104 protein-coding genes (2 of these 104 only partly in view) are annotated in these 113921 nt (G+C 65.8%); 31 read left to right on the forward strand and 73 right to left on the reverse strand.

Annotated elements, in window-relative coordinates:
* Positions 1–182, reverse strand: the 5' end (the start) of a protein-coding gene (locus tag OEJ36_RS00575) for an OmpP1/FadL family transporter (protein ID WP_263399976.1). It extends 1519 nt beyond the left edge of the window; 182 of the gene's 1701 nt are visible here — the first part of the coding sequence; the start codon lies at positions 180–182; its stop codon lies off the left edge, out of view.
* 701 nt (positions 183–883) lie between these two features.
* On the opposite strand from OEJ36_RS00575, the gene OEJ36_RS00580 reads away from it, so the two are divergent.
* On the forward strand, positions 884–1300 hold the full coding sequence (locus tag OEJ36_RS00580; RefSeq protein ID WP_263399977.1) for a quorum-sensing-regulated virulence factor family protein: 417 nt from the start codon (positions 884–886) through the stop codon (positions 1298–1300).
* Between the two features lie 11 nt (positions 1301–1311).
* On the opposite strand, the gene OEJ36_RS00585 is transcribed toward OEJ36_RS00580, so the two are convergent.
* Positions 1312–1506 (reverse strand): hypothetical protein, encoded by a 195-nt coding sequence (locus tag OEJ36_RS00585; RefSeq protein ID WP_263399978.1) that lies wholly within the window; start codon positions 1504–1506, stop codon positions 1312–1314.
* A gap of 362 nt (positions 1507–1868) precedes the next feature.
* On the opposite strand from OEJ36_RS00585, the gene OEJ36_RS00590 reads away from it, so the two are divergent.
* The gene (locus OEJ36_RS00590; RefSeq protein WP_263399979.1) at positions 1869–2942 is read left to right on the forward strand and encodes a TIGR00730 family Rossman fold protein; all 1074 of its coding nucleotides are present in this window, start codon (positions 1869–1871) and stop codon (positions 2940–2942) included.
* A 76-nt stretch (positions 2943–3018) separates the two neighbouring features.
* Here the strand turns inward: OEJ36_RS00590 and recX are convergent, their stop codons facing one another.
* The 3 genes from recX to OEJ36_RS00605 all read right to left on the reverse strand — a co-directional run bounded on the left by recX (position 3019) and on the right by OEJ36_RS00605 (position 5140).
* Positions 3019–3486 carry a recombination regulator RecX gene (gene recX / locus OEJ36_RS00595; RefSeq protein WP_263399980.1) on the reverse strand — a complete coding sequence of 156 codons (468 nt, stop codon included), beginning with the start codon at positions 3484–3486 and terminating at the stop codon, positions 3019–3021.
* 5 nt (positions 3487–3491) lie between these two features.
* Complete coding sequence (gene recA / locus OEJ36_RS00600; protein ID WP_263399981.1) at positions 3492–4541, reverse strand: recombinase RecA; 1050 nt, start codon at positions 4539–4541, stop codon at positions 3492–3494.
* A gap of 86 nt (positions 4542–4627) precedes the next feature.
* Positions 4628–5140 carry a CinA family protein gene (locus OEJ36_RS00605; RefSeq protein ID WP_263399982.1) on the reverse strand — a complete coding sequence of 171 codons (513 nt, stop codon included), beginning with the start codon at positions 5138–5140 and terminating at the stop codon, positions 4628–4630.
* A gap of 129 nt (positions 5141–5269) precedes the next feature.
* Between OEJ36_RS00605 and mutS the strand changes: the two genes are divergently transcribed.
* Positions 5270–7849, forward strand: a complete 2580-nt coding sequence (gene mutS / locus OEJ36_RS00610) for a DNA mismatch repair protein MutS (RefSeq protein ID WP_263399983.1) — start codon at positions 5270–5272, stop codon at positions 7847–7849.
* A 138-nt stretch (positions 7850–7987) separates the two neighbouring features.
* A complete protein-coding gene (gene fdxA / locus OEJ36_RS00615) occupies positions 7988–8311 on the forward strand; it encodes a ferredoxin FdxA (protein WP_021219412.1) in 324 nt (107 codons plus the stop codon).
* Between the two features lie 481 nt (positions 8312–8792).
* Here the strand turns inward: fdxA and rpoS are convergent, their stop codons facing one another.
* The 8 genes from rpoS to OEJ36_RS00655 all read right to left on the reverse strand — a co-directional run bounded on the left by rpoS (position 8793) and on the right by OEJ36_RS00655 (position 16052).
* Positions 8793–9791 (reverse strand): RNA polymerase sigma factor RpoS, encoded by a 999-nt coding sequence (rpoS, locus tag OEJ36_RS00620; RefSeq protein WP_021219413.1) that lies wholly within the window; start codon positions 9789–9791, stop codon positions 8793–8795.
* Positions 9792–9894: 103 nt separating this feature from the next.
* Positions 9895–10755, reverse strand: coding sequence for a peptidoglycan DD-metalloendopeptidase family protein (locus OEJ36_RS00625; RefSeq protein WP_263399984.1), 861 nt, complete (start codon positions 10753–10755; stop codon positions 9895–9897).
* Between the two features lie 203 nt (positions 10756–10958).
* Positions 10959–11594, reverse strand: coding sequence for a protein-L-isoaspartate(D-aspartate) O-methyltransferase (locus OEJ36_RS00630; protein ID WP_169708397.1), 636 nt, complete (start codon positions 11592–11594; stop codon positions 10959–10961).
* 41 nt (positions 11595–11635) lie between these two features.
* Positions 11636–12385, reverse strand: coding sequence for a 5'/3'-nucleotidase SurE (surE, locus tag OEJ36_RS00635; RefSeq protein WP_263399985.1), 750 nt, complete (start codon positions 12383–12385; stop codon positions 11636–11638).
* Positions 12373–13431: a tRNA pseudouridine(13) synthase TruD gene (gene truD / locus OEJ36_RS00640; RefSeq protein ID WP_263399986.1), complete on the reverse strand. Its 1059-nt coding sequence runs from the start codon at positions 13429–13431 to the stop codon at positions 12373–12375. Before truD ends, surE begins: the two co-directional genes overlap by 13 nt.
* On the reverse strand, positions 13428–13901 hold the full coding sequence (gene ispF, locus OEJ36_RS00645) for a 2-C-methyl-D-erythritol 2,4-cyclodiphosphate synthase (RefSeq protein WP_263400164.1): 474 nt from the start codon (positions 13899–13901) through the stop codon (positions 13428–13430). Before ispF ends, truD begins: the two co-directional genes overlap by 4 nt.
* 111 nt (positions 13902–14012) lie before the next feature.
* A complete protein-coding gene (gene fghA, locus OEJ36_RS00650) occupies positions 14013–14858 on the reverse strand; it encodes an S-formylglutathione hydrolase (RefSeq protein ID WP_021219418.1) in 846 nt (281 codons plus the stop codon).
* 81 nt (positions 14859–14939) lie between these two features.
* Entirely contained in the window at positions 14940–16052 is a 1113-nt protein-coding gene (locus OEJ36_RS00655) for an S-(hydroxymethyl)glutathione dehydrogenase/class III alcohol dehydrogenase (protein ID WP_043243643.1), read from the reverse strand.
* Positions 16053–16156: 104 nt separating this feature from the next.
* On the opposite strand from OEJ36_RS00655, the gene OEJ36_RS00660 reads away from it, so the two are divergent.
* Positions 16157–17068, forward strand: coding sequence for a LysR substrate-binding domain-containing protein (locus tag OEJ36_RS00660; protein ID WP_263399987.1), 912 nt, complete (start codon positions 16157–16159; stop codon positions 17066–17068).
* Here OEJ36_RS00660 and ispD read toward each other — a convergent pair.
* The 23 genes from ispD to rpsB all read right to left on the reverse strand — a co-directional run bounded on the left by ispD (position 17044) and on the right by rpsB (position 42665).
* A complete protein-coding gene (gene ispD / locus OEJ36_RS00665) occupies positions 17044–17754 on the reverse strand; it encodes a 2-C-methyl-D-erythritol 4-phosphate cytidylyltransferase (protein WP_263399988.1) in 711 nt (236 codons plus the stop codon). The genes OEJ36_RS00660 and ispD overlap by 25 nt on opposite strands.
* Positions 17751–18032 carry a cell division protein FtsB gene (gene ftsB / locus OEJ36_RS00670; RefSeq protein ID WP_021219422.1) on the reverse strand — a complete coding sequence of 94 codons (282 nt, stop codon included), beginning with the start codon at positions 18030–18032 and terminating at the stop codon, positions 17751–17753. The genes ispD and ftsB overlap by 4 nt, the downstream gene beginning before the upstream one ends.
* A 60-nt stretch (positions 18033–18092) precedes the next feature.
* A complete protein-coding gene (gene eno, locus OEJ36_RS00675; RefSeq protein ID WP_263399989.1) occupies positions 18093–19382 on the reverse strand; it encodes a phosphopyruvate hydratase in 1290 nt (429 codons plus the stop codon).
* A gap of 147 nt (positions 19383–19529) precedes the next feature.
* Positions 19530–20375 (reverse strand): 3-deoxy-8-phosphooctulonate synthase, encoded by an 846-nt coding sequence (kdsA, locus tag OEJ36_RS00680; RefSeq protein ID WP_263399990.1) that lies wholly within the window; start codon positions 20373–20375, stop codon positions 19530–19532.
* Between the two features lie 3 nt (positions 20376–20378).
* Entirely contained in the window at positions 20379–22010 is a 1632-nt protein-coding gene (locus OEJ36_RS00685; RefSeq protein WP_263399991.1) for a CTP synthase, read from the reverse strand.
* A gap of 165 nt (positions 22011–22175) precedes the next feature.
* A complete protein-coding gene (gene tilS / locus OEJ36_RS00690; protein WP_263400165.1) occupies positions 22176–23489 on the reverse strand; it encodes a tRNA lysidine(34) synthetase TilS in 1314 nt (437 codons plus the stop codon).
* A gap of 46 nt (positions 23490–23535) precedes the next feature.
* Positions 23536–24486, reverse strand: a complete 951-nt coding sequence (gene accA, locus OEJ36_RS00695; RefSeq protein WP_021219427.1) for an acetyl-CoA carboxylase carboxyl transferase subunit alpha — start codon at positions 24484–24486, stop codon at positions 23536–23538.
* Positions 24487–24598: 112 nt separating this feature from the next.
* Positions 24599–28123, reverse strand: a complete 3525-nt coding sequence (gene dnaE / locus OEJ36_RS00700) for a DNA polymerase III subunit alpha (RefSeq protein WP_263399992.1) — start codon at positions 28121–28123, stop codon at positions 24599–24601.
* A 141-nt stretch (positions 28124–28264) separates the two neighbouring features.
* Positions 28265–28867 carry a ribonuclease HII gene (gene rnhB / locus OEJ36_RS00705; protein WP_263399993.1) on the reverse strand — a complete coding sequence of 201 codons (603 nt, stop codon included), beginning with the start codon at positions 28865–28867 and terminating at the stop codon, positions 28265–28267.
* On the reverse strand, positions 28867–30000 hold the full coding sequence (lpxB, locus tag OEJ36_RS00710) for a lipid-A-disaccharide synthase (protein ID WP_031287665.1): 1134 nt from the start codon (positions 29998–30000) through the stop codon (positions 28867–28869). Before lpxB ends, rnhB begins: the two co-directional genes overlap by 1 nt.
* A gap of 4 nt (positions 30001–30004) precedes the next feature.
* Entirely contained in the window at positions 30005–30781 is a 777-nt protein-coding gene (lpxA, locus tag OEJ36_RS00715) for an acyl-ACP--UDP-N-acetylglucosamine O-acyltransferase (RefSeq protein WP_021219431.1), read from the reverse strand.
* On the reverse strand, positions 30778–31218 hold the full coding sequence (gene fabZ, locus OEJ36_RS00720) for a 3-hydroxyacyl-ACP dehydratase FabZ (protein ID WP_031287666.1): 441 nt from the start codon (positions 31216–31218) through the stop codon (positions 30778–30780). The genes lpxA and fabZ overlap by 4 nt, the downstream gene beginning before the upstream one ends.
* 48 nt (positions 31219–31266) lie before the next feature.
* The gene (gene lpxD / locus OEJ36_RS00725; protein WP_263399994.1) at positions 31267–32325 is read right to left on the reverse strand and encodes a UDP-3-O-(3-hydroxymyristoyl)glucosamine N-acyltransferase; all 1059 of its coding nucleotides are present in this window, start codon (positions 32323–32325) and stop codon (positions 31267–31269) included.
* Between the two features lies 1 nt (position 32326).
* Complete coding sequence (locus OEJ36_RS00730) at positions 32327–32830, reverse strand: OmpH family outer membrane protein (protein WP_043243654.1); 504 nt, start codon at positions 32828–32830, stop codon at positions 32327–32329.
* Between the two features lie 43 nt (positions 32831–32873).
* Positions 32874–35225 (reverse strand): outer membrane protein assembly factor BamA, encoded by a 2352-nt coding sequence (gene bamA, locus OEJ36_RS00735; RefSeq protein ID WP_263399995.1) that lies wholly within the window; start codon positions 35223–35225, stop codon positions 32874–32876.
* A 74-nt stretch (positions 35226–35299) separates the two neighbouring features.
* Positions 35300–36649: a sigma E protease regulator RseP gene (rseP, locus tag OEJ36_RS00740; protein ID WP_263399996.1), complete on the reverse strand. Its 1350-nt coding sequence runs from the start codon at positions 36647–36649 to the stop codon at positions 35300–35302.
* Positions 36650–36663: 14 nt separating this feature from the next.
* The gene (gene ispC / locus OEJ36_RS00745) at positions 36664–37854 is read right to left on the reverse strand and encodes a 1-deoxy-D-xylulose-5-phosphate reductoisomerase (protein ID WP_263399997.1); all 1191 of its coding nucleotides are present in this window, start codon (positions 37852–37854) and stop codon (positions 36664–36666) included.
* Positions 37851–38666: a phosphatidate cytidylyltransferase gene (locus tag OEJ36_RS00750; protein WP_263399998.1), complete on the reverse strand. Its 816-nt coding sequence runs from the start codon at positions 38664–38666 to the stop codon at positions 37851–37853. The genes ispC and OEJ36_RS00750 overlap by 4 nt, the downstream gene beginning before the upstream one ends.
* A gap of 2 nt (positions 38667–38668) precedes the next feature.
* On the reverse strand, positions 38669–39415 hold the full coding sequence (gene uppS, locus OEJ36_RS00755; RefSeq protein ID WP_031287671.1) for a polyprenyl diphosphate synthase: 747 nt from the start codon (positions 39413–39415) through the stop codon (positions 38669–38671).
* A 12-nt stretch (positions 39416–39427) separates the two neighbouring features.
* Entirely contained in the window at positions 39428–39985 is a 558-nt protein-coding gene (gene frr, locus OEJ36_RS00760) for a ribosome recycling factor (RefSeq protein ID WP_263399999.1), read from the reverse strand.
* Entirely contained in the window at positions 39982–40725 is a 744-nt protein-coding gene (gene pyrH / locus OEJ36_RS00765; protein ID WP_021219441.1) for a UMP kinase, read from the reverse strand. The genes frr and pyrH overlap by 4 nt, the downstream gene beginning before the upstream one ends.
* A gap of 199 nt (positions 40726–40924) precedes the next feature.
* Positions 40925–41794, reverse strand: a complete 870-nt coding sequence (gene tsf / locus OEJ36_RS00770) for a translation elongation factor Ts (protein ID WP_263400000.1) — start codon at positions 41792–41794, stop codon at positions 40925–40927.
* Positions 41795–41921: 127 nt separating this feature from the next.
* Positions 41922–42665 carry a 30S ribosomal protein S2 gene (gene rpsB, locus OEJ36_RS00775; protein ID WP_021219443.1) on the reverse strand — a complete coding sequence of 248 codons (744 nt, stop codon included), beginning with the start codon at positions 42663–42665 and terminating at the stop codon, positions 41922–41924.
* A 269-nt stretch (positions 42666–42934) separates the two neighbouring features.
* On the opposite strand from rpsB, the gene map reads away from it, so the two are divergent.
* The 8 genes from map (at position 42935) to OEJ36_RS00815 (ending at position 52500) form a co-directional block, all read left to right on the forward strand.
* Positions 42935–43717 (forward strand): type I methionyl aminopeptidase, encoded by a 783-nt coding sequence (gene map / locus OEJ36_RS00780; protein WP_021219444.1) that lies wholly within the window; start codon positions 42935–42937, stop codon positions 43715–43717.
* Positions 43718–43755: 38 nt separating this feature from the next.
* Positions 43756–46458, forward strand: coding sequence for a [protein-PII] uridylyltransferase (locus OEJ36_RS00785; protein ID WP_263400001.1), 2703 nt, complete (start codon positions 43756–43758; stop codon positions 46456–46458).
* Between the two features lie 40 nt (positions 46459–46498).
* Positions 46499–47716 carry a succinyldiaminopimelate transaminase gene (gene dapC / locus OEJ36_RS00790; protein ID WP_263400002.1) on the forward strand — a complete coding sequence of 406 codons (1218 nt, stop codon included), beginning with the start codon at positions 46499–46501 and terminating at the stop codon, positions 47714–47716.
* A gap of 177 nt (positions 47717–47893) precedes the next feature.
* Entirely contained in the window at positions 47894–49012 is a 1119-nt protein-coding gene (locus tag OEJ36_RS00795) for an acyltransferase family protein (protein ID WP_263400003.1), read from the forward strand.
* A gap of 250 nt (positions 49013–49262) precedes the next feature.
* Positions 49263–49610, forward strand: coding sequence for an ArsC family reductase (locus tag OEJ36_RS00800; RefSeq protein ID WP_263400004.1), 348 nt, complete (start codon positions 49263–49265; stop codon positions 49608–49610).
* Between the two features lie 78 nt (positions 49611–49688).
* Positions 49689–50723 (forward strand): 2,3,4,5-tetrahydropyridine-2,6-dicarboxylate N-succinyltransferase, encoded by a 1035-nt coding sequence (gene dapD / locus OEJ36_RS00805; RefSeq protein ID WP_263400005.1) that lies wholly within the window; start codon positions 49689–49691, stop codon positions 50721–50723.
* A 170-nt stretch (positions 50724–50893) separates the two neighbouring features.
* Positions 50894–52099, forward strand: coding sequence for an aminotransferase class V-fold PLP-dependent enzyme (locus OEJ36_RS00810; protein ID WP_263400006.1), 1206 nt, complete (start codon positions 50894–50896; stop codon positions 52097–52099).
* Positions 52096–52500, forward strand: a complete 405-nt coding sequence (locus OEJ36_RS00815; protein ID WP_263400007.1) for a SufE family protein — start codon at positions 52096–52098, stop codon at positions 52498–52500. Before OEJ36_RS00810 ends, OEJ36_RS00815 begins: the two co-directional genes overlap by 4 nt.
* A gap of 93 nt (positions 52501–52593) precedes the next feature.
* On the opposite strand, the gene tcdA is transcribed toward OEJ36_RS00815, so the two are convergent.
* Entirely contained in the window at positions 52594–53397 is an 804-nt protein-coding gene (tcdA, locus tag OEJ36_RS00820) for a tRNA cyclic N6-threonylcarbamoyladenosine(37) synthase TcdA (RefSeq protein WP_263400008.1), read from the reverse strand.
* A gap of 153 nt (positions 53398–53550) precedes the next feature.
* Between tcdA and OEJ36_RS00825 the strand changes: the two genes are divergently transcribed.
* From OEJ36_RS00825 to OEJ36_RS00845, 5 genes are all read left to right on the forward strand, one after another.
* Entirely contained in the window at positions 53551–54699 is a 1149-nt protein-coding gene (locus OEJ36_RS00825; protein ID WP_263400009.1) for an iron-containing alcohol dehydrogenase, read from the forward strand.
* 221 nt (positions 54700–54920) lie between these two features.
* Complete coding sequence (locus tag OEJ36_RS00830) at positions 54921–57512, forward strand: glycosyltransferase (RefSeq protein WP_263400010.1); 2592 nt, start codon at positions 54921–54923, stop codon at positions 57510–57512.
* 94 nt (positions 57513–57606) lie between these two features.
* Positions 57607–58746: a succinyl-diaminopimelate desuccinylase gene (dapE, locus tag OEJ36_RS00835; protein ID WP_263400011.1), complete on the forward strand. Its 1140-nt coding sequence runs from the start codon at positions 57607–57609 to the stop codon at positions 58744–58746.
* Positions 58747–58748: 2 nt separating this feature from the next.
* A complete protein-coding gene (locus OEJ36_RS00840) occupies positions 58749–59552 on the forward strand; it encodes a putative RNA methyltransferase (protein ID WP_263400012.1) in 804 nt (267 codons plus the stop codon).
* Between the two features lie 10 nt (positions 59553–59562).
* Complete coding sequence (locus OEJ36_RS00845; RefSeq protein ID WP_263400013.1) at positions 59563–59934, forward strand: hypothetical protein; 372 nt, start codon at positions 59563–59565, stop codon at positions 59932–59934.
* A gap of 67 nt (positions 59935–60001) precedes the next feature.
* Here OEJ36_RS00845 and OEJ36_RS00850 read toward each other — a convergent pair whose 3' ends face one another.
* The 5 genes from OEJ36_RS00850 to OEJ36_RS00870 all read right to left on the reverse strand — a co-directional run bounded on the left by OEJ36_RS00850 (position 60002) and on the right by OEJ36_RS00870 (position 65024).
* Positions 60002–60211 (reverse strand): cold-shock protein, encoded by a 210-nt coding sequence (locus OEJ36_RS00850; protein WP_021219459.1) that lies wholly within the window; start codon positions 60209–60211, stop codon positions 60002–60004.
* A 329-nt stretch (positions 60212–60540) separates the two neighbouring features.
* A complete protein-coding gene (locus OEJ36_RS00855; RefSeq protein WP_263400014.1) occupies positions 60541–61521 on the reverse strand; it encodes a DUF4340 domain-containing protein in 981 nt (326 codons plus the stop codon).
* A gap of 11 nt (positions 61522–61532) precedes the next feature.
* Entirely contained in the window at positions 61533–63368 is a 1836-nt protein-coding gene (locus tag OEJ36_RS00860; protein WP_263400015.1) for a GldG family protein, read from the reverse strand.
* 1 nt (position 63369) lies between these two features.
* A complete protein-coding gene (locus tag OEJ36_RS00865) occupies positions 63370–64104 on the reverse strand; it encodes an ABC transporter permease subunit (RefSeq protein ID WP_021219462.1) in 735 nt (244 codons plus the stop codon).
* On the reverse strand, positions 64101–65024 hold the full coding sequence (locus OEJ36_RS00870; RefSeq protein WP_263400016.1) for an ABC transporter ATP-binding protein: 924 nt from the start codon (positions 65022–65024) through the stop codon (positions 64101–64103). The genes OEJ36_RS00865 and OEJ36_RS00870 overlap by 4 nt, the downstream gene beginning before the upstream one ends.
* A 228-nt stretch (positions 65025–65252) precedes the next feature.
* On the opposite strand from OEJ36_RS00870, the gene plsB reads away from it, so the two are divergent.
* The 5 genes from plsB to OEJ36_RS00895 all read left to right on the forward strand — a co-directional run bounded on the left by plsB (position 65253) and on the right by OEJ36_RS00895 (position 69926).
* A complete protein-coding gene (plsB, locus tag OEJ36_RS00875) occupies positions 65253–67763 on the forward strand; it encodes a glycerol-3-phosphate 1-O-acyltransferase PlsB (RefSeq protein WP_263400017.1) in 2511 nt (836 codons plus the stop codon).
* Between the two features lie 164 nt (positions 67764–67927).
* Positions 67928–68191, forward strand: coding sequence for a hypothetical protein (locus OEJ36_RS00880; RefSeq protein ID WP_263400018.1), 264 nt, complete (start codon positions 67928–67930; stop codon positions 68189–68191).
* Positions 68188–68742 carry a hypothetical protein gene (locus OEJ36_RS00885; protein ID WP_263400019.1) on the forward strand — a complete coding sequence of 185 codons (555 nt, stop codon included), beginning with the start codon at positions 68188–68190 and terminating at the stop codon, positions 68740–68742. The genes OEJ36_RS00880 and OEJ36_RS00885 overlap by 4 nt, the downstream gene beginning before the upstream one ends.
* A 76-nt stretch (positions 68743–68818) precedes the next feature.
* Complete coding sequence (locus OEJ36_RS00890; RefSeq protein WP_263400020.1) at positions 68819–69217, forward strand: YbaY family lipoprotein; 399 nt, start codon at positions 68819–68821, stop codon at positions 69215–69217.
* Positions 69218–69248: 31 nt separating this feature from the next.
* A complete protein-coding gene (locus tag OEJ36_RS00895) occupies positions 69249–69926 on the forward strand; it encodes a DUF4197 domain-containing protein (protein WP_043244051.1) in 678 nt (225 codons plus the stop codon).
* A gap of 216 nt (positions 69927–70142) precedes the next feature.
* Here OEJ36_RS00895 and OEJ36_RS00900 read toward each other — a convergent pair whose 3' ends face one another.
* Both OEJ36_RS00900 and OEJ36_RS00905 read right to left on the reverse strand, forming a co-directional pair.
* The gene (locus OEJ36_RS00900) at positions 70143–71318 is read right to left on the reverse strand and encodes an aromatic ring-hydroxylating oxygenase subunit alpha (protein ID WP_263400021.1); all 1176 of its coding nucleotides are present in this window, start codon (positions 71316–71318) and stop codon (positions 70143–70145) included.
* 24 nt (positions 71319–71342) lie between these two features.
* Entirely contained in the window at positions 71343–71945 is a 603-nt protein-coding gene (locus tag OEJ36_RS00905) for a TetR/AcrR family transcriptional regulator (RefSeq protein WP_021219470.1), read from the reverse strand.
* Between the two features lie 101 nt (positions 71946–72046).
* On the opposite strand from OEJ36_RS00905, the gene OEJ36_RS00910 reads away from it, so the two are divergent.
* Positions 72047–72880 carry a crotonase/enoyl-CoA hydratase family protein gene (locus tag OEJ36_RS00910; RefSeq protein ID WP_263400022.1) on the forward strand — a complete coding sequence of 278 codons (834 nt, stop codon included), beginning with the start codon at positions 72047–72049 and terminating at the stop codon, positions 72878–72880.
* Positions 72881–72920: 40 nt separating this feature from the next.
* On the forward strand, positions 72921–74654 hold the full coding sequence (locus OEJ36_RS00915) for an AMP-dependent synthetase/ligase (protein ID WP_263400023.1): 1734 nt from the start codon (positions 72921–72923) through the stop codon (positions 74652–74654).
* 237 nt (positions 74655–74891) lie between these two features.
* On the opposite strand, the gene OEJ36_RS00920 is transcribed toward OEJ36_RS00915, so the two are convergent.
* Positions 74892–77963, reverse strand: coding sequence for an efflux RND transporter permease subunit (locus OEJ36_RS00920; RefSeq protein ID WP_263400024.1), 3072 nt, complete (start codon positions 77961–77963; stop codon positions 74892–74894).
* 6 nt (positions 77964–77969) lie between these two features.
* Entirely contained in the window at positions 77970–79073 is a 1104-nt protein-coding gene (locus OEJ36_RS00925) for an efflux RND transporter periplasmic adaptor subunit (RefSeq protein ID WP_263400025.1), read from the reverse strand.
* 93 nt (positions 79074–79166) lie between these two features.
* Between OEJ36_RS00925 and OEJ36_RS00930 the strand changes: the two genes are divergently transcribed.
* Positions 79167–79829: a TetR/AcrR family transcriptional regulator gene (locus tag OEJ36_RS00930; protein WP_263400026.1), complete on the forward strand. Its 663-nt coding sequence runs from the start codon at positions 79167–79169 to the stop codon at positions 79827–79829.
* Here the strand turns inward: OEJ36_RS00930 and OEJ36_RS00935 are convergent.
* The 9 genes from OEJ36_RS00935 to ppc form a co-directional block, all read right to left on the reverse strand.
* On the reverse strand, positions 79807–81084 hold the full coding sequence (locus tag OEJ36_RS00935) for a cytochrome P450 (RefSeq protein WP_263400027.1): 1278 nt from the start codon (positions 81082–81084) through the stop codon (positions 79807–79809). The genes OEJ36_RS00930 and OEJ36_RS00935 overlap by 23 nt on opposite strands.
* A 19-nt stretch (positions 81085–81103) precedes the next feature.
* Positions 81104–81886, reverse strand: a complete 783-nt coding sequence (locus OEJ36_RS00940) for a class I SAM-dependent methyltransferase (protein ID WP_021219477.1) — start codon at positions 81884–81886, stop codon at positions 81104–81106.
* A gap of 71 nt (positions 81887–81957) precedes the next feature.
* Positions 81958–82653 carry an extensin family protein gene (locus tag OEJ36_RS00945; RefSeq protein ID WP_263400028.1) on the reverse strand — a complete coding sequence of 232 codons (696 nt, stop codon included), beginning with the start codon at positions 82651–82653 and terminating at the stop codon, positions 81958–81960.
* A gap of 4 nt (positions 82654–82657) precedes the next feature.
* A complete protein-coding gene (locus OEJ36_RS00950) occupies positions 82658–83485 on the reverse strand; it encodes an isocitrate lyase/phosphoenolpyruvate mutase family protein (RefSeq protein ID WP_263400029.1) in 828 nt (275 codons plus the stop codon).
* Positions 83486–83546: 61 nt separating this feature from the next.
* Complete coding sequence (locus tag OEJ36_RS00955) at positions 83547–84407, reverse strand: DUF72 domain-containing protein (RefSeq protein WP_263400030.1); 861 nt, start codon at positions 84405–84407, stop codon at positions 83547–83549.
* Positions 84407–84748 carry a hypothetical protein gene (locus OEJ36_RS00960; RefSeq protein ID WP_043244041.1) on the reverse strand — a complete coding sequence of 114 codons (342 nt, stop codon included), beginning with the start codon at positions 84746–84748 and terminating at the stop codon, positions 84407–84409. The genes OEJ36_RS00955 and OEJ36_RS00960 overlap by 1 nt, the downstream gene beginning before the upstream one ends.
* Positions 84749–84858: 110 nt before the next feature.
* Positions 84859–85539, reverse strand: coding sequence for a tRNA (adenosine(37)-N6)-threonylcarbamoyltransferase complex dimerization subunit type 1 TsaB (tsaB, locus tag OEJ36_RS00965; RefSeq protein ID WP_263400031.1), 681 nt, complete (start codon positions 85537–85539; stop codon positions 84859–84861).
* A gap of 88 nt (positions 85540–85627) precedes the next feature.
* A complete protein-coding gene (gene adk / locus OEJ36_RS00970; RefSeq protein WP_263400032.1) occupies positions 85628–86275 on the reverse strand; it encodes an adenylate kinase in 648 nt (215 codons plus the stop codon).
* A 156-nt stretch (positions 86276–86431) separates the two neighbouring features.
* Positions 86432–89068 (reverse strand): phosphoenolpyruvate carboxylase, encoded by a 2637-nt coding sequence (gene ppc, locus OEJ36_RS00975; RefSeq protein ID WP_263400033.1) that lies wholly within the window; start codon positions 89066–89068, stop codon positions 86432–86434.
* A gap of 202 nt (positions 89069–89270) precedes the next feature.
* On the opposite strand from ppc, the gene OEJ36_RS00980 reads away from it, so the two are divergent.
* The 4 genes from OEJ36_RS00980 to OEJ36_RS00995 all read left to right on the forward strand — a co-directional run bounded on the left by OEJ36_RS00980 (position 89271) and on the right by OEJ36_RS00995 (position 92019).
* Positions 89271–89615, forward strand: coding sequence for a pilin assembly protein (locus OEJ36_RS00980; RefSeq protein WP_263400034.1), 345 nt, complete (start codon positions 89271–89273; stop codon positions 89613–89615).
* A 300-nt stretch (positions 89616–89915) separates the two neighbouring features.
* The gene (locus OEJ36_RS00985; protein ID WP_021219486.1) at positions 89916–90326 is read left to right on the forward strand and encodes a DUF4398 domain-containing protein; all 411 of its coding nucleotides are present in this window, start codon (positions 89916–89918) and stop codon (positions 90324–90326) included.
* Positions 90327–90367: 41 nt separating this feature from the next.
* Positions 90368–91147: an OmpA family protein gene (locus OEJ36_RS00990; RefSeq protein WP_021219487.1), complete on the forward strand. Its 780-nt coding sequence runs from the start codon at positions 90368–90370 to the stop codon at positions 91145–91147.
* Between the two features lie 134 nt (positions 91148–91281).
* The gene (locus OEJ36_RS00995) at positions 91282–92019 is read left to right on the forward strand and encodes a hypothetical protein (protein ID WP_263400035.1); all 738 of its coding nucleotides are present in this window, start codon (positions 91282–91284) and stop codon (positions 92017–92019) included.
* Positions 92020–92129: 110 nt separating this feature from the next.
* Here the strand turns inward: OEJ36_RS00995 and cadR are convergent, their stop codons facing one another.
* Positions 92130–92597, reverse strand: a complete 468-nt coding sequence (cadR, locus tag OEJ36_RS01000; RefSeq protein ID WP_021219489.1) for a Cd(II)/Pb(II)-responsive transcriptional regulator — start codon at positions 92595–92597, stop codon at positions 92130–92132.
* 75 nt (positions 92598–92672) lie between these two features.
* On the opposite strand from cadR, the gene OEJ36_RS01005 reads away from it, so the two are divergent.
* A complete protein-coding gene (locus OEJ36_RS01005; RefSeq protein WP_263400036.1) occupies positions 92673–94952 on the forward strand; it encodes a heavy metal translocating P-type ATPase in 2280 nt (759 codons plus the stop codon).
* Between the two features lie 248 nt (positions 94953–95200).
* Here the strand turns inward: OEJ36_RS01005 and OEJ36_RS01010 are convergent, their stop codons facing one another.
* From OEJ36_RS01010 to OEJ36_RS01090, 17 genes are all read right to left on the reverse strand, one after another.
* Positions 95201–95701, reverse strand: coding sequence for an O-acetyl-ADP-ribose deacetylase (locus OEJ36_RS01010; protein WP_263400037.1), 501 nt, complete (start codon positions 95699–95701; stop codon positions 95201–95203).
* Between the two features lie 7 nt (positions 95702–95708).
* Positions 95709–96032 carry a hypothetical protein gene (locus OEJ36_RS01015; protein WP_021219492.1) on the reverse strand — a complete coding sequence of 108 codons (324 nt, stop codon included), beginning with the start codon at positions 96030–96032 and terminating at the stop codon, positions 95709–95711.
* The gene (locus tag OEJ36_RS01020; RefSeq protein ID WP_263400038.1) at positions 96029–96910 is read right to left on the reverse strand and encodes an alpha/beta hydrolase; all 882 of its coding nucleotides are present in this window, start codon (positions 96908–96910) and stop codon (positions 96029–96031) included. The genes OEJ36_RS01015 and OEJ36_RS01020 overlap by 4 nt, the downstream gene beginning before the upstream one ends.
* The gene (locus OEJ36_RS01025; RefSeq protein ID WP_111262300.1) at positions 96907–97653 is read right to left on the reverse strand and encodes a TIGR00266 family protein; all 747 of its coding nucleotides are present in this window, start codon (positions 97651–97653) and stop codon (positions 96907–96909) included. Before OEJ36_RS01025 ends, OEJ36_RS01020 begins: the two co-directional genes overlap by 4 nt.
* A gap of 94 nt (positions 97654–97747) precedes the next feature.
* Positions 97748–99043, reverse strand: a complete 1296-nt coding sequence (locus tag OEJ36_RS01030) for a flavohemoglobin expression-modulating QEGLA motif protein (RefSeq protein WP_021219495.1) — start codon at positions 99041–99043, stop codon at positions 97748–97750.
* Between the two features lie 2 nt (positions 99044–99045).
* On the reverse strand, positions 99046–99600 hold the full coding sequence (locus OEJ36_RS01035) for a hypothetical protein (protein ID WP_021219496.1): 555 nt from the start codon (positions 99598–99600) through the stop codon (positions 99046–99048).
* A 70-nt stretch (positions 99601–99670) separates the two neighbouring features.
* Positions 99671–100384: a TetR/AcrR family transcriptional regulator gene (locus OEJ36_RS01040; protein ID WP_021219497.1), complete on the reverse strand. Its 714-nt coding sequence runs from the start codon at positions 100382–100384 to the stop codon at positions 99671–99673.
* Positions 100385–100498: 114 nt separating this feature from the next.
* Positions 100499–102001 (reverse strand): lysine--tRNA ligase, encoded by a 1503-nt coding sequence (gene lysS, locus OEJ36_RS01045; RefSeq protein ID WP_263400039.1) that lies wholly within the window; start codon positions 101999–102001, stop codon positions 100499–100501.
* Positions 102002–102119: 118 nt separating this feature from the next.
* Positions 102120–103215 (reverse strand): peptide chain release factor 2 gene (prfB, locus tag OEJ36_RS01050; RefSeq protein ID WP_148304291.1). Its coding sequence is split into 2 segments (ribosomal slippage): positions 102120–103142 and positions 103144–103215, totalling 1095 coding nucleotides; the frame shifts between segments, so codons are not numbered across the junction.
* Between the two features lie 103 nt (positions 103216–103318).
* The gene (xrtQ, locus tag OEJ36_RS01055) at positions 103319–104665 is read right to left on the reverse strand and encodes an exosortase Q (protein ID WP_263400040.1); all 1347 of its coding nucleotides are present in this window, start codon (positions 104663–104665) and stop codon (positions 103319–103321) included.
* Entirely contained in the window at positions 104662–106701 is a 2040-nt protein-coding gene (locus OEJ36_RS01060; protein ID WP_263400041.1) for a VIT domain-containing protein, read from the reverse strand. Before OEJ36_RS01060 ends, xrtQ begins: the two co-directional genes overlap by 4 nt.
* Before the next feature lie 368 nt (positions 106702–107069).
* Positions 107070–108098 (reverse strand): diguanylate cyclase, encoded by a 1029-nt coding sequence (locus tag OEJ36_RS01065; RefSeq protein WP_263400042.1) that lies wholly within the window; start codon positions 108096–108098, stop codon positions 107070–107072.
* 190 nt (positions 108099–108288) lie between these two features.
* Positions 108289–109278 (reverse strand): chemotaxis response regulator protein-glutamate methylesterase, encoded by a 990-nt coding sequence (locus tag OEJ36_RS01070; protein WP_263400043.1) that lies wholly within the window; start codon positions 109276–109278, stop codon positions 108289–108291.
* Complete coding sequence (locus OEJ36_RS01075) at positions 109275–111548, reverse strand: hybrid sensor histidine kinase/response regulator (RefSeq protein ID WP_263400044.1); 2274 nt, start codon at positions 111546–111548, stop codon at positions 109275–109277. The genes OEJ36_RS01070 and OEJ36_RS01075 overlap by 4 nt, the downstream gene beginning before the upstream one ends.
* The gene (locus OEJ36_RS01080) at positions 111545–112225 is read right to left on the reverse strand and encodes a chemotaxis protein CheW (protein ID WP_263400045.1); all 681 of its coding nucleotides are present in this window, start codon (positions 112223–112225) and stop codon (positions 111545–111547) included. Before OEJ36_RS01080 ends, OEJ36_RS01075 begins: the two co-directional genes overlap by 4 nt.
* The gene (locus tag OEJ36_RS01085; protein ID WP_263400046.1) at positions 112215–113474 is read right to left on the reverse strand and encodes a CheR family methyltransferase; all 1260 of its coding nucleotides are present in this window, start codon (positions 113472–113474) and stop codon (positions 112215–112217) included. The genes OEJ36_RS01080 and OEJ36_RS01085 overlap by 11 nt, the downstream gene beginning before the upstream one ends.
* A protein-coding gene (locus tag OEJ36_RS01090; protein WP_263400047.1) for a chemotaxis protein CheW crosses the window boundary here: on the reverse strand, positions 113471–113921 show its 3' portion. The gene runs 41 nt beyond the window's last position; only the last 451 of its 492 coding nucleotides appear in the window; the start codon falls outside the window, past its right edge; the stop codon is at positions 113471–113473. Before OEJ36_RS01090 ends, OEJ36_RS01085 begins: the two co-directional genes overlap by 4 nt.

Consider the following 113921-nt stretch of genomic DNA (forward strand, 5'->3'; position numbering starts at 1 on the left):
GGGTTGTAGAAAATCACGGAGGGATCGGCCGCTTCCGCGCCATTGGCATGGGCAGTGCCCTGAGCAGAGACGGATTGCGAACCGAAGTGGTACCCGGACGCCAGGACCGGGGGGGTGAATGTAAGCACCAGACTGCCGCCGCAGAACGCGGTGAGCCAGCCGGCAGGACGAGTTATTGTCATTGTTCTCGACTCCCAACTTTTTAAGACGGCACCCGGGAGCACCGTTGAATCAGCCTTCCTCTTTGGCCCGCACGCAAGTGTTTCTGGGGCTTGGCCGGCCAACCTCACTGGACGCCGGGGACGTCCGTTTTTTGTGACAGTTCGTGTTTCCCGCACTATCCCCGACCTTTAGTCGTGGTGACCCGCAAGGTCGGCGAAGGGGGTAACACCCGAGGACAGGTGACCGGCTGGTCGATGAAAACCTGCCGTTTCGCTTATCCGGAGCGGGTATCTCGCGCTGCCGCCTATCACGGTGGCTCAGGGCCCGGGGCATCTCCGGAAAGCGTTGTTACCTATTGCCCCGCCCGCGTGAATTGACTCCTTCGATCGTGATTCGCTGCGGCCCGCACTTCACCGCCAGTGGGACGTTCACAAAACGCGAAGATCAATCCGTGCGCACTGGCAAATCGCCATCCACCTCTGAAGTGACAGACCGGCACGCTGGGAATTGATTCAAGGGAGATTTCGCGGGGGGATTCCATGCGCTGTCGCACGGGAGGAAAGCCTTGATGGGCGGGGGATTGCGGGAGGGACCGATTGCCTCTTGATCTGCCTCGCCCGCTTGTTCAGGATGCGCCAACGATGAGGCCGGGCGATTTCAAGGTGACGCTGAACACCTGCGCCAACCTCGGGTCAAAGGCTGCCAACCGTTGGAGATTTTCATGCCGCGCCACCTCGCAATCGCACTCGCACTCGCTTTGCCCTTCACCGTCCAGGCGGCCTCGCTGAAGGACTTCGAGCTGACCAAAATGCTGGAAAAGGTGGCGGAGGAAAGCAGTGTCGGCACGCCGCGGGCGATCAACGAAGACATTCTCGACCAGGGTTACACCGTGTCGGGAGCGGAACTGGTGAACCACCTGAGCGTGCGCGAGGCGCATGCCGCGCAAATGCGCGCCAACCCGGACTCCATGCGAGCGCAACTGGCCAACAGCGTGTGTCGCAACAATGGCTACCGCCAATTGCTGGCCCGCGGTGCCGCGCTGCGCTACGAGTTCAGCGAATACAAGACCAATCGCCCAGTGGGCAGCGAGCGCTTCATTGCCAGCGATTGCGGCCTCAAGAGCCAGCCTGCGAACTGAAACTCCGCCGCTCAATCCTTGGCGGCACGCCGCTGCTCGTCGTCGGCGCGGAGCTCCGCCAGCAGCGCCTCCATATAGCGTGACCGACGCAGGCCGCCGTCCAGCCTGCGCAGGCACTCCTCTTCCAGACTCAGGCCGTTGGTGCGCGCGGCCTGCTGCAACATGCGATATAGCTCGAGGTCGATCTCCAGACTCAGCTTGGGCATGCCTGCCCCTCCTCCGCCTATTCCTGCACGGTCCGCGCAAGCCGGGCTTGCCCGGGCCTCCCTTTAACTTCGTGTGTCTACAGTGGCAGGTTAGGTGAGGCCTGGAACGGTGCCACTGCCCTGAAGGGAGGCGCCGACAGATTCCGACAAGCGCGACCGATAGCCACGACGAAACAATTCCCCTCCTATCCTCCGCGTATCGGCGGGCGCCAACTGGAAAAGATCCCGGGGCTGAAGCAAGCTGTAAATGAGCGCTCAGCGGCCCGCGTGGATTCGGCCCGGACAATCGATGACGCTCTGCGCGATGCGACCGCCCTGATGTTCGACGCACCGCGGCGCAGTTGATGAGCAAGGAGAACACTATGCCGTACGAACCGGACGACTACCTGTCGAGACACTTCCAGACCAGTGGGATCGATCTCAACCAGAAGGTCGATGAACTGATCAACCTCACGGTCCCGGGGGACAGCCGCAACCTCGCGCTGTACCGGGAAATGGTGATCACCGTGGTGCGCATGGCCCAGGCCGACCGCAACCGCTGGGACGCCAAGATCATGCTGCAGACGCTCCGCGAGATGGAGCATGCCTTCAGCGTTCTCGAACAGTTCAAGCGTCGCCGCAAGGTCACCGTATTCGGTTCGGCGCGGACGCCGGTCGAACACCCCATCTACGCCCTGGCCCGGGATCTGGGCGCGGAGCTGGCCAAGCTCGACCTGATGGTGATCACCGGCGCTGGTGGCGGCATCATGGCCGCGGCCCACGAAGGTGCAGGCCTGGAGAACAGCCTGGGGCTGAACATCACCCTGCCCTTCGAACAGCACGCCAACGCGACGGTAGACGGTACGGACAACCTGCTGTCCTTCCATTTCTTCTTCGTGCGCAAGCTGTTCTTCGTCAAGGAAGCGGACGCACTGGTGCTCTGCCCGGGCGGCTTCGGCACCCTCGACGAAGCCCTCGAAGTGCTCACCCTGGTGCAGACCGGTAAGAGCCCGCTGGTGCCGATCGTCTTGCTCGACGAGCCCAACGGTAGCTACTGGAAGGACGCGCTGGATTTCCTCGACCGCCAGTTGGCGCAGAACCGCTACATCCTGCCCACCGACTTGAGGCTGATGCGCCTGGTCAGCAGCGCGGAAGAAGCCGCCGACGAGATCGCCCGCTTCTACGGCAACTACCATTCGAGCCGTTGGCTCAAGGGCAGCTTCCTGGTTCGCATGAACCATGGTTTGAACGAGGCAGCACTGACGACCGTCCGCGAAACCTTCGGCGACCTCTGCCTGCAAGGCACCTTCGAACAGCGCCCGTATTGCGAGTCGGAAAAGGACGAGCCCGAGTTCTGCGACCTCGTCCGCCTGGCCTTCACCTTCAATGGCCGCGACCACGGGCGCTTGCGTGAACTGATCGACTTCATCAACGAACGCCAACACTGGGCCAGCTGACCCGGACATCCGACTACCTCCCCAAAACGGCAAGCAGCCATGCGCGATCAGCGCATGGCTCAGGGCCGGAGAGAACTCAGTCGTCCAGTGAAGCGCCGCGCAACAGCCGGCCGATCATGTCCATGGAATAGCCACGGTAGGCGAGGTAACGCCCTTGCTTGGCGCGCTCACGCGCATCGCTTGGCCGCTCACCCGAGAACTTGCGCTGCCAGACATCACGAAGATGGCTGCCCCAATCGATGCCCGCCTCACGCAGGGCGGACTCGATGGCATCCCTGGGCAGGCCACGCTGGGCGAGATCTTCGCGGATACGCTGCGGCCCATAGCCTGCACGGGCACGGCTGGCCACGAAGCTTTCCAGGTAACGGGACTCGTCGAGCAGTCCCTCGTCCGCAAGGCGGTCAAGGGCACTGTCGATCAACTCAGGAGGGGCGCCGCGTTGACGCAACTTGCGCGTCAACTCGACTCGCCCGTGCTCGCGTCGTGCCAGGAGGTCCATGGCAGCCCGCCGCACTGCGGCGGGGCTGTCGAGCACGATGGGCATTGGGATTAGAAGTCGGCTTCGGTTTCAGCGACTTCCTTGGCGGAAGCGGCGTCAGGCTTGACCGCATCACGATTGAGCAGCTGCTCGCGAATCAGCTTCTCGACGGTCTTGCCCACTTCCGGGTTGTCTTCCAGGTACTTGGCGGAATTGGCCTTGCCCTGGCCGATCTTGTTGCCCTGGTAGCTGTACCAAGCGCCGGATTTCTCCAGGATGCCCTGCTGTACGCCCAGGTCGATGATCTCGCCGTTGCGGTAGATGCCCTTGCCGTAAAGGATCTGGAACTCGGCCTGACGGAAAGGCGGAGCGACCTTGTTCTTCACGACCTTGACGCGGGTTTCGCTACCCACCACTTCCTCGCCTTCCTTCACCGCGCCGATGCGGCGGATGTCGAGGCGGACGGAAGCGTAGAACTTCAGGGCGTTACCACCGGTGGTGGTTTCCGGGCTGCCGAACATCACGCCGATCTTCATACGGATCTGGTTGATGAAGATGACCAGGCAGTTGGCGTTCTTGATGTTGCCGGTGATCTTGCGCAGCGCCTGGGACATGAGGCGGGCTTGCAAACCAACGTGGGAGTCGCCCATCTCGCCTTCGATCTCGGCTTTGGGCACGAGTGCGGCAACGGAGTCGACGATGATCACGTCAACGGCATTGGAACGCACCAGCATGTCGGTGATTTCCAGGGCCTGTTCGCCGGTGTCCGGCTGGGAAACCAGCAGGTCGTCGACGTTCACGCCCAGCTTGCCGGCGTAGTCCGGGTCGAGCGCGTGTTCAGCGTCGACGAAGGCGCAGGTGGCGCCCATTTTCTGAGCTTCGGCGATCACGGACAGGGTGAGGGTCGTCTTGCCGGAAGATTCCGGACCGTAGATTTCCACGATACGGCCCTTGGGCAGGCCGCCGATGCCGAGGGCGATGTCCAGGCCGAGAGAGCCGGTGGAGATAGCCGGAATGGCCTGGCGATCATGATCGCCCATGCGCATGACCGCGCCCTTGCCGAACTGCTTCTCGATCTGGCCCAGGGCAGCCGACAAAGCACGCTTCTTGTTCTCGTCCATTGAAGTCCTCGCTAATCAAGAGGGCCTGACAGGCCACCAACAACTGTATAAGTAGCCAGTATTATTCCATAGGGCAAGACCCACGCCTACCCCTCGGACGCTTTTTCTCCTGCAGCTAGTCGGATAAGCCCATCCAGGGCCCTGGCGACCGTCTGCTGGCGAACGGCCTGCCGATCGCCATCGAAGCGGCAACGGCACGAAGACAAGGAATCGCTATCGGCCCAGGCCAGCCAGACCGTGCCCACCGGCTTCTCCGCCGAGCCGCCATCAGGCCCTGCCACGCCACTGACCGCCACGGCGAAACGCGCACCACTGGCGAGCCGGGCCCCCTGCGCCATCGCCTCGACTACTTCGCGACTGACGGCGCCTACGCGGCCGAACAGCTCCTCGGGTACGCCCAGTTGCCGGGTCTTCTGACGATTGGAATAGGTGATGTAACCGGCCTCGAACCAGGCCGAGCTGCCGGGAATGCGAGTGATCGCCTCGGCGATACCTCCCCCGGTGCAGGATTCGGCGGTGGTCGCCTGGGCGCCGAGCCCACGCAACGAATCGCCCAGGCGGGCAGCGAGCTCGGTCAGCCGTGAATCGATATCGGACATGTGCACTCCGGGGTTAAAGCGGGCCAGCGGGATACCGTACACTAGCGCCTTTTGCGTGCAAGGCCGGGCATGGATTCCTCCTCCCGAACGCACCTTGTCGCCCCACATTCAAGACAGATGCGCTGACAGATGGCCAAAGATACCCAGGACCTCTCCGACCACACCCCGATGATGCAGCAGTACTGGCGACTGAAGAACCAGCACCCGGACCAGCTGATGTTCTATCGCATGGGTGACTTCTACGAGATCTTCTACGAAGACGCCAAGAAGGCGGCCAAGCTCCTCGACATCACCCTCACTGCTCGCGGCCAGTCCGCCGGCAAGTCGATCCCCATGGCGGGCATTCCCTTCCATTCGGTGGAAGGCTACCTCGCCAAACTGGTGAAGCTGGGCGAGTCGGTGGTCATCTGCGAGCAGATCGGCGACCCGGCCACCAGCAAGGGCCCGGTCGAACGCCAGGTGGTGCGCATCATCACCCCCGGCACCATCAGCGATGAGGCGCTGCTGGATGAGCGCCGCGACAACCTGATCGGTGCGGTACTGGGCGACGAACGCCTGTTCGGCCTGGCCGTGCTGGACATCACCAGCGGCCGCTTCAGCGTGCAGGAGATCAAGGGCTGGGAAAACCTGCTGGCCGAACTCGAGCGCATGAACCCTGCCGAACTGTTGATCCCGGACGATTGGCCCCAAGGCCTGCCAGCGGAGAAACGCCGTGGCGTGCGCCGTCGCGCGCCCTGGGATTTCGACCGAGATTCCGCACGCAAAAGCCTATGCCAGCAGTTCGGCGTACAGGACCTCAAGGGCTTCGGCTGCGAAAACCTGACCCTGGCCATCGGCGCCGCCGGCTGCCTGCTGGGCTACGCCAAGGAAACCCAGCGCACCGCCCTGCCCCACCTGCGCAGCCTGCGCCATGATCGCCTGGATGACACGGTGATCCTCGATGGCGCCAGCCGCCGCAACCTGGAGCTGGACATCAACCTCGCAGGCGGGCGCGACAACACCCTGCAATCGGTGGTCGACCGTTGCCAGACCGCCATGGGCAGCCGCCTGCTGAGCCGCTGGCTGAACCGCCCGCTGCGCGACCGCGCCGTACTGGAAGCACGCCAGGACTCCATCAGTTGCCTGCTGGAGCGCTTTCGCTTCGAAGGCCTGCAACCGCAACTGAAGGAAATCGGCGACGTCGAGCGCGTCCTCGCCCGTATCGGCCTGCGCAACGCCCGCCCTCGCGACCTGGCCCGCCTGCGCGACGCCCTGGCCGCCCTGCCGGAACTGCAACAGGCCATGACCGGCCTGGAAGCACCGCACCTTGGCGTCCTGGCCACCAACATCCGCACCTACCCGGAACTGGCGGAGCTTCTTGCCCGCGCCATCATCGAAACACCGCCCGCGGTGATCCGTGACGGTGGCGTGATCAAGACCGGCTACGACGCGGAACTGGACGAGCTGCAAGCCCTGAGCGAGAACGCCGGCCAATACCTGATGGATCTGGAGGCCCGCGAGAAGGCGCGCACCGGCCTGCCCAACCTCAAGGTCGGCTACAACCGCATCCACGGCTACTTCATCGAACTGCCCCGCGTGCAGGCCGAACAGGCTCCCGCCGACTACATCCGCCGCCAGACCCTCAAGGGTGCCGAACGCTTCATCACCCCCGAGCTCAAGGCATTCGAGGACAAGGCGCTATCGGCCAAGAGCCGCGCCCTGGCCCGTGAAAAGATGCTCTACGAGGAACTGCTGGAGCAGTTGATCGAACAGCTGGCGCCGCTGCAGGACACCGCCGCCGCTTTGGCCGAGCTGGACGTGCTGAGCAACCTGGCCGAGCGCGCGCTGAACCTGGACCTGAACCGCCCCCGCTTCGTCGAAGAGCCCTGCATGCGCATCGTGCAAGGTCGCCACCCGGTAGTGGAACAGGTACTGGATACCCCCTTCGTGGCCAACGACCTGTCGCTGGACGACGCCACGCGCATGCTGATCATCACCGGCCCGAACATGGGCGGTAAATCGACCTACATGCGCCAGACCGCCCTCATCGTCCTGCTGGCCCATATCGGCAGCTTCGTGCCGGCAGCCAGTTGCGAACTGTCGCCGGTGGACCGCATCTTCACCCGCATCGGTTCCAGCGACGACCTGGCCGGTGGCCGTTCCACCTTCATGGTGGAGATGAGCGAGACCGCCAACATCCTGCACAACGCCACCGACAGCAGCCTGGTGCTGATGGACGAAGTGGGCCGTGGCACCAGCACCTTCGACGGCCTGTCCCTGGCCTGGGCCGCCGCCGAGCACCTGGCGCGCCTGCGCGCCTACACGCTGTTCGCCACCCACTATTTCGAGCTGACCGTGCTGCCGGAAAGCGAGCCGGTGGTGGCCAACGTCCACCTCAATGCCACCGAGCACAACGAGCGCATCGTTTTCCTGCACCATGTGCTGCCTGGCCCTGCCAGCCAGAGCTATGGCCTGGCGGTGGCTCAGCTTGCCGGTGTCCCGACCGACGTGATCCAGCGCGCCCGCCAGCATCTGGCGCGCCTGGAAACCACCAGCTTGCCCCACGAAGCGCCTAAAGCCGTACCCGGCCAACCCGTACCGCCGATGCAGAGCGACATGTTCGCGAGCCTCCCGCACCCGGTACTGGACGAGTTGGCGAAGCTGCAACCAGACGACCTGACCCCACGCCGTGCGTTGGAGTTGTTATATACATTGAAGGCTCGAATCTAACGCCATAGCGCACAAGCTGTTAGAATCCCGCGCGCTCTGGACGAGCTCCGACCATAAGCCTGAGCCGGAGACGCCATTCCAGAGCCGGGGAGCCCAATTAGCCAGGGTTTCCGAGCCGCCGCTGAGGAGAGAATTAGAATGACCTTCGTCGTCACCGACAACTGCATCAAATGCAAATACACCGACTGTGTGGAAGTCTGTCCGGTGGACTGCTTCTACGAAGGCCCGAACTTCCTGGTCATTCACCCGGACGAGTGCATCGACTGCGCACTGTGCGAGCCCGAATGCCCGGCCCAAGCCATCTTCTCCGAGGACGAAGTCCCAGAGGACATGCAGGAATTCATCGAGCTCAACCGTGATCTCGCTGAAGTCTGGCCGAACATCACCGAGAAGAAAGACGCCCTGGCAGACGCCGAAGAGTGGGATGGCGTCAAAGGCAAGCTCCCGCAACTGGAGCGCTGATCGCCAGACAGCAAAAGGCCCGCAATCGCGGGCCTTTGTTTTTTGCGGGCAAAAAAAAAGGGGCGGTTGCCCGCCCACTCTTTTGTCCCTATCCCTTTAAATCCCTTTCATCATCCTGATGAGTCACATCCCGTGACGTTCCTGGCCGAAGTCCGTATCGGCCCGCAACATTCCGTGTTGCATGGGTCTGATGATAGCGATTCCAGGTAATCGAACAAGGGCACCTGTTGGCGAAACAGCGGCTTATGGCGTTAGACTTAAAAATAAAAAACCTTTGATTTCAATAAGTTAAAAATACACCTCAGCGGTTTCGCCACATTATCGACTGGCTTTTGACCCATAACACTTACATCACTTGTAAGCGAATACTTACAAGCTCGTTATGGGTAAACAACGAAACGGCGACATAACCACTTGTTCCTGATCGGCTCCCCAAAAAAAGAAACCCGGCCAAGGCCGGGTTTCTTTGGATCATCGTCCGTTATTGGAACAAGGCATCACTCGAAAGGCCGTTCTTCTCGAGAATCTCCCGCAAGCGCTTCAACGCTTCCACTTGGATCTGCCTTACCCGTTCCCGGGTCAGGCCAATTTCCTGGCCGACTTCCTCGAGCGTACAGCTCTCATGGCCGCGCAAACCAAAGCGGCGTACAACGACTTCGCGCTGTTTATCCGTCAATTCGGAAAGCCATTGATCGATGCTCTGCGACAAATCGTCATCCTGCAGCAACTCGCAGGGGTCGGTAGGACGGTCGTCGGTCAGGGTATCGAGCAGCGTCTTGTCCGAATCCGGGCCTAGGGAAACGTCCACCGAGGTAACCCGCTCGTTCAGGCCGAGCATCCGCTTTACCTCTTCAACCGGCTTCTCGAGCAGGTTGGCGATTTCTTCGGCGGAGGGCTCGTGATCGAGCTTGTGGGTCAACTCCCGCGCTGCGCGCAGATAGACGTTGAGTTCCTTGACCACATGGATCGGCAGCCGGATGGTCCGGGTCTGATTCATGATCGCGCGTTCGATGGTCTGGCGTATCCACCAGGTTGCGTAGGTGGAGAAGCGGAAGCCCCGCTCCGGGTCGAACTTCTCGACCGCCCTGATCAAGCCGAGGTTGCCCTCTTCTATCAGGTCCAGCAGGGAGAGCCCCCGGTTGACATAGCGTCGGGCGATTTTCACCACCAGGCGCAGGTTGCTCTCGATCATGCGTTTGCGTCCGGCAGGATCACCACGCTGCGCCAGGCGCGCGAAGTGCACTTCTTCTTCCGGAGTCAGGAGGGGGGAAAAGCCGATTTCGTTGAGGTAGAGCTGGGTCGCGTCGAGGGCGCGCGTGTAGTCGATGTACTTGTGCTGCTTGAGTGAGCTCGACTTGGACTTGGTGCTGGGGGGAGACTCGTGCTCCTCGCTCAATCCCTCGTCCATGACGACGCCTGGCTCCAGGAGGAGCAGTTCGTCGTCTACGTCAAACTCCGGCGCTTCTTTATTGAGTGCCATTGTTGTTGTCCCTTGCTGAGTTCGACAACAAGCCCTGACGATGCCATTTCCTTGGCTACGCCTGAGCCCGTCCATCCCACGTGGGTGACGGGCCGACGTCGGATCAACGACGAGGCAGATATTGCAGTGGATCTACAGGCTTACCTTGGCGGCGAATTTCAAAGTGAAGCTTCACCCGGTCAGTACCCGTTGAGCCCATCTCTGCAATGGTCTGTCCGACCTTGACCTGCTGTCCTTCCCGTACCAGCAACCTGCGGTTGTGACCGTAAGCGCTTACGTAGGTATCGCTGTGCTTGATGATCACCAATTCGCCGTAGCCCCGTAATCCACTTCCGGCGTAAACAACGGAACCATCCGATGCAGCTAAAACAGGCTGGCCTAATTCACCTGCTATATCAATCCCTTTATTCAAACTACCGTTTGAGGAAAAACGACCGATCATCGCGCCACTCGCAGGCCACGCCCAGCCAGTCGCAGAGCGGGTTACAGGCAAGGTCGGGGTCGTTGCCGGCGTGGTCGCAACAGGAGGCGGCACGGGTTTGGTCGGCTGGTTCTGGACCGGCTGGCTCGACTGCGTAGTGGGTTGCTTCGGCGGCGGCGTAGTGACGACAGGCGCTGTCGCAACGGAACGTACCGGAGCGGAATTGGACTGCCCGTCGAAGCGAATCGTCTGCCCCGGACGGATCACATAGGGCGCGGGAATCGCGTTGCGGGCAGCCAGGGCTTTCCAGTCCCAGCCGAAACGGAAGGCAATGGAATAGAGGGTATCGCCCCGCTGGACACGGTACTGGCCCGTGGTCACCGGCTGGCGCTGCTGGGCAGCGGCACGGCCATCACGGTCGACCACCTGCACACCGCCAGGCGGCGAGCTGGCGCACCCAGCCAGCAACAAGCCGACGGCAACGATGGACAACAGTCCTCGTGTGCTTCCCATGCTGATCCTCTGCCTAATGGCCAGGCTCATTCCTGTCCCCTTTCCCCAACGCCCAAAGGTCGTACTTATTGTGTCGAATTTATCGTTCAGGGCCAGTTACCCATTGCTCGTCCCGGGTTGGCCGCTGCATGGCCAGGCCGCAACGACGCATCATCTGTCTGCCAATCAGAAAGGCGATCGGCGCGCGGGTTCCCCGAAGGTCGGAGGATAGTGCGTCGACTCACCCGCCGTGTTCAGGCGAGCGGCCCATTGAGCAGCGGCACGAAGCGCACGGCGTCCAGCACATGGCGCGAGAAGCCCTGCTCCTCGCGGATGATCAGCATCAATTGCTGAACGTCGCCCGCGCCCACCGGAATGACCAGGCGCCCACCGGGAGCCAGTTGATCCAGCAGTGCCTGAGGCACCTCGGCGGCGCCGGCGGTGACGATGATGCCGTTGTAGGGCGCCAGTGCGGACCAGCCCTCCCAGCCATCGCCCCAGCGGAACACCACGTTGCGCAGATTGAGTTCGACCAGGCGCTCCTTGGCGCGATCCTGCAGGCTCTGGATGCGCTCGACCGAGAACACCCGCTCCACCAGCTGCGCCAGGATGGCGGTCTGGTAGCCGGAACCGGTACCGATCTCCAGCACCTTGTCCAACGGCCCCGCCGCCAGCAGCAACTCGCTCATGCGAGCCACCATGTACGGCTGGGAGATGGTCTGGTTGTGCCCGATGGGCAGCGCCGTATCTTCATAGGCGCGATGTGCCAGTGCCTCGTCGACGAACAGATGACGTGGCGTACGGCGGATGGTTTCCAGCACATGGGCGTTGGACAGCCCTTCCTCATAGAGGCGCTGGATCAGACGCTCACGAGTGCGCTGGGAGGTCATGCCGATCCCCCGGCGCAGCAGATCGTCCTGCTCGCGAGCCATCAGAACAGCCTCCCCAACCAGCCTTCGAGGCTGTCGAGGCCCTGGGTGAATGTGCGATCCAGCTGCAGCGGCGTGATGGAGACATAGCCCTGCATCACCGCATGGAAGTCGGTACCCGGGCCGCCATCCTCGGCGTCACCGGCGACCGCGATCCAATAACCTTCCTTGCCCCGGGGGTTGACCACCTTGACCGGCGCCGCCGCACGGGCACGATGGCCGAGGCGGGTCACCTGGATGCCACGGATGCGATCCAGCGGCAGGTTGGGAACGTTCACGTTGAGCACGGTACGCGGCGGCAGGTCGAGCTGGGCATGCCCCTCGACCAGCTTGCGAGCGAAATGTGCGGCAGTGGCGAGGTTCTCCGGCTGCCGCGAAAGCAGCGAGAAGGCGAACGCCGGCAACTCGAGGAAGCGTCCCTCGAGAGCAGCCGCGACGGTGCCGGAATAAAGCACGTCGTCACCCAGGTTGGCGCCGAGGTTGATACCGGAAACCACCATGTCCGGCGTCTGCTCCAGCAGGCCGTTGAGCCCGAGGTGAACGCAATCGGTGGGCGTACCGTTGATGCTGATGTAGCCGTTGTCGAGGCGCTGCGGGCACAGCGGCCGATCCAGGGTGAGCGAGCTGCTGGCACCGCTCTTGTCCTGGTCAGGGGCGATGACCACGCAATCGGCATAACCCTCTAGCGCAGCGTGCAGGGCGGCGAGGCCGGGTGCATTCACCCCGTCGTCGTTGGAAATCAGAATACGCATGGGTTGTCCGTCTGCCCTGCCGGCACCAGATCGACAAGCTCGCGAACCACTGCGGTAGCGAAGCATCCAGCCGGCAGGACGAATTCCAGTTGCAGAACGTCAGGCTCGGGATAATGCCACGTAAGGCCGCCGATGGGGAGGCGGAGGATGCGCCGTTCGTGCGCCATGCCCGCATCCGCCAACCAGTCGCGCAAGGCGGGCTCGGCATCGGCCACCGCCTGTTCGCGCACAGCGCTGTCGCCGCCCGCTGGGGACGGGCCTTCGCCCCACAAGGCACCGGTCGGATGCAGGTCGAGGATCGCCAGGCGCGGGTCCCGGCACTCCTCTTCGCCGGCCATGAAGAAGCTGCGCTTGTCGGTGAAGGCCAGCAGGTCGCCGACTTCGGCACGGTTCCAACTGCCGCTGGCGACACGTTCGGCAAGCACGCGGTTGAACAGATAGCTGCGCCCGGCCGACAGCAGCCGCGAACGCAGGTTGCGCTGTTCCGGCAGCTCGCGGCGCTCGGCAAAGGCACGGGCGTCGACGACATTGCCGCCGCCATGGCCGAAGCGCTGCAGGCCGAAGTAGTTGGGCACGCCGCCGGCAGCCATGGCGGTCAACCGCGCATCGAGGGCCTCATGGTCAGCGGCCAGGCGCGTCAGACGCAGGGTGAAACCGTTGGCCGAGTGCGCACCGCGTTGCAGCTTGCGCTTGTGGCGGGCGCTCTTGAGGATGCGCAGGCTCGAGTTCTCGGCAGCGGAAAGATCCGGATCGGCCTTTCCCGGCAGGTGCAGGCTGAACCACTGGCGGGTCAGCGCCTGGCGATCCTTCAGGCCGGCGTAGCTGATGGTACGCACCGGCACGCCGGCGGCACGGGCGATGCGTCGTGCGGCCTCCTCGGTGTTCAGCTCGCGCTTCTCCACCCACAGCCAGAGGTGTTCGCCTTCGCCGGCGAGGGGGATGTCCAGCACCTCGTCGACCTGGAAGTCTTCGGCGATGGCCTTGAGCACGGCCTGCCCCAGGGGCTCCCCATAGGCACGCGGGCCCAGCAATTCGAGTTCGTTCATGCGTTCAGCAACAGGGCGACTGCGTGAACCGCAATCCCCTCCTCGCGCCCGGTGAAACCGAGCTTCTCGGTGGTGGTGGCCTTGACGTTGACCTGGTCCAGCTCGATGCCGAGGTCCTCGGCGATCAGCGCACGCATGGTCTCGATATGCGGGGCCATCTTCGGCGCCTGGGCAACGATGGTGGCGTCGACGTTGCCGACCTTCCAGCCCTTGTTGCGCACCTGCACCATTACATGGCGCAGCAGCGCGCGGCTGTCGGCGCCCTTGAACTGCGGGTCGGTGTCCGGGAAGTGCTTGCCGATATCACCCAGCGCCGCGGCGCCCAGCAGCGCGTCGGAGAGTGCGTGCAGCAGCACGTCGCCGTCGGAATGGGCGATGAGCCCGAACTTGTGAGGGATGCGCACGCCGCCCAGGGTGATGAAATCCCCTTCGCCAAAGCGATGCACGTCGTAACCGTGGCCAATTCGCATAGTCAAAAAAAGCGCCCTGAAAAGTCAGGGCGCGATTCTAACTGAAAGCGGAAGCTAGGAAGCGGGAAGCCAGACCGGCTTCCAGCCCTCAGGTCACTCCCAGCGGGCTCATCAGCCTTTCAACGCAGCGGCGTGGTGCCGCAGGTGATCGTCGATGAAGCTGGCGATGAAGTAGTAGCTGTGGTCGTAGCCCGGCTGCAGGCGCAACGTCAGCGGATGGTCGGCAGCCTTGGCGGCGGCCTGCAGCGCTTCGGGCTTGAGCTGGTTGACCAGGAAATCATCGCGGTCGCCCTGGTCCACCAGGATCGGCAGGCGCTCGCCGGCCTCGGCGATCAGTGCACAGGCGTCCCACTCGCGCCAGCGCGAGCGGTCATCGCCGAGGTAGCGGGAAAAGGCCTTCTCGCCCCAGGGGCACGCCATCGGGTTAACGATGGGCGCGAAGGCCGACAACGACTGATAGCGCCCCGGGTTACGCAGCGCGCAGACCAGCGCACCATGGCCGCCCATGGAATGCCCACTGATGCCGCGCTTGTCCGAGACCGGGAAGTTGGCCTCGATCAGCGCCGGCAGCTCCTGCACCACGTAGTCGTGCATCCGGTAGTTGCGCGCCCAGGGCTCCTGGGTGGCGTTGAGGTAGAAACCGGCACCGAGGCCGAAGTCCCAGGCACCATCCGGGTCACCCGGCACATCGGCACCACGCGGGCTGGTGTCCGGGGCGACGATGATCAGCCCCAGCTCGGCGGCCAGGCGATGGGCACCGGCCTTCTGCATGAAGTTCTCGTCGCTGCAGGTCAGCCCCGACAGCCAGTACAGCACCGGCAGCTTCGCACCCTGCTCGGCCTGGGGCGGCAGGTAGACAGCGAAGACCATGTCGCAGTTGAGCGTGGTGGAACGGTGGCGATAGCGCTTGTGCCAGCCACCGAAGCTCTTGTTGCTGGAAACGATTTCAAGGGTCATGGGGCCCTCCGGGCAGCAGCAAGCTACAAGTCACAAGCGGCAAGAGACGGCTTGCAGCTTGCAACTTGCGGCTTGCGCTTATCAGTAGTGAATGACGGTACGGATGCTCTTGCCTTCATGCATCAGGTCGAAGGCTTCGTTGATGCGGTCCAGCCCCATGGTGTGGGTGATGAAGGTATCCAGCGGGATCTCGCCCTTCTCGGCCTTTTCCACATAGCTCGGCAGCTCGGTACGGCCCTTTACGCCACCGAAGGCCGAACCGCGCCAGACGCGGCCAGTCACCAACTGGAACGGACGGGTGCTGATCTCCTGGCCGGCACCGGCGACGCCGATGATCACCGACTCGCCCCAGCCCTTGTGGGCGCACTCGAGGGCGGCGCGCATCAGTTGCACGTTGCCGACGCATTCGAAGGAGTAGTCGACGCCGCCGTCGGTCAGCTCGACCACCACGTCCTGGATCGGCTTGTCGTGGTCCTTCGGGTTGATGAAGTCGGTCGCGCCTAGTTCGCGAGCCACATCGAACTTGGCCGGGTTGATGTCGATGGCGATGATGCGCGAGGCCTTGGCCATCTTGGCGCCGATGATCGCCGCCAGGCCGATGCCACCCAGGCCGAAGATGGCCACGGTAGCGCCTTCCTCCACCTTGGCGGTGTTGAGCACCGCGCCGATGCCGGTGGTCACGCCGCAACCCAGCAGGCAGACCTTCTCCAGCGGCGCTTCCTTGGGAATCTTCGCCAGAGAGATTTCCGGCACCACGGTGTATTCGGAGAAGGTCGAGGTGCCCATGTAGTGGTAGATCGGCTGGCCGTTGTAGGAGAAGCGGCTGGTGCCGTCGGGCATCAGGCCCTTGCCCTGGGTGGCGCGCACCTTCTGGCACAGGTTGGTCTTGCCGGACTTGCAGAACTTGCACTCGCGGCACTCGGCCGTATAGAGCGGAATCACGTGGTCGCCCACGGCCAGGGAGGTCACGCCCTCACCCACCGCCTCGACGATGCCGCCACCTTCGTGGCCGAGGATGCAGGGGAACACGCCTTCGGAATCCGCACCGGAGAGGGTGTAGGCGTCGGTGTGGCAGACGCCGGTGGCGACGATGCGCACCAGCACTTCGCCGGCTTTCGGCGGAGCGACGTCCACTTCGACGATCTGCAGGGGTTTGCCGGCCTCGAAGGCAACGGCGGCACGCGACTTGATCATGGTGACTCTCCAGTGGATTTAACGATGGCGGGGAGTGTAGATGAGCGGCCAATGGTAAATAATCAGCCGCAAAGCAAAACATTATTGCCATGCAGGGATAATCGATGAGCCGTTGGGAAGGGTTGGACGAATTCGTCGCCGTGGCCGAGACCGGCCGCTTCACCGCCGCCGCCGAGCGCCTGGGGCTGTCCTCGTCCCATATCAGCCGCCAGGTGGCGCGACTGGAAGAGCGGCTGCAGACCCGTCTTTTCTACCGCAGCACGCGCAAGGTGGCGCTGACCGAAGCCGGGCAGACCTTCCTGCAGCACTGCCAGCGCCTGGTGGATGCACGCGACGAAGCCCTACGCGCCGTCAACGACCTCACCGGCGAGCCCAAGGGGCTGCTGCGCATGACCTGCGCCGTCGCCTACGGCGAGCGCTTCATCGTGCCCCTGGTGAATGAGTTCATGGCCCGGCACCCGCAGTTGCGGGTGGAGATCGAGCTGAGCAATCGCCCGCTGGACCTGGTCCACGAAGGCCTGGACCTGGCCATCCGCCTCGGTCGCCTGCAGGATTCGCGGTTGGTGGCCACGCGCCTGGCGCCCCGGGTCATGTACCTGTGCGCCGCGCCTTCCTACCTGGAGCGCTACGGTCGCCCCCATAGCCTGTCAGAACTCGGCCGGCACAACTGCCTGATCGGCAGCTCGGACCAGTGGAGTTTCCTCGCCGAAGGGCGGGAACAGACGGTACGGGTGCAGGGCAACTGGCGCTGCAACAGTGGCGAGGCGGTACTGGATGCGGCGCTGCGGGGCTTCGGTCTGTGCCAGCTGCCGGACTACTACGTGCTGGAGCACCTGCAGAACAGCCGGCTGGTTTCACTGCTGGAGCAGCATCAGCCCCCGAACACAGCGGTCTGGGCGATTTATCCACAGCAGCGTCACCTGTCGCCCAAGGTGCGCCAACTGGTGGATCTGTTGAAGGAAGGCCTGGCGAACCACCCGGCCTATCGCGATCAGTGCCGGCCGGCCCAGCGCTGACGCAGCCAGTCCAAGTCTTCCGGGCGGGTGACCTTGAGGTTGTCCGCACGCCCTTCGATCAGGCGCGGCGCCTGTCCCGACCACTCGATGGCCGAGGCCTCGTCGGTCACGGCGACGCCTGAGACCAGGGCATCGGCCAGGGCGCGATGCAGGGTGCCGAAGCGGAACATCTGCGGTGTGTAGGCCTGCCAGATGACACTGCGGTCGACGGTCTCGGCCACACGGCCATCAGGCCCGGCACGCTTCAGGGTGTCGCGCGCCGGCACCGCCAGCAGGCCGCCAACAGCGTCATCGGCCAATTCGGCCAGCAGCAGGTCAAGATCACCGCGCGACAGATTGGGCCGGGCAGCGTCGTGCACCAGCACCCAGTCATTCGGGCGCGCACCCAGTTCGTCCAGGCGCAGCAGGGCCTTGAGCACGGTATCGGCACGTTCCTTGCCGCCATCCACCCGCTCGATGCGCGGATCGCTGGCGCAACCCAGTTCGGGCCAGTACGGGTCATCGACGGAAAGGCCGACCACCACGCGCTTGAGACTCGGATGGTCGAGGAAGCAGGCAAGGCTGTGTTCGAGGATGGTCCGCCCTGCCAGCTCCAGGTACTGCTTGGGGCGATCGGCACGCATCCGGGCGCCGACGCCGGCAGCCGGGATCACGGCCCAGAAAGCGGGGAGTTCGGGGGTATTCATTCGGCCAGCTGGTAGAGGGTTTCGCCCTCTTTGACCATACCCAGTTCGTGGCGCGCGCGCTCTTCCACGGTCTCCATGCCCTTCTTGAGCTCGGAAACCTCGGCCTCGAGGATGCGGTTACGTTCCAGCAGGCGTTCGTTCTCGCCCTTCTGGTCGGCGATCTGCCGCTCGAGGTCCGTGACCTGCGCCAGGCTGCCGTCGCCCACCCACAGGCGATACTGCAACCCGGACAAGGCCAGGATCAGTACGACGAACAACCAGTAAGGGGATTTGGCCATCGAAAGAGAAGTTTCCATACGAAAAGGGCAGCTTTCGCTGCCCTTTTTATCATCCCCGGCTTAGCCGCGGAACTCGGCACGACCACGGTAAGGCGCCTTTCCGCCCAGCTGCTCTTCGATGCGCAGCAGCTGGTTGTACTTGGACACGCGGTCGGAACGGCACAGGGAGCCGGTCTTGATCTGGCCGGCGGCAGTGCCTACGGCCAGGTCGGCGATGGTGCTATCCTCGGTTTCACCGGAGCGGTGGGAGATCACCGCGGTGAAGCCGGCGGCCTTGGCCATCTGGATGGCTTCCAAGGTTTCGGTCAGCGAGCCGATCTGGTTGAACTTGATCAGGATCGAGTTACCGATGCCCTTCTCAATGCCTTCCTTGAGGATCTTGGTGTTGGTGACGAACAGGTCGTCGCCCACCAGCTGGATCTTCTCGCCGATCTTGTCGGTGAGGATCTTCCAGCCAGCCCAATCGGACTCGTCCAGGCCGTCTTCGATGGAGATGATCGGGAAGCGCTCGGTCAGGCCTTTCAGGTAGTCGGCAAAGCCTTCGGCGTCGAACGACTTGCCTTCACCGGACAGGTTGTACTTGCCGTCTTCGAAGAATTCGCTGGCAGCGCAGTCCAGGGCCAGGGTCACGTCGGTGCCCAGCTTGTAGCCGGCATTGGCGACGGCTTCGGCAATGGCGGCCAGGGCGTCTTCGTTGGAGGTCAGGTTCGGGGCGAAGCCACCTTCGTCACCCACGGCGGTGTTCAGGCCACGGGCCTTCAGCACGGCTTTCAGGTGATGGAAGATCTCGGTGCCCATGCGCAGGCCATCGGAGAAGGTCTTGGCGCCAACCGGCTGGACCATGAACTCCTGGATGTCGACGTTGTTATCGGCGTGCTCGCCACCGTTGATGATGTTCATCATCGGCACCGGCATGGAGTACTGGCCGGGGGTGCCGTTGAGGTTGGCGATGTGCGCGTAAAGCGGCAGGTCCTGGTCCTGGGCGGCGGCCTTGGCGGCGGCCAGGGACACGGCGAGGATGGCGTTGGCACCCAGGGAGGCTTTGTTCTCGGTGCCGTCGAGGGCGATCATCGCGTGGTCGAGTGCTTTCTGGTCGACCGGGTCCTTGCCCAGCAGCAGGCTGCGGATCGGGCCGTTGATGTTGGCAACGGCTTTAAGCACGCCCTTGCCCATGTAGCGGCTCTTGTCGCCATCGCGCAGCTCGAGGGCTTCACGGGAACCGGTGGAGGCACCGGACGGCGCGCAGGCGCTGCCGACGATACCGTTGTCCAGGATCACATCCGCCTCGACGGTGGGGTTACCGCGGGAATCCAGGACTTCACGGCCCTTGATGTCGACGATCTTTGCCATTGTTGTTAGCACTCCAAAGTTGACGATGACGCTGCAGCGGAATTAGAGGGGCGGCGCGGGCGGACGTTCGCTTGGGCAGGTCCGACCCTTGACCTGACCGATCGGTCAGATAACGCGCGCCCGGCACTTTACCGGAGATTTGCCCGTTCAGGCAGTCTCGATCGGCGGAAAACTCTTGACCAGATCATCCAGCTGCTTGAGCTGGGCGAGGAACGGTTCCAGCTTGTCCAGGCGTAGGGCGCAGGGGCCGTCGCACTTGGCGTTGTCCGGATCCGGGTGCGCTTCCAGGAACAGGCCGGCCAGGCCCTGGCTCATGCCGGCCTTGGCCAGGTCGGTGACCTGGGCACGGCGGCCACCGGCGGAGTCGGCGCGACCACCCGGCATCTGCAGGGCATGGGTGACGTCGAAGAACACCGGGTACTGGAACTGCTTCATGATGCCGAAGCCGAGCATGTCCACCACCAGGTTGTTGTACCCGAAGGAGGAACCGCGCTCGCAGAGGATCAGCTGGTCGTTACCCGCCTCTTCGCACTTGGCCAGGATGTGTTTCATCTCCTGGGGCGCGAGGAACTGGGCTTTCTTGATGTTGATCACCGCACCGGTCTTCGCCATCGCCACGACCAGGTCGGTCTGGCGGGAGAGGAAGGCCGGCAGCTGGATGATGTCGCAGACTTCGGCGACGGGCGCGGCCTGATGCGGCTCATGCACGTCGGTGATGATCGGCACGCCGAAGGTCTTCTTCACTTCCTCGAAGATCTTCAGACCCTCTTCCAGGCCCGGGCCGCGGAAGGAGGTCACCGACGAGCGGTTGGCCTTGTCGAAGCTGGCCTTGAATACGTAGGGGATACCGAGCTTGTCGGTGACCTTGACGTACTCCTCACAGACCTTCAGTGCCAGGTCGCGGGACTCCAGCACGTTCATGCCGCCGAACAGCACGAAGGGCTTGTCGTTGGCGATCTCGATGTCACCGACGCGGATGATCTTCTGCGCCATGGGTCAGGCCTTCTTCGCTTTTTGCGCCAGGGCGGCGTTGACGAAGCCGCTGAACAGCGGGTGACCGTAACGCGGCGTGGAGGTGAACTCCGGGTGGAACTGGCAGGCGACGAACCAGGGATGATCCGGAGCCTCGACCACTTCGACCAGGGCGCCGTCGCCGGAACGACCGGTGATCTTCAGGCCGGCTTCACGCAGTTGCGGCAGCAGGTTGTTGTTCACTTCGTAGCGGTGGCGGTGGCGCTCGACGATCTCGTCCTTGCCGTAGCAGCCGTGCACCAGGGAGCCGCTTTCCAGCTGGCAGGCCTGGGCGCCGAGGCGCATGGTGCCCCCCAGGTCGGAGGCTTCGGTACGGATCTCGGTGGCACCGGTGGCGTCTTCCCACTCGGTGATCAGGCCCACGACCGGGTGGCCGCTGGCCTTGTCGAATTCGGTGGAGTTGGCGTCGGTCCAGCCCAGCACGTTGCGGGCGAACTCGATGACCGCCACCTGCATGCCGAGGCAGATGCCCAGGTAGGGGATCTTGTTCTCGCGTGCATATTTGACGGTGGTGATCTTGCCTTCCACGCCACGCAGGCCGAAGCCGCCGGGAACCAGGATGGCGTCGACGCCTTCCAGCAGGCTGGTGCCCTGGTTCTCGATGTCTTCGGAGTCGATGTAGCGCAGGTTGACCTTGGTGCGGTTCTGGATGCCGGCGTGGCTCATCGCCTCGATCAGCGACTTGTACGCGTCCAGCAGCTCCATGTACTTGCCGACCATGGCGATGGTGACGTCCTTCTCCGGGTTCAGCTTGGCATCGACGACGCGATCCCACTCGGAAAGATCGGCACCGCCGCACTGCAGGCCGAAGCGCTCGACGACGAAGTCGTCCAGGCCCTGGGCGTGGAGCACGGAAGGAATCTTGTAGATGGTGTCGACGTCCTGCAGGGCGATGACCGCGCGCTCTTCCACGTTGGTGAACAGGGCGATCTTGCGACGCGAGGACAGGTCGACTTCATGGTCGGAGCGGCAGATCAGCACGTCGGGCTGCAGGCCGATGGAGCGCAGCTCCTTCACCGAGTGCTGGGTCGGCTTGGTCTTGGTCTCGCCGGCAGTGGCGATGTAGGGGACCAGGGTCAGGTGCATCAACATGGCGCGCTTGGCGCCCACTTCCACGCGCAGTTGGCGGATGGCCTCGAGGAAGGGCTGGGACTCGATGTCACCCACGGTGCCGCCGATCTCGACCATCGCGACGTCGGCATCGCCGGCGCCCTTGATGATGCGACGCTTGATCTCGTCGGTGATGTGCGGGATGACCTGGATGGTGGCGCCCAGGTAGTCACCACGGCGCTCCTTGCGCAGCACGTCCTCGTAGACGCGGCCGGTGGTGAAGTTGTTGTTCTGGGTCATGGTGGTGCGCACGAAGCGCTCGTAGTGGCCCAGGTCGAGGTCGGTCTCTGCGCCGTCCTCGGTGACGAACACTTCACCGTGCTGGAAGGGGCTCATGGTGCCGGGATCGACGTTGATGTACGGATCCAGCTTGAGCATGGTGACCTTCAGCCCCCGCGCTTCCAGAATGGCGGCCAAGGATGCCGAGGCGATGCCTTTCCCCAATGAAGAAACAACACCACCCGTGACGAAGATGTAGCGCGTCATGAAAAACCCTAGAAGTCTGCGTTTAGGCGGAAGGCCGCCGGGGAGAGCGAAGTAAGGCCGAAGCCTGCAATCTGGAACAGTGCCAAAACGGCAAACTCCCGCCGACTCCGAAGGAATCAGCAAGAGCTCTGTAAGACGGGAGCGTAGTCTACCGGAAAGACCCTTTCAGCTCAAACCTTGGTCATTCGTCGGCGGTGTCCAGCGCAGTCGCCAGCGTGCATCCGCAGGCCCGGCGAGGCCCGGGAGATTGGCCACGGCAAGCAGCTCACCCCCGCGATAGAGCAGTGGCAGGCGCCCGCGGACGAAAGCCGGCAGGCCGCTCTCGTTGAGCAGGCGCTTGAGGTCGCGACGCCCACGCCCCGCCACCTCCAGCACTTCGCCGCCCTGGCGGTAGCGCACCTCGAGCGCGCCCTGCGGGGGCTCGCCGACGAGCTGCAACTGGCCGTTGCCGGGCAACTCCAGCACCTTGCCGGGTTCAGACCATTGCCCGCCCGCCAACGGCCCCTGCTGCCAACTGCCGGGCAGCCACCACAGCCGTCCGTCGGCACGCCGCAGCTCTCCGCCCTCGAGCTTCCAGACCGGGCTGGCACTGGGGCCGGCGTCACGCAAGTCATCCCAGCCCGCCCAGTGCCCGCTGTCCGGCATAGCGGTGAAGGCGCTCAGCCAGTGACGCAGGGCATTGCGCTGCCGAGCCGGAGACAAGCCGATCAACGGCGCCAGCTCCAGGGACGACAGCAGCAGCCAAGGGAAAGCGCTATCGGTACGTGCCGCCTGCAAATCCAGCTGCGCCAGCTCGCCGAGCAGCGCCTCGCCCTCGGCCAGATGCCCGGCACTGCGGGCGATGCTCGACGAAGCCTGCGGCCAGCGCTCGGCGAGTGCCGGCATGATCCGCCGGCGCAAGTAGTTGCGGGAGAATTCGGTGTCATCGTTGGACGGGTCCTCGACCCAATCCAGCCCCAGCTCACGCGCACAGGCTTCGAGCTCGGCGCGAGGCAACTGCAGCAGTGGCCGCAGCAGAACGCCATCACCCAGCACGCGACTGCCCGGCATGCCTGCAAGGCCACGCACACCCGCGCCACGCAGCAGGCGGAACAGCAGGGTTTCTGCCTGATCGTCACGGTGCTGGGCACTCATCAGCACTTCCCCAGCGCCGAGCCGAGCGATGAAGGCGGCGTAACGGGCGTCGCGCGCGGCACGCTCCAGGCTGTTGCCAGGCGCCACCTGCACCCGCGCCACATCCAGCGGCACACCCAGCCCGTCGCAGATGCGCTGGCAATGGGCAGGCCAGGCCTCTGCAGCGGGCTGCAGGCCGTGGTGAACATGGATGGCGGAGAGAGATGGCAGGCGCTCGCGTTCGGCGAGGCGCATCAGGAGGTGCAGCAGGACGGTGGAATCCAGCCCTCCGGAGAAGGCCACCCGCCAGGCCGGTGCGTCGCGCCAGGGGGCGACGGCAACCAGCAGGAGGGATTCGAGTTTCAGGACGAGCGAGTGGCCGTTTTCGGTCACGCGCTCATCCCCATGGCCATCAGGCCACGCCATAGCTCATCAGGCGCTCGTAACGGCGAGCCAGCAGGTCGTCGGTATCGAGTTTCTTCAGGGCTTGCAGTTGCGAGGTCAGTTCCGCACGGATCGACGCGGCCGCTACGGCCGGTTCGCGATGGGCGCCACCCAGGGGCTCGCCGATCACCTTGTCGACGATGCCCAGGCCCTTCAGGCGCTCGGCGGTGATGCCCATGGCCTCGGCGGCATCCGGTGCCTTCTCGGCGGTTTTCCACAGGATGGACGCACAACCTTCCGGCGAGATCACCGAGTAGGTGGAGTACTGCAGCATGTTCAGGCGGTCGCAGACGCCAATGGCCAGCGCACCACCGGAACCACCCTCACCGATGACGGTGGCGATGATCGGGGTCTTGAGGCGCGCCATCACGCGCAGGTTCCAGGCGATGGCTTCGCTCTGGCCACGCTCCTCGGCATCGATGCCCGGGTAGGCGCCGGGGGTGTCGATGAAGGTGAGGATCGGCATCTTGAAGCGCTCGGCCATTTCCATCAGGCGGCAGGCCTTGCGATAGCCCTCGGGGCGCGGCATGCCGAAGTTGCGGCGTACCTTTTCGCGCACTTCACGGCCTTTCTGGTGGCCGATGATCATCACCGGCTGGTCGTCCAGGCGGGCAACGCCACCGACCAGGGCCGCGTCGTCGGAGAAGTGGCGGTCGCCATGCAGCTCGTCGAACTCGGTGAAGATGTGCTCGATGTAATCGAGGGTGTAGGGGCGGCGCGGGTGGCGTGCCAACTGAGCGATCTGCCAGCTGGTCAGGTTGCCGAAGATGCTTTCGGTGAGCGCGCTGCTCTTCTCCTGCAAGCGGGAGATTTCATCGGTGATGTTCAGCGCGTTGTCGTTGCCGACCAGGCGCAGCTCCTCGATCTTGGCTTGCAGGTCAGCGATCGGCTGTTCGAAATCCAGAAAATTCGGGTTCATAGGCTTCCGTCGTGCGCGTGGGGCCAGGCGGCTGGTTCCATTTGGCGCCCTACCTTAAAGGAAGGGCGCGTGCGGGTCGAGAAATCGAGGGGCGACCGGGCGCCCCTTCGCTTCAGCGGTAGTGCAGGAAGACGTTGTCGCGCCCGAACTGGTCACGCAATGCCTGAATCAAAGCGTCGGCGGGGTCGATCCGCCACTGCTCACCGAACTGCAGCAACGCCTTGGCACTCGCTCCACTGTAGTCCAGCGTGATCGGGCAGGAGCCACGATGGCGATTGCACAGATCAGCCAGCCAGCGCAGGCGATCGCCCTGCAGGGCGCTGTGGTCGACCTTCATCCGCAGGCTCTCGGCGAGCCCCGTGCGGGCCTCCTCCAGGCTCATCACACGCTTGGCACGCAGGCGCAGGCCGCCGGAGAAATCGTCGTGGCTGACCTCGCCCTCGACCACCACCAGCGCGTCGGTCTGCAGCAATGCACTGGCGGAGTTGAAGGCATCGGCGAACAGCGAGGCCTCGATGCGACCGGAACGGTCGTCGAGGGTGATGAAGCCCATCTTGTCGCCCTTCTTGTTCTTCATCACCCGCAGGTTGACGATCAGGCCGGCGATGGTCTGGGTGTCACGCGCAGGCTTCAGCTCAACGATGCGCTGGCGGGCGAAGCGACGCACCTCGCCTTCGTACTCGTCGATCGGGTGCCCGGTAAGGTAGATCCCCAGGGCATCCTTCTCGCCCTTGAGCCGCTCCTTGAGGGACAGCTCCTTGGCGTTGCGATGGTTGGCGTACATGTCCGCTTCGGGTTCGGCGAACAGGCCGCCGAACAGGTCCATGTGCCCGCTGTCGTGGCTGCGCGCCGTCTGCTCGGCGGCCTGGATGGCTTCCTCCATGGACGCCAGGAGCACCCCGCGGTTGCGGTCGATGCCCGCCTGGTAGGCCTTGGGCTCTTCGCTGAAGAACGGGCCGAGGCGATCCAGCGCGCCGCCACGGATCAAGGCGTCCAGGGTGCGCTTGTTGACGCGTTTGAGGTCGATGCGGTTGCAGAAGTCGAAGAGGTCCTTGAACGGGCCACCTTCGGCGCGGCATTCGGTGATCGCCTCCACCGGGCCCTCGCCCACGCCCTTGATGGCGCCCAGGCCGTAGATGATCTGCCCGGCGTCATCGACGGTGAAGCGGTACTCGGAGTTGTTCACGTCCGGTGCGACGATGCGCAGCTTCATGTTCCGGCACTCTTCGATCAGCGTCACCACCTTGTCGGTGTTGTGCATATCCGCCGTGAGTACAGCGGCCATGAAGGGCGACGGGAAGTGCGCCTTGAGCCAGGCGGTCTGGTAGGAGACCCAGCCATAGGCAGCCGAGTGGGATTTGTTGAAGCCGTAGCCGGCGAACTTTTCCACCAGGTCGAAGATGTTGCCAGAGAGGTTCTCGTCGATGCCGTTGCTGGAGCAGCCCTCGATGAAGCCGCCACGCTGCTTGGCCATCTCCTCGGGCTTCTTCTTGCCCATGGCACGGCGCAGCATGTCTGCGCCGCCGAGGGTGTAGCCCGCCATCACCTGGGCAATCTGCATCACCTGTTCCTGGTACAGGATGATGCCGTAGGTGGGCTTGAGCACGGGCTCGAGGCCCGCGTACTGGTAGTCCGGGTGCGGGTAGGACAGCTCGGCCCGCCCGTGCTTGCGGTTGATGAAGTCGTCCACCATGCCCGATTGCAGCGGGCCCGGGCGGAACAGCGCCACCAGGGCGATCATGTCTTCCAGGCAGTCGGGCTTGAGCTTCTTGATCAGTTCCTTCATGCCGCGGGATTCGAGCTGGAAAACTGCAGTGGTCTCCGCCTTCTGCAGCATGTCGTAGGTTTTCTTGTCATCCAGCGGGATGCGGTCGATATCCACCAGGGGCTTGCCTTCCTTGACCCGCTCCCGGTTGATCATCTCCATGGCCCACTTGATGATCGTCAGCGTACGCAGGCCGAGGAAGTCGAACTTCACCAGGCCGGCGGCCTCAACGTCATCCTTGTCGAACTGGGTCACCAGGCCGCCACCCTCCTCGTCGCACGCGATGGGCGAGAAGTCGGTGAGCTTGGTCGGCGCGATCACCACACCACCGGCGTGCTTGCCGGTACCGCGGGTGATGCCTTCGAGCTTCAGGGCCATGTCCCAGATTTCCTGGGCTTCCTCGTCGACCTTGAGGAAGTCGCGCAGCGCCTCTTCCTGGTTGAAGGCGGCCTCCAGGGTCATGCCCACTTCGAAGGGAATCATCTTCGACAGGCGATCGGCCAGGCCGTAGGACTTGCCCTGCACCCGCGCCACGTCGCGCACCACCGCCTTGGCGGCCATGGAGCCGAAGGTGATGATCTGGCTCACCGCGTTGCGCCCGTACTTGTCGGCCACGTAGTCGATCACGCGGTCACGGCCGTCCATGCAGAAGTCGACATCGAAGTCGGGCATGGAGACCCGCTCGGGGTTGAGGAAGCGCTCGAACAGCAGGTCATAGGCCAGCGGGTCGAGGTCGGTGATCTTGAGTACGTAGGCCACCAGGGAGCCGGCGCCCGAGCCCCGGCCAGGGCCGACGGGCACGTCGTTGTTCTTGGCCCACTGGATGAAGTCGGCAACGATCAGGAAGTAGCCGGGGAAGCCCATCTGGATGATGGTGCCCAGTTCGAACTCCAGACGGTCAACGTAGAGCTGGCGCTTTTCCTCGTAATCGGGCGTGGTGTCCTTGGGCCAGAGCACCTTCAGGCGATCTTCAAGGCCCTCGTAGGAGGCATGGCGCAGGTAGTCGTCGATGCCCATGCCGTTGGGCGTGGGGAAGTCAGGCAGGAAGTGCTTGCCCAGTTGCACCTCGATGTTGCAACGCTTGGCGATCTCGACGGTGTTCTGCAGCGCCTCGGGAATGTCGGCGAACAGCTCGGCCATCTCTTCCGGGGACTTCAGGTACTGCTGGTCGGAGAAGTTGCGTGGCCGGCGCGGGTCGTCGAGGACGCGGCTCTCGCCGATGCAGACTCGGGTCTCGTGGGCATCGAAGTCGCCGGGCTTGATGAAGCGCACGTCGTTGGTGGCCACCAGCAGGGCACCACAGCGGTCAGCCAGGGCGACGGCTGCGTGCACGTGCTCCTCATCGTTGACCCGGGAGGTGCGCTGCAGCTCCAGGTAGAAGCGGTCAGGGAAGACGGCCTGCCACTCGGCCAGCAAGGCCTCGGCCCCCGCCTGGTCGCCGTTGAGCAGCGCCATGCCGATTTCGCCCTCCTTGGAACCGGAGAGGGCGATCAGGCCTTCGGCGGCCTCCTTCACCCATTCGCGCTGGATGATCACCAGGTCGTTGCTCTGGCCTTCCGACCAGCCACGGGACACGAGTTCGGTGAGGTTGCGGTAACCCTTGGCGTTCATCACCAGCAGGGTCATGCGTGTCAGCGGGCCATCCTCATAGGGGCTGGCCAGCCAGATGTCGGCACCGCAGATCGGCTTGATGCCACCGCCCATGGCCGCCTTGTAGAACTTGACCAGGGAGCACATGTTGCTCTGGTCGGTGACCGCAACGGCGGGCATACCGGCCCCCGCAACGGCCTTGATCAGGGGCTTGACCCGTACCAGGCCGTCGACCAGGGAGTATTCGGAATGCAGACGGAGATGGACGAAGGCGACAGTCATGGCGGTCCTATTCAAAACGCAAAAACGGCAAGGCCGGGATTGTACAGCGGAAGCGGCAGCAGGCTTCAAGTCGGAAACGGCCGCTTGCCGGAACGCACTCCGGCAGGCCGATCAAATGGGGATCAGGCGGGCTGACAGGCGTCAGTCGGCGCCTTCGATCACCGCCCGCACCGGCGCGAAGGAACGCCGGTGAATGGGCGTAGCGCCCAGGCGGCGCAAGGCTTCCAGATGCACGGGCGTCGGGTAGCCCTTGTGCCCGCCCATGCCGTAGCCGGGGTACAGCGCGTCCAGCTCCTGCATCTCGCGGTCGCGGCTGACCTTGGCCAGGATCGAGGCAGCGGCGATGGCCGGCACCTTGGCGTCACCCTGAACCACCGGTGCGCTGGGCACGGCGAGTTTCGGGCAGCGGTTGCCGTCGATGAGCGCCAGCTTCGGGGTGATGCTCAGCCCTTCGACCGCGCGCTGCATGGCCAGCATGGTGGCGTGGAGGATATTCAGACGATCGATCTCCTCCACCTCGGCGCGGGCAATGCACCAGGCCAGGGCCTTCTCGCGGATCTCGTCGAACAACGCCTCACGGCGTGCCTCGGTGAGCTTCTTCGAATCATTGAGGCCAAGAATGGGGCGCGCGGGATCGAGGATCACCGCGGCGGTGACCACGGGGCCGCAAAGCGGGCCGCGGCCCACCTCGTCGACACCGGCAACCAGCTCTTCCACCAGGGCGAAATCCAGACCGAGTTGCATCAGCGGCTTCCTATCAGCTCGAGTACCGCACCGGCCGCTTCCTTGGAAGCGTCGAGGCGCAGGGTACGGTGGATCACGTCGAAGCCCTCGGTCTGCACATCACCGCCATCGAGCAGGGGTACCAGCGTCTGTGCCAGCGCCTCCGCCGTGGCCGCGTCCTGCAGCAACTCGGGAACCAGCAAGCGCTGGGCCAGCAGGTTGGGCAGCGAAACATAGGGGCTTTTAACCAAGCGCTTGAGGATGCGATAGGTCATGGGGGCGACCTTGTAGGCCACCACCATCGGGCGCTTGTACAGCAAGGCTTCCAGGGTCGCGGTGCCCGAAGCGATCAACACCGCGTCGCAGGCCGCCAGGGCCTGGTGCGAACGGCCATCGAGCAGCGTCAGCGGCAGATTCCGCCCCGCCAGCATCTGCTCCAGTTGCTGGCGCCGTGCAGGGCTGGCGCAGGGCAGCACGAAGTGCAGGCCCGAACGCATGGAGCGCATGCGCTCGGCGGCATCGAGGAACAGGCTGCCGAGCTTGCCCACCTCGCCTCCCCGGCTGCCAGGCATCAGCGCGACCAGCGAAACATCCTCCGGGACGTCGATGGCGGCGCGGGCGGCGGCACGGTCGGCCTGCAACGGAATGGTGTCGGCAAGCGGGTGTCCGACGAAGCGCACGGGCACCTGATGGGCCTCGTAGAACTGCGCCTCGAAGGGGAACAGGGTGAGCATCAGGTCGCAGCCTTCACGAATCTTCAGTACGCGCTTCTGCCGCCAGGCCCACACGGAGGGGCTGACGTAATGCACGGTGCGAATGCCGGCGCGACGCAGCTTGAGCTCGACGCCCAGGTTGAAGTCGGGTGCGTCGATACCGATGAAAACGTCCGGGCGCGCGTCGATCAGGGTGGCGATCAAACGCTTGCGACGGCGCAGCAACTCAGGCAGGCGGCCGAGTACCTCGACCAGCCCCATCACCGCGAGACGCTCCATGGGGAAATAGGAAACCAGCCCTTCGGCCTCCATCAAGGGTCCACCTACACCGATGAACTCGGCATCGGGGTGACGGGCCTTGAGGGCTTGCATGAGACCGGAGCCGAGAATGTCGCCGGACGCCTCGCCGGCGACCAGCGCGATGCGCAATGGACGGGTCATGGGCTCAGCGGGTGATGCCGCGGGTCGAGGACTGGATCGAGTCGCGGAACACCGCGACCTCGGGGAACTGTTCGGAGGATTCGGCCAGCTCGGCGAGCGCCTGCTCGACGGTCAGCCCTTGGCGGTAGACCACCTTGTAGGCGCGGCGCAGGGCCTGGATCGCCTCGGCGGAGAAACCCCGGCGGCGCATGCCCTCGAAGTTCATGCTGCGCGCCTCGGCGGGGTTGCCGAACACGGTTACGTAGGCCGGAACATCCTTGCCGATGGCGGTGCCCATGCCGGAGAAGCTGTGGGCACCGATGCGGCAGAACTGGTGGACCAGGGTGAAGCCGGAGAGGATCGCCCAGTCATCCACATGGACATGGCCCGCCAGCGCGGTGTTGTTGACCAGGATGCAATGGTTGGCGATCACGCTGTCGTGGCCGATGTGCACATAGGCCATCAGCAGGTTGTGGTCGCCAATGGTGGTTTCGGATCGGTCTTGCACGGTGCCCCGGTGGATGGTGACGCCTTCGCGGATCACATTGTGATCGCCGATCACCAGCCGGGTGGGCTCGCCCTTGTATTTCAGGTCGGGCGTGTCCTCGCCTACCGAAGAAAACTGGTAGATGCGATTGTGCTTGCCGATGCGGGTCGGGCCCTTGATCACTACATGGGGGCCGACCACGCTACCCTCGCCGATTTCCACATCGGGTCCGATGATCGACCAGGGGCCGACCTGGACGTCATCCGCCAGCCGAGCTGACGGATCGATGATGGCGCGAGGGTCGATCAAACTCATAATTTGCGTTCCGCACAAATGATTTCGGCCGAGCAGACTTCCTTGCCATCGACACTGGCCTGGCACTCGAACTTCCAGATGCTGCGCTTGACGCTGCGGAAGCTGGCTTCGAGGATCAGCTGGTCACCCGGCAGCACCGGCTGGCGGAAGCGCAGCTTGTCGGAGCCGACGAAGTAGTACAGGGTGCCGTCGGCCGGTTTCACGTCGAGCATCTTGAAACCGAGAATGCCGGCAGCCTGGGCCATCGCCTCGATGATCAGCACGCCCGGCATGATCGGGTGTTCGGGGAAGTGGCCGTTGAAGAATGGCTCGTTGATGCTGACATTCTTGTAGGCGCGAATGCGCTTGCCTTCGATATCCAGATCCACGACCCGATCCACCAGAAGGAAAGGGTAGCGGTGCGGCAGGTATTCGCGAATCTCGTTGATGTCCATCATTTTCCTGGAGCCTTAAAAGGGGATTGGGGATGCGCGGCGCTGCGCGGGTCACGCATCAGATGAAGCATCCCCGCCCGGGGTCACTGACGCCAGGCGCTTTTCCAGCTGTTGCAGACGACGCGCCATGTCATCCAGCTGGCGAATCCTGGCTGCGCTCTTCTTCCAATCCGCCGCAGGTTGCATGGCGGTACCGGAGGAATAGGCACCAGGCTCGGTAATGGAACGGGTAACCATGGTCATGCCGGTGACGAAGACGCCATCGCAGACCTCGATGTGCCCGACCATGCCGACGCCGCCTGCAATCATGCAGTTGCGGCCGATCTTGGTACTGCCCGAAATACCCACGCAACCAGCCATTGCGGTGTTGTCACCGATCTGGACGTTGTGGGCGATCATGATCTGGTTGTCCAGTTTCACACCGTTGCCGATCAGAGTGTCGGCCAGGGCGCCACGGTCGATGGTGGTATTGGCACCCACCTCGACATCGTCGCCCAGGGTGACGCCGCCGATCTGCGCGATCTTCTGCCAGACGCCCTTCTCGTTGGCGAAGCCGAAGCCCTCGCCACCGATCACGGCACCCGACTGGATGACCACACGCTTACCGATGCGTACATCGTGGTAAAGCGTGACTCGCGGCGCCAGCCAGCCACCCTCGCCCACCACGCTGCGGGCACCGATGACGCTGTAGGCGCCAACGGTCACACCAGCACCGATCTGCGCACCGGACTCGATCACCGCACCAGGCCCGATGCTCGCCGACGGATCGACGATGGCATCGGCCGCGACTACCGCACTCGGATGGATACCGGCAGGGAAGACGGGTTTGGGATCGAACAGGTGGGAGAGCCGGGCGTAGGCCAGGTAGGGGTTGGGCACCAGAAGCGCGTCACCGGTGAAGCCTTCGGCATCGGCCGGGGTCAGCAGCACGGCGGCAGCACGGGTATCGACGAGAAACTTGCGGTACTGCGGATTGGCCAGGAAGGTCAGCTGATCGGGGCCAGCGTCCTGCAGGGTGGCCAATCCGGAGACAACCCTTGCCTCGTCACCACGAAGGGTGGCGTCGAGACGCTCGGCCAACTGGCCGAGGGTAAAGGTCGGGGCGGTCATATCAGCGCAGTTGGTTCATGCGCTCGATGACCTGGCGGGTGATGTCGTACTGAGGTTTGACATCGATCACCGCACCACGCTCCAGCACCAGGTCGTAGCTGCCCTTCTTCAGGACTTCTTCGACGGCCTGGTCCAGCTTCGGCTTGAGCTGCTTGAGCATCTCGCGATCGGCAACGGCCTTGGCTTCGTTCAGTTCCTTGGACTGGAACTGGAAGTCACGGGCTTTCTGCTTGAACTCGAGCTCCAGGCGTTCACGCTCGGCCTGCTGCATCTTCTCGCCATCCTTGACCAGGCGGTCCTGGATGCGCTTGGCGTCGCTTTCCAGGGTCTTCAGCTTGGTCAGCTGCGGGCCGAACTTCTTCTCGGCATCAACGGCGTACTTCTTCGCCGAATCCGATTCGAGGAGCGCCATCTGATAGTTCAGTACCGCAACCTTCATCTCGGCAAAAGCCGGAGAGGCCATCAGGGCCGCGGCAACCAGAACGATTTGAGTCAACTTACGCACGATGCACTCCTGCAACAAACACTGTTGTCTTCTTGATCAGCAATTAGAAAGTCTGGCCCAGGGAGAACTGGAATACCTGGGTGTCGGCATTGTCCGGCTTCTTCACCGGCATGCCCAGGCTGAAGCTCAACGGCCCCAGCGCGGTGATCCAGGTCAGCCCCACACCCACGGAGCTGGCGAGGTCGCCTGCGTTGATGCTGCTGCAGTTGGTCGCGGTGGACGAGCAACTGGTGTCGAACACGTTACCCACGTCCCAGAACAGCACGGTACGCAGCTGGCGCTGGTCCTTGACGAAGGGCAGCGGGAACAGCAGCTCTACGCCGCCCTGTACCAGCACGTTGCCACCGAAGGGCAGCGGATCCTGGTCCGGGTCGGTGATGGTACCAGGGTTACGGCCTTTACTCGGCGTGCTGCGCGGGCCGAGGCTGCTGTCTTCGAAGCCACGCACCGAGTTGAAGCCGCCGGCGAAGTAGTGCTCGTAGAACGGCAGTTCGGAGGTGGAGCCGTAGCTGTCGCCGTAGCCCAATTCGGTGTGCCAGCGCAGCGCGGTGTTCTGGCTCAGCGGGGTGAACAGCTGGGCGCGGTAGTCGAGCTTGAAGAACGACAGGTCGCTGCCCGGCAGGGTGCTTTCCAGCACCAGGCTCTGGGAATGGCCACGGTTGGCCAGCACGCCACGGTTCAGTGTGGACTCGGACCAGCCGATGGAACCCTTGAAGTTCAGGTAGCTGTCGCCTTCCTGGCGGATGAAGTCGAAGATCTCGTCGACGGTGTACAGGCCGGTATCGATCTCGTCCTGCTGCACGGTCAGGCCGAAGGTCAGGCGCGAAGTCTCGTTGATCGGATAACCGACGCTGACGCCGCCACCGAGGCTGTTCACCGAGTAGCTGGATACGTCGACATCGAGGTCGTCGTAGTCGGTGGTGCGGTAGAAGGCGTTGTAGCCCAGGCTCACACCGTCGACGGTCCAGTAGGGGTCGACGAAACCGAAGTTGTAGCGGGTCTGGTACTCGGAGCGGGTCAAGCCGATGCTGACCTTGTTACCGGTACCGAGGAAGTTGTTCTGGCTGATCGAGCCACCCAGGATCAGGCCTGCGCTCTGGGCGAAGCCGACGCTGGCAGTGATGGAGCCGGAGGGCTGTTCTTCCACGCTGTAGTTGACGTCCACCTGGTCGTCGGTGCCGGGGACCTGTGGGGTCTCGACGTTGACTTCCTTGAAGAAGCCCAGGCGCTCGAGGCGGGTCTTCGACTGGTCGATCAGGTAGGTCGACGCCCAGCCACCTTCCATCTGACGCATTTCGCGACGCAGCACTTCGTCCTCGGACTTGGTGTTGCCACGGAAGTTGATGCGGTTGACGTAGGCACGCTTGCCCGGGTCGACGGCGAAGGTCACGGAAACGGTGTGATCCTCGTCGTGAGCCTGAGGCACGCCGTTGACGTTGGCGAAGGTGTAACCCTCGTTACCCAGGCGGCGGGTGATCAGCTCGGACGTGGTGGTCATGATCTTGCGGGAGAAGACCTGACCTTCCTTGACCAGCAGCAGCGCCTTCACTTCCTCTTCAGGCACCTTCAGGTCGCCGGAGAGCTTCACGTCGCGAATGGTGTACTTCTCGCCTTCGTCGACGTTGACGGTGATGTAGACGTGCTTCTTGTCCGGGGTGATGGACACCTGGGTAGAGGAAATGTCCATGTTGATGTAGCCGCGGTCCAGGTAATAGGAACGCAGGCGCTCCAGGTCACCGGAGAGCTTCTCGCGGGCGTACTTGTCATCGTTCTTGAAGAAGGACAGCCAGTTGGTGGTCTTCAGCTCGAAGAGGCCGATCAGGTCCTCGTCGGGGAATACCGTGTTGCCCACCACGTTGATGTGCTGGATCGCAGCAACCGTGCCTTCGTTGATGTTGATCTTCAGCGCGACGCGGTTGCGCGGCTGCGGGATCACTTCGGCCTCGATCTCGGCAGAGTAGCGACCCTGGGCCACATACTGGCGCTGCAGTTCGTTACGCACGCCTTCGAGGGTGGCACGCTGGAAGATCTCGCCCTCGGAGAGGCCGGACTGCTTCAGGCCCTTGAGCAGGTCTTCGCTGGTGATGGCCTTGTTGCCCTCGATTTCGATGCTGGAAATCGACGGGCGCTCGACAACGGTGATCACCAGAACGCCGTTGTCACGGCCAAGCTGGATGTCCTGGAAGAAACCGGTCTTGAACAGGGCTCTAGTGGCTTCAACCAAGCGGCGGTCATCCGCCTGATCGCCGACGTTGAGCGGCAGAGCACCGAACACGCTGCCGGCGGATACCCGCTGCAGGCCGTTTACGCGGATGTCGGAGATGGTGAAGGACTCGGCGTGAACTTCGCCGATCATGAGTGCGGCGAGCACCGCAGTTAGCAGCAGGCGTTTCATGAAGTCCTTTTTTATTCCAACTGATAATAAGGAATCTGCCGCGAAGGGCGGCAGATCCGGAATTCAGTGACGCGTTACAGACGACCCAGATCGTTCACCAGAGCCAATAGCATGACCCCGACGACAAGACTGATGCCGATCTGCACCCCCCAAGCTTGCACCCGCTCTGACAGTGGTCGTCCACGCGCCCATTCAATCAGGTAGAACAGCAGGTGCCCCCCGTCCAGGACGGGAATTGGCAACAGATTGAGAACCCCCAGGCTTATGCTCAGGTAGGCCAGGAAATTCAGGAAATCTCCCACGCCGGACTGGGCCGAAGCGCCCGCCACTTTAGCAATGGTTATCGGCCCGCTCAAGTTTTTTACCGAGAGCTCGCCGAGCAACATTTTCTTTAGGGAATCCAGAGTTAGCAGGCTCATGGACCAGGTGCGACCCGCTGCCTCACCTATGGCGTCCAGCGGACCGAAGCTGACCTCGCGCAACATCTCTTTCGGCCACTCACCCGCCTTGACACCCGCACCGAGGAAGCCGCTACGGGCTTCGCCCTCGCCACGCGCCCCCAGGGTGACCGGCATCTCGGCGACCTGGCCGTCTCGCTCGTAGCGCACGGTGATGCGCTGCCCGGGGCGACTGCGGACGAAGTCGACCAGTTGCTGCCAGTCGTCGAGCACCTGCCCGTCGAGCGCGAGGATACGGTCGCCAGCGCGCAGGCCTGCCGCCTGCGCCGGACCTTCCGGCACCTCGTCCAGCACCGGAGGCATGGCCGGGCGCCAGGGACGGATACCGAGAGAGCCGATGGGATCGGGCTCGTCGGCACCCTTCAGCCACTTATCCAGATGGAGCTGCACCGGCGTCTCGGCAGACGAGCCTTCGCCTCGCACCACCAGGTTCAATTCACCACTTTCACCGAGACGACGCACCAGTTGCAGGTTCACCCCACCCCAGCCGCTGACCGCCTTGCCGTCGATGGAGAGGATTTCCTGCCCCGCCTGCAAACCACCCTGGGCGGCGATACTGTCGGGTGCGACCGAACCCACCACTGGGCGCACCTGCTGGGTACCCAGCATGGCCAGAATCCAGAAGAACAGCAGCGCGAGAAGGAAGTTGGCGATGGGGCCGGCCGCGACGATGGCGATGCGCTGGCCGACAGGCTTGCGATTGAACGATTGGTCGAGCAACGCGGCAGGCACTTCCGCCTCGCGCTCGTCGAGCATCTTCACGTAGCCGCCCAGGGGGATGGCGGCGATCACGAATTCGGTGCCCTGGCGGTCGTGCCAGCGCACCAGCGGGGTGCCGAAGCCGACGGAGAACCGCAGGACCTTGACGCCGCAGCGGCGAGCGACCCAGAAGTGGCCGAACTCGTGGAAGGTAACCAACACACCGAGCGCCACCAGGGTGCCCAGAACCATGTAAAGCGCGCTCATCGTAAACCTCCGGGCTAGCGCCCGTGACGGGCCAGCCAATCCTGCGCCGCAGCGCGTGCACGGGCGTCCGCGAGCAGCACGGCGTCCAGCGTTTCGACCGCCAGCACCGATTCGCGGTTCAGCACCTCGTCGATGATACTCGCGATCTCGGTGAAGCGAATTCGCCGCCCGAGGAAGGCATCCACGGCCACCTCGTTGGCGGCGTTGAGCATCGCCGGGGCACTGCCGCCCTGCTCTGCCGCCTGTCGCGCCAGGCGCAGGCAGGGGAAACGGGTTTCATCGGGCTCTTGGAAATCCAGACGACCGATACGGAACAGATCCAGGGCCGAGACGCCGGAATCGATACGCTCCGGCCAGGCCAGGGCGTGGGCGATGGGCGTGCGCATGTCGGGGTTGCCCAGTTGCGCCAACACCGAACCGTCGACGTAGTCGACCAGGGAATGGATGACGCTCTGCGGGTGGATCACCACCTCGACCTGCGCCGGGTTCGCATCGAACAGCCAGCAGGCCTCGATCAGCTCGAGTCCCTTGTTCATCATGCTCGCCGAGTCCACGGAGATCTTGCGCCCCATGGACCAGTTGGGATGGGCGCAGGCCTGCTCGGGCGTCACGTCGTGCAACGCGTCCAGCGATGTTTCGCGGAACGGGCCACCGGACGCGGTGAGAAGGATGCGTCGCACGCCGACCTGGGCCAGCCCACGGGCGTAATCGCCGGGCAGGCACTGGAAGATCGCGTTGTGTTCACTGTCGATGGGCAGCAATACCGCGCCACTGTGGCGCACCGCCTGCATGAACAGCGCCCCGGACATCACCAGGGCTTCCTTGTTGGCCAGCAGCACACGCTTGCCGGCCTCGACCGCCGCCAGGGTCGGCTTGAGCCCGGCCCCTCCGACGATGGCGGCCATGACGGCATCCACCTCGGGATGGGAGGCGACCTCGCATAGCCCGTTCTCGCCCACTAGCACCTCGGTGGTCAGGCCTGCGCCCTGCAAGCCGGCCTGCAGATGGCGGGCGGACTCCTGGTCGGGCACCACGGCATAGCGCGGGCGGTGTCGCAGGCACAGCGCCTGGAGTTCGGACAGGCGACTGAAACCACTTAGGGCAAAGGCTTCGTAGCGCAGCGGATGCCGCGCGATGACGTCCAGGGTGCTGAGGCCGATGGAACCGGTGGCACCCAGAACGGTAATGCGCTGGGGACGACTCACAGACTGCCCCAGCCGGCGATCCACAGCAGCGCGGCGAACATCGGGATGGCCGCAGTGAGGCTGTCGATACGGTCGAGCACGCCACCATGGCCAGGCAGCAGGTTGCTGCTGTCCTTGATGCCGGACTGGCGCTTGAACATGCTTTCGGTGAGGTCGCCCACCACCGAGATCAACACCACCAGCGCCGCACCGAGCAGGCCGGCGAGCAACTCACCGCCCGTCCAGTCGCGGAAGATGCCCACGCCCAGGGTGATCAGCAGGCTGGTGCACAGGCCACCGATCAGCCCTTCCCAGCTCTTGCCGGGGCTGACGGCCGGGGCCAGCTTGCGCTTGCCGAAGGCCTTGCCGGAAAAATAGGCGCCGATATCGGCAGCCCAGACCAGCACCATCACGGCCAGGATCAGCCAGTTGGCCAGCGGCCACTGCTTGAACAGCACCAGGCCTTGCCAGGCCGGCAGGAGAATCAGCAGGCCGATGACCAGCTTGCCCGCAGGGCCTCCCCAATAGCGGCTGCTGGCGGGGTAGCCGAGCACCAGCAAGGTCGCCGCCCCCCACCACAGGATGCCGGCAGCGAGAACCCAGGGCGCCAGGGCCGGCACCTGGTAAAGACCGAACAGCAGGGCCGCCACCAGTGCGGCATAACCGACACGGGCAGGCTGGGCGCCGAAACCGGCGAGACGCGCCCACTCCCAGGCACCCAGGCTGACCACCAGGCCGATGAACAGCGCGAACGCGCCGCCATCGATCAGGAAGAAACCTCCCAGCGCGATGGGCAGCAGCACCAGCGCGGTGATGATTCGTTGTTTCAGCATCGTTAGCGGGCCTCGGCTTCTATCTGTTCGCTGGTCTTGCCGAACCGGCGCTGGCGCATGGCGAAATCGGCCAGGGCCTTGCGCATGGCTTCGTGCTTGAAGTCAGGCCAGAACAGATCGGAGAAATACAGCTCGGCATAGGCCAACTGCCAGAGCAGGAAATTACTGATGCGATGCTCGCCACCGGTGCGGATGCACAGGTCAGGCAGCGGCAGGTCGCCAGTGGCCAGGCAGTTCTGCAACAGCCCGGGAGTGATTTCGTCCACCTGCAGGTGCCCGGCCTGGACTTCACGGGCCAGGCGCTGGGCGGCCTGGGTGATGTCCCACTGGCCACCGTAGTTGGCGGCGATCTGCAGGGTGAAGCGATGTTCGCCGGCGGTCAGCAGCTCGGCTTCACGCATCGCAGCCTGCAACTCGGGATGGAAGCGCGAACGATCACCGATGATGCGCAAGCGGATCTGGTTGTCGTTCAGGCGCCGCGCCTCCCGGCGCAAGGCCGAGAGGAACAGTTCCATCAGCGCACCGACCTCTTCGGCCGGGCGCTGCCAGTTCTCACTGGAGAATGCGAACAGGGTGAGCACCTCGACACCGGCCTCGGCGCACACCTCGATAACCGCACGAACGGCGTCGACACCGGCCTTGTGGCCGGCGACACCTGGCAGCAGGCGCTTCTTGGCCCAGCGATTGTTGCCATCCATGATGATCGCCACATGACGCGGGATCGCTGGAGAAACGCCTTTCTTTTCCATATGCGGGTGCCGTCAGACAGCCATCAGGTCGTTTTCTTTGCCTTCCAGGCCCTTATCGACCTCAGCGACGAACTTGTCGGTCAGCTTCTGCACGTCATCAGCGGCGCGACGCTCTTCGTCTTCGCTGATCTCCTTTTCCTTCACCAGGTCTTTCAGCTGGGCCAGTGCATCACGGCGGATGTTACGCACCGCGACACGGGCATTCTCGGCTTCGGCACGAGCCTGCTTGGTGTAGCCCTTGCGGGTTTCCTCGGTCAGGGCCGGCATCGGTACGCGGATGGTGGTACCCGCGGTAGCCGGGTTCAGGCCGAGGTCGGAGGTCATGATGGCCTTCTCGACCGCCTGGATCATGCTCTTGTCGAACACGGTCAGGGCCAGGGTGCGGGAATCCTCGGCCACCACGTTGGCCACCTGGCGCAGCGGGGTATCGGTGCCGTAGTAAGACACCATCACGCTATCCAGGATGCTCGGGTGCGCACGGCCGGTGCGGATCTTGGCGAAGGCATGACCCAGCGACTCCAGGGTCTTCGTCATGCGCTCCTGCGTGTCCTTCTTGATCTCGTTGATCATTGCTCGCCCTCCTCGATCAGGGTTCCTTCGGCGCCACCCACAACGATGTTCAACAGGGCGCCGGGTTTGTTCATGTTGAAGACCCGCAGCGGCATCTTCTGGTCACGACACAGGCAAATCGCCGTCAAGTCCATCACGCCCAGCTTGCGATCCAGCACCTCGTCATAGGTGAGGTGATCGAATTTCTCGGCGTTCGGATCCTTGAAGGGGTCGGCAGTGTACACGCCATCCACCTTGGTGGCTTTCAATACCACGTCAGCATCGATCTCGATGGCGCGCAGGCAGGCCGCCGAGTCGGTGGTGAAGAACGGGTTGCCGGTGCCGGCGGAGAAGATCACCACTTCGCCACTCTTGAGGTGGCGCATGGCCTTGCGGCGGTCGTAGTGATCGGTCACGCCGACCATGGAGATGGCCGACATCACCAGCGCGGGGATGTTGGAGCGCTCAAGGGCGTCGCGCATGGCCAGGCCGTTCATCACGGTGGCCAGCATACCCATATGGTCGCCGGTGACCCGATCCATGCCGGCGGCACTGAGGGCGGCACCGCGGAACAGGTTGCCGCCGCCGATGACCAGGCCGACCTGGACGCCGATGCCCACCAACTGACCGATTTCCAGCGCCATGCGGTCCAGGACCTTCGGATCGATCCCGAACTCCTCGGCACCCATCAGGGCTTCGCCGCTGAGTTTGAGCAGAATGCGTTTATAGCGAGGTTGACGACCACTCACCTGCTGAGCCATTACGAGTTCTCCTGCGGCGTATTGAATTCATGGAGCACGGGGCTCCCGCGTTCTGGAGCGTAGCTTCGACTACGCACGCGGCACTTGGTGCCCGCCTGGCGGGCCTGGCCACGGAGCCACCCAAAAGGGCTCCCCAGTTTGACGAAGAGGCCGCGCGCGTGAGCGGGCAGCCTCTTCCAGGGCGACAGCCTAGGCTGTCTTACTGCTTGGTTGCAGCGACTTGAGCAGCAACTTCGGCAGCGAAGTCCACTTCGACCTTCTCGATGCCTTCGCCTACTTCGTAACGCACGAAGGAAACGATCTCGGCGCCGGCTTTCTTGGCCAGGTCACCGACCTTGACTTCCGGATCCTTGACGAACGGCTGCTCGACCAGGCTGGCTTCGGCGAGGAACTTGGAGATACGGCCCTTGACCATGTTCTCGACGATGTTTTCCGGCTTGCCGGCGATCTTGTCGGCGTTCAGGGCCAGGAAGATTTCCTTTTCCTTGGCAACGGCTTCTTCGGAAACCTGGGAAGCGTTCAGGAACTGCGGGTTGCTGGCAGCCACGTGCATGGCGATGTCGCGAGCCAGTTCGACGCTGCCGCCTTTCAGGCTGACCAGAACGCCGATGCGATGGCCGTGCAGGTAGGCACCCACAACGTCACCCTCAACGCGGGTCAGGCGACGGATGTTGACGTTTTCGCCAGTCTTGGAAACCAGGGCCAGACGGGCGTCTTCGCGGGAGGCAACCAGCGGAGCGGCGTCGGTCAGCTTCTCTTCGAAAGCCTGGTCGATGGTGGCGGCGACGAAGTTCTTGAAGTCGTCCTGCAGAGCCAGGAAGTCGGTCTGGGAGTTGACTTCGATGATCACGGCGGCCTTGTTGTCGGCAGCAACCTTGACGGCGATGGCGCCTTCGGCAGCGATGTTGCCGGACTTCTTGGCGGCCTTGATGGCACCAGCGGCACGCATGTCGTCGATGGCTTTTTCGATGTCGCCTTCGGCCGCGGTCAGGGCCTTCTTGCAATCCATCATGCCCAGGCCGGTGCGCTCGCGCAGTTCTTTAACCAGGGCTGCAGTAATCTCTGCCATGTTCGCAATCCTCTTGAATAGGTTTTCAACCATTCAGCCCGGCATTCCGGGCAGACAAATATCTAAGGTGGCAAAAAGGGGGCCTAGCCCCCTTCTTGCGCACCGGGTAACGCTATGCGCGCCGGCCTCAGCCTTCGGCAGCCTCGGAAGCAGCAGCTTCTTCGACGAACTCGTCAGCACCGCCATTGGCGTTCTGACGGCCACGCAGTACGGCGTCAGCCATGGCACCCAGGTACAACTGAACGGCGCGGATGGCGTCGTCGTTACCGGGGATGATGTAGTCAACGCCTTCCGGGCTGCTGTTGGTATCGACTACGCCGATGACCGGGATGCCCAGCTTGTTGGCTTCGGTGATAGCGATGCGCTCGTGGTCAACGTCAACCACGAACAGAGCGTCCGGCAGGCCGCCCATGTCCTTGATACCACCCAGGCTGCGTTCCAGTTTTTCCAGATCGCGGGTGCGCATCAGCGCTTCTTTCTTGGTCAGTTTGGCGAAAGTGCCGTCCTGAGCCTGACCTTCCAGATCACGCAGACGCTTGATCGACTGACGGATGGTCTTGTAGTTGGTCAGCATGCCGCCGAGCCAGCGGTGATCGACGTACGGGGAGCCGCAACGAGCAGCTTCTTCGCGGACGATCTTGCCAGCGGAACGCTTGGTGCCGACGAACAGAACCTTGTTTTTGCCTGCAGCCAGTTTCTCAACGAAGGACAGGGCCTCGTTGAACATCGGCAGGGTTTTTTCAAGGTTGATGATGTGGATCTTGTTACGCGCGCCGAAAATGAACTTGCCCATTTTCGGGTTCCAGTAACGGGTCTGGTGGCCGAAGTGCACACCGGCCTTCAGCATATCGCGCATGTTGACTTGGGACATGATAGTTCCTTGATAAGTCGGGTTAGGCCTCCACGTACCCCAATCTCCAACCCTTGCGGGCACCCAGGAAATCGTGTCGATACGTGTGTGGGGTTTGAGCCTCAGGGCAGGGTTGCCCATAAAGCGGCGCGTTTTATAGCACAGAAATCATCTCGAAGCTATAAGCTCAGAACCCAAAGCGGGACGCGTCGGGCCTTCTTCCAGCTTCAAGCTTCGGGCTTCCAGCTGTTAAGATTGCACCCTTTATATAGAAACGCTCGAGAACCGCCATGACCGTGACCATAAAGACGCCCGCAGAAATCGAAAAGATGCGCGTGGCAGGCCGCCTGGCCGCCGAAGTCCTGGAGATGATCGGCGAGCACGTCAAACCCGGCGTGACCACCGAAGAACTCGACCGCATCTGCCACGACTACATCGTCAACGTGCAGAAAGCGATTCCCGCCCCGCTCAACTACAAGGGCTTCCCCAAGTCCATCTGCACCTCGATCAACCATGTGGTGTGCCACGGCATTCCCAACGAGAAGGCGCTGAAGGACGGTGACACCCTGAACATCGACGTAACCGTCATCAAGGACGGCTACCACGGCGACACCAGCCGCATGTTCCACGTCGGCAAGGTGCCGGTCTGGGCCGAGCGCCTGTCCCAGGTCACCCAGGAGTGCATGTACAAGGCCATCGAGCTGGTCAAGCCCGGCTGCCGCCTGGGTGACATCGGCGAGGTGATCCAGAAGCACGCCGAGAAGAACGGTTTCTCGGTGGTCCGCGAGTTCTGCGGCCACGGCATCGGCGCGGTGTTCCACGAAGAACCGCAGATCCTCCACTACGGCCGTGCCGGCACCGGCATGGAGCTCAAGGCGGGGATGACCTTCACCATCGAGCCGATGATCAACCAGGGCCGTGCCGAGACCAAGGTGCTGGGCGACGGCTGGACCGCCATCACCAAGGACCGCAAGCTCTCCGCGCAGTGGGAACACACCCTGGTGGTGACCGAGACCGGCTACGAGATCTTCACCCTGCGCAGTGACGACACCATTCCCCGGGTTTCTGCCTGAGCCCTGACCCCGCCCCACAGCTATAAGGAAGGCGACCGATGCCGCAGGTGGATCCCGAACTGTTCGACCGCGGCCAGTTCCAGGCCGAGCTGGCGCTGAAATCCAGCCCCATCGCCGCCTTCAAGAAGGCCATCCGCCAGGCGAAGGAGGTGCTCGACACCCGTTTCGCCAATGGCCGCGACATCCGCCGCCTGGTGGAAGACCGCGCCTGGTTCGTCGACCAGCTCCTGCGTGCCGCCTGGGAGCGCTTCGACTGGAGCGAAGACGCCGATATCGCCCTGCTGGCGGTCGGCGGCTACGGCCGGGGCGAGCTGCACCCCTACTCGGATATCGACCTGCTGATCCTCCTGGACAGCGCCGACCACGAGACCTTCCGCGAATCCATCGAAGGCTTCCTCACCCTGCTCTGGGACATCGGCCTGGAAGTCGGGCAGAGCGTGCGCTCGGTGGATGAATGCGCCGACGAGGCCCGCGCCGACCTGACGGTCGTCACCAACCTGATGGAAAGCCGCACCATCGCCGGCCCCGAAAGCCTGCGCAGGCGCATGCAGGACGTAACCAGCCCCGAGCGCATGTGGCCGAGCAAGGACTTCTTCCTCGCCAAGCGCCAGGAGCGGAAGGCCCGCCACGCCAAATACAACGACACCGAATACAACCTGGAACCCAACGTGAAGGGTTCCCCCGGGGGCCTCCGCGACATCCAGACCATCCTCTGGGTCGCCCGCCGCCAGTTCGGCAGCCTCAACCTGCACGCCCTTGTGAAGGAAGGCTTCCTCGTGGAGAGCGAATGCAGCGTGCTCGCCTCCAGCCAGGAGTTTCTCTGGAAGGTGCGCTACGCCCTGCACATGCTCGCCGGCCGCGCCGAAGATCGCCTGCTGTTCGACCACCAGCGCAAGCTGGCCGGGCTGCTGGGCTTCCAGGGCGATGACGCCAAGCAGGCTATCGAGCACTTCATGCAGAAGTACTACCGCGTGGTGATGGGCGTCGCCGAGCTGAGCGACCTGATCAACCAGCACTTCGAGGAAGTCATCCTGCGCAGCGCCGAATCGTCGCCCGCGCAGCCGCTGAACAGCCGCTTCCAGCTGCGTGACCGCTACATCGAAGTCACCCACCCCAACGTCTTCAAGCGCACCCCCTTCGCCCTGCTGGAAATCTTCGTGCTGATGGCCCAGCACCCCGAGATCAAGGGCGTGCGCGCCGACACCATCCGCCTGCTGCGCGACAGCCGCCACCTGATCGACGACGACTTCCGCAGCGACATCCGCAACACCAGCCTGTTCATCGAGCTGTTCAAGTCGTCCCAGGGCATCCACCGCAACCTGCGGCGGATGAACCGCTACGGCATCCTCGGCCGTTACCTGCCCGAGTTCGGCCACATCATCGGGCAGATGCAGCACGACCTGTTCCACATCTATACGGTCGACGCCCACACGCTCAACCTGATCAAGCACCTGCGCAAGCTCAAGTGGCCCGAACTGGCGGAGAAATTCCCCCTGGCCAGCAAGGTCATCGACAAGCTGCCCAAGCCCGAGCTGATCTACATCGCCGGCCTCTACCACGACATCGGCAAGGGCCGTGGCGGCGACCACTCCGAGCTCGGCGCCGTCGATGCCGAAGCCTTCTGCGCCCGGCACCAGCTGCCGGTCTGGGACTCGCGCCTGGTCACCTGGCTGGTGCAGAACCACCTGGTGATGTCCACCACCGCGCAGCGCAAGGACCTCTCCGACCCGCAGGTGATCTTCGACTTCGCCCAGCTGGTCGGCGACCAGACCCACCTCGACTACCTCTACGTGCTCACCGTGGCCGACATCAACGCCACCAACCCGAGCCTGTGGAACTCCTGGCGCGCCAGCCTGCTGCGCCAGCTCTACACGGAAACCAAGCGCGCCCTGCGCCGCGGCCTGGAAAACCCGCTGGACCGCGAAGAGCAGATCCGCCAGACCCAGACCGCCGCCATCGACATCCTCGTGCGCAACGGCATCGACCAGGACGAAGCCGAGCAGCTCTGGTCCCAGCTCGGCGACGACTACTTCCTGCGCCACACCGCCAGCGACGTGGCCTGGCACACCGAAGCCATCCTCCAGCACCCGGCCGGCAACGACCCGTTGGTGCTGATCAAGGAAACCGCCCAGCGCGAGTTCGAGGGTGCCACCCAGATCTTCATCTACGCCCCCGACCAGCACGACTTCTTCGCCGTGACCGTGGCCGCGATGAGCCAGCTCAACCTCAACATCCACGACGCGCGGATCATCACCTCCACCAGCCAGTTCACCCTCGACACCTACATCGTGCTCGACACCGCCGGTGGCTCCATCGGTGACGACCCGGCCCGGGTGAAGGAAATCCGCGAGGGCCTGATCGAAGCGCTGAAGAACCCCGACGAATACCCGGCGATCATCCAGCGCCGCGTACCGCGCCAGCTCAAGCACTTCGCCTTCCCGCCCCAGGTGACCATCTCCAACGACGCCCAGCGCCCGGTGACCGTGCTCGAACTGATCGCCCCCGACCGCCCCGGCCTGCTGGCGCGCATCGGGCGCATCTTCCTCGACTTCGACCTGTCGCTGCAGAACGCCAAGATCGCCACCCTCGGCGAACGGGTGGAAGACGTGTTCTTCGTCACCGACGCCGACAACCAGCCGCTGGCCGACCCCGAGCTGTGCCAGCGCCTGCAGGCCGCCATCGTCTCGCAGCTGTCCGAAGCCAACGCCCAGGGCGTGGACCCGAATCGCATCAGTATCTGAGCGCGCCCGTGCAGCCGCTCGCAGTAGCCAGGAACAACGAATGAACGACGCGCTGAACCACCTGCAGCCCTACCCCTTCGAAAAGCTCCGCGCCCTGCTCGGCGGTGTGCAACCGGCCGACAAGAAGGCCATCGCCCTGTCCATCGGCGAGCCCAAGCACCGCTCGCCGGACTTCGTCGCCAAGGCCCTGGCCGACAGCCTGGAGCAGATGGCCGTATACCCCACCACCCTCGGCATCCCGGCCCTGCGTGAAGCCATCGCCGCCTGGTGCGAGCGCCGTTTCAAGGTACCCGCCGGCTGGCTCGACGCCGCCCGCCACGTGCTGCCGGTCAACGGCACCCGCGAGGCGCTGTTCGCCTTCACCCAGACCGTGGTCAACCGCGCCGACAACGGCCTGGTGGTCAGCCCGAACCCCTTCTACCAGATCTACGAAGGCGCGGCCCTGCTCGCCGGCGCCGAGCCGCACTACCTGCCCTGCCTGGCGGAGAACGGCTTCAACCCCGACTTCGACGCCGTACCGGCCGAGGTCTGGCAGCGCTGCCAGATCCTCTTCCTCTGCTCCCCGGGCAACCCCACCGGCGCCCTGGTGCCGGTCGAACAACTGAAGAAGCTGATCGCCCTGGCCGACGAGCATGACTTCGTCATCGCCGCCGACGAGTGCTACAGCGAGCTGTACTTCGACGAGGCCAACCCGCCCGCCGGCCTGCTCAGCGCCTGCGCCGAACTGGGCCGCAGCGATTTCGCCCGCTGCGTGGTGTTCCACAGCCTGTCCAAGCGCTCCAACCTGCCGGGCCTGCGCTCCGGTTTCGTCGCCGGTGACGCCAGCATCCTCAAGGCCTTCCTGCTCTATCGCACCTACCACGGCTGCGCCATGCCCGTGCAGACCCAGTTGGCCAGCATCGCCGCCTGGAACGACGAAGCCCACGTGCGCGCCAATCGCGACCTGTACCGCGAGAAGTACGACGCCGTGCTCGACATCCTCGGTGGCGTACTCGACGTGCAACGCCCGGACGGTGGCTTCTACCTCTGGGCGAAAACCCCGGTGGACGACCAGACCTTCACCCGCGAGCTCTTCGCCCGCGAACACGTCACCGTGGTGCCCGGCTCCTACCTCTCTCGCGAGGTGGACGGCTTCAACCCCGGCGCCGGCCGCGTACGCATGGCCCTGGTGGCGCCCCTCGCGGAATGCATCGAAGCCGCCGAACGCATCCGCGACTTGACTGAAACCCTGACAATGCATCAGGGGATGATGCACTGAAGCCGCTAATGAAAAAGACGAGACACGATTACCACTCGCCGGGCCCCGCTCCAACGCCTTCCGACAGGTGATATCTGGGGGCAGTGGATTTATTGCGACAGAGCATTGATATCCAGCACGCGCATGGCGTGCACCAATGCATGATTCGCCCGCAGCGCAGTACAGATAGGAAGCAATATGCAACGGATCGACTCTCTAGATTACCTCCGTGGAATCATGGCTCTTTCAGTCATGATTTATCACTATTCATCGTGGTACGGCCTCGAACTGTCTCCTGCAAATCCTCTGGAGAAATTGGGCATCTACGCCGTATCAACATTCTACATACTGAGCGGCGTAAGCCTGGGCCTGATATACAAAGACCGAATCACCAACTTCGCAAGCGTCAAAGCATTCTACATAAAGAGGCTGTTCAGAATTGTCCCGCTACTCTGGATGACAATCACCGCCTACATCACGCTGAAATTCCTCTATAGCAAAATCTCGGATGCACCGTTCGACTACACAATAGAAAGAATACTGCTGAATTATTCACTGGCATTCAGTGTCTACAACATAAGTGAATACATACCAATTGGATCATGGTCAATTGGTAACGAGCTGACCTTTTACGCCATACTTCCAGCCATTCTCCTGCTTAATCGGAAGAGCAACTTATTCCTTCCAGCCTCGATTATCGGCTCACTCCTGATCGGCTACCATTTTGCTTTCAACATCATGAAGCCAGAGCTTTCAATTGGAAGCCAATGGATCACTTACATCAACCCATTCAATCAGCTTTATCTGTTTATGGCAGGCATCGCTCTTGGGGCTTACCTGCCCAAGAACATCCAGGCACTCACTGGGGCCAAAAGGGCGTCACTATCCGCTGCACTGGTCTTCGGCATTTTACTCTTCGCATTCCTCCCACTGGACAGTCAGGGTGAAATCGTTACAGGAATCTCAAGAGTCATTCTATCCGCCAGCTGCATATTGATTGTTGCCTGCACCTATACACTGAACCCGAAATCGCCGCCAAGAATGGGAAAAATCCTATCCACACTTGGCGAAGGATGCTATTCAATCTATCTCTTACACCCCTTAGTCTCAATGACCCTGGTCTTGGTACTGTCGAAGGTTGGAATCGGGACCGGCCCGGCCTATATTTTATCGATATTCGCGACAATCGCCGTCAGCCGTTTAACATACCATTACGTGGAAAAACCCATGATGGGCATTGGCAAGAAAATCTCAAACCGTGCAACCCAAGGTTCCGCAAAGGAAAATCACACCTCAGCAACGACATTCAAGACATGACGTCCTCGGATAGAAGTCGGTGAAAAGCGTTTATTGCATTATTTCAATGCCCACTCTTCAACCAACCTGCAGCGACGAACTGTAGAGCCAGGCACCTGATAATAATCAGACCCGACGGAAACACCCTATCGACCATGGCGCCGCACGAGAATCAGAAGCACCATAAGAATCGACATGGCATAATCACTGGCTAGAGTTTCGCCGAACCATTGAGAAGATCTCACACAGTTGAATCTCTCGAGGAAGACCAATGACTTACACCCTCTACGGCATCAAGGCCTGCGACACCATGAAGAAAGCCCGCACCTGGCTCGACGAGCAGGGCGTGAGCTATGCCTTCCACGATTACAAGGCTTCCGCCATCGACCGCGCCAATCTGCAGAAATGGTGTGCCGAACATGGCTGGGAAACCGTCCTCAACCGTGCCGGTACCACCTTCCGCAAACTCGATGACGCGCAGAAGGCCGATCTCGACCAGGCCAAGGCCATCGAACTGATGCTCGCCCAACCGTCGATGATCAAGCGACCGGTACTCGACCTGGGTACCCGCACCCTGGTCGGCTTCAAGCCCGAGCTCTACGCTGCCGCCCTCAAGTGACCGCACATCGCCTCGGCACCGCCCGGCAAGCCATCGACCGGACAGCCTGATCCAACCTATTCAGAACGAGGAATTCCCATGTCCACCCAACTCTTCAGCGTCGCTTTCGGCGTCGGCACCCAGAACCGCCAGGGCAACTGGCTGGAAGTCTTCTACGCCCAGCCCCTGCTCAAGCCCAGCACCCAACTGGTCGAAGCCATCGCCCCGGTCCTCGGCTACAGCGCCGGCAACCAGGCCATCGCCTTCAGCAATGCCCAGGCCGCCGACCTGGCCTCCGCGCTCAAGGAAATCGACCCAGCCCAATCCGCCCTGCTGACCCGCCTGGCCGAAAGCCAGAAGCCGCTGGTCGCCACCCTGCTGGCCGAAGACGCCGCCCTGACCTCCACCCCCGAGGCCTACCTCAAGCTGCACCTGCTGTCCCACCGCCTGGCCAAGCCCCACGGCCTGAACCTGACCGGCATCTTCCCACTGCTGCCCAACGTCGCCTGGACCAGCCACGGCGCCGTCGACCTCGGCGAACTGGCCGAGCGCCAGCTGGAAGCACGCCTGAAGGGCGAGCTGCTGGAGGTCTTCTCCGTGGACAAGTTCCCCAAGATGACCGACTACGTGGTCCCCGCCGGCGTACGCATCGCCGACAGCGCCCGCGTGCGCCTGGGCGCCTATGTGGGTGAAGGCACCACCGTGATGCACGAAGGCTTCATCAACTTCAACGCCGGCACCGAAGGCCCGGGCATGATCGAAGGCCGCGTCTCCGCAGGCGTCTTCGTCGGCAAAGGTTCTGACCTGGGCGGCGGCTGCTCCACCATGGGCACCCTCTCTGGTGGCGGCAACATCGTCATCGCCGTGGGCGAAGGCTGCCTGATCGGCGCCAACGCCGGCATCGGCATCCCGCTGGGCGACCGCAACATCGTCGAAGCCGGCCTGTACATCACCGCCGGCACCAAGGTCGCCCTGCTGGACGACCAGAACGCCCTGGTGAAAGTGGTCAAGGCCCGCGACCTGGCCGGCCAGCCCGACCTGCTGTTCCGCCGCAACTCGCAGAACGGCGCCGTCGAGTGCAAGACCAACAAGACGGCCATAGAGCTGAACGAAGCCCTTCACGCCCACAACTAAAAAGTCGATTCAGCGCGGCTGCGCTCGACCATACTGCGTTGCAATAAGGCTCGGACTGCTCATTTACACCCGTAAACTCCGCGTCCTCGCCTTATTGCGCCTTGTCTGGCCTTCGCTCGCCTCGCGCTGAATACAACTTTTCCGGCGCCAGGCTGAATCTGGAAACCGCAATGCCTCTCCCCTCTCCCTGGCGCTCCGACTTCTCCGCCCTTTCGGCCCTCGACGCCGAGGGGCAGACCTACCTGGACAGCGCCGCCACCTCGCAGAAGCCCCAGGCGGTGCTCGATGCCCTGCTCGGCTACTACGCCAGCGGCGCAGCCAATGTGCATCGCGCCCAGCACCTGCCGGGCGAGCGGGCGACCAGGGCTTTCGAAGGCAGCCGGACGCGTGTCGCCCACTGGCTGAACGCCGCCCACCCGGCGCAGATCGTCTTCACCCGTGGCGCCACCGAGGCGTTCAACCTGCTGGCCTATGGGCTGGAGCGGCAGTTCGCGCCCGGTGATCGCATCGTCATCAGCGCCCTGGAACACCACGCCAACCTGTTGCCCTGGCAGCAACTGGCACGCCGCCGCCAGCTGGAACTGGTAGTCCTGCCGCTGGATGCACGGGGCGATATCGACCTCGACCAGGCCCGCCAGTTGATCGATTCGAGTACCCGCCTGCTCGCCGTCAGCCAGCTGTCCAACGTACTCGGCCGCTGGCAGCCCCTTGGTGAACTGCTGGCCATGGCCCGCCAGCAGGGCGCGCTGACCGTGGTGGATGGCGCCCAGGGCGTGGTCCACGGCCGTCATGACGTACAGGCCCTGGGTTGCGACTTCTACGTGTTCTCCGGGCACAAGCTCTACGGCCCGGAAGGGGTCGGCGTGCTCTATGGCCGTGCCGACGCCCTGGCCCGTCTGGACCACTGGCAGTTCGGTGGCGAGATGGTGCACCGCGCCGACTACCAGGACGCCGACTTCCACAGCGCGCCCCTGGGCTTCGAGGCCGGCACCCCGGCCATCGCCCCGGTGATCGGGCTCGGCGCCGCGCTGGATTACCTCGGCAGCCTCGATGCCGCCGCCGTCACCGCCCACGAGACCGTGCTCCACGCCAAGCTGCTGGCCGGCCTCGCCGCCCGCGACGGTGTGCGCCTGGTGGGCGAGCCCCGGGTGGCACTGGCCTGCTTCGGCGTCGAAGGCGTGCACAACGCCGACCTCGCCCACCTGCTCACCGAACAGGGCATCGCCGTGCGCGCCGGGCACCACTGCGCCATGCCGCTGTACAAGGGGCTCGGCCTAAGCGGGGCGATCCGCGTCTCCCTCGGTCTCTACAACGATAGCGGCGACCTGGAGCGCTTCTTCGTTGCCCTGGACAAGGCCCTGGAGCTGCTGCGATGAACCTGCCGCCTGCCGCCTCCGAGGCTCTCGCCGCTTTTACCGGCGCCGGCAGCTGGGAGCAGCGTGCGCGCCTGCTGATGCAATGGGGCGAGCGCCTGGAGCCCCTGGCAGACGAAGAACGCAGCGACGCCAACCGTGTGCATGGCTGCGAAAGCCAGGTCTGGCTGGTCAGTGAAATGAAGGATGGCCAGCGTCACTTCCGCGCCGCCAGCGACGCCCGGCTGATCCGTGGCCTGCTGGCCGTGCTCCTGGTACGTGTGCAGGGCCTGCCGGCGGAAAAGCTGGCCGCCCTGGACCTCGCCGACTGGTTCACCCAGCTCGGCCTCGCCCGCCAGCTCTCCCCTTCCCGCAGCAACGGCCTCAACGCCGTGCTCGAACAGATACGCAAGAGCGCTATGTAGGTCGGGTGCAACCCGACGAGAACGATGCAGTCAGGGCATCAAGGTTTCTGGGGGGAGCGAATTCATTCGCGATGAGATTCCCGGAACAACCCTCTAGCCAGCAGCCCGCTCCGACGGCCGCCGCGCACCGGCCACCAGCTTGTCCACGGTCTTGGCCGCAGCGGCCATGCCGAAGCTGGCAGTAACCATCATCACCGCGCCGAAGCCGCCGGCGCAGTCCAGCTTCACGCCCTCACCGACGAAGCTCTTCTGCTGGCACACCGAGCCATCGGGCTTGGGGTAGCGCAGCTGCTCGGTGGAGAACACGCAGGGCACGCTGTAGGTGCGCCCCGCCGTTCTGGAGAAGTTGTAGTCGCGGCGCAGCATGGAGCGCACCTTGGCCGCCAGCGGGTCGTTGAAGGTCTTGTTCAGGTCGGTGACCTGGATCTGCGTCGGGTCCACCTGGCCGCCGGCGCCGCCGGTGGTGACGATCTGGATCTTGCGGCGCTTGCACCAGGCGATCAGCGCCGCCTTGGCCGCCACGCTGTCGATGCAGTCGATCACCGCATCCAGCTCGGGGGTGATGTACTCGGCCATGGTCTCGCGGGTGACGAAGTCGGCCACCGCATGCACCACGCAGGCCGGGTTGATGGCGCGGATGCGCTCGGCCATCACCTCCACCTTGGCCCGCCCCACGGCACCGGCGATGGCGTGCACCTGGCGGTTGGTATTGGTGATGCAGACATCGTCCAGGTCGAACAGGGAGATCTCACCGATGCCGGACCGCGCCAGCGCCTCCGCCGCCCAGGAGCCGACGCCGCCGATGCCCACCACCGCCACGTGCGCAGCCTGCAGGCGCGCGGCGCCCTCGAGGCCATAAAGGCGGGCGATGCCACCGAAACGTTCGTCTGTACTCATGCCTAGCTCCCAACTCGCCAGCCACCTGGCCGGGCGCGCATTATAGGAAGCGTCGACCGCCATCCCAAGCCCGACACCGCTGAATGGTGGGCCATAGATCGGCCCGTTGCCCCCCAGCGCTATAGTCGGCCGATAACAACAAGGGAGCCCAGCATGCGCAATTTCACCTTCTATAACCCCACCCGCATTCATTTCGGCGAAGGCCAGATCGACAAGCTGGCCCGTGAGATTCCCGCCGGCAGCCGGGTGCTGGTCACCCATGGCGGCGGTAGCATCTTCCAGAACGGCGTCTGGCAGCAGGTGGAACAGGCCCTGGCCGGTTACGCGCTGACCCGCTTCGCCGGCATCGAGGCCAACCCGCAATTCGACACCCTGGTAAAAGCCACGGAACTGGCGCGCCGCGAAGGCTGCGACTTCATCCTCGCCGTTGGCGGCGGCTCGGTGATCGACGGCAGCAAATTCATTGCCGCGGCCCTGTGCCATGACGGCGACCCGCTGGACCTGCTCACCGGCACCCGGGCCAAGGCGGCCGTGCCCATGGGCTGCGTGCTGACCCTTGCCGCCACCGGTTCGGAGAGCAACCCCCATGGCGTGGTCACCCATGTGACGCGCCAGGAGAAGCTGCCCTTCTCCAGCCCCTTGCTGTACCCGCGCTTCGCCATCCTCGACCCGCGCACCACCTTCAGCCTGCCCGCCCGGCAGATCGGCAATGGCGTGGTCGACGCCTTCGTCCACACCCTGGAGCAGTACCTCACCTACCCCGCCGATGCGCCGCTGCAGGACCGCCAGGCCGAAGGCCTGCTGCTCACCCTTATAGAGGAAGGCCCCAAGGCCCTGGCCAACCCCGAGGACTATGCCGTGCGTGCCAACCTCATGTGGTGCGCCACCCAGGCCCTCAACGGCCTGCTCGGCTGCGGCGTGCCGCAGGACTGGGCGACCCACATGATCGGCCACGAGCTCACCGCCCTCTATCACCTCGACCACGCCCAGACCCTGGCCGTGGTGCTGCCGGCGCTGCTGGCCGAGCGCCGTGAACCCAAGCGTGCCAAGCTGGCCCAGTACGCCGAGCGGGTCTGGGGCCTGACGGGGGACGAAGACACCCGGATCGACGGTGCCATCGCCGCCACCCGCGACTTCTTCGAAGCCATGGGCGTGCCCACCCGCCTCGCCGACCACGGTCTGGACGCGGAAGCCATCCCCCAGGTGCTGGCCCAGCTGGAGCGCCAAGGCATGACGGCCCTCAGCGAGCGTCGCGACCTCGACCTGGAAGCCAGCGAGCGCATCCTTCTGCGTGCCCTGTAATCTCCTTCGTACCGGGCCTGACACAACGCCAGCGACGGGGCCGGGAAATCGCCGCGAACTTCTCCGCAACCCCAGGGACAAAGCCTGTGTGCAATGGCCGGCAGGCACGGCTATCGTTCGTACAGAATCTATACAGTCGCCGGACGCCGGAGTAGCATGCGCGCCGACCAGCGCTCGCTGGCGCTATCTCCCCGTTCCACGCTTCGGAACCTGAAATCCCTATGCCATCGCGTAAATTTGGACTCAACCTGGTGGTCTTCGTGGCGGTCGCCGCGTTGTTCACCGGAATCTGGGCGCTCTACAACCGTCCCGTCAGTGCCCCGGACTGGCCCGAGCAGATCTCCGGCTACTCCTACTCGCCGTTCCGTGTGGACCAGAACCCCCAGCAGGACCGCTACCCCACCGACGAGCAGATCCGTGAAGACCTCGAGCTGCTGAGCAAGCAGACCGACAACATCCGCACCTACTCGGTGGACGGCACCCTCGCCGACATCCCCCGCATCGCCGAGGAATTCGGCCTGCGCGTGACCCTCGGCATCTGGATCAGCCCGGACGAAGCGCGCAACGAGCGCGAGATCACCAAGGCCATCGAGATCGCCAACAACTCGCGCAGCGTCGTGCGCGTAGTGGTCGGCAACGAAGCGTTGTTCCGCCGCGAGATCAGCCGCAAGGACCTCTCCGTCTACCTCGACCGAGTCCGCGCCGCCGTGAAGGTGCCGGTGACCACCTCCGAGCAGTGGCACATCTGGCTGAAGTACCCGGAGCTGGCCAAGCACGTAGACCTGGTCGCCGCCCACGTCCTGCCCTACTGGGAATTCATCCCCATGGAGGATTCCACCCAGTTCGTGCTGGAGCGCGCCAAGGACCTGAAGAAGGCCTTCCCGAAGAAGCCCCTGCTGCTTTCCGAAGTGGGCTGGCCGAGCAACGGCCGCATGCGCGGCGGTGCCGACGCCTCCCAGGCCGACCAGGCCATCTACCTGCGCACCCTGGTCAACGCCCTCAACGCCCAGGGCTACAACTACTTCGTGATCGAAGCCTTCGACCAGCCGTGGAAGGCCAGTGACGAAGGCTCGGTGGGCGCCTACTGGGGCGTCTACAACCTGGAGCGCCAACCCAAGTTCAACTTCGAAGGCCCGGTGATCGCCATCCCGCAATGGCGCATGCTCGCCGTCGCCTCGGTGGTCATGGCCCTGCTGGCCCTGGCCCTGATGCTCATCGACGGCAGCGCCCTGCGTCAGCGCGGCCGCACCTTCCTCACCTTCGTCGCCTTCGCCGGTGGCTCGGTGCTGGTGTGGATCGCCTACGACTACAGCCAGCAATACAGCACCTGGTTCAGCCTCACCGTCGGCGTGCTCCTGGGCGTCGGTGCCCTGGGCGTGTTCATCGTCCTGCTCACCGAGGCCCATGAACTGGCCGAGGCAGTCTGGGTACGTTCCCGTCGCCGGCCGTTCCTGCCGGTGATCGGCGACTCGCCCTACCGGCCCAAGGTGTCGATCCACGTGCCCTGCTACAACGAGCCGCCGGAGATGGTCAAACAGACCCTCGACGCCCTCGCCGCGCTGGATTATCCAGACTACGAAGTCATCATCATCGACAACAACACCAAGGACCCGGCCGTCTGGGAACCGGTGCAGGCGTACTGCGAACAGCTCGGTCCGCGCTTCCGCTTCTTCCACGTCGCCCCGCTCGCCGGCTTCAAGGGCGGCGCGCTGAACTACATCCTGCCGCACACCGCGCCCGACGCCGAAGTCGTGGCGGTGATCGACTCCGACTACTGCGTGAACCCCAACTGGCTCAAGCACATGGTCCCGCACTTCGCCGATCCCTCGATCGCCGTGGTGCAGTCGCCGCAGGACTACCGCGACGGCAAGGAAAACACCTTCAAGAAGCTCTGCTACGCCGAATACAAGGGCTTCTTCCACATCGGCATGGTGACCCGCAACGACCGCAACGCGATCATCCAGCACGGCACCATGACCATGATCCGCCGCACCGTGATGGACGAGCTGCAATGGGCCGACTGGACCATCTGCGAGGACGCCGAGCTCGGCCTGCGCGTGTTCGAAAAAGGCTATGCCGCCGCCTACGCCCATGACAGCTTCGGCCAGGGCCTGATGCCGGACACCTTCATCGACTACAAGAAGCAGCGCTTCCGCTGGGCCTATGGCGCCATCCAGATCATGAAGGGGCACGCCCGCAGCCTGTTCCTCGGCAAGGATTCCGAGCTCAAGCGTGGCCAGCGCTACCACTTCATCGCCGGCTGGCTGCCGTGGATCGCCGACGGCCTGAACATCTTCTTCACCATCGGTGCGCTGCTCTGGTCGGCCGCGATGATCATCGTGCCGCAACGGGTCGACCCGCCGCTGCTGATCTTCGCCATCCCGCCGCTGGCGCTGTTCTTCTTCAAGGTGGCGAAGATCGTGTTCCTCTACCAGCGCGCCGTCGGCGTCAACCTGAAGGACGCGTTCTGCGCCGCGGTAGCGGGCCTGGCCCTGTCGCACACCATCGCCAAGGCGGTGCTGTACGGCTTCTTCACCACCAGCATCCCGTTCTTCCGCACGCCGAAGATGCGCAGCAACCACGGCCTGATGATGGCTCTGGCGGAAGCCCGCGAAGAAGTCTTCGTGATGCTCCTGCTGTGGGGCGCCGCCATCGGCATCGGCATCGTCCAGGGCCTGCCCAGCGCCGACGTGAAGTTCTGGGTGGCCATGCTGCTGGTGCAGTCGCTGCCCTACCTCGCCGCGCTGATCATGGCGCTGCTCTCCTCGGCGCCCAAGCCGCTGGAACAGCCCCATCCGGAAGCCACGGCCTGACCCGTAGCGAGTGACCTAAACGGCGGCCAATGGCCGCCGTTTATGTTTTAAGATGTCGTCCTTTTCACGCCTTGCCGCCTTACCGGAGCCCTGCATGACCGCCCTCTCCCCCACCCTCGAGCTCGCCTGCGACCTCATCCGCCGCCCTTCGGTCACGCCGGTCGACGAAGGCTGCCAGGAGCTGATGATGCGCCGCCTGGAAGCGGTCGGCTTCCGCATCGAACGCATGCGCATCGAGGACGTGGAGAACTTCTGGGCCATCCGTGGTGGTGAAGGCCCCGTGCTGTGCTTCGCCGGGCATACCGACGTGGTGCCCACCGGCCCGCTGCAGGCCTGGCAGCACCAGCCCTTCGACGCCAAGATCGACGAGCAGGGCATGCTCTGCGGCCGTGGCGCCGCCGACATGAAAGGCAGCCTGGCGTCGATGATCATCGCCGTCGAGCGCTTCGTCGCCGAGCACCCGCAGCACCAGGGCGCCATCGCCTTCCTCATCACCAGCGACGAAGAAGGCCCCGCCCACCATGGCACCAAGGCTGTGGTCGAGCGCCTGGCCGCCCGTGGCGAACGCCTGGACTGGTGCATCGTCGGTGAGCCCTCCAGCACCACACTGGTGGGTGACGTGGTGAAGAACGGCCGCCGTGGCTCCCTCGGCGCCACCCTCACCGTGCGCGGCATCCAGGGCCACGTGGCCTACCCGCACCTGGCGAAGAACCCGATCCACCTCGCCGCCCCGGCCCTGGCGGAACTCGCCGCCGAGCATTGGGACGACGGCAACGCCTTCTTCCCGCCCACCAGCTTCCAGGTCTCCAACCTCAACTCCGGCACCGGCGCCACCAACGTCATCCCGGGTGAGCTGGTGGCGGTGTTCAATTTCCGCTTCTCCACCGAGTCCACGGTCGAAGGCCTGCAGCAGCGGGTCAATGCCATCCTCGACAAGCACGGCCTCGACTACCACGTGGAATGGGCCCTCTCCGGCCTGCCGTTCCTCACCGAGCCGGGCGAACTGCTCGACGCCGTGGCCGCCAGCATCAAGGCCGTCACCGGTCGCGAGACCACCCCGTCCACCAGCGGTGGCACCTCCGACGGCCGCTTCATCGCCACCATGGGTACCCAGGTGGTCGAACTCGGCCCGGTCAACGCCACCATCCACCAGGTCAACGAGCGCGTGCTGGCCAGCGACCTCGACCTGCTGACCGATATCTACCAGCAGACCCTCGTGCGGCTGCTGGCCTGATCATGCTCACCTGCCCCATCTGCCAGGCGCCGCTGTCCCCCGTGGACAACGGCGTCGCCTGCCCGGCCAACCACCGGTTCGACCGCGCCCGCCAGGGCTACCTGAACCTGCTGCCGGTGCAGCACAAGAACAGCCGCGACCCCGGTGACAACGCCGCCATGGTCGAGGCCCGTCGGCGCTTCCTCGAAGGCGGCCACTACGCGCCGCTGGCCGCCCGCCTGGCGCAGTTGGCTGCCGAACGCCGCCCTGCGCGCTGGCTGGATATCGGCTGCGGCGAGGGCTACTACACGACGCAGATCGCCGATGCGCTGCCCGACGCCGACGGCTACGGCCTGGACATCTCCCGCGAAGCGGTGAAGCGTGCCTGCCGCCGCACACCTGGCCTGACCTGGCTGGTGGCGAGCATGGCCCGCGTGCCCCTGGCGGACGCCAGCTGCCAGCTCCTGGCCAGCGTCTTCAGCCCGCTGGACTGGCAGGAGGCCCGCCGCCTGCTCGCCCCCGGCGGTGGCCTGCTGCGCATGGGCCCGACCCGCGGCCACCTGATGCAGCTGCGCGAACGCCTGTATGAGGAGGTCCGCGACTACGACGACGAGAAGCACCTGACACTGATCCCCGAGGGCATGAAGCTGGAACACAGCGAAACCCTCGAATTCGACCTGCAGCTGGCCAGCAGCGAAGCCCGTGCCGACCTTCTGGCCATGACGCCCCACGGCTGGCGCGCCAGCGCCGAACGCCGTGCCGCCGTGATCAAAGACGCCTTCGAAGTGACGGTCTCCATACGCTACGATTGGATCGTCAGAAACTAGGACCCCCGCCATGCGCCAACCCGATATCGAGATCTACCTGAAGGACGCCGACCAGGACGCCGTTTCCGCCTGGCTGGCGCAGGCCCTGGGCGACTGCTCGCCCTGGCAGCAGAAAGGCCAGACCTTCAAATGCAACGCCGGCGGCATCCCCGTGACCTGGCTGCCGCGCGCCGTGGGCAAGTGGCACAGCCTGCTGCTGGAGAGCGATGCGACGCCCTGGGAGGATGACCTCTCCTGCGCCCTGGCCGCGTTCGCCGCGCTGGGCGTGGAAATCCGTTGCGCACCAGGTGGCTGGCAGGAAGAAGAAGGCGAGGAAGATGCGGACCGCTGGATCAGGGTCAACGCCCAAGGCAGCAGCGAGATCGTCTGGCGCACCGACTGAGTGCAACCGCGAGTGGTGTTGCAGAAAACAAAAGGCCCGTCATCGACGGGCCTTTTGCTTGGAGTCGTCAGACTCTGGAGACGTCTTCCGCCTGCAGGCCTTTCTGTCCCTGGATCACCGCGAATTCCACTTTCTGGCCTTCGACCAGGGAACGATGCCCATCGCCGCGGATAGCACGGTAGTGAACGAAGACATCCGGACCGCTTTCGCGCTGAATGAATCCATAGCCTTTAGCGTCATTGAACCACTTGACGGTTCCGACCTCACGATCAGCCATTACTACTCTCTCCAAACTCGCAATTTTATTGTTTTGCCCCTTATTCAAGAGGCTTAGACGGTTGGGCAAGGACGTTCTTCTTTTTATATCCGACCGCAGTCCAGAGAGGCGTGGGCGGGTATGTCGAATAGCGTTCTTTTAACCACCGCGACCGGAGTATACGACAGGAAATGCTACAGAAAAGCACTTTTTTAGGATGCCGTGAAACGGCCGGCTGGCAGGGCTTTCACGCCCTTTTATGGGTCTTCGGGGTCACAAAATGGGGCACTCCCGGAGCGGTTGAAAAGCAACTTGGAAACGCCTTTCGCACACCCCGGTAGTTGCCCTTCTTACTTGGCCGAGAGCAAGTCTTCGAGCCTCTTCGCCAGCGCCTGGTATTGGGACGCCTCGATGCGATAAGCCCAATCGAGACGGCCCGCAACTTGCTCGCCGTCGAACTTGTCCTTGCGCTTCAACTGCATCCAGTACTGCTCGCCCTGCCCGAGGATGACCCCATCGAGCTGGCCACCCGCAAAGTCCTGCAGGCTGAACTCGAGCAACGGCTTGTCCTTGAACTGCACCTGGTCCAGCGGCGCGGCATCGGCGAACTCCAGGCCGGCGAATAGCGTCGCCATGCCATTGGCCGCCGCCTCGTAGGCCAGCGTGCGGTTGGCCGGCAGCTGGCGGACCTTGAGGTTCGCGTCGCCCTCGGCATCGCGGTAGACCGTCAGCGCATTACCCTGGCGGAACTTCACCTCGACCTGGCGCACGCTGGCGAAGGGGATGCTCGCGATACGTCGATCCAGCCAACCGAGCTCGTTCTCCGGCAGGGCGATACGCGTGTCGATCAGCCAGCTCTGGTTCTCGCCGCCCAGGCGCACCAGCTGCCCCTTGCCGCCTTGGCCCGGCTTGCCCACCAGCAGCACCTGCTCGGGCAGACCCTCGCCCTGCAGCCTTACACGTATGCCCTGGCCTTCGCCCTTGTCCGCCAGGCCGAGTTGGCCGTGCAGTTCGGGCTTGGCGGTGCGCGCCTCGATTTCCCGCGCATCCCCCAGTGCCCGCAGCAGGTCGGCCACCGGTTTGGCCGCCGCCGGGTAGCCGGCCTTGTCGGGCAGCACCCAGGTGCCACTCTGCCGTGCCAGGCGCAGCAGCGGCTGCCCCGGGCGCTCCACCTCGATGCGGTCCACCTCGGCGAGCCGGCCCTGCAGCGCCGGCAGCAAGGGCGACGGCCCCTTCACCGCGAGCGGTTCGGGGGCCCGGTGCAGGCCCACATAGGCCAGCATCAGGGCAATGGCCACCAGGGCCAGGAACAACAGTGCCTTGCGTCCCATCGGTTCTCTCCTCAGGCCCGGCGGCGACGCCAGAACCACAGCAGCAGCACGCCCAGGGTCAGCACCAGCGGAACCAGGACGATGTTGATGAGTTTGAGGGTGCGGCCGAGTTTCTCGATATCGGCGTTGAGCTGGTAGTTGACCTCACGCAGCTCCTTGCGGATGCGCACCTTCTCCTGCATGAACTGCTGCAGGGTGGCCTGCTGTTCGGGGGTCAGTTCCAGGGCCTTGGTCGGGTCCTGGTTCTTCTGCAGGCTGGCCAGCTTCTCCTCGGTGTCGGCGAGGCGCTGCTGCAGCACCTGCTCCTGCTCGCGGAAGCGCGTCTCGGCCTCACGCTGCAGCGACTCGACCACGGTGAAGGGCCGGGTGAAGCGCCCCCGGGAGCGCACGCTGATCAACGCTTCGGAACCGGTCAGGTTATCCAGGGCGTTGATGGCGAAGCCGGAGTTGTCGGCCCAGGGCTGCGGCACGCGCTGGCCGAAGAAGTCCTGCACCTGCACCCACATGCGGTCGCTGAGCATGTCGGTGTCGGCGACCACGATGACGTTGATGTTGTCCGCCGCCTTGAGCCCGTCCTTGCGGCCCTCGATGCCATCGGGGAAGGCGCTCTGCACCGGCCCGCCGATGCGCGCGGCGATGGCGTAGCGGTCGCCGCTGGGCTTCAGCTCGCGCATCAGCACATCGGGGTTGCGCAGGGTGGCGAAGATCCCGGCATCGAAGGGCATGGCGTATTCCGAACTCTGGATCAGCGGCGCGAAATGGGTCTTCGCACCCTCCAGCGGGCGCAGGATGCCGGCGGTGGCGACGGTGACCGTCTCCAGGCTGGAGGTGGCGATGTCGCTGGCGTCCAGGGCCTTCTTCGGCAGGCTCAGCCAACCGACGTGGCGCGCCGGGCGCTGGCCCTCGCCCATGCTCACCGACATGGCGTAGGCGCCGTCGCCCACCACCTTGCCGGGCACCATCTCCAGGCCCCAGGCCTTGAACAGCGCCGGCAGGTCGGAGGCCTTGTCCTCGCCACCCATCTCGCCGGGCATCTGCACGCTATGGTCGGCTTCGCTGTAGGGGTCGACGAACACCAGCAGCTTGCCGCCCCGCAGAACGAACTGGTCGATGGCGTACTGGGTCTGTTGCGACAGGTTCTTCGGGTGCACCAGCAGCAGCACCGACACCTTGTCGGGAATCTGGTCGACGCTGGGCTTGATGCTCTCGATCTGGAACAGCTGGCGGATCTCCTCCATCACCATCCAGGGTTGGCCGGGCTGGCGGGTCTGCATGTCGAAGCCGCCGTTGATGGGCAGCCCGGACATCACCCCGACCACCGGCCGCTGGGGCTTGGCCAGGCTCTGCACCAGGCGGCTGATCTCGTATTCGAGGAACTCCTCCTGGTCGAGGGGGAAGAACGGGATGATCTGCCGGTCATCGACGCTGTTGGTCCCGGCCAGGCCGAAGTAGACCGAATCACCGCCCTGCTGCAGCGGCACCGCCTGCAAGCCGAACTCGGCGGCCTTGTCCTCGTCCTCGGAGAAGGGCTCGGGGTCGACGATGTGCAGCTTGATCTTGCCGTCCGACGCCTGGGCATAGGCCTTGAGCATCTCTTCCACACGCTTGGCGTAGTTGCGCAGCACCACCAGGTCCTTGGCGGATTTGTCGGAGTAGAAGAAGTACAGGTTGATGGGCTCGTCCAGCTCCCCGAGGATCTGCCGGGTGCCGTCGGAAATGGTGTAGAGCTTCTGCTCGGTGAGGTCGATGCGGGCGTTGGTCAGCGCCAGCCCGGAGACCATGTTGAATGCCAGGAAGGCCAGGGCGATAAGCAGCAGGCCGGCGCTGGAATACATCAGTTTCTTCATGTCAGTCGGCCTTCTTCAGATCGACCACCACGGCGGTGGCGGCCAGCCAGGCGGCGATCAGGGTGACGAAATAAAGCAGGTCGCGCAGGTCGATCACGCCCTTGCTGATGGCCTCGAAGCGGGTCAGGAAGCTCAGCGAGGCGACCGCATCCAGCAGCCATTGCGGGGCCCAGGCGCTGAAGGCGTCGAGCACCAGCGGGAAGCCGCTGACCATGAACAGGAAGCACATGACCACGGCGAGGATGAAGGCGATCACCTGGTTCTTGGCCAGCGCCGACATGCACGAGCCGATCGCCAGGTACGAGCCCGCCAGCAGCCAGCTGCCGATGTAGCCGGTGACGATGGCGCCGTTGTCCGGCTCGCCCAGGTAGTTGACCGTGACGATCATCGGGAAGGTCAGCAGCAGCGCCAGGCCGGCGAAGGCCCAGGCGGCGAGGAACTTGCCGGTGACCGCCTCGAAGCGGGTGATCGGCAGCGTCATCAGCAGCTCTATGGAGCCGGACTTGCGCTCCTCCGCCCACAGGCGCATGGCGATGGCCGGCACCAGGAACAGGTAGAGCCAGGGGTGGAAGTTGAAGAAGGGGGCGAGGCTGGCCTGGCCGCTCTCGAAGAAACCACCCAGGTAGAAGGTGAAGACCCCGGACAGCACCAGGAAGATCACGATGAACACATAGGCCAGCGGCGTGGCGAAGTAGCTCGCCAGCTCGCGCTTGAATATGACCGGCAACTGCTTCATGCCGCCTCTCCCCGGGTCAGGCTGCGGAACACTTCATCCAGGCGACCCCGCTCGACATCCAGCTCCTTGACCTTCCAGCCGCGCTGGTGGATGAGCTGGTTGACCTGCGGGAAGATCACCTCGCCAGGCTTGGCCAGCACCGTCAGGCCGCTGCCGTGAGGGTTCTCCTCCACGCCGGCGACGCCCGGCAGTACCGCCAGGGCCAGCGCATCCAGGGGCTCGTCGGCCACCAGGGTCACCGCCTGGTGGTAGCGCGAACGGCTCTCCAGTTCATAGGGCGTGCCGTCGGCCACCAGCTTGCCGGCGGCGATCACCACCGCGCGGGTGCACACCGCCGCCACCTCTTCGAGGATGTGGGTGGAGATGATCACGATCTTGTCCTGGGCCAGGCTCTGGATCAGCTGGCGCACCTGGTGCTTCTGGTTCGGGTCGAGGCCGTCGGTGGGCTCGTCGAGGATCAGTACACGCGGGTCGTGGAGAATCGCCTGGGCCAGGCCCACGCGGCGCTTGAAGCCCTTGGACAGGGTGTCGATGGATTGCCCCAGCACCTTGTCCAGCTCCACCTGGCCGGCAGCACGGGTCACCCGCTGCTTCTTCTCGGCGCCACGGAAGCCGCGCACCTCGGCGATGAATTCGAGGAAGCCGCGCACCGTCATGTCGCCATAGCAGGGGGCACCTTCGGGGAGGTAGCCGATCTGCTGCTGGGCCTGGAGGGTGCGGGTCTGGATGTCGAAGCCGAGCACGCTCGCGGTGCCGGAGGTCGGCGCGAGGAACCCGGTGAGCATCTTCATGGTGGTGGACTTGCCGGCACCGTTCGGGCCGAGGAAGCCGAGCACCTCCCCCTGCTGGACGCCGAAGGACAGGTCGTCCACTACGGTGTGCTGCGCGAAACGCTTGGTCAGTTTTTTTAGTTCGATCATGGCCTCTACCCCAAAGGGAAAAGCCCCCGGCCATGCTGGCCGCTGGGGCCTTGCAAAACGCCGGCGGACTATAAGGAGTCCCCCGGCGGCATAGCAAGACAGCAGAAGATTCCGGAAGTTTCCTGGCGGCCCCATGGTTTTCAGGCAGTTAGGTGCTTTTTGCGGCTGGGTGGCGAATACGGCAAACTAGCCACCCCGAGCACTCGCTCGTTCGACTACAGACTCCGTATGACCCGCTCGCCCTTCCGCCGCCTGGCCTTCGGTACCCTGCGCCGCCTCCTTTATCTCTGGGTGCGCTCGGAAACCATCAACCAGTCCGCCTTCACCCTCAAGCTCGACCGCAGCAAGCCGGTGCTCTATGTGCTCCAGCAACCTTCGGCCAGCGACCTGGCGGTGGTGGACCGGGAGTGCACCAAGGCCGGCCTGCCCCGCCCGGTGCTGCCGGTGGCGGTGGGCGACACACTCGAGCCCGCTGCCTTCTTCTACCTGACCCCCGAACCCGGCTGGTTCGGCGGCCAGGACAAGCGCGGCACCTCGCCGACCCTGGTGCGGGTGCTCGACGCCATCCAGCAGCACGCCGTGGATGACGCGCAGATCATTCCGGTCACGGTGTTCTGGGGTCAGTCCCCGGACCGCGAGACCAGCCCCTGGAAGCTGCTGTTCGCCGACAGCTGGGCCGTTACCGGTCGCCTGCGCAAGCTGGTCAGCATCCTCATCCTCGGCCGCAAGACCCGCGTGCAGTTCTCCGCCCCCATCCACCTGCGCGAGCTGATCGCCCAGGACAAGGGCCCGGAGCGCACCCAGCGCATGGTGCAGCGCATCCTGCGGGTGCACTTCCGCAACCAGAAGACCGCGGTCATCGGCCCCGACCTCTCCCACCGCCGCAACCTGGTCAAGGGCCTGGTGCACGCGCCCCAGGTGCGCCAGGTGATAGCCGAGGAAGCCGAGCGCGAGAAGATCAGCCCGGCCAAGGCCGAGGCCCAGGCGCTGAAGTACGGCAACGAGATCGCCTCCGACTTCGCCTACACCGCCATCCGCTTCCTCGAAGTGGTGCTGAGCTGGTTCTGGAACAAGCTCTATGAAGGCATCAAGGTCAACCACATCGAAGGGGTGCAGGAGATCGCCCAGGGCCACGAAGTCATCTACGTGCCCTGCCACCGCAGCCACATCGACTACCTGCTGCTCTCCTACCTGCTGTTCCGCAACGGCTTGACCCCGCCGCACATCGCTGCCGGCATCAACCTCAACATGCCGGTGATCGGTGGCCTGCTGCGTCGCGGCGGTGCCTTCTTCATGCGCCGTACCTTCAAGGGCAACCCGCTCTACACCGCGGTGTTCAACGAATACCTGCACACCCTGTTCAGCCGTGGCTTCCCGGTGGAGTACTTCGTCGAGGGCGGGCGTTCGCGCACCGGCCGCATGCTTCACCCGAAAACCGGCATGCTCGCCATCACCCTGCGCAGCTTCCTGCGCTCCTCGCGCCTGCCCATCGTCTTCGTGCCGGTCTACATCGGCTACGAGCGCGTGCTGGAAGGCCGCACCTACCTGGGCGAGCTGCGCGGCGCGAGCAAGAAGAAAGAATCCATCTTCGACATCTTCAAGGTCATCGGCGCCCTCAAGCTGCGCTTCGGCAGCGTCGCGGTGAACTTCGGCGAACCGATCAAGCTCGCCGAGTTCCTCGACCAGGAGCAACCGACCTGGCGCGACCAGGAGCTGGGCCCGCAATACCGCCCGGAATGGCTCAGCGACACCACCAACAAGCTGGCCACCCGCGTCGCCCGCCACCTCAACGACGCGGCGGCGATCAACCCGGTCAACCTGGTGGCCCTGGCGCTGCTCTCCACCAGCCGCCTGGCCCTGGACGAACGCGCCCTGACCCGCGTGCTCGACCTCTACCTGGCCCTGCTGCGCGCCGTGCCCTACTCGCCCCACGCCACCCTGCCGGAAGGCGATGGCCAGGCGCTGATCCAGTACGTGCAGAGCATGAACCTGCTGGCCGAGCAGAAGGACGCCCTGGGCAAGATCCTCTACCTGGACGAGCAGAACGCCGTCCTGATGACCTACTACCGCAACAACGTGCTGCACATCTTCGCCCTGCCGGCACTGCTCGCCAGCTTCTTCCAGAGCAGCGGGCGCATGAGCCGCGAGCAGATCCTGCGCTACACCCGCGCGCTCTACCCCTACCTGCAGGCCGAACTGTTCATCCGCTGGAACCTCGACGAGCTGGATGCCGTGGTCGACCAGTGGCTGGAGGCCTTCGTCGAGCAGGGGCTGCTGAAGTTCGAGAACGAAACCTATGTACGCCCGGCGCCGAGCTCGCGCCAGTTCGTGCTGCTGACGCTGCTCTCGCGCTCCATCGCCCAGACCCTGCAACGCTTCTACATGGCCATCGCCCTGCTGCTCAACGCCGGGCAGAACCAGCTGGCCGCCGAGGAGCTGGAAGACCTGTGCACCGTGATGGCCCAGCGCCTGTCGATCCTCCACGGCCTCAACGCCCCGGAGTTCTTCGACAAGAGCCTGTTCCGCCACTTCATCCAGACCCTCCTCGACCAGCGCGTGCTGCGCCAGGACGAAGCCGGCAAGCTCAGCTACCACCCGGCCCTGGGTGACCTCGCCGAAGGCGCCGCCAAGCGCGTGCTGCCAGCCGAGATCCGCCTGTCGATCCGCCAGGTCGCCCTGGAACGCCAGGGCGAAGTGGAAGCGGAAGCCGAAGCCGAAGCGCCCACCGAAGCCAGCTGACCTCAAGGCCGGCCCCGCCCGGGGCCGGCCCTGTTTCACCCTGTCGATTTAGAGAACTCGCCTACAGGCTGTATCGGAGCCTGCCGAACGGCTGCCGTGCGGCCGCTCAGTACCATGACCGGCCTGCGCTGCGCAGGACTCCACCCACAGGGACGGTGCCGACCATGCTGCTGAGATCAATCCCCATCCACAACGCCGACGGCCAGGTCGTCAACGCCGCCATTCTCTGCTGCTTCGGGATCGCCGCCCTGGAGCGCGACTTCCTCCTCTACACCCTCGACGAGGCCCAGCCCGGCCGGCGCTGCAAGGCCTATATCGCTGAAATCCGCATCCACCCCGAGGGCTACAGCCTCGACGCCATCGACGCCGAGCACTGGCCCCAGGTGAAACGGGTGCTCAAGGAACTGACCCGGGAGCGCACGCCATGAACGCGCGTCGGAAGCCCCTGGAATTCCACCTGCTGAACCTCAAGGCACTGCCGCTGATCGAGCCGGTGGAGCCGAGCCGCCTGGAGGAACACCGCTCCGTGCTGCTTGGCAAGGACGCCCTGACACGGCTCATGGCAGTCGCCGGCAAGGCGTCCCGGCAGCCGCAAGGCAGCACCTGGTCCATCCCCGCCCAGCCCCAGGCCGCAGCACACCCCTCGTCCGCCCGTGAAGCACGCCTGCAGCAGCTGGAACACCACCTCGTCGAGCGCCTGGCCCGACTCAAGGCCCTCAGCGAAGAACGCGCCGGGGAGCTCGCCAGGCGTGACGCCGAGCAGCGCGCCCAGGCGAAGAGCCTGCGCGCGGAAGCCACCAGGCTCGCCGGCCTGGACGCCGAGTTGCTGCGCCGGGCCGCCGAACTGGACGAGCGCGAGGCGGACCTGCAGCGCAGGAGCCTGACCCTGGCGCAGCAGCTGGAACAGCTGATCAACGCCCGGCAGCGGCTGCAGGCGATCACCCAGGCCCTGGACGACCGCCCACCGCTCGAGGACTGACGCGCACGCGGGGCTGTACCCCCGCCCCCTGGCTTCTATAGTGTGTGTATCGCTGTCCACCGAACCACGAGGCCCCATGAAGTCCCCCAGCCTGCTGCTCGCCAGCGCCCTGCTCGTCGCCTGCACCACCGTCCAGCCCCCGACCCAGGTCCACCTAAATGGCGAGGTCTTCTACCTGCAACGCAGCGCCCTGCCGCCGGATGCCACGCTGCGCGTCTCGCTGCAGGACGTCTCGCTGGCCGATGCCCCCGCCCGCGAGCTCGCCTACCAGCAGGGCCGCGTCGAAGGCCAGGTGCCCCTGCCCTTCCAGCTCAGCTACGACCCGGCCAACCTGCAACCCGGCCATGACTATGCGGTGAGCGCGCGCATCGAGCGCGACGGCAAGCTGCTGTTCATCAGCACCGAGCGCCACTCGGTTAAACTCGACGGCAGCGACCCGCAGCCCCTGCGCATCAAGGTCGACGCCGTTCCCTGACAACCCGCCTTTCTGCCACAAGGATGCCGCCATGTTCCGACTCACCACCCTGGTCGCCGGCCTCGCCCTCTCCGCCAGCGCCTTCGCCCTCTCCCTCAGCGACCTCAGCCAGCAGGACGCCAGCGGCGGCCTCAAGGACGCGCTCACCCAGGGCGCCAAGGTCGCCGTGCAGCAACTCGGCAAGCCGGGTGGCTTCAGCGAGAACCCCGAAGTGCGCATCGAACTGCCGGGCAAGCTCGGCAAGGCCGCCAAGACCATGAAGATGATGGGCATGGGTGCCCAGGTCGACCAGTTGGAAGCCAGCATGAACAAGGCCGCCGAAGCCGCCGTGCCGGAAGCCCAGGCGCTGCTGGTGGACGCGGTGAAGAAGATGACCGTGCAGGACGCCAAGGGCATCCTCTCCGGCCCTGAGGATTCCGCCACCCAGTACCTGAACAAGACCAGCCGCGAACAGCTGCGCGCCAAGTTCCTGCCCATCGTCAAGAAAGCCACCGACCAGGTCGGCCTGGCCAAGCAGTACAACAGCTTCGCCGGCCAGGCCGCGAGCTTCGGTGTGGTCGACGCCAAGAGCGCCAACATCGAAAGCTACGTGACAGAAGAAGCCCTCGACGGCCTGTTCAAGATGATCGCCGACCAGGAAGCCAGCATCCGCAAGAACCCCGCCGCTGCCGCCACCGGCCTGGCGAAGAAGGTCTTCGGCGTGCTCTAAGCCTCAGCCCGAAACGAAAAAGCCCGGCCAAGCGCCGGGCTTTTTTGCTCAAGCACCGTAGGTTGGCGCCGAGCGCAGCGAGGCCCAACGTTCCCGGGTTCAACCCAACCTGCAAATGCCTTATGGGAGTGCCCCGTGGGAGCGAATTCATTCGCGAAAAGAGCCCGCACCCGGCATCGCATCTGGGTGGCCCCATGGGCCATGGATTGGCCCAACCTACGTCCCCGGCGAAACCGCGCCGCCCACCACCTCGACGCGGGAATCCCCCAGCGCCTCATCCAGCCCTTGATGGAACCAGCGCAGCGCCTGCTCATAGCGCCCATGCCAGAGGCGGTCGCTGGCTCCGGCGCGGATGCCGTCCTGCACCCGTGCGGCCAAGGCGAAGTCTTCCTCCAGGGCGGAATAGAGGATCTCGTTGTTCTTCTCGAAATAGCGCCGGGCCTTGTCCGTCGCCGGTTCTTCCAGCAGCAGGTTGTAGCCCAGCACGCGGGTGGCCAGCGGGCCGTCGGGGAAGACACTGGAGAAGTCGATGTGGTCCGGCTCCACCAGCACCAGGGTGTTGGGCCAGATGAAGTACAGCAGGTTGCCGTGGCGGCGCAGGTCCCACTCGGATTCCGGCTGCGCCAGCACCTCGCGCAGGTTGCGCTTCACGTAGTAGTTGCGGATGTGCCGGCCGAAGCGCTCGAACAGCCCCAGGTTGGGCCAGAACAGGTGGTCGATGGTGGCCTGGTGCGCCTTGGCCACGTGGTAGTTCTCCAGGAAGGTGTCGATGGTCAGCTTCCAGTTCACCGGCCGGCGGATGTCGCGCGGGTCGAAGAGCACCTGCCCCTCCAGGGCGAAGCTGCCGAAGTCGGCCATCAGCTCGGGGCCGAAGAACGCCGGCATGTCCAGTGCGGGGCCGGGCGAGTGCCGCGCCCAGATGGCACCGAAACACTCGGCCACCGGCACCTCGGTGAGGTTCAGGCAACCGCGGTCGACGCCCTCGAAACCGTAGCCGTGGGGAATGCCGCGCAGCTGCCCATCGGGATTGTAGGCCCAGGCGTGGTAGGGGCAGACGAACACCCGGTTGGCACCTTCCGCCTCCGCCACCAACTGGGTGCCACGGTGCTTGCAGACGTTGAGGAAGCCGCGCAACCGCCCCGCCTCGTCACGCACCAATAGCAGCGGCGCCAGCAGGTCCCGGGTGATGAAGCGCCCCGCCGTCACCTCGCTGGAGCGTGCCACCAGCAGCGGCTCGCGACGCAGCACCTCGTCCCGTTCACGTCGGTAACGCGTCTCGTCGAGGTAGCTGTCCACCGCCAGCGATGAAGGCGTTTCCAGGCAATCGGACTGGCCCCGTTCGGCCAGCGCCAGCGTCTTCTTCAGCAGTTCCACCTGTGTCGCGTGCTGCATGCCTGCCTCTTCTTGTTGTTGGGGTCATGTCGGCTGGAGTGGCGCCAGGGCACCACGGATGAAATGCCAGAGTTGCCGCGACAGCTGATCGGCCGGCGGGCGTGGCGAACGGCCGAGGGCTTCGAGCAGGGCCTGGTGCATGCCACCGAGGATCATCGCCGAGACCAGCTCCGGGTCGAGGCTGGCGTTCAGCTGCCCGGCAACCTGACCCCGGCGGATGTTGTCGGCGCCCTGGCGCACGTTCTCGGTGATGCGCCGGGCCTCCAGCGCGGCCACTTCCGGCTCCCGCGCCAGGCTCACCAGCAGCAGCGGTGCCAGGGGCTCGGCATAGACGAACTGCACCGCGCGGCGCACCCGCTGCTCCTCACGGCTGCACCAGTCTTCGGCGCCGGGCAGCGGGTCGGCGACCATCACCTCGGCCTGGTAGCGGTCATGGAAGTCCTCGGCCACCGCGGCCAACAGCCCGGCGCGGGAGGCGAAGTAGCGGTAGATCAGTCCCACCGAGACGCCGGCCCGCTCCGCCACGCGCCCCACTTCCAGGCCGCCGCCGAGCTCCAGCAATTCGTCGCGGGCGGCGTCCAGCAGGCTGGCACGGGTTCTCTGGGCCTTGGGGGAAAGATCGGTCATGGGGCTCTCGATAAAGCGCTGGACAGAAAAAGTGAATTCAGTTTACTTATTTCTCCCGACACGCCAAGCCCCGATCCAATAAAAAACCACGGAGCGCTTCCATGACCGATTCCACCGTCCACTACGCGGTCGACGGCCGCATCGCCACCCTCACCCTCAACCGCCCCGAGCGGCTCAACGCCATCGACGACCGCCTCCCCGCCGACCTCGAAGCCGCCGTGCTGCGCGCCAATGCCGACGACGCGGTGCACGTCATCGTCCTCACCGGTGCCGGCCGTGGTTTCTGCAGCGGCTACGACCTCAAGTTCTTCGCCGAGAACCCGCGCGGCATCTACGGCAGCCAGGAAATGCCCTGGGACCCGATGGTCGACTACGCGCTGATGAAGAAGAACACCGAGCACTTCATGAGCCTGTTCCGCAGCTACAAGCCGGTGATCGCCAAGGTGCATGGCCCGGCGGTGGCCGGCGGCAGCGACATCGCCCTGTGCTGCGACCTGATCCTGATGGCCGACGAAGCGGTGATCGGCTACCCGCCGGCGCGGGTCTGGGGCTGCCCGACCACCGCCATGTGGGTCTACCGCCTGGGCCCGGAGAAGGCCAAGCGCATGCTCCTCACCGGCGACCTCATCGACGGCCGCGAGGCCCAGCGCCTGGGCCTGGTCTACCAGAGCGTGCCCCTGGCCGAGCTGGACGCGGCGGTGGAAGCGCTCACCGCGCGCATGCAGGGCATCCCCCGTAACCAGCTGATGATGCAGAAGCTGATGATCAACCAGACCTTCCACAACATGGGCCTGGAAACCACGCAAATGTTCGCCACACTGTTCGACGGCATCACCCGCCACAGCCCGGAAGGCGTGCGCTTCAAGGCGCGTTGCGAGGAAGTCGGGTTCGCCCAGGCGGTGAAGGAGCGCGACTCGGGCCAGCCGATTCCCTGAGCCGTTCCCGCCCGTCCAACCCGAGTACAGGAGGTGTTCGATGACGACGCAGCAACCGCCGGCCGATCTCCCCAGCATTCCCGCCCTGCTCGCCTGGCGCGCCCGGCAGACGCCCGACTGGCCCGCCGCCCAGGTGCGAGCAAACGGCGCCTGGCGCAGCCTCGACTGGGGCACCGTGGCACGCCGCAGCGAGGCCCTGGCCAGGGCTCTGGTCGCCGCCGGTGTAGAGCCCGGTGACCGCATGGCGATCTGGTGCCGCACCCGCCTCGAATGGAGCCTGCTGGACTTCGCCGTGCTCATGGCCGGCGCCGTCAGCGTCGGCCTCTACCCGAGCCTCACCCTGGCGCAGGCGACCCAGCAACTGCAGCGTGCGGATTGCCGCTTGCTGTTCGTCGAGCACCTGGAACAGGCCTGTGGCGTCTCGCTGCCGGGCTTGCGCGTGGTGGCCATCGACACCGAGGCGGACGGCGCCGCAATGGGCCTGGATGCCTTCATCGCCGAGGGCGACGGGGTGAGCGCCGAGCAGGTCCATCAGCGCTGGCAGGCCCTCGACCGCCAGGCCCTGGCCAACCTGGTGTTCACCTCCGGCACCACCGGCGAGCCCAAGGCCGCCATGCTCAGCCACGGCAACCTGCTGGCTGCCATCAGTGCCTACCAGCTGCCACCCCCGCGCTACACCGGGCTCGCCTTCCTGCCCATGGCCCATGTCGGCGAACGGGTGATCGGTCACTACCAGCGCCTCTGGTGTGGCGCCCAGGCCGCCTACGTGCCGGACATCAACGACGTGCCCCGGGCCATCGCCGAGGTGCAGCCGGACTTCTTCGGCAGCGTGCCCAGGCTCTTCGAGAAGCTCCACGCCGCCGTCATGGCCCAGCGTCAGACCCTGGCGCCCGGCAAGCGCCGCGTGCTCGATTGGGCCCTGCGCACCGGCATTCGCCAGCGCGGCGGGCTGCGCCTGCAACTGGCCCGGCGCCTGGTGCTCAACGGCCTGCGCCAGCGCCTGTTCGGCTCGCGCATCCGCGCCCTGGTCAGCGGTGGCGCGCCGCTGGACGCCGAGCTGGTGAACTTCTTCGCCGCCCTCGGCCTGCCCCTGTACGAAGGCTGGGGCATGTCCGAATCCACCGCCTTTCTCACCAGCAACGAAGGCGGCCCGACCAAGGCCGGCTCGGTGGGCCGGCCATTGCCCGGCGTGGAAGTGCGCATCGCCGACGACGGCGAGGTGCTGGTGCGGGGCCCCCATGTGTTCCAGGGCTACTTCCAGCAACCGGAGAAGACCGCCGAAACCTTCACCGTCGATGGCTGGCTGCGCAGCGGCGACCTGGGGCGGATCGACGCCACCGGCTACCTCTGGCTGACCGGCCGCAAGAAGGAACTGATCATCACCGCCGGCGGCAAGAACATCGCCCCGACACCCATCGAAACGCGCCTCAAGCAGCACCCGCTGGTGGAACAGGCGCTGGTGCACGGGGACAGGCGCAAGCACCTCAGCGCCCTGCTCGCCCTGGAGCCGCAAAGCCTGGCCATCTGGGCGAAACGCCAGGGCCTGGCGGGCGATGCCGATGCCTGGCTGCAGGCACCGGCGCTGCTGACGGAGCTGCAGGGGCACATCGACACGATCAACGCCGAGCTGTCCCAGGTGGAGCGGATCAAGGCCTGGGCCCTGCTGCCGCGCCTGCTCAGCCAGGAGCAGGACGAACTGACGCCGACGCAGAAGCTCAAGCGCCCGGTGGTGGAGCGCAACTTCGCGTTGCTGCTGGATGGGATGTACGAATGAATCGATGGGTTTCGCTGCGCTCTACACCCTCCTACGGACAGTCCGTAGGTCGGGTGCAACCAGGCGGCCCGTTGCCCGGAGCATCGCGGGTTTCACCCGCCCTACAGGAGGAACCCGGACGGTAGGTTGGCGCCGAGCGCAGCGAGGCCCAACGCGCGGTGCCTGAGGTGGCATCGCAACGTTGGGCCTCGTACATCAGCCCGACCTGCGGGGAGCGGTGCTCCGCTCCCCGCACGATCAGGCGCGGGGCACTTCCTTGACCCGGAACCAGGCCGCGTAGAGCGCCGGCAGGAACAGCAGGGTCAGCGCGGTGGCGACGATCAGGCCGCCCATGATGGCGACGGCCATGGGGCCGAAGAACACACTGCGCGACAGCGGGATCATCGCCAGCACAGCGGCCAGGGCGGTGAGCACGATGGGGCGGAAACGGCGCACCGTCGCTTCGATGATGGCGTGCCACTTGTCCAGGCCGGCGCTGATGTCCTGCTCGATCTGGTCCACCAGGATCACCGAGTTACGCATGATCATCCCCGACAGGGCGATGGTGCCGAGCATGGCCACGAAGCCGAAGGGCTGGCGGAACACCAGGAGGAACAGGGTCACCCCGATCAGCCCCAGGGGCGCGGTGAGGAACACCATCGCCGTACGCGAGAAGCTCTTCAACTGCAGCATCAGCAACGTCAGCACCACGACTATGAACAGCGGCACGCCGGCGTTCACCGACTTCTGCCCACGGGTCGAGTCTTCCACTGTGCCGCCCACGTCCAGCAGGTAGCCGCTGGGCAGTTCGGCGCGGATCGGCTCCAGGGTCGGCAGGATCTGCGTCACCAGGCTGGCCGGCAGCGACTTGTCGTAGATGTCGGCGCGCACGGTCACGGTAGGCAGGCGGTTGCGGTGCCAGATGATGCCTTCCTCGAAACCGTATTCCAGGGTAGCGATCTGCGACAGGGGCACGCTCTTGCCACTGTCGGTGGGCACCGCCAGGCTCGGCAGCAGGGCCAGTTCCTGGCGCTCACGCGAGGTGCCGCGCAGGAGGATGTCGATCAACTCGTTGTCCTCGCGGAACTGGCTGACCGTGGAGCCGGTGAGCGAGCTCTGCAGGAAACGCGACAGGTCGGCGGTGCTCACGCCCAGGGCGCGGGCGCGGTCCTGGTCGATGTTCAGGCGCACCACCTTGCTCGGCTCTTCCCAATCCAGGTGCACGTTCACCACATGGGGGTTCTCGCGCACCTTGTCGGCCACCTTGCGGGCGTAGGCACGGACTTCGTCGATGTGCTCGCCGGAAACGCGGAACTGCACCGGGTAGCCCACGGGCGGGCCGTTCTCCAGGCGCGAAACGCGGCTGCGCAGGCTGGGGAACTCATCGTTGAGCGTCTGGATCAGCCAGCTGCGCAGGGCCTCGCGGTCCTCGATGGTCTTGGCCAGCACCACGAACTGGGCAAAGCTCGCCGCCGGCAGTTGCTGGTCCAGCGGCAGGTAGAAGCGCGGCGAACCGGTGCCCACGTAGGCCACGTAGTTATCCACACCCGAGTGTTCCTTGATCATCTTCTCCAGGCGCGTCACTTCGGCTTCGGTGTTGCTCAGCGAGGAGCCCTCGCCCAGCTTCAGGTCGACCATCAGTTCCAGGCGCCCGGAAGCCGGGAAGAACTGCTGGGGCACGAAGCGGAACATGGCGATGGCGGCGACGAAGGCCACCAGGGTCAGCACGATCACCGTCTTGCGCCGACGCACGCACCACTCCACCACGCGCCGCACGCGCTGGTAGAAGGGCGTCGCGTAGGGGTCGTGGGCGCCGCTGCCGCCATGCTTCTCGGCGTGGCGCTTGGCCAGGTCCGGCAGCAGGCGGTCACCCAGGTAGGGCACGAAGACCACGGCGGCGATCCAGGACACCACCAGGGCGATGGTCACCACCTGGAAGATCGAACGGGTGTACTCGCCGGTGCCCGATTGCGCGGTGGCGATGGGCAGGAAGCCAGCGGCGGTGATCAGGGTGCCGGTGAGCATGGGGAAGGCCGTGCTGGTCCAGGCGTAGCTGGCCGCCTTGAGCCGGTCGTAGCCCTGCTCCATCTTGATGGCCATCATCTCCACCGCGATGATCGCGTCGTCCACCAGCAAGCCCAGCGCCAGCACCAGCGCGCCGAGGGAAATCTTGTGCAAGCCGATGCCCAGGTAGTACATGGCGGCGAAGGTCATCGCCAGCACCAGCGGGATCGACAGCGCCACCACCAGGCCGGTGCGCAGGCCCAGGGAGAAGAAGCTCACCAGCAGCACGATGATCAGCGCCTCGGTGAGCACGCGGACGAACTCGCCCACGCCGGTCTTCACCGCCGCCGGCTGGTCGGAGACCTTGCGCAGCTGCATGCCGGCCGGGAGGGTTTCCTGCAGGCGGGCGAACTCGCCTTCCAGGGCCTGGCCGAGGATGAGGATGTCGCCCCCCGCCTTCATCGAGACCGCGAGGCCGATGGCGTTTTCACCCATGAAGCGCATGCGCGGCGCGGGTGGGTCGTTGAAGCCACGGTGCACGTCGGCGACGTCACCGATGCGGAAGGTGCGATCACCCACGCGGATGGGGAAGTCGCGGATCTCCTTCACCGAATCGAAGCGGCCGCTGACGCGCAGTTGCACGCGGTCGCTGGCCGTCTCGAAGAAGCCGGCGGCGGCCACGGCGTTCTGCTCTTCCAGCGCCTGCTGCACGGCGGCCAACGGCAGGCCCAGGGTGGCGGCCTTGGTGTTGGAGAGCTCGATCCAGATCTTCTCGTCCTGCAGGCCGAGCAGCTCGACCTTGCCCACGTCCTTGACCCGCTGCAGCTGCAGCTGGATGCGGTCGGCGTAATCCTTGAGCACGGCGTAGTCGAAGCCCTCGCCGGTCAGCGCATAGATATTGCCGAAGGTGGTGCCGAACTCGTCGTTGAAGAACGGCCCCTGGATGCCCTGGGGCAAGGTGTGGCGAATGTCGCTGACCTTCTTGCGCACCTGGTACCAGAGCTCAGGGATTTCCGCCGAATGCATGGAATCACGGGCGAGGAAGGTCACCTGGGATTCGCCGGGGCGGGAGAAGGAAATGATCTTGTCGTACTCGCCGGTCTCCATGAGCTTCTTTTCGATGCGCTCGGTGACCTGGCGGGAAACTTCTTCGGCGCTGGCGCCGGGCCAGTTGGTGCGGATCACCATGGCCTTGAAGGTGAAGGGCGGGTCTTCGCTCTGCCCCAGCTTGGTGTAGGAGATCGCACCGACTATGCCCAGCAGCAGCATGATGTAGAGGACGATCTGACGGTTCTTCAGCGCCCAGGCGGAAAGGTTGAAGTTCACTCTGCCCTACTCCTTGGCGATCAGCTTCACCGCGCGGTTGGCGCGGTCCACGGGGCGGACTTCCTGGCCTTCACGCAGCACCTGGACACCGGCGGCAACCACCCAGTCCTCGGGCTTCAGGCCTTCGAGCACCGGTACGCGGTCTTCACCGTAGGGGCCGACGCGCACGGGGCGGCGTTCGATCTTCGAGCTGTCCGGGTTCACCACCCAGACGTAGGGCGCACCGGCTTCGGCGGTGAGCGCCGAGAGCGGCACCGACAGCGGCACCTCGCCGTTGGCCTGGATGTAGACGCGGGCGCTCTGGCCCAGCTCGGCGGGCACCTCGCCGGCGGTGAAGGCGATGCGCGCGGCGAAGGTGCGCGACTGCTGGTCGGCAGCCGGCGAGAGTTCACGGATGCGCCCGGGGAAACGCTTGTCGGGCTGCGACCAGAGTTCGACCGCCACCTGCTGGCCGACCTTGAAGCGGTCGATGGCGTGCTCCGGCAGGCTGATCAGCACTTCACGCTCGCCGTCGGCGGCCAGGGTGAAGACGGTCTGCCCGGCGGCCACCACCTGGCCCACTTCCGCGCGGCGGGCGGCGATCACGCCGTTCTGCGAAGCGCGCAGCACGGCATAGCCGGCCTGGTTGCTGGCCACGTTGAATTCGGCCTTGATCTGCTTCACCCGCGCCTCGCCGGAGCGGTACTGGTTTTCGACGTTGTCGAACTGCGACTGGCTGATCAGCTTGCGCTCCAGCAGCGTCTGGTAGCGGTCACGCTCGGCGCGCACCAGCTTGAGGTTGGCTTCGGCGGCGGCGACCTGGGCGCGGGACGCTTCCAGTTGCAGGCGCACATCCTGCGGGTCGAGTTCGGCCAGGGGCTGCTCGGCCTTCACCCGGTCCCCCACTTCCACCAGTCGCCGGGTGATCTTGCCGCCGATGCGGAAGGCCAGTTCCGGCTCCAGCCTGGCGCGCACTTCGCCCGGGTAGGTCACCATCGCGTCGCCGGCGGGCTGTGGCTGCACCACCATGGCCGGGCGTATCGATTGCTGGACGGTCTCGCTGTTGCCGCAGGCACCGACGAGCAAAGAGAGTGTCAAAGGCAGAGCGAGGGGCAGGACATGGCGGAACATGGTGTATGACCTTTCGCAAAAGTGCTGTTGGAATATTTATACTGCCGAGTATAGTAAAAATAGCAAACTCACCAGTCCAGTATTTAAACGCGAATGTCTGACAAAACTTTACAAGCCAGCGGCCCCGGCCGCCCCAAGGACCCGGCCAAGCGTGCGGCGATCCTCGAGGCGGCCAAGTCGCTGTTCCTCAGCAAGGGTTACGACGGCAGCAGCATGGACGCCATCGCCGCCGAGGCCGGGGTCTCCAAACTCACCGTGTACAGCCATTTCACCGACAAGGAGACGCTGTTCTCCGCCGCGGTGAAGGCCAAGTGCATGGAGCAGTTGCCGGAGCTGCTGTTCGAATTGCCCCTCGGTGGGACCATCGAAACTGTGCTACGCAACATCGGCATGGGTTTCCAGGCGCTGATCAACAGCAGCGAGTCCATCGAACTGCACCGTTTGATGGCCACCCTGGGCAACCAGGACCCGAAGCTGTCGAAGCTGTTCTTCGACGCCGGCCCGCAGCAGATCCTCAACGAGATGGAGCGCCTGCTGATCCAGGCGGACAAGGCCGGCAAGCTGCGCATCGACAAGCCGATCAACGCCGCCGAGCACTTCTTCTGCCTGATCAAGGGTGGGCACAACTTCCGCCTGCTGATCGGCTGCGCCACGCCCCTCCAGGGCGAAGAGGCCGAGCAGCACGTGCAGGAAGTGGTGGAGCTGTTCCTCCGCGCCTACCGCGCCGAGGACGTCATCCCCGCCGCACGAACCTGACCCGCGCCCGCTTGGGCCGCAGGGAGAACCAGCCCTGGGGCTCGATCGGCCCCAGCGGCTCGACGTCCCAGTGCTCGACCCACCAGGCCAGGGACACCGCCAGGTCCATCATCGCCATGGCCGTGCCCGGGCAGGCGCGGTCCCCCAGCCCGAAGGGGAAATAGGCGCCCTTGGGCCAGGTCGAAGGCTCGATGAAGCGTTGCGGGCGGAATTCCAGCGGTGCTTCGAACCAGCGCGGGTCGCGGTGGGTGATCCAACTCGACAGCATGACGATGTCGCCCTTCTTCAGCTCCTGCCCGAACACCTCCACGTCCGCCGTCAGTTGCCGGGGCACCAGGCCATAGGCCGGCGGGTAGATGCGCAGGCTTTCCTGGATCACCGCCCGCAGCAGCGGGCACTGGCGCAGGTCGGCCACGCCCTGTACCCGGCTCCAGTCCACGCCCTTGAGTTCGCCCCGCAGCGCCTCGCGCACCTCCGGGTGCTGGGCCAGCAGCAGTTGCGCCCAGGTCAGGGTCGCGCCGGTGGACTGGTGCCCCGCCATCAGCAGCGTGGCCAGTTCGTCGCGCTGCACCGCCAGCGGGCGGGGTGATTCGTCAGCGCAGCGCCCCACCACTTCCTGCAGTTGCGCCAGGGCCCAGCGCTTGCGCGGGCACAGCTTGCTGGGGAACCAGTGCCCCAGGGGGATGCCGGTGCTGGTCTCCAGCAGCGCCACCCGCGACAGCAGGCGCACCGCGCGGGCCACGCGGAAGGCGTCGGGCTCCAGGTCGATATCGAAGAGCGCGCGCCCAGTGAGGGTGACGCTGTAGGCGGCCATTTCCAGGTCGAGGTCGCGCTCGGCACCGGGCTCGATGCCCTCGCTCCAGCGCTGCGCCAGTTGCAGGATCTCGGCGGCCGAAGGCGCGGCGATATGCGGCCGCATTTCCTTGCGCCGCTCACGGGCGGGTTCACCCTCGCGCATCATGAAACTGCGCCCGTTCCACTGGCGCATCATGCACAGGCTGGGTTCCCAGCGTTTCAGGTGTTCGCGGTGGTCGACCATCAGCTCCTGCACCGCCCGGGGGTGGAACAGGCACCAGAGCCGGCTCAGCCCCATGCGCGTGACCGCCATGTCCGGTTGCTCGGCATGCACCTTCTGCAGCCAGGCCAGCGGGTCGCGCTGCATCGCCAGCCAATGGCGGGCACCGGCGCGGTCGTCACCGACCCAGGGCAGGTGCGCCAGGGTGCGGCGGATGGGGCAGCGAATGGCGTCGTCCATGGAGTCCCTTCCCTCGCGGTCAGCCCTTGCTCAGGGCCTTCTTCGGATAGATGTCGTAGCGGCTGGACTTGCCCTCCAGCGCATAGCTGGGCTTGGCGCCCTCGATGATCGGCGCCTTGCGCGGGCGCTTCACCACCACGCGGTGGCTGGCCAGCGCCAGGGCCGCCGCGAGCAGGGCCGGGGCGTCCAGGTCATCGCCCACCAGCGGGCGGAACAGGCGCATTTCCTTCTTCACCAGGGCGCTCTTGTCGCGGTGGGGGAACATCGGGTCGAGGTAGATCACCTGGGGCGCCTCGCCCTGCCAGCCCTGCATCAGCTCGATGGCATTGCCGGTGTGCAGGCGCATGCGCGTGGCGATGGCAGCCACCTCGCCGTCACCCGCAGCGCGGGCCAGGCCATCTTCCAACAGCGCCGCCACCAGGGGCTGGCGTTCGATCAGGTCCATCTCGCAACCCAGGCTGGCGAGCACGAAGGCGTCGCGGCCCAGGCCGGCAGTGGCGTCCAGCACCTGCGGGCGGATGCCCGGTTGCACGCCCACCGCCTTGGCGATCATCTGCCCGGCGCCACCGCCGAACTGGCGTCGATGAGCGGCCGCGCCCTCGACGAAGTCGACCCGCACCGGGCCCGGCGCCTGGGGCGACAGGTCCACCAGCTGCAGGCCGTCGTCACCCAGTTGCAGGGCGAAATCCGCCTCGCCGTCCAGGGGCAGCCCAAGCCTGGCCGCCCATTGGGCCGCACCTGCCTGGTGCTGCGGCGCCAGTGCGTCGACACGCACCCGGGCCTGTTCCCGCTCATCACTCATCGGTTGGATCCACTGCTTCAAGATGCTCGGCATTCTGCCAGAGCCACGCGTCAGGCGCCCGTGCGCGGCACTCAGCGGCACATGCGGAACAGGCCCATGTCGACGTGGAAGTGGTCGTGGTGGGCGGCGTTGTACTCCGGCCCCAGGGTGGTATTGAAGTGCTCGCAGGCGGCGTCGCGTACCCGGCGCAGGAAGCGCGCCTCGGTGTCATCGCCCGCCCAGTCACGCGCAACGCTGATGCGCCGGCCATCGGCCAGGCGGAAGCCGGCGATGTCCAGCGCGTTGGCCGAGGCGTGCTGGCTGCGGCGCTGGGTACCGCCGATATTGCGGCAGGCGAAGCTACCGAGGTGATCGATGCGCGCCACCGGCTGGCCGTAGAGCTCGCGGGCGACGGGTTGCAGCCCGTGGCGCTCGAACAGGGCGAAGGCCACGGCCACCTCGCAGGTGGCGATGAAGCTGCTGCTGAAGGCCAGCCCCGAGCCGCTGATGCGCACGCTGTTCTCGATGGGGCAACCCGCCGCCGGCGCGCTGTCCGGCAGCGCCGCGTATTTCAGGCTGGAGGTCTGCAGCGCCAGGCGGCACAGCGCTGGGTCGGCCTGCAGGCGCATCAGCTTGAAGGGGGTCAGCAGGTTCGGTTCATCGCGCACATCCAGCGGCGCCCAGGGGTCCCAGCGCGGCGGCAGCTGCACCCACTTCTGGTACACCGCCAGGGGTGCGCCGAGCACCAGCAGCAGGACCAGCAGCGGAATCAGCCGGCGCACGCGCACCCGCTCAGCCCTTGAACAGGTCGTTGATGCGGTTGAAGGGCATGGCCCGCTGGGTGGCCGTGAGGTCGCCGCAGAGCAGGTCTTCTGCCGCCCGGAAGAAGGCGCCGTAGGCCACCCGCGCCAGGTTGGAGCCCAGGCTGACGCGCTTGACGCCGAGCTCGGCCAGCTCCGCCAGGCCCACCTTCAAGGCCGGTGAGCCCACCAGCAGGTTGACCGGCTTGGGCGCCACTGCGTGCACCACTTCGATGATCTGCTCGCGGGTGGTCAGCCCCGGCGCATAAAGCACATCGGCACCGGCTTCGGCATAGGCCACCAGGCGGCGGATGGTGTCGTCGAGGTCGGGGTGGCCATGGAGGAAGTTCTCCGCACGGGCGGCGAAGGTGAAGGGGAACGGCAGGCTGCGCGCGGCTTCCACCGAAGCACGGACACGCTCGACGGCCAGCTCGAAGGGGTAGATGGGGGCGTCGGCACGGCCGCTGGCGTCCTCGATCGAGCCGCCCACCAGGCCGACCTCGGCGGCGAGGCGGATGGTTTCGGCGCAGGCTTCGGGGCTGTCGCCGTAGCCGTTCTCCAGGTCGGCGGCCACCGGCAGGGGCGTGGCTTCGACTATGGCGCAGGCGTTGGCCAATGCCTCCTCACGGCTCACCGCGCCCTCGGCGTCACGGCGGCCCAGGGAGAAGGCCAGCCCGGCACTGGTGGTGGCCAGGGCGCGGCAGCCCAGGGCCGCGAGCATCTTCGCCGACCCGGCATCCCATGGGTTCGGCAGTACGAGAAGTCCGGCGTCCTGATGCAGGGCGCGGAAGGTTTCGGCACGTTGGGCCTGGCTCGGCATGGCATCTCTCCCTGGTTGCAAAGGCCCGACCTTAACCCGCGCCTTGGGGATAGTGACAGCCTCAGAGCAGGTCGAGTTGTGTCGATTCCTGCTGTGCAGCGCTTTCGGCCAATGCCGGCAGGCCCGGCAGGCGGGTCATCAACTCGGCATGGAAGCGTTGCGCCTGGGCGGCCGCCAGATGGTTGTCCGGGGTGTGCAGGAATACATGGGGCACCAGGCCTTCGCCGATCCAGTCGGCCACCTTGTCCAGCCAGGGGTCGAGGTACTGCTGGTTGGCGTCCAGGTCCGGGCCGCCGATGAAGCGCACCTGGGGCGCGGCGCTGAAGGCGGTCGGGCGTACCGGCACGCGCGGCTTCTTCGATTGCGCGTGGAGCACCGCCGGGTCGTCGGAGTCGCAGGCGAACAGGGCTCGCGAATCCAGGCAGATGCGCTCCACGCCGCGCTCGTGGAGCAGGCGGTTGAGGGCCTTCTCCTCCTCGCCCCGGGCGAAGAACGCGGCATTGCGCACCTCCACGGCGAGGGCGCGGTGGGAGAAGGTGTCCAGCCAGTCCGCCAGTTCGCCCAGGCGCTGCGGCCCGAAGCTCGCCGGCAGTTGCAGCCAGAGCGGCGCCACCCGCGCACCCAGGGGCTCGAGCAGGCGCAGGAACTCCTGGGTGGCGCCGATGCGGTCGCGCAGGTCACCCTCGTGGCTGATGTCCCGGGGCAGCTTGGCGCAGAAGCGGAAATGCTCGGGCATGCGCTCGGCCCACAGCTGCAGCGTGGCGCCGGAGGGGCGGGCGTAGAAGGTGGTGTTGCCCTCCACGGCGTTGAACACCCGGGCATAGTGCTCGAGAGTCTCGGCAGGGCGGGTATCGGCGGGGTAGAAGCTGCCGCGCCAGGCGGGCTCGTTCCAGGACGGGCAGCCGAGGAAGTACGGCAGCATCAGGCGTAGAGGTCGAGCCCGAGGACTTCCGGCGCGTCGGTCTCCGACGCGAAGCTGGCGGTGGTGGCGTAGCTGGCAATGGCCTGGTTGGCGCGATTGCTCAGGTTGCGCTGCTGCACGATGTCCTGGGGGCGGGCCGGCAGGCTGTTGCTGCTGGCATTGCTGGCCTCGACCTTGCGCGGCTGGGCGGTCTGTTCGAAGCCCTGGGTGCTGGCCGGGGTGGCCGGCACGTCACGACGGGTTTCGACCTCGCGCTGCACCTCGCGGAAAGCGGTATTCGCGCTGCCCTGGCGGGGGCTGCGATCCAGCGAGATGGATGAGGTGAAGCCGTCGATGCGCATCAATGGAGGTCAGGCTGAAAAAGGGGTTGGCGAATGTGGTGGAAATCTAGCCGGATGGCCAGGGATTTTCAATCGCCGCTGACGCCCGGCAGTGCCGGCCGTCAGACCGCTCAGCGCGGCGCCTTGGGCGTGGCGACGTTGTCGCGCAGGTAAACCGGTTGGGCCTCGTCCGCCACCACCGCTTCACCGCGGGCCCAGGCGAAGGTGGCCAGGGTCAGCAGGTCCTGCGCGTGGGGCAGCAGGTCGGGCGCCTGGCCGCTCACCGCCACCGGAATGCGCGAGGCGAAGGTGCCCCAGCCGGTGCCGGCGCCGAACCACTCGCCCTGGCTGTCACGGGGCAGCTCCGCACGCTCGGGCGGCAGCACCGCTTCGCTGCCGGCCAGGCGCATCTCGCCGGCCTCCAGGCGGTAGCACCCCCAGTAGACCTCGTCCATGCGCGCATCGATGGCCGCGGCCACCTGGTGGACGCCCTGCTCGCGGTGGGCACGCTGGGCCAGCACGGCGAGGTTGGACACCGGCAGCACCGGGCGGTCGAGGGCGAAGGCCAGGCCCTGGACCACACCCACGGCGATGCGCACGCCGGTGAAGGCACCTGGGCCACGGCCGAAGGCGATGGCGTCGAGGGCCGGCAGGCCGACACCGGCCTCGGCCAGCAGGTCCTGGATCATCGGCAGCAGGCGCTGGGCGTGCTGGCGCGGGATCACCTCGTAGTGACTGAGCACGCGGCCGTCATGCAGCAGGGCGACGGAACAGGCTTCGGTGGCGGTATCCAGGGCCAGCAGGGTGGTCATCGGTGCATCCAGGTGGGTCGAAAAAGGCGCGCATTATAAACGCCAACGGCCCGCAAGCGGGCCGTTGGTCGAATCGATCGTCAATCGATCAGGAAAGCGCGGCGAGCACCTTGCCGGTGATCTCTTCCACCGAGCCAACGCCGGCGATGGCGCTGTACTTCGGGGTGCCTTCGGCAGCGGACAGCTTCTGGTAGAAGTCCACCAGCGGCTTGGTCTGCGAGTGGTACACGGACAGGCGATGACGCACGGTGGCTTCCTTGTCGTCGTCGCGCTGGATCAGGTCTTCACCGGTTTCGTCGTCTTTGCCAGCGACCTTCGGCGGGTTGTGCTCCGTGTGGTACACGCGACCCGAAGCCGGGTGCACGCGGCGACCGGCGATGCGGCCGACGATCTCTTCGTCGTCCACGGCGATCTCGACCACGTGGTCGATGGTCACGCCAGCTTCCTTCAGGGCTTCAGCCTGGGGAATGGTGCGCGGGAAGCCATCGAAGAGGAAGCCGTTGGCGCAGTCGGGCTGAGCGATGCGCTCCTTGACCAGGTTGATGATCAGGTCATCGGAAACCAGGCCGCCGGCATCCATCACGCTCTTAGCCTTCAGGCCGAGCTCGGTGCCCGCCTTGACCGCTGCGCGCAGCATGTCGCCGGTGGAGATTTGCGGAATAGCGAACTTCTTGGTGATGAAACCAGCCTGGGTACCTTTTCCGGCACCGGGCGCCCCCAGCAGAATCACGCGCATCGATGTGCTCCTCAAGATTGTTTTGAAGTCTCGGATTCGCCTCTTGGGGCCAATCTCAGTATCGGGTTTCGGCGTCGTTGAGCGGCCAAAAGGTTGATCAAGATACACAGCACCCCTATGCCGCACAAGCCACCGAAAGTCGGATAAGAAGCCCCTTCAACCGGTGTTCCGCAGGCCTGCCGCAATGCCCGCCACACTCACCAGCAACGCCTGTTCCAGGGGGCCTTCGGCACTGCTTTCGGCGCGCCTGGAACGGGCCAGAAGCTCCGTCTGGAGCAGGTGCAGCGGGTCGAGGTAGGTGTTGCGCACACTGATGGCCTCGCGGGTCTCGGGACTGGACGCCAGAAGCTCGGACTGACCGGTCACCCCTAGTACGGTCGTACAGGCCTGCGACAATAGGTCGCGTAGATGCGCACCCAGCGGCAACAGCTGCTTTTCCACCAGTCGCGAGTCATAGAGTTCGGCGATGTTGCCGTCGGCCTTGGCCAGGACCATTTCCAGCATATCGATGCGGGTGGCGAAGAACGGCCAGCGCTCGCGCATCTCCCGCAGCAGCGCCAGCTCGCCCCGCTCCACCGCGCTCTGCAGCGCCCGCTCCCAGCCCAGCCAGGCCGGCAGCATGAGGCGGGTCTGGGTCCAGGCGAATATCCAGGGGATCGCCCGCAGGCTTTCCACGCCACCGGCGCGGCGCTTGGCCGGGCGGCTGCCCAGGGGCAGGCGGCCCAGCTCCTGTTCCGGCGTGGCCTGACGGAAGTACTCGACGAACTGCTCGTGCTCGCGCACCACCGCGCGGTAGCCGGCCACGCCTTCGGCGGCGAGGCGGTCCATTTCAGCGCGCCAGGCGGGCTCGGGTTGCGGCGGCGGCAACAGGGTCGCCTCCAGCACCGCCGCCAGGTAGAGGTCGAGGTTCTGCACGGCGACGTCCGGCAGGCCGAACTTGAAGCGGATCATCTCGCCCTGCTCGGTGGTGCGGAAACGCCCCGCCACCGAACCCGGCGGTTGCGACAGGATGGCCGCGTGGGCCGGGCCACCGCCACGCCCCACAGTGCCGCCGCGGCCATGGAACAGCAGCAGCTCGACCTGATGCTGGCGGCAGGTTTCCACCAGCGCTTCCTGGGCGCGGTACTGGGCCCAGGCAGCCGCCGTGGTGCCGGCGTCCTTGGCCGAGTCGGAGTAGCCGATCATCACTTCCTGCGGGCCGTGCAGGCGCGAGCGATAGCCGGGCAGGCCCAGCAGCCGATCGATGGCCGGGGCGGCGTTGTCCAGGTCGGCGAGGGTCTCGAACAGCGGCACCACGCGGATCGGCCGCTGCAGCCCGGCTTCCTTGAGCAGCAGTTGCACGGCCAGCACATCCGAGGGCGCCCCGGCCATGGAAATGACATAGGAGCCCAGGGAGGCCGCCGGTGCCGAGGCAACCACGCGGCAGGTGGCGAGCACCTCGGCGGTTTCGGCGGAAGGCTTGTGATGGGGCGGCAGCAGCGGGCGGCGGTTGTCCAGCTCACGCTGGAGGAAGGCCAGGCGCGCGTCCTCGTCCCAGGCCGCATAGTCGCCGAGCCCCAGGTAGTCGGTGATTTCCGCCAGGGCGGCGCGATGGCGGGCGGAGTCCTGGCGCACGTCCAGGCGCACCAGGAACAGGCCGAAGCAGGCCGCGCGGCGCAGGCAGTCGAGCAACGCGCCATCGGCGATCACACCCATGCCGCAGGCGTGCAGGGAGTGGTAGCAGAGCTCCAGGGGCTCCAGCAGTTGCTGGTTGTCCTGCAGCACCTCGGGGCCGGCCGCCACCTCGCCATCCAGTGCCGCCTGGGCCCAGGCGCGGGTGGCGCGCAGGCGCTCGCGCAATTGCTTGAGCAGCGCCCGATAGGGCTCGGGGTGCACGCCCACACGCACGCGCAATTCATCGCTGGCCTGGTGCATGGACAGCTCGGCGGCCAGGTGGTCGACATCACGCAGGTAGAGGTCGGCGGCCATCCAGCGCGCCAGCAGCAGCACTTCGCGGCTCACAGCGGCGGTGACATTGGGGTTACCGTCGCGGTCGCCGCCCATCCACGAGGCGAAGCGCACCGGCGCGGCGGTCAGCGGCAGGTGCAGGCCGGTGGCCGCATGCAGGGTGCGGTCGGTCTGGCGGATGAATGCCGGCAACGCGTGCCAGAGGGAATGCTCGATCACCGCGAAGCCCCATTTGGCCTCGTCCACCGGCGTCGGCCGGCTGCGGCGGATCTCGTCGGTGAACCAGGCCTCGGCGATCAGCCGCTCCAGGGCGGTGTGCACCTTGGCGCGCTCGTCGGCGCTGAGGTCGCTGTGGTCCTGGGCCGCCAGTTGAGCGGCCATGGCGTCGTACTTCTGGATCAGCGTGCGCCGCGCCACCTCGGTGGGGTGGGCGGTCAGCACCAGCTCGATATCCAGCCGCGCCACCTGCCGTGCCAGTTGGTCCGGCGAATGCCCGGCGGCGCCCAGGCGCTGCAGCAGCTCGGGCAGCACGCGCTTCTCGAAGAGTTCGGGTTCCTGCGGCCCGCGCCGACGGATGCGGTGGTACTGCTCGGCGATATTGGCCAGGTTGAGGAACTGGTTGAAGGCCCGGGCCACCGGCAGCAATTCATCGGCAGTGAGATCGTCGAGGGCCTCGTTGAGCTGCTGCTCGCCCTGCCGCGAGCCCTTGCGGGCCGCCTTGGCGCCCTTGCGGATGCGCTCGATCTTTTCCAGGAAGGCCTCGCCCTGATGGGCGCGGATGGTGTTGCCCAGCAATTCGCCGAGCAGGTGAACGTCTTCGCGCAAGCGTGCGTCGATTTCCGCCATGACAGGCTCCCCAGAGAGATGTCGAGCCCCCAGAGTGCCGAGGGCGCCATCGACTTACAAGGGTGCGACGCCATGCCGCTGCATCGTCCCCGGCGAGCTAGGCTGAAAACAGGCGGGCCCCAGAAGCGTCCGCCGGCCGACGGCACCGCGCCGCCGACCTCCAGCAGATGCCCGCCACGAGCGGGCCCGGCACGAGGTGACCATGAAGATCCGCGAACTGATCCGCCATTGGGAAGAAAACGCCAAGGGTCGCCTGACCCGCAGCCAGTACAGCATCCACCTGGATGTGGAATCCGCGGCCCGACTCGCCGCCCTCAACGAGATGTACCCCAAGCGCAGCCTGGAGGAGTTGCTCGGCGAATTGCTCGGCTCCGCCCTCGAAGAGCTCGAAGCCAGCCTGCCCTACGTCAAGGGCAGCAAGGTGGTGGCCACCGACGAGCAGGGTGATCCGCTCTACGAGGACATCGGCCCGACGCCACGCTTCCTCGCCCTCTCCCGCAAGCACCTGCGCCAGTTCGACCAGCAGCACGACAGCACCGAGCACTGATCGCCCAAACGCCCGGCCCCGCCCTGGGGCCGGCGCTTCTCTCCTGCCTGTCCTCCCCCTCCCCGCATTGCCCGCCATGACATGCGCATCCCGGCCCATCGCAACCCTTGTGCGGCGCGGCTTACAGGGCAATTTCGTAAATTTTATTGAACATTTCCGGAAAAGCCCCTGTCACAAAAAGCACGCCAGCGCATCAACCATTAGTCGGTGATTTTTGGCGGAAAATCGTCGATCTAGCGGCCCTAAACATGCATCTGGCAGGCAAGTTGCCATGAGATATGAAATGGCGAGGTAATTCCAATGGAGCTGAACATCATGAAGACAAGCCCTGCTGTAACGATTCGCAGAACAGTCCTGGCCGCCCTGGTCGCCGGCGGTAGCGCCCTGCTCGTCGGCTGCGCCGGCAATCCGCCCACCGAACAGTTCGCCGTGACCAATACCGTGGTCAAGAGCGCCGTCAGCGCCGGCGGCCCACAGTACGCCCCGGTGGAAATGAAGAACGCCCAGGACAAGCTGGCCCAGGCCGAGAACCTGCTGCGTGAAGAGCGTTACGACGAGGCCCGCCGCATTGCCGAGCAGGCCGAGTGGGACGCCCGCGTCGCCGAGCGCAAGGCCCTGGCCACCAAGGCACAGAAAACCCTGGACGACGCCCAGAAAGGCGTCCAGCAGATTCGCGAGGAAGGCTCGCGCCAGCCGATCATCGTGCAGTGATCCGCGCCGCCCTCTTTCCGCATCGATAAGGATGATCCGTCATGAATAAGCTGATCACAGTTTCCGCTCTCTCCGTACTCAGCCTGGCGCTGGTGGCCTGCGCCTCCAAGCCCAACCCGAACCTGGACCAGGCACGCAGCAACTACTCCGAGCTGCAGGCCGAGCCCCAGGCCAACACCCTGGCAGCCCTGGAAACCAAGGAAGCCGGCGACATGCTGAGCCGCGCCGAACAGGCTTACGCCGACAAGCAGGACCAGGTGCAGGTCGACCAGCTCGCCTACATCACCAACCAGCGCGTCGAACTGGCCCGCCAGACCATCAAGCAGAAGGCCGCCGAAGAGGCCCTGGCCAACGCGCCGGCCCAGCGCACCCAGGCCCAGCTGGATGCGCGCAACCAGCAGGTGGACGTGCTGGTCAACCAGCTCAAGGCCAAGCAGACCGACCGTGGCCAGGTGGTGACCCTGGGTGACGTGCTGTTCGAAGTGGACCGCGCCGAGCTCAACCCCAACGGCATGAGCAACGTCCAGCAGCTGGGCAACTTCCTGGTGCAGAACCCGGATCGCCAGGTGGTGGTGGAAGGCTTCACCGATAACACCGGCACCGTCGACCACAACCTGCGCCTGTCCCAGGCCCGTGCCGACTCCGTGCGCCGCGCCCTGGTGGCCATGGGCGTGAACCCCACGCGCATCACCACCCACGGCTTCGGCAAGGACTACCCGGTGGCCAGCAACGCCTCCGCGTCCTCGCGCACGCTGAACCGTCGTGTGGAAGTGACCATCGCCAACGGTCCCGGCCCGGTCGCCCCGCGCGCTGCGCTTTGATCCTTCGGTAATGAAAAAGCCCGCCTCCCCGGCGGGCTTTTTTGTGCGCGACTTGGCGCCGCGCCGATCGCCGTTTCCGCAAGGCCGGCCGCCTCGCTAGGATGCATGCCATCGCGCCCCGGAGATCAAGGAACATGCCGTCACTCGCCCCCTCACGCCAGGTTCTGGCACTCGCCTTCTGCACCGCCCTGCCCCTTTTGGCGCAGGCCAAGCCTGCGCGCTTCGACGGCTATGAAGCCTTCTACCGGTCCCTGGGTGGCAACCTGTTCGAAGGGGCCGGCAGCGAGCTGTCCCTGGCCTGCACCGAGGCGCAGCAGTGCTTTTGGGTCAACGCCATGGCGGCAGCGGTGAAGCGCTACGACGCGGAGCGATGGAGCGCCCCAGGCGCGCTGGAGGGCGAGCCGCCAGCGGGCATGCCCGAGATCGCCTTCGACGGCCAGCGCCTGGACATCGGCGAACGCCACTGGAACCTGGCAGATGCCACCGACCTCGCCCCGGCCGATTGGCAGGCCAGCGCCTCGATCGACCCGGAAGGGCTGCATGGCATCACCGCCTGGCGCAACGGCGAATCCTTCTGCCTGGAGCTGCCGGCCAAGGGCAGCGGCCGTGCCGATCGCTACACCCAGGTGCTGCTGGTGCAAGGGCAGACGCTCTACAACCTGCCCCCACTGTTCGCCTCCTGCGCGGCGGTGCGCGAAGCCCCCCAAGGCAACCTCCTCTACCCGAGCAATGCCTACCTGGAAGAAACCGTCGATAACGAGCCGATTGGCCTGCAGATGGACTACCTGCAACCCGGCAGCAAGACACCGGCGGAACACCACCGCCTGCAGTTCCCCGACCCGCAGAACCCCTTCGTGTTCGAAGCCCGGTAGGCCCGCAGGCCACCGCACGGACATGACCGCTGTGCAGGGTGGATGACGCTCTTCTCATCCACCAGGCGGAGCCGAGAACGGCACACCGTTGCAGATGAAACGCCGCACCCTCAATGCCGCTTGTGTACCCCCGGCACATGCAGGTGCCCGGCCTCGGCGCAGGAATCGGAAATGACGCTGGGCGGCGCCGGCTGCTCCAGCTCGCGGAGAATCCCGCAGGACTCGCTGCTGCCGGCGATCTGGCAATGGGCACGCAGGGCACGCAGCTGCTCCTGCAGCGAACGCAGTTCGGCGATGCGCACCTCCACATGGTGCATGTGCTCGTCGATCAGCCGGTTGGCGGCGGTGCAGTCCGCCTCTGGGCTGTCGCGCAGGCGCAGCAGCTCGCGGATTTCCTGCTGGGTCATATCCAGGGAGCGGCAGTGGCGGATAAAGGCCAGGCGCTCGACATGGGCCTGGGTGTACTGGCGGTAGTTGCCCTCGCTGCGGGACGGTTCCGGCAGCAGCCCTTCGCGCTCGTAGTAGCGGATGGTCTCCACCGGGCAATCGGTCAGTCGTGCCAGCTCGCCGATCTTCATGGTTCATTCCCCTGCTTGACTCTGTAGTTGCTACAGGGTGTGCAATCAGCACCATTCCCGTCAATGGAGTCCGCGATGAGCCAGGACAACTGCTGCAACCACGATCATTCGAACCCGCGTCCCAGCCCGGCGCGGCACGATCATGGCCATGCGCACGACCATGAGCACGGCCATGACCATCACCATGACCACGACGGCCATGCCCACGAGCATGCCCAGCCCGCCCTGGCGGCCGAGGCCATCGACGCGCCCCTGGGCGAGCTGCGCTGGAGCAGCCTGCGCATCGAAGCCATGGACTGTCCCACTGAGGAACGCCTGCTGCGGGATGCCCTGGGCAAGGTCGCAGCCGTGGAGGCGCTGGAGTTCAACCTGATGCAGCGCGTGCTCAAGGTGCAGCACCGCTTCACCGAGCTGGCGCCGCTGCAGAAGCTGGTGGCCCAGCTGGGCATGCAGGCCGAGCCGCTGGACGCCGCCTCGCCCCCCGCCAAGCCCGCCGACAAACCCTGGTGGCCCCTGGCACTGGCCGGTGTCGCCGCACTGGCCGCCGAAGCCTGCGAGTGGTTCGGCTTCGGGCCCGTGTGGCTGGAAGCCGGCTTGGCGCTGCTGGCCATCGCCACCGCCGGCCTGCCCACTTACCGCAAGGGCTGGATCGCCCTGAAGAACCGCAATCTCAACATCAACGCCCTGATGAGCATCGCCGTGACCGGCGCGCTGCTGATCGGCCAGTGGCCCGAGGCGGCCATGGTCAGCGTGCTCTTCGCCCTCGCCGAGCTGATCGAAGCCAAGTCCCTGGACCGCGCGCGCAACGCCATCCGTGGCCTGCTGGACTTGGCTCCGCAACAGGCCACCGTGCAGGTGGACGGCCAGTGGCGCGAGATGCCGGCCAGCGAGGTGCGCCCCGATGCCCGGGTGCGCGTGCGCCCCGGCGAGCGTATCGCCCTGGACGGCGAGCTGCTGGTGGGCCGCTCCGGCGTCAACCAGGCGCCCATCACCGGCGAAAGCCTGCCGGTGGACAAGGAGCCGGGCGACCCGCTGTTCGCCGGCACCATCAACGGCGAGGGCGAGCTGGAATACCGCGTCACCCGCGCCGCCAACGACAGCACCCTGGCGCGCATCATCCACGCCGTGGAAGAAGCCCAGGGCACCCGCGCGCCAACCCAGCGTTTCGTCGACAGCTTCTCGCGCATCTACACGCCCACGGTGTTCGTCCTCGCTCTGCTCACCGCCGTGCTGCCGCCGCTGCTGATGCAGGGCGCCTGGCTCGACTGGGTGTACCGCGCCCTGGTGCTGCTGGTGATCGCCTGCCCCTGCGCCCTGGTGATCTCCACCCCGGTGACCCTGGTCAGCGGGCTGGCCGCCGCCGCGCGCCGTGGCGTGCTGGTCAAGGGCGGCGTGTACCTGGAAATGGGCCGCCAGCTGGCCTGGGTCGCCCTGGACAAGACCGGCACCCTCACCGAAGGCCGCCCGCAGCAGACCGACTATGTACCCCTGCGCGAAGGCGGCGCCGATGAGGCGCGCGCCCTGGCCGCCAGCCTCGCCGCGCGCTCGGACCACCCGGTGTCCCAGGCCCTGGCCCGCGCCGCCGAGGCCGACGGCATCAAGCTGCACGGCGTCGACGACCTGGCCGCGCTGCCGGGCCGTGGGGTCAGGGGGCTGATCGGCGGGCGCCTCTACCACCTGGGCAACCATCGCCTGGTGGAGGAGCTGGGGCTGTGCTCCAGCTCCCTGGAAATGCGCCTGGATATCCTCGAACGCGAAGGCAAGACGGCCATCGTCCTGCTCGACGCCGAAGGCCCGATGGCCCTGTTCGCGGTGGCCGACGGCGTGCGCGAAACCAGCCGCGAGGCCGTGACCGAGTTGCATCAGCTCGGGGTGCGCACCCTGATGCTCACCGGCGACAACCCCCACACCGCTGCCGCCATCGCCGCCCAGGTGGGCATCGACGAAGCCCTGGGCAACCTGCTGCCCGAGGACAAGCTGCGGGAAGTGGAACGTCGTCAGCAGGGCGGCCAGCGCATCGGCATGGTCGGCGACGGCATCAACGACGCCCCGGCCCTGGCCCGCGCCGACATCGGCTTCGCCATGGGCGCCGCCGGCACCGACACCGCCATCGAAACCGCCGGCGTGGCGCTGATGGACGACGACCTGCGTAAGCTGCCGCTGTTCATCCGCCTCTCGCGCCGCACCCACGCGGTGCTGGTGCAGAACATCGTCCTGGCCCTGGGCATCAAGGCGCTGTTCCTCGCCCTCACCCTGGCCGGTATGGGCACCCTGTGGATGGCCGTGTTCGCCGACATGGGCGCCAGCCTGCTGGTGGTGTTCAACGGCTTGCGGTTGCTGCGTGGGGCGCGGTGAGCGAATGGCGGCGCTGCGCGCCGCTTGGCGACTAAAGTCGCCCCTACAAAAGCGGCCGGCCCCGCCGCACGGGCATGGCCGCTGCGGTGGAGGTCGCTTTTTACCTCCACCAGGGGGGCGCCAGGACAGCTGCGTAGCTCGGGCTTCAGCCCGGGAGTGGAGTGGCCGGCGTCCCCGGGCTGAAGCCCGGGCTACAGGGCTGCGCTGGACATTTCGCGAATGAATTCGCTCCCACAAAAGCAGCCGGATCAGGCCAGGGCGTCGCGGTATAGGCGTGCCATGTCTTCGGAGAAGGCCACCAGCAATGCGCGCTGCAGGGTGCTGCCGGCCGGGCGTGGGCGGCGCAGTTCGGTGACGGCGATGCGCACGGCGGCTTCCAGCGGGTAGCCGTAGACGCCGCAGCTGATGGCCGGGAAGGCGATGCTGGCGACGCCGGCGGATTCCGCCAGGGCCAGGCTGTTGCGGTAGCAGCTGGCGAGCAGCTCGGGCTCGCGCTGGCTGCCGCCGGCCCAGACCGGGCCGACCGTGTGGATGACGAAGGTCGCCGGCAGGCGGAAGCCCGGGGTGATGCGCGCCTCGCCGGTGGGGCAACCGCGCAATTCGCGGCAGCTGGCGAGCAGCTCAGGGCCCGCCGCACGGTGGATCGCACCATCCACGCCACCGCCGCCGAGCAGCGAGGAATTGGCCGCGTTGACGATGGCGTCCACGTCCAGGCGAGTGATGTCGCCCTGCCAGACCTCGACCTTCATCCTGCCCTCACTTGACCTCTTGCGGGGTCTCCTGGCCCATGCAGCGCACGGCCTGTTTCTTGTTGTTCACCAGCACGCCGGTCAGGCCCTTCTGCTCGGTGTCGAACAGCACCAGCACGCCGTCGATGCACTGGGCGACCTGGGTGGCGGGCGTCAGCGAGACCTTGTAGTCCTCGCCGGGAACGGTCTTGAGCATGGTGAAGTCGGACAGCAGCAGCGCATCTTCCGGCTTGGCGAAGTGCAGGTAGCCGTAGTACCAGAGGACCATCACGGTGCCGATGATGGTGCCGACGCCGGTGAGGATCAGCGGGATGGGGTTGCGTTCGCTCATTGGGGACTCTCTGTATTCGGGACTTCAGCCAGCCGTCGCAGCCCGACGAAACCGTTCGGGTCTTCGAGGTAGCGCAGCATCACCTCCCGCCAGGTGGGGTCGGCGAAGGTCTGCACATGGCCGCCACGAGTCGGCTGGAACACCCGCGGCGGCGGCGCAGCTTGATACAAGCGCACGCCGTTGGAAAGAGGCACCACCTGGTCGTCGATGCTGTGGTAGATCAGCATCGGCAGGCCCTGCAGACCGGCAATCGCACCGATCGCGCTGTCGCCATCGGGCACCAGCCAGGACAGCGGCACCTGGAGCGGCCAGGTTAACCAGGCATTGCCCAGGGTGAATTGAGCCACGTCACGGTAACTGGCCGGCGCGCCGTCCAGCACCAGCGCGCGCAGCTGGGCGCGGCGCCCGGGGTGCTCGCTCAGGTAGTGCACCGCCATGGCGCCACCCAGGCTCTGGCCCAGCAGCACCAGCGGCTTGCCCTGCACCTCGGGTGCACGGTCGAGCCAGGCGAAGGCGGCGTCGATGTCCTGGTAGGCCCCCGCCAGCGAGGGGCTGCCCTCGGAGCGGCCGTAGCCGCGGTAGTCCAGCAGCAGCACCTGGTAGCCCTGCTCCGGCAGCCACCAGCTGCCGCCCAGGTGGGAAGCCACGTTGCCGCCGTTGCCGTGCAGGTGCAGCACCGTGCCCTTGACCTCGACACCCGCCGCAGCCGGCAGCCACCAGCCATGCAGGCGCAGGCCGTCGGCGGTGACCAGCTCGACATCGCAGTAGGCCAGGCCGGCACGCTCGGGGGTGAAGGGCAGTTGCCGCTCGGGGTAGAACAGCAGCCCGCTGCAGCCCTGCAGCAGCAGGACCAGCAGCAGGAGGCAGGAGCGGGTCACTTGCCGCCGGCGCGGGTTTCCTCACGCGCCTTGTAGGTGGCCTCGTAGATGCGCTCGGCCAGGCGCGAGAAGGGCAGGCTCTGGATCCACACCGTGCCGGTGCCCTTGAGGGTGGCCAGGAGGATGCCTTCGCCGCCGAAGAGCATGCTCTTCAGCCCGCCGGCCAGGCCGATGTCGTAGTCGATGCCCGTGGTGAAGGCCACCAGGCAGCCGGTGTCCAGGCGCAGGGTTTCGTTGTTCAGCTCCTTGCGGATCACCGTGCCGCCGGCATGCACGAAGGCCAGGCCGTCGCCTTCGAGCTTCTGCAGGATGAAGCCCTCGCCGCCGAAGAAGCCGGCGCCGATGCGTTTGTTGAAGGCGATGCCGATCTGCGTGCCGTGGGCGGCGCAGAGGAAGGCATCCTTCTGGCACACCAGGCGCCCGCCGACCTGGGCCAGGTCGATGGGCACCACGGTGCCCGGGTAGGGCGCGGCGAAGCCGACCCGCTGCTGGCCACGGCCCTCGTTGGTGAAGTGGGTCATGAACAGCGACTCGCCGGTAAGCAGGCGCTTGCCCGCCCCCCACAACTTGCCCAGCACGCCGCTGGAGGAACCATCGCCCATGCGCGCCTCGAAGCGGATGCCTTCGGTCATGTAGTTCATCGCCCCGGCTTCGGCGATCACCGTTTCCTGCGGGTCGAGGATGATCTCAACGGTCTGCGCCGAAGCGCCGAGGATTTCGTAGTCGAGCTGATGGCTGGGCATGGGGGAACCTTCGGTTGGCTGCAAGCTTCAAGCGGCAAGCTGCAAGAGCACCAGGGACTCGCCCCTTGCGGCTTGTCGCTTGCAGCTTGCCGCTCTAGAGAATATTCGCGTAATCCGCTTCGATGCGATCCAGGCTCAGGTGATTGAGGAAGTTGGAGAAGCACATCCAGGCCGACAGCGCGTTGAGGTCGCGGAACTGTGGCGGCAGGTACTTGGGCGGTGCCACCAGGCCTTCGTCCACCAGCTGGCGCAGGGTGCGCATGTCTTCCAGGGTGGTCTTGCCGCAGAACAGCAGCGGGATCTGCTCCAGCTTGCCTTTGCGCACGGCGAGCTGGATGTAGTTGTAGATCATGATGAAGCCCTTCAGGTAGGACAGGTCCTTGGTGAAGGGCAGGCCGTCCGGCGAGGAGCCACGGAACACACGGCTGGCGTTGCCGTAGCTCTCGGCCATGCCGTAGCCCTGCTCGCGGTAGAAGTGGTAGACCTCAAGGAAGTCGGCCCCCTCCTCCGCCATGTGGATGGCGCGGGTGCGGTTGGTGAGCTTGCGCAGGCGCGTGGGGTAGGAGGCGAAGGCGATCACTTCCATGAGGATGGCCAGGCCTTCCTGGGTCACGGTGGACGACGGCGGGCCCTTGGCCAGGAAGGTGCAGATCGGCTGGTTCTGGCCGTTCAGCGTGGTGCCGACGTGCACCAGCCCTTCGTGCACTTCCAGGGCGCGCACGTCGCGCTCGTTGAACATGGCGTCGGCGCGCACCTTGATGTAGTCGGCACCGGCGGCGGCGTCGGCGACGATGCCGTCGGACTCGAACACGCGGATGGTGTCGTCGCCCTCGCCGAATACCGCGCTGAGGCGGCTCTGCAGCATGGCCACGGCGTCCTTGGCGGTGAGCGTCTTGGGCTCGTCCTTGAGGTCGCCACGGTCGTCGATCTTGTTCAGGTAGTCCGAGAGCATCAGGCCCAGGTCGGAGAGGGTCGGGTCACCGGCGTGGAAGGCGTCGGAGGCGGCGCCGTAGAGCTCCTGGGAGATCAGCCCGAAGTCGGCGGTGCCGCGCGCTTCGAGCATGCGGATCACCATGCGGTATTCCTTGCACATGCGCCGCATGATCTGCCCCACCGGGTTGAACTGCCCCAACTGGCGGGTGATGTCGCGCTCGATGTTCTGGAACTCCAGCTTCTTCGCCGAGGAGTCGAAGGCCAGCGGCCGGCTCTCGTAGTAGGCGCGATCCACCTCGGGCATGGCCTTGCCCTTGTGCTTGAGAAAGCCCTGGCGAACGCTGTCGTCCCATTTGATGGCGTCCAGCACGCGGATCGGCGTCTGCGCGTGGACGATACGGTCGGACAGGGTGCGGACGATGTTCTGGTAGTCGTCGGGCAGTTGGCGCCGGCTCATGCTCACTCCTCGGTGGAACGCTGGTAGCGCGCGACCTCGACGAAGACGTCGGAGTTGGCCGGGTCGTCCAGCCAGGCCTGGATCTTCTCCCAGGGCGTGTTCAGCAGCACGCCGTCACCCTCGGGCATCTCCACGCTGGCGCCCTCGAAGGTGCCGTGCTCCAGTTCCTGGTGCAGGCGTTCGACATCGAGGTTGTAGATCACCAGTTCGTTGTCGGTGGTGAGTTCGAAGCCGGCGACGGCGAAGTTGGCGCCCCACTTCTTCGGCAGCCCGGCGGAGAGGTACCAGCGGCGGCCATGGTGGGCGACGGTGAAGCCGTACTCCTGGAGGCTGTCGAGGTTGTCCTTGCTGCCTTCGTAGGTGCGGGCCTTGTAGAGGTTGGAGCCGGCGCGGCTGATCTCCAGGTAGAGACGCTCGCCCCACTCGTCCTTGCGCGTCCAGTCGCCCAGCAGCGGGATCGGCGCCGGCTCATGGGCCGGGATCGGGTCCCGCAAGGTGACCAGGCACCCGCTCAGCAGCAGGAAGGACAGGGCGACCAATGCGCGCCAGGGTTTCATTTCGCTCTCCTTGTGACCATGAAAAACCCCGCAAGACAGGTGGCCTGAATGCGGGGTCTCGTACCGTGTTCTAGAGCCCCATCACCAGGTAGAGGTAGCGCTTGAGCACGGCTCGCATCTCGTCGATATCGAGGTTGTCCACCCCATCGAGCAGGCCCTGATATTCCATCCGCAGAATGATGGCCGTCAACACCTTGGCGTCCTCGGCCGGCTCATCCGAGCCCAGCACCTGGAAGAAGTGCTCGGCGCCCTGGGAGAGGATGCCGCGGTGGGCATCGGCCAGCGGCCGCAACCCGGCGTTGATCAGCGCCTCCTGGCGGAACGCCTGCTCGGCCAGCAGCTGCACGCGGTTCTCGATCAGTTGCCGGCGCACATACTGGATGGCCATCTCGACGATCTCGTCGGTCATCTGCCGGCGCGAGGCACCGTCACGGCTCAAGGCCGCCGCCATGCCCTGCAGGTCACCCTCGACGCTGCCCCAGAACGCGGCCATGGCTTCGGCGCTGCGCTCGACGAACTGGGCGAAGGTGTCGGTGATCAGGTCGTTGATGTCCTTGAAGTAGTAGGTGGTGGCCGAAAGCGGCACTTCCGCCTCCGCCGCCACGGCGCGGTGGCGCACCGCGCGCACGCCGTCACGCACGATGATGCGCATGGCGGCATCGAGGATCGCCTGGCGGCGTTGCTCGCTGCCCTGCCGGCTGGCCTTGCGGCCCTGGTACTGGACACTTTCGGCGAGGGCGCTGGCCGCCTGGGCGGCACTGTCGCTACGGGACGACTTGGGCAAGATGCATGGACCTCCGGGTTCAGCTGGGATGCAAGACAGTTTCGACCATTTCTCCGGCTATTCAACTCAACGCCGGCCAAGAAAAAACCGCCCGAAGGCGGCTTTTCTCAAACGTCAGGCCTGGGGCCGCATATGCGGGAACAGGATGACGTCACGAATAGACGGCGAATTGGTAAGCAACATCACCAGGCGATCGATACCGATGCCTTCGCCGGCGGTCGGCGGCATGCCGTACTCCAGGGCGCGGACGAAATCGGCGTCGTAGTGCATGGCTTCGTCGTCACCGGCGTCCTTGTCGGCCACCTGGGCCATGAAGCGCTCGGCCTGGTCTTCCGCATCGTTCAGCTCGGAGTAGGCGTTGGCGATCTCGCGGCCACCGATGAACAGCTCGAAGCGGTCGGTGACGCTGGGGTTGTCGTCGTTGCGACGGGCCAGCGGCGAAACTTCGAACGGGTACTGGGTAATGAAGTGCGGCTGCTCCAGCTTGTGCTCGACCAGCTCTTCGAAAATCATCACCTGCAGCTTGCCCAGGCCTTCGAAGCCCAGCACCTTGGCGCCGGCCTTCTTGGCGATCTCACGGGCCTTGTCGACGTCCTGCAGGTCAGCCGCGGTGATCTCCGGGTTGTACTTGAGGATCGAATCGAACACGGACAGGCGTGCAAAGGGCTCGCCGAAGTGGAACACCTTGTCGCCGTAAGGCACGTCGGTGCTGCCCAGGACCAGCTGCGCCAGCTCGCGGAACAGCTCCTCGGTCAGGTCCATGTTGTCTTCGTAATCGGCATAGGCCTGGTAGAACTCGAGCATGGTGAACTCGGGGTTGTGCCGGGTCGAAACGCCTTCGTTACGGAAGTTGCGGTTGATCTCGAAGACCTTCTCGAAGCCACCGACCACCAGGCGCTTGAGGTACAGCTCCGGCGCGATACGCAGGAACATCGGCATGTCCAGGGCGTTGTGGTGGGTCTCGAAGGGCTTGGCCGCGGCGCCACCGGGGATGGTCTGCAGCATCGGGGTTTCCACTTCGAGGAAATCACGCTCGGCGAGGAACTTGCGGATGTAGCTGATCACCTGGGAGCGCACACGGAAGGTGTGGCGGGTTTCTTCGTTGACGATCAGGTCGACGTAGCGCTGGCGGTAGCGCTGCTCGGTGTCGGTCAGGCCGTGGTGCTTGTCCGGCAGCGGGCGCAGGGACTTGGTCAGCAGGCGCACGTTGGTCATCTCGACGTACAGGTCGCCCTTGCCGGAACGGGCCAGGGTGCCTTCGGCGGCGATGATGTCGCCCATGTCCCAGGTCTTGACCGCGGCCAGGGTCTCTTCCGGCAGGGTCTTGCGGTTGACGTAGACCTGGATGCGACCGGTCATGTCCTGGATCACCATGAAGGCGCCACGGTTGAGCATGATGCGGCCGGCAACCTTGACCGGGATGGCAGCGGCTTCCAGTTCTTCCTTGGTCTTGTCGACGTATTTCTTCTGCAGGTCGGCGCAGTAGTCGTCACGACGGAAGTCATTGGGGAAGGCGTTGCCCTGCTCACGGATGGCTCCAAGCTTTTCCTTGCGCTGGGCAATCAGCTTGTTCTCTTCCTGTTGCAGTTCGTGCTGGTCGGGTTGCTGGTCGCTCATGGTCTTGGTGGTTCCTGCTTCGGCGTTTTCGCGCCTGGTGAAAAGTTATCGCTAAAGAACAACGGCTTTGAAGCGTAGCGGGCGCGGGTCAGGCACGGCCTGACCCGGTGCAGCGGCCTTAGAGGCCTTGCTTGAGGCTGGCTTCGAGGTACTCGTTGAGATCCCCGTCCAGCACCTTGTCGCAATCGCTGCGCTCGACGCCGGTACGCAGGTCCTTGATGCGCGACTGGTCGAGCACGTAGGAACGGATCTGGTGGCCCCAGCCGATATCGGACTTGGTCTCTTCCAGCGCCTGGGACGCGGCGTTGCGCTTCTGCATCTCCTGCTCGTACAACCGGGCCCGCAGCATTTTCATGGCGGTGTCCTTGTTGGCGTGCTGGGAGCGTTCGTTCTGGCACGCGACCACCGTGTTGGTCGGTACGTGGGTGATACGTACGGCCGAGTCGGTGGTGTTCACGTGCTGACCGCCCGCGCCGGAGGAGCGGTAGGTGTCGATGCGCAGGTCGGACGGGTTGATCTCGATCTCGATGTTGTCATCGATCTCGGGGGACACGAACACCGCGGTGAACGAGGTGTGGCGACGGTTGCCGGAGTCGAACGGGCTCTTGCGCACCAGGCGGTGCACGCCGATCTCGGTGCGCAGCCAACCGAAGGCGTACTCGCCCTTGATGTGCACGGTGGCGCCCTTGATGCCGGCGACTTCGCCTTCGGACAGCTCGACGATCTCGGCACTGAAGCCGTTCTTGTCGGCCCAGCGCAGGTACATGCGCAGCAGCATGTTGGCCCAGTCCTGGGCTTCGGTGCCGCCGGAACCGGCCTGGATGTCCAGGTAGGCGTTGTTCGGGTCCATCTCGCCGCTGAACATGCGGCGGAATTCCAGCTTCTCGAGGATCTCGCGCAGGCGCTCGACTTCGGCGGCAACGTCGTTGACCGCGCCTTCGTCGTTCTCTTCGACCGCCATGTCCAGCAGGTCGCGGGAGTCGGCCAGGCCACCGGTCAGCTCGTCGAGGGTTTCGACGATCTGCGCCAGGAGCGAACGCTCACGGCCAAGATTCTGGGCGTACTCCGGGTTGTTCCAGACGTTGGGGTCTTCGAGTTCGCGGTTTACTTCGACGAGACGATCATGCTTGTGATCGTAGTCAAAGATACCCCCGAATGGTCTGGGTACGTTCGGAGAGGTCCTTGATGCTATTGAGGATCGGGTTGATTTCCATGGCTGGAAGCGCTCTCAGGCAAAACTTTCGGAAAAGCCGGCGAGTATACCCGACTCGAAACCCGCCGGGCAGCCCGCCCGACCACCGTAGACCCGGCGTGGGACTACAGCGCTTCGGCCACCGTCACCGCCCGCCAGGGCCCGCTGGAGCGGCCGCTGAGCGCCGCCCAGTACCAGCTGGAATTGTCGCTGAAGCTCTGCCCGGCGGCGTCCTCGATGTACTCGCAGACCTGCAGCGCCGGCCCCTGCCCCTCGGCCACGAAGCAGCGCTGCAACCCGCCATTGCCGGGGCGCTGGCGCAGGGCGATGGCACGGATCACATAACCCAGGCCCTGGTAGCAGTCCGCCGCCGGGTGCAGCTTGCGCGTGGCCGCCGTGACATGGCGCAGGGTGACCACCCGCGAGCCGGTGCTGAAACGGGCGATGGCCCCGGGGAACTGCGCGGCGAAGCGCTGCTCCACCGGCGACAGCGCCAGGGGCCGCAGGCGCTCGCCCTCGAAACGTTGCGGCCACTCGACGAAGGCGGCAACGGGGCGGGCCTCGGCCACCGGCCGGCCCAGCAGCGACCCTACCCCCAGCAGCAGGAATGACGCCGCCACCAGCCAGCGCCCCTGGTGCCAGGGCGCCACGCCGGTCGCCGTCGTGGTGGGCAACGCCAGCGCCGCGCCCTGCCCCGCCGCCACGGTGCGCAGCACCAGGGCGCAGACGCCGATGAACACCACCAGCCCGGTGGCCTCGTGCATCCACGCCGGCCAGTTCGATTGCCCGGCCTCCTGCAGCACCAGCAAGGTGTTGCGCAGGCTGTTGCCACCCAGAACCAGCAGGCCGATCCACGGCAGGCGGCGCAGCAGCTGCCTGTCCCCCAAACGCAGCCAGGCGGCAGTGGCGAAGGCGGTGAAGTAGGCCACCCAAGCCATGTGCACGCCCGAGCAGGGGGCATCCACCATCACCAGCTGCCCGTTCACCTGCAGCGCCGTGCCCAGGCGCTGCACCTCGTGGCCCAGGCCACGCAGCAGCCAGAGGCTGGCTTCAGCGGTGACCAGGCGCAGCGGGTAACCGGCGAAGAACTGCAACGACGAGAGGATCGGCAAGGCCAGCAGCCCCAGGCCCAGCCAGGCCAGCACCGGCTGGCCCGGGCGGCGCAGCGCCAGGGTGGTGGCGATCACCGCCAGCACCGCCAACACGCCGCGCCCCAGCGCCGGGATCAGCGCGCTGCCGAGAATCGCCAGCGCCGCCAGGGCCAGCGACACCAGCAGCCAGCTGCGCCGGGGCGTCGCCAGGAAGCTGCGGCGCTCGCGCCACAGCCCCAGCAGCAGGGCCACCAGCGCCACCACCCCATAAGGGTCGTCCGAGCCGTCGCCCATGCGCCGCAGGCTCCACAGCCACACCGGCCACAACGCCAGCACCGGCGCCAGCAGCCAGGTCCAGCCCGGCAGCGCGCGGGCCTTCACCCACGCACCTGGCGGCGGGTCACCCAGCCCATGCCCAGCAGGGCCAGCGCCAGCATCGCCCAGGTGGCCGGCTCCGGCGTGCTCGGCACGAGGATGCCGGCGGTGGCGGAGCTCGCCTCGGCGGTGCCGACGGCCTGGGCGCTCACGCCCTGGGGCAGCGGCAGCGGCTGCTTGACCGTGGCGCTGCCGGCCGGGTCGGGGTTGCGCACCACCTGGTCCACGGCGATGAACGAGGTGTAGGGCGTCAGCAGGCTGTACTTCAAACCCAGGTCGAGAATCTGCTGGCTGTAGCCGAAGCCGCCTTCCAGGGCTTCCTGGTCCATCAACGACGCGATGCGGTGCCGTGCCCAGAGGTGGGTCAGCGCCTGGTCGCCGTCGAGCACCTTGCCCGCCTCGATCGGCACCTCGCTGCGCCAGGGGCCGCTGGCGGCGATGCCCTCGGCCTGCAGCACGCCACGGGGCTCGCCGCGCCACTTGCCGAACACCACCAGCGGGCGCTGGGCGAACAGGTCGGGCAGCGCCAGCGGCTCGACGTCATAGGTCTCCAGGCCGCTGAAGGACAATTTGGGGTGCACCAGCACCGGCGAGTCGATCATCCGCCGCAGGCGTTCGGCTTCGGCTTGCGCCGAGCTGTCGTCGAGCACCACGAAGGGCTCGCCCTGCCCGGCCCGTGCCAGGCCCTCGATCAGCTCGCGGTTCACCGAACTGCCGATACCGAAGGCGAACAGGTTGGCCTTGCCCAGGTTGTTGCGCACCAGTTCGAAGGCCTCGGTTTCCACCGTCACGTAGCCATCGGTGACCACCACGAAGCTGCGCGAGCGCTCCGCATCCGCCGGCATCGCCAGCGCCTGGCGCAGGGCCGGCAGCAGCTCGGTGCCGCCGCTGCCCATCTGGGTGTCGAGCATCGTCAGCGCCTGCTCGATGTTGGCCTTGGTAGCCGGCTGCGACTGCGGCGCCAGCAGGCTGTTGCTGCCGGAGAACAGCAGCACATTGAAGCTGTCCACCGGGCGCAGGCCGCCGATCAGCCGGCGCAGCAGGACCTTGGTGGTGTCCAGGGGGAAGCCGTGCATGGAGCCGGAGATATCCACCACGAAAATGTATTCGCGCGGCACGATGCTGCTGGCCTTCACCGCCGCCGGCGGCGCCACCATGGCCAGGAAGAAGTTCTCCTCGGCGCCACGGGACAGCAGCACGCCGCTCTCGAACACCTCGCTGCCCAGGCGGTAGTCGAGGATGAAGTCACGGTCGTTGCCCAGCCCCTGCCCCTCTTCCAGGGTCACCCGGGTGTGCCGGGCCCCGATGGCCTGCCGGGCGATGCGGTGGGTGCGCGAGATGACCTCGCCGATGGCGGTGGGCGACTGCAGGTCCACCTGCAGGGAGAAGGTGCTGCGGCCAGGGTCGCCCTCGGCCAGGTGCGGGGTGGAGATCCACGGCTCGGCCTTTTGGCTCGGTTGCCCCGGCGCGCCGTTGTAGCGCGGCCCGACCACGGTGGGGAAGACGAAGTGGTAGGTGCCATCGGTGGGCAGCAGCAGCTCGGTGTAGCGCAGCTCCACGTCCACCACGTCGCCGGGGAGGATGTTGGCCACGCTCATCTGGAACACGTTGGGGCGCTCCTGCTCCAGCAGGGCGGCGGTCTTGCCGGCGCTCTTGGCCTCCTGGTACTCGCGCTGGGCGCTCTGCTTCTCGCGGATCTGCGCATGCAGCTCGCGGTCGCCCAGGCGCACGGTCATGCCGTGCACCGCCGCGCGGGTGGAGCCGGGGAACACGTAACGCGCCTCCAGGGCCCGCGAGCCCTCGTTGCGGTACTGCTGGATCACCTTCACGTCGGCGATCACCCCCAGCACCTGCACCTCCACGCGGGTGGACTTCAGCGGCAGGCCATCGACGCCCGGCTCGGCGTTATCCACCGCGAAATAAGGGCTCTCGCCGCGTTCCGCAGCCTCCTCGGCCAGGCACGGCGCCACGCCGAACAGCACGAGGAACAACGCCAGCAGCCAGCGGCCGGGCGAGAAGGAAGACAAGGGCGGGCGGTACATGCGGTGCACTCCATGGAAAAGGATCGTGCAGCCATGTTCGCCAGCCTGTGTGGACGCAATTTGCAGGGTCCGTGGTGTTTATGTGGAGTTATGCGGTGATTGCCAGTCGCGAATGAATTCGCGCCTGCGAGTTCAGCCCTGCGGACCTGACCGCTGCGTGGAGGTCGCTTTTCACCTCCACCGGTTTTTCTGCCTGGAGGCATCGCAGCGATGGGCGCGCAGCGGAAGGACGATGCGCCCAGGGAACAACCGTTCGCGAATGAATTCGCTCCCACGAGAGCGGCGGCGCTGCGCGCCGCTTGGCGACTGAAGTCGCCCCTACAGGCCCTACAGGCCCCTATACGCGTCTACGGAGCGCAGGCCAAAAGCTAGGCGCTGGGCGTATCGGCTACCAGTCCGACCTGGTTGCGGCCGTTGTGCTTGGCCATGTACAGCCCCTGGTCGGCGCGGTCCACCAGCATCAGTGACACCTGGCCCACCTGCGGCGTGAGGGTGGAGATGCCGATGCTCACGCTCAGCGCCGCACCGGCCTGGGGCAGGTTGTGGGGGATGGCCAGGGCCTCCACGGCACGGCGGACCTTCTCCGCCAGCAGGCGGGCGCCACCGCTGGAGGTGCTCGGCAGCACCATGGCGAACTCCTCGCCGCCATAGCGCGCGGCCATGTCGGAGGAGCGCGTGCAGGACTCGCGCAGGGTCTCGGCCACGCGGCGCAGGGCGTCGTCCCCGGCGATATGGCCGAAGTGGTCGTTGTAGCCCTTGAAGTAGTCCACATCGATCATCAGCAGCGACAGCGAGGTCTGTTCACGGAAGGCACGGCGCCATTCCATTTCCAGGTACTCGTCGAAGTGGCGGCGGTTGGACAGCCCGGTGAGGCCGTCGGAGTTCATCAGCCGCTGCAGCACCAGGTTGGCTTCCAGCAGCTGCTGCTGGCTCTCGCGCAGGGCGCGGTAGGCCTCGTCGCGCTGCTGCAGGGCGAGGTAGGAGCGGGAGTGGTAGCGGATGCGCGCCACCAGCTCGATGGTGTCGGGCAGCTTGACCAGGTAGTCGTTGGCGCCGGCAGCGAAGGCGGTGCTCTTCACCGCCGCGTCGTCACGGGTCGACAGCACGATGATCGGCACATCGCGCAGCTCCGCGGTGGCGCGGTAGTCGCCCAGCAGGCTGATGCCGTCGACGCCGGGCATCACCAGGTCCTGGAGGATCACCGTCGGGCGGATATGCCGGGCCACCTCGATGGCCGTCAGCGGGTCGGAGCAGAAGTGGAAGTCGATGCCCTCTTCCTCGGCCAGGGCGCGACGCACCGCCTCGCCGATCATCGCCTGGTCGTCGACCAGCAGCACCATCACCTTGTTTTCGGTAACGGCGAGCATTTCGGCCTGACTGCGATAGGGGTATTGCATAACCGTTCTCCAGGCCCTGCGGCCTCAGGCGACAACAAAACGGCACCAGTGTGCGCGGATAATCATAAAACGATGTAGAGGTCGTCCGCCTCCAGCAATTTCGGCACGGCGACCCCGCCATTCGCCGGGTCTATCTTTTTACTGGGTTCCGACGCCGTCGAAAATGGCGCAATTGCCGGGGAACCACCCTTTAACGCGCAAACGCCTCCACCAGTCTCGGGGCGATCCGTTGCAGCGGCAATATTTCCATGGCCGCATCCAGTGCCGCAGCGGCCTTGGGCATGCCATACACGGCGCTGGTCGCCTGGTCCTGGGCGATGGTCAGGTAGCCGCGCTCGCGCATGTTCTTTAGCCCCTGGGCCCCGTCACGGCCCATGCCGGTAAGCAGCACGCCCACCGCATCGCCCTGCCAGTGCTCCACCAGGCTGTCGAAGAACACATCGATGGACGGCCGGTACACGTGGCTGCTGGGCTCCTCGGTATAGGCCAGCTCGCCGTTGCGCAGCAGGCGCATGTGGTTGTTGGTGCCGGCCAGCAGCACCTGGCCGGGCTGCGGCGGCTCACCTTCGCGGGCCAGGCGCACCGGCAGGTGGGACTCGCTGCCCAGCCACTCGGCCATACCGGCGGCGAAGGTCTCGTCGACGTGCTGCACCAGCACCACCGCCGGCGAGAAGTCGGCCGGCAGCTGCTTGAGCAACTGCGCCAGGGACGCCGGCCCGCCCGCCGAGGCGCCGATGGCCACCAGCTGCCGCCGGGACGGCTCGCGGGCCTTGCGGCCCCCCACCTTCTGGCCGATCAGCCAGCCGATGTTCTGGATCTTGCGCAGCAGCGCCGCCGCGTCGCGCTCGTGGTCGGCGCCCAGCGCCGGGGTGTCCACCGCATCCAGGGCGCCGTGGCCCATGGCCTCGAACACGCGGTGGATGTTCTGTTCCTTGTCCACGGTGACGATGAGGATGGCGCACGGCGACTGCGCCATGATCCGCCGGGTCGCCTCGGTGCCGTCCATCTCCGGCATCAGCAGGTCCATCAGCACCAGGTCCGGGGTGTCCTCCTGGCAGAAGCGCACCGCCTCGACACCGTTGCCGGCGATCCAGACGATCTGGTGGGCCGGCTCGCGGGCCAGGGCCCGGCGCAGCGCCTCCACCGCCAGGGGCATGTCGTTGGCGATCCCTATCCTCATCCCTGTGCTTCTCCGATCAACACGACCACCGCGTCCAGCAACGCCTCATCGTGGAAACTGGCCTTGGCCAGATAGTAGTCGGCGCCGGCATCCAGGCCACGGCGTCGGTCCTCTTCACGGTCCTTGTAGGAAACCACCATCACCGGCAGCGATTGCAGGCGGCTGTCGCGGCGCACCAGGGTCACCAGCTCGATGCCGTCCATGCGCGGCATATCGATGTCGGTGATCAGCAGGTCGAAGGCTTCGGAGCGCAGGGCGTTCCAGCCGTCCATGCCATCCACCGCCACCGCCACCTCGTAGCCACGGCTGAGCAGCAGCTTGCGCTCCAGCTCGCGCACGGTGAGCGAGTCGTCCACCACCAGCACGCGCTTGCGGCGGCTGCCCGCGCCCTGCCGGGCCAGGCCGCCAACGCGCTCCAGACGGCCGCTGCCGAGCAGCTTGCCCACCGACTTGAGCATGTCCTCGACATCGAGGATCAGCACCGGCGTGCCGTCGTCGAGCAAGGCACCGGCGGACACGTCCTGGACCTTGCCCAGGCGCGGGTCCAGCGGCATCACCACCAGGGTGCGCTCGCCGACGAAACGGTCGACCACGATGCCGTAGAGCGCCTCGCGCTCACGCACCAGCACCACCGCCAGGCCCTCGCCGTCGCTTTCGCCTTCTGGGCGCTGCAGCACCTGGCTGGCGGCCACCAGGCCGACGTGGCGCTCCTCGTGCCAGAAGTGCTGGCGGCCTTCCAGCTGCACCAGCGCCTCGGCGGGCACCCGGGTCATGCGTTCGATATGGGCCAGGGGGAAGGCATAGGCCTCGCCGCCGATCTCCACCACCAGGCTGCGCAACACCGACAGGGTCAGCGGCACCTCCAGGTGGAAGCTGGAGCCCTCGCCCTGGCGCTGCTCCATGCGCACGCCGCCCCGCAGCTGGCGCACCATGTGCTGCACCGCGTCCAGGCCGACGCCGCGCCCGGACACCTCGGTGACCTGCTCGCGCATGCTGAAGCCGGGCAGGAAGAGGAAGGCCAGCAGTTCGTCTTCGTCGAGTCGCGCGCCGGTCTCGGCGGTGGCGAAACCACGCTCGATCACCGCCGTGCGCAGGCGCTCCAGGTCGACCCCGGCGCCGTCGTCGCGCAGTTCCAGCACCAGCATGCCGGCGTGATGGCGGGCGCGCAGGAGGATGCGCCCCTCCTCCGGCTTGCCACGCTCGGCCCGCAGGGCCGGGCTTTCGATGCCGTGGTCGACGGCGTTGCGCAGCAGGTGGGTCAGCGGTGCTTCGAGCTTCTCCAGCACGTCGCGGTCGACCTGGGTGTTCTCGCCCTCGATATCCAGGCGCACCTGCTTGCCGAGGCTGCGGCCGAGGTCGCGCAGCATCCGCGCCTGGCCGGCGAGCACATCGGCGAAGGGGCGCATGCGCGAGGCCAGCGCCGCGTCGTACATCAGTTGGGCACGCTGGCCGCCCTGCCAACCGAACTCGTCGAGATCGGCCATGTGTCGGGCGAGCGTCTGCTGGCATTCGCCCAGCAGTTGCCGGGCCTCTGCCAGCATGGCGCGGGAGGCCGCATCCATGGCGTCGTCCTGCACCGCCTCGCGCACGCCATCGAGGGTGCGCGCGGCGCTGGCTTGCAGGCGCTTGAGGCGTTGCAGCGAATCGCCCAGGGGCTTGATGCGCTGGAACTCCACCAGCGACTTGCTGGAGATATCCAGCAGGTGGTCGAGGCGTTCGGCGCTGACCCGCAACACCCGGTCACGGCTCTCGCCGGCCGCAGGGGCGGGTGCCACGGGCTCTTCCTCGGGTGCAGCCACGGCAAGCGTCGCCACGGGTTCGGCAGCGGGCTCGGGCCGGGCCACCGGCTCGCGAGGGGCCACGCGCTGCCCGCTGGCCAGCGCCTGCAGGCGCTCCACCAGGGCGTCGATATCCGCGCGGCCATCCGTGTCGGCCCAGTTGGCGCCGGCCGCCGAGCCCAGGCGCAGCAGCAGGTCGGAGCCTTGCAGCAGCGCGTCGATATGCTCGGATTGCAGGTGCAGGCGGCCTTCCTGGGCGCCCACCAGGCAGTCTTCCATCACATGGGCGATGCGCACGCCGGCATCGATGCCGACGATGCGCGCCGCGCCCTTGAGCGAGTGGGCGGCGCGCATGCAGGCTTCCAGCTGGTCGGCCTGGCGCGGGTTGCGCTCCAGCACCATCAGCCCGCTGCCGAGCACCTGGGTCTGCGCCTCGGCCTCCAGCTTGAACAGCTCCAGCAGCGAGGCATCACGCATCTGGTCCGGGGTCATCCAAGGCTCCTGGCGATGGCTTGCTGCAACATCGATTCATCCAGCAGGGTGACGCTGCGCCCACGCCACTGCACCACGCCGGAAGCGAAGGGCCGCGCCACCTGGGCGGCCCCCCGGCCGGCCTCCAGCACCGCGCCCAGGGGGATGGCGTGGATGCCGTCCACCTCGTCCACCGGCGCCACCACCGGGCCGTCGTCGCTGGCGACGATAAGCATGCGCGGCACCACGCGGCGCTCCTGGGCACCGCCCTGGCCCGGCTCCAGGCCGAGGACTTCCACCAGCGACAGGCAGGCCACCAGGGCACCGCGCACATTGGTCACCCCCAGCAGCCCGAGGGAGCGCTGGTGCGGCAGGGAGTGGATCAGCGACTGCGGCGCCACCTCCACCAGCTGCCGGGTGGCCAGGCCGAGCCAGGCGTCGCCGAGGCGGAATACCAGAGTGGAGCGGGTTTCGCCGAGGTTTTCTTCCTCGACCGCCTGCTCCTCGTCCAGTTCGCGGTGCAAGGCATAGCGGTCCAGCAGGCGGGTGGCGGCGGCAGCGTGCACCTCGCAGTTGCGGCAATGGATGTGTTCCTGCAGGCGCTCGCAGCTCTTGTCGCCATGCACGCCGATGCGGTTCCAGCAGTCGTCGATGGGCGCCTGGGCGTCGTCCAGGCGCAGGGTATGGCTATCGATCATGGTCGTTCACTCCGCGGCTGGCGCGCTCCTGCAGGCGCCGGGCGCCGGCCAGATCGCCGCGCGCGGCGAGCAGCGCCGCCAGGTGGGCCAGGGCTTCGGCGTGCCCGGGCTGCAGATAGAGGGTCTTGCGGTAGTAGTCCTGGGCTTCCTGCTGCTGCCCAGCCACGTCGCAGAGCAACCCGAGCCAGTAGAACACCGCCGCCGAGGGGCCGTGGGCCGCCAGGTGGCGCTCGCAGGCAGCGCGGGCCTCGGCACTACGCCCGGCATTGGCCAGCTTGGCGATCTCCAGCAGTTCGGCCGCGCCGTCCCGGCCTGGCGCAGGCGCGGGCGCCATTGGCCGTGGCGCGCTTGCGGGGTTCATCGGGCGGGCAAAGGCCGGCGGCGCCTTCGCCACCGGTGCGGCGGGCCGTGCGGGCGCCACCGTCGGGCGCGGCGTGGCGACAACGCGCGGAGCCTGGGCGGTGCCGGGGAGGAAGACGAAGGACTGCGGCAGGTCCAGCGGGCGCATGCCGTCCTGGCTCACCAGGCTGGCTTCGGCGGGGCCGACGAACAACGCGCCATCGGGGCTCATCAGGCGCTTGAGCACCGCCAGCACCTGGGCCTGGGTGGGCCGGTCGAAGTAGATCAGCAGGTTGCGGCAGAAGACGAAGTCATAGGGCGCCTCGCCGGCCAGCAGGCTCGGACCCAGCAGGTTGCCGTGGCGGAAGCTGACCTTGCGGCGCACCTGCTCGGCGAGGACGAAGCCTTCCTCGCCCGGCAGGAAGTGGCGGTCGCGGTAGCCCAGGTCATCGCCACGGAAGGAGTTGCGCCCATAGACGCCCTGGCGCGCACGCTCCAGCACCTTCTCGCTGATATCAAGCGCATCCACCTTGAACAGGGTCGGGGCGAAGCCGGCGTCCAGCAGCGCCATGGCGATGGAATAGGGTTCTTCGCCGCTGGAGCACGGCAGGCTGAGCACCCGCAACGGCCGGCCGGGGGCGAGGCGCGGCAGGCGCTCGAAGGCCAGGCGGGTCAAGGCGACGAAGGATTCGGGATAGCGGAAGAACCAGGTCTCGGGCACCACCACGGCTTCCACCAGCGCCTGCTGCTCGCTGGGGGAGGCTTCCAGGCGCAGCCAGTAATCGTCTTCGCCGCGACAGCCACTGGCCTGGGTGCGCAGGCGCACGGCGCGCTCCACCAGTTCGTGGCCGACCGATTCGACATCCAGGCCGATGCGGTCCTTGAGCAGGCGTTCGAAGCGCGGGTTCACGAAGTGACCTCCGCGTCCGCCGGGAACAGCAGCACCCGCGCTTCGTCACCCAGCAACTGGGCGATCTCGATGCGCTGCACCAGGCCCTGGGCGCTGCGGTGCACCGGCCCCAGGTAGCGGGCCTCGCCGCCGTCCAGGCCGTAGTCGTGGAAGTCCTCGGGGAGGCAACGCAGGGTATCGGTGGCCTGCTCCAGCACCAGGCCGAGGGCGCGGGTGCCGTAGCGCACCATCACCAGGCGGGTGCTGGTGCGGGGCCGGGCGGGTGTGCCGAAGGCCAGGGCGCCGAGGTCCAGCACCGGCACCGGGGTGCCGCGCCAGTCGAGCACGCCGGCCACCCATTCGGGGGCCTCGGGCAGGCGCTTGAGGCGACGCACGGGCATCACCTCCAGCACCTCGCGCACATCCAGGGCGTAGCGGTCGCTGCCCATGCCGAACAACAGGTAGAGC

This window comes from Pseudomonas sp. PDM13, from assembly GCF_025685765.1.
GTDB lineage: Bacteria > Pseudomonadota > Gammaproteobacteria > Pseudomonadales > Pseudomonadaceae > Metapseudomonas > Metapseudomonas solani.

Coding starts and splice junctions, on each gene's coding strand:
- rpoS (WP_021219413.1), bottom strand. CDS start 9,791: ATGGCACTCAATAAAGAAGCGCCGGAGTTTGACGTAGACGACGAACTG.
- lpxB (WP_031287665.1), bottom strand. CDS start 30,000: ATGACCCGTCCATTGCGCATCGCGCTGGTCGCCGGCGAGGCGTCCGGC.
- eno (WP_263399989.1), bottom strand. CDS start 19,382: ATGGCAAAGATCGTCGACATCAAGGGCCGTGAAGTCCTGGATTCCCGC.
- rnhB (WP_263399993.1), bottom strand. CDS start 28,867: ATGCAACTCGGTCTGGATTTCGCCCTGGTGGAAGAGCTGGTTGCCGGT.
- OEJ36_RS00580 (WP_263399977.1), top strand. CDS start 884: ATGCCGCGCCACCTCGCAATCGCACTCGCACTCGCTTTGCCCTTCACC.
- OEJ36_RS01035 (WP_021219496.1), bottom strand. CDS start 99,600: ATGAAACCCTGGCGCGCATTGGTCGCCCTGTCCTTCCTGCTGCTGAGC.
- rseP (WP_263399996.1), bottom strand. CDS start 36,649: ATGAGCGCGCTTTACATGGTTCTGGGCACCCTGGTGGCGCTCGGTGTG.
- recA (WP_263399981.1), bottom strand. CDS start 4,541: ATGGACGAGAACAAGAAGCGTGCTTTGTCGGCTGCCCTGGGCCAGATC.
- surE (WP_263399985.1), bottom strand. CDS start 12,385: ATGCGTATTCTGATTTCCAACGACGACGGGGTGAATGCACCCGGCCTC.
- rpsB (WP_021219443.1), bottom strand. CDS start 42,665: ATGTCCCAAGTCAACATGCGCGATATGCTGAAGGCCGGTGTGCACTTC.
- OEJ36_RS00800 (WP_263400004.1), top strand. CDS start 49,263: ATGACTTACACCCTCTACGGCATCAAGGCCTGCGACACCATGAAGAAA.
- tcdA (WP_263400008.1), bottom strand. CDS start 53,397: ATGAGTACAGACGAACGTTTCGGTGGCATCGCCCGCCTTTATGGCCTC.
- OEJ36_RS00925 (WP_263400025.1), bottom strand. CDS start 79,073: ATGTTCCGCCATGTCCTGCCCCTCGCTCTGCCTTTGACACTCTCTTTG.
- OEJ36_RS01025 (WP_111262300.1), bottom strand. CDS start 97,653: ATGCCCAGCCATCAGCTCGACTACGAAATCCTCGGCGCTTCGGCGCAG.
- OEJ36_RS00815 (WP_263400007.1), top strand. CDS start 52,096: ATGAACCTGCCGCCTGCCGCCTCCGAGGCTCTCGCCGCTTTTACCGGC.
- ispD (WP_263399988.1), bottom strand. CDS start 17,754: ATGAATACCCCCGAACTCCCCGCTTTCTGGGCCGTGATCCCGGCTGCC.
- cadR (WP_021219489.1), bottom strand. CDS start 92,597: ATGAAGATCGGCGAGCTGGCACGACTGACCGATTGCCCGGTGGAGACC.
- bamA (WP_263399995.1), bottom strand. CDS start 35,225: ATGAAACGCCTGCTGCTAACTGCGGTGCTCGCCGCACTCATGATCGGC.
- lpxD (WP_263399994.1), bottom strand. CDS start 32,325: ATGACCGCCCCGACCTTTACCCTCGGCCAGTTGGCCGAGCGTCTCGAC.
- OEJ36_RS00825 (WP_263400009.1), top strand. CDS start 53,551: ATGCGCAATTTCACCTTCTATAACCCCACCCGCATTCATTTCGGCGAA.
- OEJ36_RS00990 (WP_021219487.1), top strand. CDS start 90,368: ATGAATAAGCTGATCACAGTTTCCGCTCTCTCCGTACTCAGCCTGGCG.
- OEJ36_RS00955 (WP_263400030.1), bottom strand. CDS start 84,407: ATGCTGCCGTACTTCCTCGGCTGCCCGTCCTGGAACGAGCCCGCCTGG.
- truD (WP_263399986.1), bottom strand. CDS start 13,431: ATGAACGAACTCGAATTGCTGGGCCCGCGTGCCTATGGGGAGCCCCTG.
- OEJ36_RS01080 (WP_263400045.1), bottom strand. CDS start 112,225: ATGATCGATAGCCATACCCTGCGCCTGGACGACGCCCAGGCGCCCATC.
- OEJ36_RS01010 (WP_263400037.1), bottom strand. CDS start 95,701: ATGAAGGTCGAGGTCTGGCAGGGCGACATCACTCGCCTGGACGTGGAC.
- frr (WP_263399999.1), bottom strand. CDS start 39,985: ATGATCAACGAGATCAAGAAGGACACGCAGGAGCGCATGACGAAGACC.
- fghA (WP_021219418.1), bottom strand. CDS start 14,858: ATGACCCTTGAAATCGTTTCCAGCAACAAGAGCTTCGGTGGCTGGCAC.
- fdxA (WP_021219412.1), top strand. CDS start 7,988: ATGACCTTCGTCGTCACCGACAACTGCATCAAATGCAAATACACCGAC.
- OEJ36_RS00845 (WP_263400013.1), top strand. CDS start 59,563: ATGCGCCAACCCGATATCGAGATCTACCTGAAGGACGCCGACCAGGAC.
- pyrH (WP_021219441.1), bottom strand. CDS start 40,725: ATGGCTCAGCAGGTGAGTGGTCGTCAACCTCGCTATAAACGCATTCTG.
- OEJ36_RS00885 (WP_263400019.1), top strand. CDS start 68,188: ATGAACGCGCGTCGGAAGCCCCTGGAATTCCACCTGCTGAACCTCAAG.
- fabZ (WP_031287666.1), bottom strand. CDS start 31,218: ATGATGGACATCAACGAGATTCGCGAATACCTGCCGCACCGCTACCCT.
- OEJ36_RS00950 (WP_263400029.1), bottom strand. CDS start 83,485: ATGCCGAGCCAGGCCCAACGTGCCGAAACCTTCCGCGCCCTGCATCAG.
- OEJ36_RS00630 (WP_169708397.1), bottom strand. CDS start 11,594: ATGACCTCCCAGCGCACTCGTGAGCGTCTGATCCAGCGCCTCTATGAG.
- lysS (WP_263400039.1), bottom strand. CDS start 102,001: ATGAGCGACCAGCAACCCGACCAGCACGAACTGCAACAGGAAGAGAAC.
- dnaE (WP_263399992.1), bottom strand. CDS start 28,123: ATGACTGTCGCCTTCGTCCATCTCCGTCTGCATTCCGAATACTCCCTG.
- dapD (WP_263400005.1), top strand. CDS start 49,689: ATGTCCACCCAACTCTTCAGCGTCGCTTTCGGCGTCGGCACCCAGAAC.
- OEJ36_RS00590 (WP_263399979.1), top strand. CDS start 1,869: ATGCCGTACGAACCGGACGACTACCTGTCGAGACACTTCCAGACCAGT.
- OEJ36_RS01075 (WP_263400044.1), bottom strand. CDS start 111,548: ATGACCCCGGACCAGATGCGTGATGCCTCGCTGCTGGAGCTGTTCAAG.
- mutS (WP_263399983.1), top strand. CDS start 5,270: ATGGCCAAAGATACCCAGGACCTCTCCGACCACACCCCGATGATGCAG.
- OEJ36_RS00930 (WP_263400026.1), top strand. CDS start 79,167: ATGTCTGACAAAACTTTACAAGCCAGCGGCCCCGGCCGCCCCAAGGAC.
- OEJ36_RS00900 (WP_263400021.1), bottom strand. CDS start 71,318: ATGCAGCACGCGACACAGGTGGAACTGCTGAAGAAGACGCTGGCGCTG.
- adk (WP_263400032.1), bottom strand. CDS start 86,275: ATGCGCGTGATTCTGCTGGGGGCGCCCGGTGCCGGAAAAGGTACCCAG.
- ppc (WP_263400033.1), bottom strand. CDS start 89,068: ATGGCGGAAATCGACGCACGCTTGCGCGAAGACGTTCACCTGCTCGGC.
- OEJ36_RS00915 (WP_263400023.1), top strand. CDS start 72,921: ATGACGACGCAGCAACCGCCGGCCGATCTCCCCAGCATTCCCGCCCTG.
- OEJ36_RS00860 (WP_263400015.1), bottom strand. CDS start 63,368: ATGAAGAAACTGATGTATTCCAGCGCCGGCCTGCTGCTTATCGCCCTG.
- OEJ36_RS00890 (WP_263400020.1), top strand. CDS start 68,819: ATGAAGTCCCCCAGCCTGCTGCTCGCCAGCGCCCTGCTCGTCGCCTGC.
- dapC (WP_263400002.1), top strand. CDS start 46,499: ATGAACGACGCGCTGAACCACCTGCAGCCCTACCCCTTCGAAAAGCTC.
- OEJ36_RS01005 (WP_263400036.1), top strand. CDS start 92,673: ATGAGCCAGGACAACTGCTGCAACCACGATCATTCGAACCCGCGTCCC.
- OEJ36_RS00980 (WP_263400034.1), top strand. CDS start 89,271: ATGAAGATCCGCGAACTGATCCGCCATTGGGAAGAAAACGCCAAGGGT.
- OEJ36_RS00895 (WP_043244051.1), top strand. CDS start 69,249: ATGTTCCGACTCACCACCCTGGTCGCCGGCCTCGCCCTCTCCGCCAGC.
- tsaB (WP_263400031.1), bottom strand. CDS start 85,539: ATGACCACCCTGCTGGCCCTGGATACCGCCACCGAAGCCTGTTCCGTC.
- dapE (WP_263400011.1), top strand. CDS start 57,607: ATGACCGCCCTCTCCCCCACCCTCGAGCTCGCCTGCGACCTCATCCGC.
- OEJ36_RS00625 (WP_263399984.1), bottom strand. CDS start 10,755: ATGAGCCTGGCCATTAGGCAGAGGATCAGCATGGGAAGCACACGAGGA.
- OEJ36_RS00750 (WP_263399998.1), bottom strand. CDS start 38,666: ATGCTGAAACAACGAATCATCACCGCGCTGGTGCTGCTGCCCATCGCG.
- OEJ36_RS00995 (WP_263400035.1), top strand. CDS start 91,282: ATGCCGTCACTCGCCCCCTCACGCCAGGTTCTGGCACTCGCCTTCTGC.
- map (WP_021219444.1), top strand. CDS start 42,935: ATGACCGTGACCATAAAGACGCCCGCAGAAATCGAAAAGATGCGCGTG.
- OEJ36_RS00785 (WP_263400001.1), top strand. CDS start 43,756: ATGCCGCAGGTGGATCCCGAACTGTTCGACCGCGGCCAGTTCCAGGCC.
- OEJ36_RS00830 (WP_263400010.1), top strand. CDS start 54,921: ATGCCATCGCGTAAATTTGGACTCAACCTGGTGGTCTTCGTGGCGGTC.
- kdsA (WP_263399990.1), bottom strand. CDS start 20,375: ATGGCGCAGAAGATCATCCGCGTCGGTGACATCGAGATCGCCAACGAC.
- OEJ36_RS00985 (WP_021219486.1), top strand. CDS start 89,916: ATGGAGCTGAACATCATGAAGACAAGCCCTGCTGTAACGATTCGCAGA.
- OEJ36_RS00660 (WP_263399987.1), top strand. CDS start 16,157: ATGAGCCGTTGGGAAGGGTTGGACGAATTCGTCGCCGTGGCCGAGACC.
- OEJ36_RS00960 (WP_043244041.1), bottom strand. CDS start 84,748: ATGCGCATCGACGGCTTCACCTCATCCATCTCGCTGGATCGCAGCCCC.
- OEJ36_RS00855 (WP_263400014.1), bottom strand. CDS start 61,521: ATGGGACGCAAGGCACTGTTGTTCCTGGCCCTGGTGGCCATTGCCCTG.
- OEJ36_RS00880 (WP_263400018.1), top strand. CDS start 67,928: ATGCTGCTGAGATCAATCCCCATCCACAACGCCGACGGCCAGGTCGTC.
- OEJ36_RS00910 (WP_263400022.1), top strand. CDS start 72,047: ATGACCGATTCCACCGTCCACTACGCGGTCGACGGCCGCATCGCCACC.
- OEJ36_RS00795 (WP_263400003.1), top strand. CDS start 47,894: ATGCAACGGATCGACTCTCTAGATTACCTCCGTGGAATCATGGCTCTT.
- lpxA (WP_021219431.1), bottom strand. CDS start 30,781: ATGAGTTTGATCGACCCTCGCGCCATCATCGATCCGTCAGCTCGGCTG.
- plsB (WP_263400017.1), top strand. CDS start 65,253: ATGACCCGCTCGCCCTTCCGCCGCCTGGCCTTCGGTACCCTGCGCCGC.
- OEJ36_RS01065 (WP_263400042.1), bottom strand. CDS start 108,098: ATGCAATACCCCTATCGCAGTCAGGCCGAAATGCTCGCCGTTACCGAA.
- OEJ36_RS01030 (WP_021219495.1), bottom strand. CDS start 99,043: ATGAGCCGGCGCCAACTGCCCGACGACTACCAGAACATCGTCCGCACC.
- ispF (WP_263400164.1), bottom strand. CDS start 13,901: ATGCGAATTGGCCACGGTTACGACGTGCATCGCTTTGGCGAAGGGGAT.
- OEJ36_RS01070 (WP_263400043.1), bottom strand. CDS start 109,278: ATGAGGATAGGGATCGCCAACGACATGCCCCTGGCGGTGGAGGCGCTG.
- accA (WP_021219427.1), bottom strand. CDS start 24,486: ATGAACCCGAATTTTCTGGATTTCGAACAGCCGATCGCTGACCTGCAA.
- OEJ36_RS00685 (WP_263399991.1), bottom strand. CDS start 22,010: ATGACGCGCTACATCTTCGTCACGGGTGGTGTTGTTTCTTCATTGGGG.
- OEJ36_RS00870 (WP_263400016.1), bottom strand. CDS start 65,024: ATGATCGAACTAAAAAAACTGACCAAGCGTTTCGCGCAGCACACCGTA.
- tsf (WP_263400000.1), bottom strand. CDS start 41,794: ATGGCAGAGATTACTGCAGCCCTGGTTAAAGAACTGCGCGAGCGCACC.
- OEJ36_RS00810 (WP_263400006.1), top strand. CDS start 50,894: ATGCCTCTCCCCTCTCCCTGGCGCTCCGACTTCTCCGCCCTTTCGGCC.
- OEJ36_RS00850 (WP_021219459.1), bottom strand. CDS start 60,211: ATGGCTGATCGTGAGGTCGGAACCGTCAAGTGGTTCAATGACGCTAAA.
- OEJ36_RS00840 (WP_263400012.1), top strand. CDS start 58,749: ATGCTCACCTGCCCCATCTGCCAGGCGCCGCTGTCCCCCGTGGACAAC.
- ftsB (WP_021219422.1), bottom strand. CDS start 18,032: ATGGCCAAATCCCCTTACTGGTTGTTCGTCGTACTGATCCTGGCCTTG.
- OEJ36_RS00865 (WP_021219462.1), bottom strand. CDS start 64,104: ATGAAGCAGTTGCCGGTCATATTCAAGCGCGAGCTGGCGAGCTACTTC.
- OEJ36_RS00940 (WP_021219477.1), bottom strand. CDS start 81,886: ATGAGTGATGAGCGGGAACAGGCCCGGGTGCGTGTCGACGCACTGGCG.
- OEJ36_RS00585 (WP_263399978.1), bottom strand. CDS start 1,506: ATGCCCAAGCTGAGTCTGGAGATCGACCTCGAGCTATATCGCATGTTG.
- OEJ36_RS00905 (WP_021219470.1), bottom strand. CDS start 71,945: ATGACCGATCTTTCCCCCAAGGCCCAGAGAACCCGTGCCAGCCTGCTG.
- recX (WP_263399980.1), bottom strand. CDS start 3,486: ATGCCCATCGTGCTCGACAGCCCCGCCGCAGTGCGGCGGGCTGCCATG.
- OEJ36_RS00655 (WP_043243643.1), bottom strand. CDS start 16,052: ATGATCAAGTCGCGTGCCGCCGTTGCCTTCGAGGCCGGCAAACCCCTG.
- OEJ36_RS00605 (WP_263399982.1), bottom strand. CDS start 5,140: ATGTCCGATATCGATTCACGGCTGACCGAGCTCGCTGCCCGCCTGGGC.
- OEJ36_RS01015 (WP_021219492.1), bottom strand. CDS start 96,032: ATGAGCGAACGCAACCCCATCCCGCTGATCCTCACCGGCGTCGGCACC.
- OEJ36_RS01060 (WP_263400041.1), bottom strand. CDS start 106,701: ATGTACCGCCCGCCCTTGTCTTCCTTCTCGCCCGGCCGCTGGCTGCTG.
- OEJ36_RS00935 (WP_263400027.1), bottom strand. CDS start 81,084: ATGGACGACGCCATTCGCTGCCCCATCCGCCGCACCCTGGCGCACCTG.
- uppS (WP_031287671.1), bottom strand. CDS start 39,415: ATGGAAAAGAAAGGCGTTTCTCCAGCGATCCCGCGTCATGTGGCGATC.